Here is a 94,225-nt window from a genome sequence, read left to right on the forward strand (position 1 = left end):
TTCTCCCACGCGTCGGCGAAGGCGACCTCGACGGTGACGGCGGAGCCGGGCATCTCGAAGGTCCAGGTGCCGTCCTTCTCGCCGGCCTCGACCTCGACCTCCTTGCCGTCGGCGTCCTTGACGGCGACGCCGGCGACCTTCATGCCCTCGTCGGGCGTCGCGGTGATGGTGACCGTGTCGCCCTTCTTCGCGGAGGTCGGGGCGACCTTCACCGTGCCGCCCTCGGCGTCGGCGACGCTGACCTTGTACTTGGATACGGTCGAGGAGCCACCGCCGGGGTTAACCGGAGTGGAGGGCTTGTCGGAAGAGACGGCGCCGTCCTTCAAATAGACCTGAACACCCTTGAGCAAGTTCTTGTTGATATAGTCGACGATCTTGTCAGTGGCGGGATCAGCGCCAAGCGCGCTCGCAGCGCTGTTTGCAATACCGTCTAGCGTCGCCCGATCGACCCATACGAGCGGGACGTCTGTGGCCAAAGTGCTCACATTCTGAAGAGCAAGCTCCGGCACCGTGGTCACATCCTTGCCCATGGCGAAATCAATTACCGCATACGGCTTTTTGCTGTCCGACGCTTGAGGGTTAAGCTCGCAGCCACTGATGCTCACCTCGGAGCCGTTAACCAGCACGGAAGTCCAGTAGCCTCCGTCAACGGTTACGTTATCCAGCTTGCCACCAACAGTCTTGTAGAACTGAATACCATGCTTTGCGCCAACCGCGCCGACGGTGAGTTTAGAGATGCTTACGTTATCGGCCAGAATCTGAAGGAACGCACCAGTGTCAACATCGCCCTGAAGCTTTATCGCGTACCCGTTGCCATGGATGGTGACCGATCTATCGATTGTCAGCTGACCGTTGAAATTCAAGTTGGCCTTGAGCTCAACCGGCTTGTTTTCCGCAGCGGCAGCGTTAATCGCATCGTCGAAATCCAGATAGCCCGTCTCGCCGACGGTCATGTAGGCCGTACCGTAGCTGCCATCGGCAAACTTGTCGAGCCCGGAATTAGCCGGAAGATCGATGGAGGCCCCATCGCCGGCTTTATTCTGGATGACCTTCCAGCCCTTGGGCGTTTTGAACGTCACCCCCTCAGAAACGGTCACCGAGACCGATTCATCATCTGAAGCTTTCGCGGTGTTCTCAACGCACAATCCGATCTCCGTCGGGCCGGCAAAAGATACGATAGAGCCCTCGGCAAAGGTAAGGGAAGCGCCAGTAGCAGCACCGTTCACGTTACGGCTATCGACGTTCACGCCATACCAGGAGTTCTCGCCCGTAATCACGTCGAGCGCGCCCGCAATCGTGACAGAGGAGCCGCCCACGATGAGAGGGGCTCCAGATTTAGAGGACGTATGGTCGAGCTTGAGGTTCTCCAACGTAACTTTCTTAGAAGCCCAGACGTTGAGCGCATGGTGGTTGCTGACGCCAGTCTCGATGGTGCCGTTCTTGATGGTCACGCCATCCGCGTCGTCAACACTCACGAGCTGCATGGACTGAGTATCGCCCTCGGTGAACTCGAAATCTTTGGCCACAGTGATTGCCTTGTTGTTCAGGTCGAGCGTGACGTAATCATTGGTGATAGCAAGGCGCTTGGTCAAGGCAATATTGTCCTCAAGGGTGACAATTGCCGGGTTATCCGCGGTCCCATGTGCTGCGTCGAGCGCCTCCTGGAGGTCGAGGTAATGATTGGTCCCGACGCTCGCGACAACCTTGCCGTAATCGCCGTTGAGGTCCTGGCCGAGACCGGAGCCCTCAACGTTGACATTAACCCCGGCATCCTCTGCCAGGTCCTCATCCTTCTCGATGACCTTGAAGCCGCTGGGGGCGTCGATCTGAACGCCGCTGGGGACCGTCACCGAAACGCTCCCGCCCGCTGCGGTCTGCTCGACGAACACGCCAACGTCCTTCGCACCAGAGAAACTCACGCTTGAGTTCTGAGCGAAAGTAAGCGAGGCTCCTGCGTCGGCCCCGCTGATGATGCGGCTATCGACGTTGATGCCATACCAGGAGTTCTCGCCCGTAATCACGTCGAGTGTGCCGGTAATGGTGACAGAGGAGCCACCCACGATGAGAGGGGCTCCAGATTTAGAGGACGTATGGTCGAGCTTGAGGTTCTCCAACGTAACTTTCTTAGAAGCCCAGACGTTGAGCGCATGGTAGTTGCTGGCTCCAGTCTTGATAGCGCCGTTCTTGACAGTCACGCCCTCTGCGCTATCGATGCTTACGAGCTGCATGGACTGAGTATTGCCGTCAGTATACGTGAAGTTATCTGCCGCAGTAATTGTGCAGCCGCCCAAGTCGAGCGTAACGTTATTCTTAGTTATAGCAAGGCGAGCATCCAGCTCAATGTCGTGGATTAGTTTGATCGTGTCGCCTTCAGAGCAATCCTGCAACGCACTATTAAGCTCTTCGAGACTACCGACCTCGTGAATCTCGCCAACGGTCTCCGTCTCTCCGGTTTCCTCAGCATTATTCTGCTCCGGCATCGCCTGTCCAGCAGGAGCCTGCTCGACATCCGTCGTCTCGTTTGCCAATGCTACCGCAGGCGCGGCTCCGAACGCCAGCGCCAAACCGAGCCCTGCCGTCGCGGCAAGACGGGCCCCGCCCTCAAACTTAAACTTATTCATAATGTGACCGACCCTTTCGTTCAATTCGCCTCTGTTTCAACTTAAGCGAATAACTCCAGATGGGTTCAGTTTAGGAGCTATCCCCCCCCCCTGTGTCAAGGACTACTCCGTAAGCGTTGAGTAATGAATATACCAATCTGCCTGCGGGAAAGCATGTTGCCAATGGCAATCTCAAAGGTGCAGCAACCCCGCGCGAAGCGGAACAAGACTTATGGTCAGACTTGAAACTCGGCACCAATAGAAGCCCAAAATCAGACCCTCTGAAAGAACGACAGCCGTCGGCGCTTTAATTCATCCAAGTTTTATAGAAAAAAGTTTCCCAGTGGCATTTCAAGTCGCCACTGGGAAACCTCCGTCTGATTTTGGCAGGATGGTGCCGGGTCCAATCTTGTCGCTACGCCGGAACCTCGCCGGTCGCCAGGATCTGCTCGAGGGCGTCCTCGTCCAGCACGGGCACGCCGAGCGATTCGGCCTTCGTGAGCTTGGAGCCCGCCTTGGGACCCGCCACCACATAGCTCGTCTTCTTGGACACCGAACCGGTCACCTTGGCGCCGAGCGCCTTCAGGGCGGCTCCCGCCTCATCGCGCGTGCGGTTCACGAGCGTGCCGGTAAGCACGAAGGTGAGGCCCGCGAGCGGCTGGGCCTCGGCAAGGTCGGCAGACACGCCGGTCGTCTCGGCCGCACGCTCCGCCGCACCCGACAGGTCCTCCTCAAGCGAAAGGCCGGCTGCGCGCAGGCGATCGAGCACCGCCAGGTTCTCCGGCACGGACAGGAACTGCTTCACGCTCTCGGCGATCTTGGGACCGATGCCGTCGATAGCGGCGATATCCTCCTCGTTTGCCGTCACAAGCGCGTCGACGGTCAGGAAGCGCTGGGCGATGAGCTCGCCCACCGACTTGCCCACGTGACGGATGCCGAGCGCGAACAGCACGCGACCGAGCGGCTGGGCCTTGGACTTCGTCAGCTCGTCGACAACCTTCGTTGCGATCGTCATGCCCACGGGAATGGGATCGCCCGCGCGCACGCCGCGGCGCTTGTCGTCCTTCAGGTAGGTGCGGCCCGTGTCGAGCGCCGCCACCTGGTCGACGGTCAGGCTGTAGAAGTCTGCCACATCGTGCAGCAGCCCCGCCTCGATCATCTTGTCGACGAGTTCCTCACCCACACCGTCGACGTCCATGCAGCCACGGCTCACCCAGTGGAGCAGGCGCTCCTTCAGCTGCGCCGGGCAGTCGATGGATACGCAGCGGTAAGCCACCTCGCCGTCCTCATGGACCACGGGGGCACCGCAGGCGGGGCAGGTCTCGGGCATATGCCACTCGACGGCGCCTTCAGGGCGCTTGTCGAGCACCGGACCCACGACCTCGGGGATGACGTCTCCCGCCTTGTGAACGATGATGGTATCGCCCTCGCGCACGTCCTTGCGGTGCACCTCGTCCTCGTTGTGCAGCGTCGCGCGCGCAATGGTTGAGCCCGCCACCGTCACCGGGTCGAACTCGGCCACCGGAGTGAGCACGCCAGTGCGACCCACCTGGATGCGAATCTCGCGCAGCACGGTCGTCTTCTCCTCCGGCGGGAACTTGAACGCGATGGCCCAGCGCGGCGCGCGGGCGGTAAAGCCCAGCTCGTCCTGCTGATCGAAGCTGTCGACCTTCACGACCACGCCGTCGATGTCGTAGTCGAGGTCACCGCGATGCGCCAACGCATCGGCGCAAAACGCGTGCACCTCCGCCGGCGTGGCGCAGCGCGCGACGTTGGGATTCACCGAGAAGCCCGCATCGCGCAGCCAGCTCAGGAACTCGTGCTGCGAGCGCACGTGCAAAGGAGCCGTATCGGCCACGGCGTACAGGAACGTCGCGAGGTCGCGGCGCGCGGTGACCTTGGGGTCCTTCTGGCGCAGGCTGCCCGCCGCGGCGTTGCGCGGGTTGGCAAAGGGATCGCGCCCCTCGGCATCGGCCTCCTCGTTCAGGCGCACGAAGCTGCCTTTGGGCATGTAGACCTCGCCGCGCACCTCGATGGGCATCTCGCGATCGGCCCCCATGTGCGCGAGCGCGGACTCGGAGAGGTGCATGGGCACGTCGCGGATGGTGCGGACGTTCAGGCTCACGTCCTCGCCGGTCGTGCCGTCACCGCGCGTCGCCGCGCGCACGAAGGCGCCGTTCTGGTAGGTGAGCGCCACGCCCAGGCCATCGATTTTGAGCTCACAGGTGTAAACGACGTGCCCCGCGCCGAGCGCCTCCTCGGTGCGATTCAGCCACTCGTCGAGCTCGTCGAGGTTCATAGCGTCGTCCATCGAGTACATGCGCGCCATGTGCGTGACCGGCGCGAACTGCTCGGACACGAAGCCGCCCACACGCTGCGTGTAGGAATCGGGCGTCACAAGGTCCGGATAGGCGGCCTCGATCTGCTGGAGCTCGATCAGGAGCTTGTCGAAGGCGGCATCGGTGATCTCGGGCGCATCGAGCGCGTAGTAGCGGTAGGCGTGGTAGTCGAGCAGGTGACGCAGCTCGGCGGCACGCTCGGCAGCCTGCGCGCGAGCCTCGGCCGTCGGCTTCTCCTCCTGCGCCGGCATATCCAGCGTACCGTCCCCAAAGAGGCTCTGCTGCTCCACGATGGCGTCCCTTCACTCGGATTCGTTCGGTGTATAGGGTACCATCATGCAAGTTTGGGGACAGGTCCCAAACTTGCATGAAAAAGGCGCGCTCCGGATGGAGCGCGCCTTTATTCGTTGCGTGGGCGTTTGTTACTCTTCCGCGTTGCCGTCTGCGGCTGCCGCCTCGGCGGCATCTTCAGCTTCGCAGCGATCACGGTAGTTCCAGCAACCTGCCGCGATACCAACGATGATGGCCGCGGGGATGGCGATGACCGCCAGGAGAATCGGCGGGACGCCGACCATGATGATGGGATCCATACTTCAGCCTCCCTACACGAACAGTCCGCCGGCGATGCCCGCCACGCAGCTGAAGGCCAGGCACACGAGCGAGGCGGTCACGAGCGAGATGGGCAGACCGCGCAGGGCCTCGGGCACCATGCGCATGCTGATGCGCTGGCTCAGCGTGGCAAAGACCACGACAGCCACGAAGGCTCCGAAGCCAGCGCCCACGGCGGTGCCGAGCGCAGCGGCAAACGAGGTGGTCTCGGCCACGGCGGCGTTACCCATCGGGACCGCCAGGACGGCAGCGTTCACCGAAAGCAGCGTGCAGGTCACGAACACGTGCTCGCGGCCGCAGGCGGGCTTGCCGACGCTCCACAGAGCACCGACGGTAAAGATAGCGACCGTGCTCACGAGCACGAAGGCGATCGGCGCCAGATAGCCCGCGCCCCACGGGGCGAGGAAGCCGGCGTAGATCGGCCAGCCGATGAGACCGGAAACAGTCACAGCGGCCCACAGCAGAGCGCCGAAGCGCAGCGCGTCCTGCGGGCGGAACGCCATCAGGAACACAGCGACCATGCCCACAAGCTGGGCGAAAACGATGTTGTTATCGAATGCGGCGGTAAACAGCGCGCTCAGGAACTCCATTAGCGCTCACCCCCCTCGGACGCCTCGCGCGAGATGGCGACGGCGTGCTCGATGGACTGGACGAAGACCGCCACGAGCGCGAGCACGAGCAGCGAGCCCGCGGGCTTGCCGAAGATGGCGATCGGGCTCGCAGCAAGCTCGTTCATGGTGAGACCGAAGATCTCACCGGTCGAGAACATACCGTTCACGAGGCCGATGAACGAAAGCGCAGCGACCGTGCACACGGCGGCGAACAGCGCGGTGCCGACCGAGGACTTCGGAGCCGGACCGGCAGCAAAGCCATCGGAAGCCACAAACGCCATGGCCATGGCGTTCACCGAGGCGAGGGCAACGTAGATGCCCAGGTCCTCGTTGACCACCGGGTCGATAACGCGCACCGCGAAGCCGAGCAGCACGGCGATGGCGGCGCTCACCATGAGCGTCACCGGGATATAGGTGAAGCGGCCGGTGATAGCGCGCAGCGGGCGAGCCAGCACAGCCATGGCGATGATGCTCACCGCGGAGACGACGCCGATGGCAAAGCCGTTCACCAGCGACGTGGCCACGAACAGACCGGGCAGCGACCCGGCGATGACCAGGAACGTGGGCGTGTGGACGAGTGCGCGCATGCGCTCATCCTGCTCACGCTGAATCAGCTCGTTGAGTGCCATGTTAGTTACCTCCCAACTGAGCGTAGGCCTCGAAGGCGATGTTCAGGCAGCCGATGACGGCATTGGAGGTGAAGGTGGCACCCGAGACGCCGTCGACGTGCGTCGCGTCACCGGAACCCTCCTCGGTGGTGAGGGTGCCGGAAGCGGCAAGGCCAGCGAACGTGCCGAAGTAATCCTCGGTCAGGGCGTTGGTGCCGATACCGTCGGTCTCATCCTCCGCGACGATCTGCAGGCCGGCGACCGTGCCATCGGAGTTGATGCCGACCATGAGCTCGACATCGCCGTGATAGCCGGTAGCGGAACAGTCGAAGACCCAGGAGCCGTCGCTCGTCTGGTACACGGAGTTGAGGCCCTCGATGGCGGGAGCGCTCACCTGCGTGAACGAGGAGGCCTCGGGGAACAGCAGCGCGCGCTGCGCGCCGCCCTTGGCCTCGTCGAGGCGAAGATCGGCCTCGGCGAAGGCATCGCGCCCAGCGTAGTTCACGCCGGCAACAACGCCGCTGCACACGATGGCGAAAAGCGCGACGATGACCAGCGAATACCATGCGCCCTGCTTATGGCGCGCAAACCAGGAGTTAGACGAGGGCATTCTTGACACCTCCTGCCGGAAGCGGGCGGGTGTAGCGGTCGATCAGCGGCACGAACATGTTCATGAACAGGATCGAGAAGGCGACACCCTCGGGGGACGAGGCGAAGAAACGCACGAGACCGGTCACAAGACCGCATCCCACGCCGAAGATGATCTTTCCCACAGGCGTCATGGGCGTGGTGGTGTAGTCCGTCGCCATGAAGAACGCGCCCATGGCAAGGCCGCCGGAAAGCAGCTGGTAGACGACATCCTGGCCGGCGAAGGCCGAGATGACCGCCACGACGCCGATGAACGGCAGCGTGGCCCACGCGTCGACCACGCGCACGGCGAGCAGGAAGATGTAGCCGATGAGCAGCGTGATGATGCAGGTCTCGCCCAGCGCGCCGGCGTGGTTGCCCAGCAGCAGGTCGAGGTAGCTATAGGGCATATCGCCCGAAGCGGCCATGGCGAGCGGCGTGGCGCCGGTGATGGCGTCGAGCGGCTTGCCGGCAACGTCCGGATAGGCGGAAAGAGCGCTCGGCAGCGCGACCATCACGAACACGCGGGCGGCGACCGCCGGGTTGAACAGGTTGCAACCGATGCCGCCGAACAGCATCTTCACCACGACGATGGCGAAGGCGGTGCCCAGCACCGCGACCCAGAACGGGCAGTTCGCAGGCAGGGTGAACGCGAAGAGCATGGCGGTAACCACGCAGGACATATCGCCTGCCGTCGACTCGCGGTGCATGGCGATGCAGCACAGGTGCTCGCAGACGAGCGCCGTGGCGATGCACACGAGCACGAGCAGCGGCGCACCCAGGCCGTAGAGCACCGTGGCGGCAATCAGCGTCGGCACGAGCGCCAGGCACACGAGGCCCATGATCTTAAAAGTGGAATCCTTGCCGTGAAAATGCGGCGAAGCTTCGTTGATGAGATTCATAGCGACCGTTACGCCCCCTTCACAGGTTGGGTGAGGCGCTGGACCTCGCTCCGATAGAACGCCTTGCCCTCGCGAATCGACGCGACGATGCGGCGGTGGGCCGGGCAGGTGAAGGCGCAGGAGCCGCACTCCATGCAGTTCATGACGGCGAGCTCATCGAGCGCCACGACGTCATGGTCGCGCGAGGCGGAATCGAGCGCATAGGGCATGAGGCCGAGCGGGCAGACGCGCACGCAGCGACCGCAGCGGATGCAGGGCGTCTCCTCGGGAAGGATCGCCTCGTCGTCCAGGCACAGAATGGCGTTGTTGGCCTTGATGATGGGGCAATCGATGCTCGTGAGCGTACGACCCATCATCGGGCCGCCCATGATGATCTTCTTGGGCTCCTTGGTGAGGCCACCCGCGGCATCGATGATGTCGCGCACGCTCATGCCGATGGGCACGCGGTAGTTGCCGGCGTTGGCGATGCAGTCGCCGCCGAGCGTCAGGGTCTTGGTGACGAGCGGCATGCCGTTGCGGAAGTAGTGCTCGATGCGCGAGGCGGTCGTCACGTTGATCACAAGGCAGCCCACGTCGACCGGCAGGCCGCCGGCGGGAACGTCGCGGCCGGTGGTGGCGTTGATCAGGACCTTCTCGCCACCCGCGGGGTACTTCGTCGGGATGGACATGACCTGGATCTGGTCGCCGAAGCCCTTGTCGGCCACGATCTGCGACAGCTTCTCGATGGCCTCGGGCTTGTTGTCCTCGATGCCGATCACGGCGGCGGGAATCTCCAGCGCGGTCGCGATGCGGTGGACGCCGTCGACCACACGGTCGGCGTGCTCCATCATCTGGCGATAGTCGCTCGTGATGTAGGGCTCGCACTCCATGCCGTTGATGACGAGGAACTCGAACGACTTGCCCTCGGGCGCGCGCATCTTGAACCACGTCGGGAACGCGGCGCCGCCAAGGCCGACAGCTCCCGAAGCGCGCACGCAGTCGAGGAACTCCTCCTTGGTGCTGTACGTGGGCAGCGTGATGCCCGGATCGGTCTCCATCTTGCCGTCGGACTCGATCTCCACGACGGGCGCGGTGGCGCCGGTGGGCAGCAGCTCGGTATCGGTCGACACGACCGTACCGGAGATGCTCGCGTGGATCGGCGCGTACAGACCGGATCCGTCGCCGATCAGCGTGCCGACGTACACATGGTCGCCGGGATTCACGACGGGCTTGCAGGGACCGCCGATGTGCATGTTCAGCGGTATGCGAACACGCTTGGGTGGTGTAATGGACGTGCAGGCATATTCCCGCAGGTCCTTACACTGGGGCGGATGGACTCCACCCCGCGTCTTGTGCAGAGAGAACATTGGGCTCCCCCCTCTTTGTGCCTCTCCCCTTTTTTATTCTGCAGCTAGAATAAAAACACTCCAGCTACACGGTAACGCCATAAGTTTAGACGCTTTTGCGTACCGCGTATACATAAATAGGCAGAAATGCCCCCGCGGGGGTAGGTTTGAGCACCACAGAGCTATATGGGGTGAGCCGGATGAGCGGCTAGTCCTCGACGGTTACCTGCCGATAGGTGATACCGCAGCGATCGAGGATGCTCTTGGAGATGAGGTTGTCCTCGGTTCCGTCGTACTTGTCGGAAAGGTACACGACCTCGCCGATACCCGCCTGGACGAGGGTCTTGGCGCACTCGTGGCACGGGAACAGCGTGACGTAGACCGTGGCGCCGCCCATATCCTTCAGCGAGCCGCGGTAGTTCAGAATGGCGTTCGCCTCGGCGTGGATCACATAGCTGTGCTTGTCGTGCAGCGGGTCCTCCGTGGTGTCCCACGGGAACTCGTCGTCGTTCAGCAGCGAGGGCGTGCCGTTGTATCCCACGGAGAGGATGCGGTGGTTCGTGTCGGCGATGCATGCCCCGACCTGCGTGTTCGGGTCCTTGCTGCGCATGCTCGCGGCGATGGCCACGCGCATGAAGAACTCGTCCCAGCTGATGACATCGGTGCGCTTACCGGGCATGATCCGCTCCCCTCGTCGTGCATTTGCCGCTATTCTACCTTGTCCGCAGGTAGAGGGCCATAGGCTGGACAAGGTGTCCGAACGCATCACTTTCATTAAGTTGCATATGTTGCAGTATGCGTATTATTACTTGTAGATATAATAACCATGTCAGCGAAGTCCGTGCGCGGGCGGCGCCCCAACTCAAGGAGGCGATCGCCTATGGACATGATCCTGAATCTTCTTAAGGCCCTCGCGGCAATCGCGAGTACCGTCAAGACAGCTCTTGAGCTGTACGACCGCTGGAGGAAGAGAACGCGCAAACCGGATGACGCGGAGTAGATGAAAAGAGCCCAGCTGCAACTGGGCTCTTCGAACTATTACCCGCGCCGCCCGCACCCCTGTTAACCGCAGGCGGGCTTCGCTGGCCACTACAGTATACCCCATGTTCCAGCGGCGATGCGCTGCGACTACCGGCTCAACTTGAGCGCAACCGACGACGCCCCAACGACCTAGCGGAAATATGAAGCCCGTTTTCAGCGAATCCTTCCCCGACCCTTCTCGAATTGCGCCAAACCGGCGCATATTCCTCCAGATAATGCCTGTTCAGCTTTGCGCTCGATGCATACTTTCGAGTGCTTCATCATCCGTCAATTTGGGATTCGCAGAAAACGGGCTTCATAAGTAGGCAAAACTTCATTTTGATGAATAGAAGCTGGAGTCAGGCGAGCTTCTCGACACTTTTCCACCCCATCTGCACCAGCCCCTGTTCGCCCCAACCGGATGTCGCCCGGGCCTCGCGCGCAGCAAAAAGCGGGAGCGGCATCGCTGCCGCTCCCGCTTCGTATTCAAAGGGCGCTTGCGCCTATCGCTCAGTCCTTAGCGCGAACCCTGACCGTTGAGCAGCTCGTCGAGCAGCTCGCGCAGCTGGTCCTCGCTCATGCCGTCCAGGCCGTTCTGGTCGTTCGAGTTGTCCTGCTGCTCCTGCAGCGCCTCGTCGGAACCGAGCGTGACCTCGATATCCATCTTGTCGTTGCCGCGCATGACCGTCAGCGTGACCTTCTCGCCCACATCGTAGCTGCGCAGCGCGATGATCAGGCCGTCGGCAGAGGTGACCTCGTCGCCATTGGCCGCGATGACGATGTCGCCCGCCTGGATACCCGCCTCGGCAGCCGGGCCGCCCTCGGTGACCTCGTTGATATAGGCGCCGTAATCGACCGCAAGGTTGTTCTGGCGCGCGTTGAGCGCATTCACCGTGGTAAGGGTGGCGCCCAGGTACGGGTGGACCGGGGTCTTGCCGGCGATGATCTGGTCGGCGATGTTCTTGGCGTAGTTCACCGGGATGGCAAAGCCGACGCCCGAGCTGGAGCCGGAATAGCTCTCGATGATCGAGTTGATGCCCACGAGCTCACCGTTGTCGTTCACGAGCGCGCCACCGGAGTTACCGGGGTTGATGGCGGCGTCGGTCTGAATCATGTTGGCGTAGATGGTCGTGCCGTTGGAGGACTCCATGGCGGTCGAGCGGTACAGGGCGCTCACGATTCCGGTCGACACGGACTGCTCGTTACCGAAGGGGCTGCCGATGGCCATGACCCACTCGCCCACGCTCAGCTCATCGGAGTTACCGATCTCGATCGGCGTCAGCGCGGAGGGGTCTGCGCCGATCAGGCGGATGACCGCCAGGTCGCTCGACTCATCGGAACCCACGATCTCGGCCTCGTAGTTCGTGCCGTCGTTCATGGTGACGGCGATGCCCGTCGCACCCTCGACGACATGGTAGTTGGTAAGGATGTGCCCCTCGGTATCGAGCACGACGCCCGAGCCGATGCTGCCCGAGGAACCGGATCCGCCCATCATCATGCCGGAGGTATCCTGGATCTCGGTCGTGATGGAAACCACCGACGGAAGCGCCTTGGCGGAAACGACCTCGGGAAGCGTGGTGTCCTCGGCGTCGATCTGGATGGATTGCGTCGAACCCGGCGTGTTCGCTGTGACGCTGGCACCTCGCTCGATGTTGAGCGCGCCGGTCATCACCAGCGCGATCACGAGCACCGCACCGACCGCCAGACCGGCAAGCGAGCTCACGAACACGGGGAACTTCTTGGTCTTCGTCTTCACGACCGTCCGGCTCATCATGTCAGATGCGGGCGCCGCGCCCGCGGAAGACGCCGCATGGGCGCCCGTTCCGGAAACGGACCCGGGCATCTGCGTCGTCTGACCCACTGTCGTCTCCTGGGGCTGCGCAGGTGTCGGCTCGACCTGCACGCGCGGTTGCGTACCCGGAGAATCATTCAGGCCCTCAGGGCGCTGCGGCATATTATCGCTCATATCGACTCGTCCTTTCGAAACGTTACGAACTTCTTGGCCTTGTCCGGCTGAAAACGTTGTACCCCAATAAAGCGCCAACGGCCAGCTGCTATACAACAGGTTAAGCGAATCGTAAGGCGGCCGTCACGAATGCCGTTGAACCCCCGGCGGCACTCGATCGGGCGCACATGAAAACGGGGCCCGTAAGGACCCCGTCGAATGCATGTCGGCGTCGGCGCGCTATCCCTTGAACAGGTAGCCCACGCCGCGCACCGTGGTGATATGCGCCGCGATTTGCGGACCCACCTTGGAGCGAATGCGACGGATGTGCACGTCGACCGTACGGGTGCCGCCGCAGTACTCGAAGCCCCACACGCGATGCAGCAGCACCTCGCGGCTGTACGCGCGGTTGGGGTGCATCGCCAAGAACGAGAGCAGCGAGTACTCCATGAGCGTGAGGTCGACCGGCTTGTCGTCCAGATACACCTGGTAGGTGGCAAGGTTGATGGTCATGTTGTCGATGCGCAGGACGTCGTCGACCGAGAAGGCCTCCTCCTCGCCGAGCAGCCTGCGCACGCGGACCTCGAGCTCCGTCTCGCTCGCGCCGGAGCAGATGAAGTCGGAGCGGGAGCGCACGGGCATGTGCAGACTCGCCAGCACGTCGTCGTCCACCAGCACGAGCATGGGGATGTTGCCGCGGTCGTCGAGCCACTTGGCGATCTGCTCGATGCGGTCGTTGCGGATGCCGTCGGCGTCGAGGATCAACAGGTCGAAATCTCGGGCCGCAGTCGGCGAGTCAGGCGTGGCGGCGCTGACCTCGATGCCGAGCGATGCGGACAGCGACTGGGCGAACTCGTAATACCGAGTCGTCCTCGCCATGAACAGGGCGTTTTTCTCCGACATGCCACCCTCCTCTCGTTGGGGTAATCATACCAGCCGGATACGTGCCACGTCGGGAACGCGGCACATCACCATATTAAAGCGACGCAGCTACAGCGCCCTATCAGGTGCGCTGCAAGGCATCGCCTCCTAGGAGTTCGCGAGATACTGCTCGATCTCCCAGGCGGATACGGTCGAGGCGTACTTGCGCCACTCGCTGCGCTTCTTGCGCAAAAAGAAGCTGTGGATGTGCTCGCCGAGCGCGTCCTTCATGAATTCGGAGTCCTCGAACACGTCGAGCGCCTCGTCGAGGCTGCGCGGCAGCGGCGGGTAACCCAGGCGCGTGAGCTCGCGACCGGACAGGTCCGTATCGGTGAACTCCGTCTCGGGCGGCAGCTCCAGCCCGCGCTTGATGCCGTCGAGGCCGGCGGCGAGCGTCACGGCGTTCACGAGGTAGGGGTTGGCCATCGGGTCGGGGCTGCGCAGCTCGATGCGCGTCGAGAGCTGCTTGCCCGGCTTGTAGATGGGAATGCGGATCATGGCGGCGCGGTTGCGCAGGCCCCAGGTGGCGTGCGTCGGCGCGGTGTTGCCGCGCGCGGGCGCCAAGCGCTTGTACGAGTTCACCGTGGGGTTCGTGATTGCCGTCAGCTCCGCAGCATGCGCCAGGATGCCCGCCATGTAGCTCTTCGCGATCGGCGAGAGATGGTAGACCGGGTCGTCCTCGCCCCAGAACACGTTGTTTCCCTTGTAGTCGAACAACGACTGATGGAGAAACATCGCCGAGGAGGCCTCACCGGTGATGGGCTTGGGCATGAACGACGCGTGCATGCCCAGCTGGAAGGCCTCGAGCCGGATGATGTGCTTGGCCGTCATGATGGCGTCCGACATGGTGAGCGCCTCGGCATGGCGCAGCGAGATGCCGTGCTGCGAGCGTCCGGACGAATGGAACGTGTACTCCACCGGCACGCTCATCTTCTCAAGCGTGAGCACGGTGTTGCGGCGCACGTCGCGTGCCGAATCGGAGGGCAGCAGGTCGAAGTAACCGACGTTGTCGAGCGGCTCGGGCGTGTTCTCGTCGGGGAAGTAGTAGAACTCCAGCTCGGCGCCCACGTTCATAAGGTAGCCGTCCTCCTCGGCGCGGCGGAACATGCGGCGCAGGCAGTTGCGCGGATCGCCCTCGAAGGGCTTGCGGTCGGGCGTGCACACGTCGCAGAAGATGCGCGCAACGCCGTCGCTCGAGGGACGCCACGGCAGGACCTGGAACGTCGAGGGATCCGGGAAGGCGAGCATATCGGCCTCCTCCGGCGCGGTGAAGCCGTCGATGGCCGAGCCATCGAAGCCGATGCCCTCGTCGAAAGCGGCCTCGAGGTCCTCCGGGCTGATCGCCAGGCTCTTCAGGCGCCCGAGCACGTCGACGAACCACAGACGCACGAAGCGGATGTCGCGCTCCTCGACGGTGCGAAGGACGAAATCGATGTTCTTCTGCTTATCCATAGGGACACCTTTCCGAACCGCATGGAACAGTCAGCTTGAATTCAAGCGCCCATTTTCACATATATATGTTTCGACGGGATTTCCCATCGCGCGCACATAAGGCGGCGGTGCCGGCAGTCGATTTTGCAGAATCGGTCACACCTTGGACCTCATGGGATCGGTCGAGGCACGATGGCGAATCGACCCCGAGAGCTCCCGGCGCAGCGGGGCGGCGGCGCCATCGACCGCAACGTCGGCGGACAGCCGGTCGACCACCCGATCGAGCACCGCTTGGGCGATGGCCTCCGTATCCTGCGCCGCCGTCGTGACACCACCGTAGACTGCGCGGTTCCAAAGGTAGTCGTCGAATGTCGCCAAGCGCAGGCGGTCGCGCAGGCCCGAAGCATCCTCCTCGAGCGCCGCCACCAGATGCAGGAACACCAGGCCGTTGACGGCGATGATGCCCACAGGATCGGTACCGGCCGGCACGAACGCCGCCAAGTCGGCGGCCGCACGGGCAGCGTCATCGGAGAGCGTCGCGACCGCGCCTGTCATGCCGCGAGCAGCAAGACCACGCGTGAACGACTCGGCACGCGCACGACGGACGGAGCTCGTATCGGCGTCCTCGGTGAGAAGGCCGCACCAGGTGCAGCCGCTACGACGCACCTCATCCAGCAGCCCGCCCATGAGCTCCTCGTTGTTGGAGGTCACGAGGTCGAGCCCGGCCGAAGCGGTATCGCGGTCGAGCAGGACGACCGGCACGCGCGCCGCGGCGCGCTCGACCTCCTCGTCTGCTCCCCCGCACGTGTTGACGATGAGCGCCTCGGCCCCCATGTCGATCAGGCGGTCGATGGCCTCGCATTCGCGCTCCGGATCGTTGCCCGAAAACGACGCCATGATCGAGTAGCCGCGTGCGGCGGCCCCCCGCGCGAGGGCGTCGAGCACCGTGGACGAGTACGGGTTCTCGCTGTCCGCCAAGATCACGCCGATGAGGTGGGAGTTGTCCAGGCGCAGGCTGCGCGCGGCGCTGCGCGGCCGGTAGCCGGTGCGCTCGATGACCTCGGCGATGCGGGCGCGTGTGGCCTCGGTCATCTGCCCGGGCTTGTTATTCAGATAGCGCGAGACGGTCGCGGGGCTGACGCCCGCCTGATCGGCGATATCGCGAATGCGCATACGTGCCATAGATCTACCTTTCACCGGCAAAAAGTGAACGTTCGCCCGAATTCGCAAAAAGTCGGATTCGCTTCGTTGCAAACCACTATACTACAGCCTTGTTCGAAATCGATTTCGTAAATCGATTTCGTACCGGTAACGGCACGTGCGCGGTGGAGGTTTTTGCTCCTTTCCTCCTCCGCCGCCAGCGGCTCCAAGGAGGAATGAGAATGACGGGCAACGAGCTTGTGCTCACGTTCGGGGAGATCATGATGCGCCTCTCCCCCAAGGACCATCTGCGCATCGAGCAGGCTGCCGACATGGCACGGTTGATATCGCGCTTGCAGCCGAAGTGCAGCTGCATCGCCCAGTCCAGGCGGACGTACTCGCTCGCAACGAACTGCATGAATGCCGTCTTGTAAGCAAGCACCTCGTGCTCACTCAGCGCCTCGCCTGCCATGGCCTTGGAGAAGATGGCGTCGATCTCCTCCGCAGTAGCCGGAACGTACATGACATAGTCGAGGGCATGGTCAGACGCAACGCAACCGAGCTCGTTCGCGACATCATAACGCTTCGAAATCGCTGCCTTGAGGTCCTCATAGTTGTTGATCTCAATACCGGAAACCTCGGAAAGTCGCTTCATGTAGCCGACGAACTCCTGACCGCGCTCGATGCGAAGAGCCGCATCCGGGCGCATGGCAGGAACCACCTTGACATCAAAGGAATCATCGGCGGCGATCTTCTTATGCCACTCGAAGGAGTCAGCAGGGTCGTCAGTGGTGCAAATCATGCGAACATTAGACCGCTTGATTAACTCGCGGCAGGTGAAACCATCCTGAGCAAGCTTCTCATTCGCAAGATCCCAAACCTCCTGCGCGGTATCAGCATTAAGCACCCCTTCGTAACCGAAGAAACGCTTGAGCTCCAGATGGCTCCACTCGAAGACGGGGTTGCCCATGCAACGGCCGAGGGTTTCAGCCCACTTCTGGAACTTCTCGCGCGCCGGAGCGTCGCCGGTGATGTAACGCTCATCCACACCATTGGCGCGCATGAAGCGCCACTTGTAGTGGTCGCCGCCGAGCCAGACTTCGGTAATATTGGCGAAACGTTTATTCTCAAAGATCTCTTTTGGAGAAATAGGGCAGTGGTAATCAACGATTGGCATGTCCTTTGCGTAGCTGTGGAAAAGCCTCTCTCCCGTCTCCGTGCTCAGCAGAAAGTCCTTTTTATCCATGAAGTTTTTCATTGTTTGCCTCTCCTTGGTTATTCCGTCGGTACCTGCAGCGCGCTGTTTCCCTAATTGGGTGAACGATTACCTATATTACTGTCTTTTAGGTAATTAGGTTAACGTTCACCTATTAGTCCCGTCAGCGGCTTCTACCCGCCCGCGAACGGCATACATTAGTCCGGAATGGCCGTCTGCATGAAAGTTTGGGGGCAGGTCCCAAACTTTCATGCAGACGGGGCACCGCGATCATTTCGCAAACACCCCGCCTGTCGGCATATTTCTTTGTGCAGTGGCGTTACGCCTCGAGCGTTCCCGCTTCCCTGCAGTAATGGTCCAGGTTGCTGCGGAACACGAGCTCAACCGGGAAAACCTCCACGTCAGCGGCAGGGGCCGTTCCCCACAGCAGGTGCTGCGCCAGCGCCTCGACCGCGCGGTACGCAAGTCCTGTCGGGTCCTTGTACACCACGTTGGTGAAGATGCCGCGACGCAGCGCCAGCACACTTTCGGGGAACAGATCGCTGCCTATCGCCGCAACGCGTCCCGTGCACCCCGCCTCCACCAGGGCATCGCCCAAAACTTCGCTACCAGCAGCGAACACGCTGCACGCCACATGGGGAACGTCGGAGCGCAGCCGCTCGACGAGCTTCGCGCGCAGAGCATCGACCTGGGCATGGGCGCCGGTGAAGTCCTCGACCTCAGCGGAGGGAAGGTGCTCGAGGATGTACTCGTGGAATGCCCGGGCAACCAGATAGTGCGAGTCGACGTATGGATCGCCCGACAGCAGAAGCACGTGCGCACTGTCCGTGCGGCTGCGCACGAGGTTGCATGTCTGCTCGGCCATAAGGTGCCCCGCCGCCTCATAGTCGGCAACAACAGAGCCAAATCGGCCCGTGTCGGCACCGCTGCCGTTCAGCAGCTCGATGACGATGCCTGCCTCGGTTAGCGCCCGTAGCGCATGGGTCTCCGCAGCGTTTGTCGGAGCCAGGGCAACCAGCCCGTCAACCCGCTCGCCATCGTTCACGCGGACGAGGACATCTTCCAAACAGGGCAGCTGAGACCCCATCGGGTACTCGATGCACTCGAAACGCATACCCGTATCGCGCGCCTCCTCCATGAAGCGGCGGCAGCCCTCCCATGCATACGAGTAGTAGTAACGGCCCGAACCGCTCGACGACGGCAGGCAGATGAGCACGTTGGCATCCTTGCGGCGAAGGCTCGACGCGCTCTCGTTGCGGCGATACCCGTTCTGCTCGGCGAACGCCAAGATCTTGGCGCGCGTCTTCTCGCTCACACCAGACTTGCCGGTAATTGCCTTGTGGACGGTATTGATCGACACCCCAAGCGCCGTGGCAATGTCCTTCATCGTCACGCGGCCGTGCTCGAGCTGAGTCGCCGCCTCGCCCCTCTCCCCTGTCACCGTCTTCGCCATATCGTGCCAACCTTTGCGGATTGTTCGTCTTCCATGGAGACCATGATACTCGTCCGTCTTGGCAAGTTGAACGTTTCCTTAGGCCAACGGCAGCGCGGCGCAACCAAAAGGGGGCAGGTTATTGTTGGTTGCGGGGCGACGCGCTGCAAAAAGTCGGAGCTTTGGGCGGATTTTTAACCCCGGATCTGTATCGGCACCTTTTTGACCTGCACAAATGGCTAGGTAAAAAAGGCGCTTGTCTCGACTCGGTCCGAAAAAACTACCCAAAGTCCCGACTTTTTGCGGTGTGGCTGAAATAACCAAAAGGAGGCGGGTCGCTTTTGCTTATTTGACTCCGCGACTCAGGTCTTCGACCACTTTATCGACGCCCTTGCAGGCAGGACAGCTCTTCTTCTGAGCGCTGGAGCAATGGCCGCCGCAGGCCCCGCCCTGCGCGCAGTCGGCACAGCTCCCCTTGCGCTTGATGCGGATGCATACCGCCACAAACGCCACAGCGATCACAGCCAGGATAACGATATCGATAAGGGACATGGGTCCTCCCTAAAGTTTGCCTAGCGCAACTTTACCGCAATCGCGCAGCACCCGCCAGCCTTTCGCGTAAGTCTCCAAATTGTGTACGTGAGTTTGGTCCGCTTAGAGGCTTCCAAATGGACCAAACCCACGGACACAATTATCGTAGCGAAAAGCGCCGCTCGCGAGCGGATGGCTCGCGGGCGGCGCATCAGAGGGGCAGACTTGCAGCCGGAACGATTACGCGACGGCGCCTGCGGTGGCAGAGGACGGCTCGCGGTCGTCGTCCCATGCCCACTTGGGCATCGGGCGCACCAGCTGGAAGACGATAGCTGCGGCAAGCACGATGGCAACGACGGTCCACACGCTGAAGACGCCGGTCGCCAGCAGGTAGAACTGGTTGATCATGAGGCCCACGACCCACGCGAAGGCGCACTCGTAGCCGATGGCGATCGCGCTCCACTTGCCGGAGTTCATCTGAGCGCGGATGGTGCCCATAGCGGCAAAGCAGGGGGCGCACAGCAGGTTGAACGCACCGAACGCGGCGATGGCGCCCATGGTCGGGAACATGCCGGCAAAGGCCGTCCAAAGGTTCGGGTCGGTCTCGGTGCCGTCGGCGATGTGCAAAAGCGAGCTCGCCGTGGCCACGACGTTCTCCTTGGCAACAAGGCCGGTGATGGACATGGCGGTCGCCTGCCAGCTGTCGAAACCGAGCGGGGCGAAGATGAAGGCGATGGCGCCGCCGACCATGGCGAGCACGGAGTAGTCGGTGAACTCCTCCAAGCCGCCGGTGATCTCGGGCAGGAAGCCGAACGCGCCCTCGTACACGCCGAAGTTCGTGAGGAACCACACCACGATGGTGGACGCGAAGATGATTGTGAAGGCCTTCTTGACATAAGCGGACACGCGCTCCCAGATGTGCAGCCACCACGAGCGGATGGACGGGAAGTGGTAGCTCGGCAGCTCCATGACGAACGGGGTCGGGCGGCCAGCGAAGAGCTTGGTCTTCTTGAGCATGATGCCCGAGGCGATAACCGCGATGACGCCCAGGAAGTAGAACAGCGGCGCGATCCATGCGGCCTCGGCATCGCCCACCATGGCGCCCATGAGCAGAGCGATGATGGGCAGCTTGGCGCCGCAGGGGATGAACGTCGTGGTCATGACCGTCATGCGGCGGTCCTTCTCGTTCTCGATGGTCTTGGTGGCGAGCACGCCGGGCACGCCGCAGCCCGTGGAGACGAGCATGGGGATGAAGCTCTTGCCAGACAGGCCGAAGCGGCGGAACACGCGGTCCATCACGAAGGCGACGCGCGCCATGTAGCCGCAGTCCTCAAGGAAGGAGAGGAGCACGAACAGCACGAACATCTGCGGAATGAAGCCGAGCACGGCGCCCACGCCGGCAACGATGCCGTCGAGCACGAGGCTCTGGACGAGGTCGCTCGCGCCGGCCGCCACGAGCCAGCCCTCGATGGCGCCCGGGATGGACGGGAACGCCATGCCGAACAGCTCGAAGCCCTCGCCGAAGAGGTTGTCGTTCACCCAGTCGGTGCCGGCGGTGCCGAAGGCGTTCGCACCGGTGGCGATGGCGTAGACGGCCCACATGATGAGGATGAAGATCGGCAGGCCGAGGATGCGGTTCGTCACGATGCGGTCGATCTTCTCGGAGGTGCTCATGCGCTCCGGGGCCTTCTTGAGGCAGCCATCGATCATGTGCGCGATCACGGCGTAGCGCTCGCCGGTGATGATGGACTCGGCATCGTCGTCGCAATCGGCCTCGCATGCGGCGATGAGCTCCTCGACCTTCGCGGCGTTGTCCTTCGTGAGGTTGATGAGGCGCGCGGCGTCCTCGTCGCGCTCGAAGAGCTTGACTGCGTAGTAGCGGCGTTTATCGGCCGAAACGGACGCGGGAAGCAGATCCTCGATCTTGCTGAGCACATCCTCGATGGCCGAATCGAAGGTATGGCGCGGCACCTTGCCCTTCGTGGCAGCCGCGCGCTTGGCCTCGGCGATGAGCTCGTCTACGCCCGTGTTGCGCAGCGCCGAGATCATCACGACGGGGCAGCCGAGGCTCTTGGAGAGCGCCGCGGTATCGATCTTGTCGCCGCTCTTCTCCACGAGGTCAGCCATGTTAAGCGCCGCCACGACGGGAAGACCGGTCTCCACGACCTGGAGCGCCAGGTACAGGTTGCGCTCGAGGTTCGTCGCGTCGATGACCTGGATCACGACGTCGGGCTCGCCGCTCATGAGGTAATCGCGCGAGACGCGCTCCTCGGGGCTGTAGGGAGAAAGCGAATAGATGCCGGGGAGGTCGGTGATGCGCACGCTCTTGTCGCGCGTCAGCGTGGCCTCCTTCTTCTCGACGGTAACGCCGGGCCAGTTGCCAACATAGCCGTTCTGGCCGGTAATCAGGTTGAAAAGCGTGGTCTTGCCGCAGTTGGGGTTTCCCGCCAGCGCGACATGAAGCTGTGAAGCCGCCATGCGTTCCTTCTTCCAATAGGCTTTGAAACTTCTTAAAAGTTGCCGAGTCAGTCATCCGTGTCCCCTTGGAGGACGGGGCGCAGGGAGGATACGGAGGGATACGCGCCGAGTCGAGGCAACGCCCGCAAAGACGACGATTTCCCGAAACGCCTCGCCCTCCAAGAGGGCACAATAGTTAGAAATAACTAACTCTACCTGCAAAATGATTCGCGAGGGCAGCTCTTAGCGCACCTCGACGATGGCCGCCTCCTCCTTGCGGATGGAGAGCTCGTAGCCGCGAACGGTGATCTGGATCGGGTCGCCCAGCGGTGCGACCTTCACGACCTTGAAATCCGTGCCCTTGATGAGGCCGAGGTCCATCAGATGCCGGCGGAGTGCGCCCGCACCGTGCAGCTTGACGATGGTGGAGCTATCCCCCACCGCAACGTCTCCCAGTGTCTTCATGTCCTTCCCCCTTTCTGTGTATGCCGACGGATCGTGGGCGGCGCGAGGCGCGCCCGGCGAGCCGTGCTAAGCCGTCATGACGCGCTGCGCCACCTTGGCATCCAAGCCGAAGCGAGCGCCCTTGACCATCACGATGATGTTCGAGGAACTCGATGAGACCACGTGCACCTCGGATCCGTCGACAAAGCCGATATTCGCCAAATGGCGCTTGAGGTTCTCGTCGCCGCGCACGCGCGTGACCGTCACCGTCTCGCCCGCCTTGCGCAGGGAAAGCGGCATCGCTGGAACCCGAGGTCCTGCATTCATCTCGTTCGCGTCCTCCCGTCAGTGATAGTCGACCATAGGCGGAGCGTCTGCAGCAAAAGTTAGCCTCGTCTATGTTTCATACGGTAAACTATCACACAGCGCGCACTTTGTGAAGGGCATCCGGCAAAAAGTTAACCCTTTGCAATTTGCAAATCTACGGTCCTCGTTTACCGGCTTGTCGTAGTCGATCACGATGTAGAAGGTGTTGCCGCCGCTGGTCTGGACCGTGATAAACTGCTTGTTGGTGTGCTTGTCATAGAGCAGGTCGCGGGTCACAAGATTGTCTTCCTGGTCAAAGCCCTCGCCCGGTTCCACCGTGGGCTCCGGCTCGGGGGTGGACTCCGGCTCGGGCGTGGTGGTTTCCTCGGTCATGGTGGGGTCGCCGTAGTCTGCGCCCTCGCCGCCGTCGGCATAGGCAGAGGCATAGGCCGGGATCACAAAGCCGCAAAGCAAAAAGACGGCGCAAAGCGCCGCCGCCATTCTGTGAAATTGTTTCATTCCTCCGTGTCCTCCTTGTCGTTGGGATCGGCGGCCTTCGGGACACTTTGTCCCATACCGCCACCGGCCTGGATGGTCTGGAGCAGCGCGGGCAGGTCGTCCAGAGAATTACTCAGGCCCCGCACGATGTCCACGATTTCGGTGTTCTCCGCCTCCATCTTTTTCTGCTCCAGCTCCTTCAGCCGGGCCTGCTGTTCGGTGATCTTGGCCTTGACCTTCTCGATCTCCGTCTGGATTTTTGCGCTTTTGCTGGTTGCCAATGTATTTTTTCGTCTGCCATTGCTAACCTCCTTCTTGAAAATTTGGAGTGTTGCACAAAATTTGTGTTGAAGTTTTTTGAAAATGTCACCCCCAGAGACGTCGCGCCGCGTCATCCGCGCATCTTCCTGAGCAGGTCCTGCAGCCCCCTCTGGTTCCCCGCGAGGTCGCTCTTCCTGTGCTCCCGCACCCCGCAGAGGACGCACGCGTAGCGCTTCCCGTAGCGCTCGACGTACATCTCCTCGGTCCACACGTCGATGAACAGGTTGACCCTGACGCCCTCTCCCGGGTCGTAGACCACGCCGTCGCCATCCACCATCCGGTAGAGGCCCATCTCGTACGAGATCATCCCGCTGCGCGATATCCTCGTGAGCCTGATCCGGAACACCGAGGAGTAGTCGAAGCCCTCAGGCATGCGCCTGAACTCGCTCCCCGGCTCCGCAGGCGGGAACGAGAACTTCCGGTTCAGGTAGTCGACGTAGAACTCGTCGAACCACGAGTCGAGGTGGTCGTAGTCCTCTATCCCGAAGCGGATGATGTCGTTCACGAGCCTGAGCTGGCCGGTGAGGTTGTGGCGCTCGACGCGGCCCTTGGCCTGCGGGGACCCCGCGAACACCATGCGCACCCCCAGGTCGGACAGCATCATCGAGAGCTGCGTGGCCGCCCCGCCCTTCGAGCTGCGGAACACGGAGTGCCTGTCGGAGTACACGGCCTCGGGCGCCCCGCTCCTGCGGACCATGCGCTCCGCCATCCGGGCGTACCCGCGCATGCACTCGATGGGCATGAAGCACCCGGAGAGGGCCTCGGTGGTGGCGTCGTCGACGGCGATGTGGAGCACGCGGGCGTCGCCGTTGCCGAACCAGTCGTACGGCGTCCCGTCGACCTGCACGAGCATCCCCCTGCGCGGCATGGGCTCGCGGATCGGGTGCGCGGCGCGCCCGCCGCGGGCGCGCTCGGGCCTCTGTGCCGGAGACCGCCACCCCTCGCGCCTGAACAGCTCGCGGAACCAGGATCTCGAGCGGGCGACGAGCCCGTACCGCTCGACGTCGTCCCGCCTGTCCGGGTTCTCGATCACGTCCTCGATGAATATGTCCCTGAACTGGGCGATCGTTATCGACCTGTAGGGCTCCTTGAACTTCCTCAGGTAGCGGATCTCGTCATCGGTCGCCGCGGTCGCCGGCCTGCGGCCGGCGTTGCCGTGCGCCGCTGCGCCCTCAGGCCCGAGCTGCTCGACGCGCTTCGACAGCCTCATCAGCTGGCGGCGGCTGTACCCGGTCTTGCGCTCGATGTCCGCGTAGCTGATCGAGGGGTCGGATCTCTTGGCGACAAGCAGCTCGATCGCCCTCTCCTTGGTCCTCTTATCCATGTGTCCTCCTTCGGCTGAGGGCTACGCTAGGGGACCGGGGGGTCGCGGGGTGACAGAATCAAAAAACGAGGGGTGACAATTTCATTTGCTTATAACATGTTGCACAAAATTTGCCTTAAAAATAATGTGCCTGCTTTTTTCGATTTTCACCTCCTTCAAACCTACCTCTACGCAAAAACGCCGCCCGGTGGTCTCCACGGACGGCGTTTTGCGTAATGTGATAGATTTTATTTTTTAATATTCCCTTGATTTTCAAGGGTTATAGCCACTTTCCTAATATCATCTCCCCGACCGTGGGTGAGGGCCTGGCCAACATCCTTCTCGCCATCTACCACGCCTGCCCGCCCGTGGCAGTCGCCTTCGTGGGCTGCTTCACCCCGTTCCTCGTGTTCTTCGGTATGAACAACGCCCTGTACCCGCTGCAGTTCATCCTCATGTCCGAGGTCGGCTCCGACCCGCTCATCTGCGCCGGCATGGTCGCCGCGAACATGGCCGTCGCAGGCGCCTGCTTTGCCGCCTCGCGCGTCGAGAAGAACCTCGACGACAAGTCCGTGGCCGTGAGCGCCGGCGTGACCGCCCTGTGCTCCGTGACCGAGCCCGGCGTGTACGGCGTCCTGTTCACCAAGCGTTTCCCGCTCATCGGCGCCATGGTCGGCGGCGGCATCGGCGGTATCATCGCCGGCCTCACCGGCATGACGCAGTACGTCATCACCGCTTGTAGCTTCATCGCCTTCCCTGCCTACATCAGCCCGGACGGTTCCTTTACCAACCTGTGGCTGGCGCTTGGCGTCATGGCGATCTCGGTCGTCGTCGGCTTCATCGCGACGCTCGCGGTGAGCAAGCGCTTCGCCGCAGCCAAATAGCGCCCCATCCGAAATCTTTGCGCCCACCCGAGTGGCGAGCGCACGAAAGGAGCCGTCATGGCCTACACCACCACCGCCTTCCCCGACGGTTTTCTGTGGGGAGCCTCCACGAGCGCCTACCAGGTTGAAGGCGCCGCGTACGAGGACGGCAAGAAGGCGTCCCAGCAAGACATCATCAACCAGAACAACTACCGCGAGCGCGGCTTTGCGACCGCCGAGGTCACGAGCGATCACTACCACCACTTCCGCGAGGATGTGGCTCTCATGGCCGAGATGGGCCTCAAGACGTACCGCTTCTCGATCGCCTGGAGCCGCGTGATCCCCGATGGCACGGGGGCCGTGAACCCCGCGGGTCTCAAGTTCTACCACGACCTGATCGACGAGCTTATCGCCCACGGCATCGAGCCCATCGTGACGCTCTACCACTACGACCTGCCCTGGGCGCTCGTGGAGCGCTACGGCGGCTGGATCTCGCGCCAGGTAGTCGATGACTTCGAGGCGTACGCACGTCTGATCATCACCGAGTTTCGCGACCAGGTGAAGTACTGGACAACCATCAACGAGCAGAGCATCATCGTCCAGTACTGGACGCAGAAGTGCTACATCCCCGAGGAGCATCGCGACAACAACCAGCTGCGCTACCAGATCAACCACCATATGAACCTTGCGCACGCCATCGCGTGCAACCTCGTGCACGAGCTCGTGCCCGGCGGCATGGTGGGGTCGGTGATTGGCTACTCCCCCATCTACCCGCTGACCTCCCGCGCCGAGGACGTCATGGCGGCGCAGAACGCGCACGATCTGCGCAACGGGTACTACCTGGACATCTATTTCAAGGGGAAGTACACCGATTCGGCCATGGCCTACCTGGAGCGCCACGGGCTTGCGCCCAAGATCGAGCCGGGCGACATGGAGCTCATCGCGAGCGGGACCTCGGACATGCTGGGCATCAACTACTACGCGAGCGAGTGCGCAAAGGCCTGCCCCGATGACGGCACGCGCGAGATGCGCTGGAACGGCGTGAACCTTACCGGCAAGAAGGGCGACATCAGCGGCTTCGAGACGCACCCGGGCTTCTACGAGATGTGCAAGAACCCGCTGCTCGACACGAACGACTGGGACTGGGCCATCGACCCGATCGGCCTCGAATACCTGCTGCGCGATATCTGGATGCGCTACGGCAAGCCACTCATGGTGTGCGAGAACGGTCTCGGCGCCTTCGACATGCTCGAGGCAGACGGCAGCGTGCACGACCCGTACCGCATCGATTACCTCGGGCGCCACATCGCCGCCATGAAGCGCGCGATGGACTACGGCGTGCAGATGCTCGCCTACTGTCCGTGGTCGGCGCTCGATCTGCTCTCCACGAGCAACGGCGTGAAGAAGCGCTACGGCTTCATCTACGTCGACCGCACCGATGACGACCCGCGTGAGTGCCGCCGCTACCGCAAGGATTCCTTCGCCTGGTACCGCGACGTCATCGCGAGAAACGGCGCCGGCCTCACCCTGTAGTGACAAGATGGTGCCAGGTCCAAACTTGTCACAACGAAGCCCTCGGGTCCCTGAGGATCCGAGGGCTTTGCAAGCTTGGGGACAGGTCCCGATTTTTCAGAAAGCATGACACTGGGCCCCGTCCTAACTGTCATGCGACAAGTTTGTACTTGGCACCATCTTGTCGACACCCACAACGGAGACGGCCGGCTGAGGTGCCGCAGATTGCCGTGAAAGCCGAGGGCGCACGCCTAGCGTGCGGCGCCCGAAGGCTTGAGCGGCAAGGTGCGGTGCCTCAGTCCGGCCGATCAGGTCGAGGGGAGCCTACATCAGGCGCAGGCCGACTTCCTTGAGCTGGGCCATGGAGACCTCGCTCGGGGCAGCGGACATGAGGTCGCTTCCGCTCGAGGTCTTGGGGAACGCCATGACGTCGCGGATGGAATCGGCGCCGGCGAGCAGCATGCACACGCGGTCGAGACCGAGCGCAAAGCCGCCCATCGGGGGTGCGCCGAACTCGAGGGCGTCCATGAGGAAGCCGAACTGGCTGCGGGCGCGCTCCTCGGTGAAGCCCATGAACTCGAGCATCTTGAGCTGCAGGTCGGAGTTGTGGATACGCATACCGCCGCCACCGGCCTCGAAGCCGTCCATGACGAAGTCGTAGGTGCAGCTGCCCATGGCCAGCGGGTCGGTCTCGAGCAGATCGAGCTGGTCGACGTGCGGCAGGGTGAAGGGCTGATGCTCGGCCTCGTAGCGCTTGGCCTCGTCATCCCAGTGGAACAGCGGGAAGTCGACGACCCACAGGAAGTCGTGACCGGTGCGCTCGATGCCCAGGGCGTCGGCCATGTGGCAGCGCATGCCGCCCAGGATCTCGTCGGAGGCAAGACGCGGGCCGGCGGCGAACATCACGAGGTCGCCGGGCTCGACGTCGCAGCGACGGCGCAGCTCCTCCATCTCCTCGTCGGCGAAGAACTTGACGATAGGGCTGTTGATGGAGCCGTCCTCGCGGAAGGCGATCCACGCCAGGCCCTTGGCACCGAAGGTCTCGGCCACCTTGGCGAGCTTGTCGATCTGCGCGCGCGGCCAGGCGCCGGCACCCTTGGCGTTGATGGCCTTGACCACGTGGCCCTCGGTGTTGGCGGCGCCGGCGAACACCTTGAACTTGGAGTTCTTGAACACGTCGGTCAGGTCGACGAGCGTCATGCCGTAGCGCGTGTCGGGCTTGTCGGTGCCGTAGGTGTCCATGGCATCCCAGTAGGACAGGCGACGCAGCGGCGTGGGCATGTCGACGCCCATGTGCGCGAAGGCGTCGTGCAGCACGTCCTCGAGCGCGCTCATGACGTCATCCTGCTCGACGAAGCTCATCTCGATGTCCACCTGCGTGAACTCGGGCTGACGGTCGGCGCGCAGGTCCTCGTCGCGGAAGCACTTGGCAACCTGGTAGTAGCGCTCGACGCCGCCCACCATGAGCAGCTGCTTCAGCAGCTGCGGAGACTGCGGCAGGGCGTAGAAGCTGCCCGGCTGCAGGCGGGAGGGAACGATGAAGTCGCGCGCGCCCTCGGGCGTGGACTTGAACAGCGACGGGGTCTCGACCTCCATGAAGGCGCGGTCGTGTAGCGCGGTGCGGATGGCGAAGGTGAAGTCGGAACGCAGCTTGAGGTTGGCCATCATCTCGGGACGACGAAGGTCCAGATAGCGATAGCGCAGGCGCGTGTCCTCAGACGTCTCGATGCCGTCCTCGATCTGGAACGGCGGGGTCTTGGAGCGGTTGAGCACCTCGACGCGGTCGGTCAGGACCTCGATCTCACCGGTCGGGAGCTTGGGGTTCACCGTGTCCTCGTCGCGGGCGATGACGGTGCCGTGCACGAGGATGGGCCACTCGGGACGCATGGTCTCGGCGGTGTGGAACGCCTCGCCCGCAGCGTGCTCGGGGTCGAAGGTGCACTGCGTGATGCCCTCGCGGTCGCGGAGGTCGCAGAAGATAAGACCGCCGTGATCGCGGCGACGGCTAACCCAACCGGTGAGCGTGACCTCTTCGCCGATGTTGGCGGCGCGCAGCTCACCGCAGGTGCGGGTGTGCATGGAATGGATGTCAGCGGGATTGACGGCGTGATCCTGTGCCACAGGAATCCTCCTTTTTCGATCTGTGCCGCCCCGTGCCGGTACGGACGGCTTTCCTACAGATTGCCGCACCCGCGTAGACAGCGCGGCGCAGCAGTTGCACTAGCATAGCCGAAAGCGCCCGCTCCACAGGAACAAAGTGGAGGCTCCAAGCAGACTTAACAAAGTGGAAGCAAAGGTGGGACGCACCGCCCCGTGCGTCGCCCGAGCGACCCTACGCCGCACCGTCCGATAGGGCGTCCTGCTCTGCCGCCTTCTCCGGGCGAAAAAACGCCACCTCCAGGCCCCAGACCCCTTCGCCGAGATCCTCGTCGGGCGCGATGCTGACGCGCGGGGGCGCAGCGAAACCTCCCTTTTTAGAAAGGCGCTGGCACACCGCCTGCTCGATCAGCCGGCAGATGCCCGCGGTGTCGCGGCTGTAGAAATCTTGCCATGTCTGCTCGGATACGACCACGGTGTAGTCGTTGGGGAATTCGAGCCCGCCACCACCCCATGGTGCCGCCTGCACCAGCGCCTCAATCGTGATGTTGCGGATGATCTCGCGCGGCGCGGGGTCGGCGAGCTTGCGATCGAAGCCTGCGCGCGTCAGCCAGCGCAGGATGTCGCCCAGCACACCGGTTGCCCCCAGGGGCTTCGCATCTACGTCTACCTTCGGACGGCATTCCCCCAGCTCGTCCACGATTCGTTCCATCATCGTTCCCATATCGACCTCATCTCTCTTCGCGTCCAGCGTCATGTCATAGCACCTGCGCCCTTCAAATCCTTACGCGATGCGCGCGATCACCAGCGCCGTCGCGTCATCAGGGCTTCCATGGAGCTGCGCCGCCCGCACGATCGTGCGCGCCGCGTTTTCGGCACGCTGGTTGCGCGGCCCGAACACGGGGCAGGTCGCCGCGTAGGTCGCAGCCTCCGCCACGGTCTCCTGCGGCGGATAGAGCGCCGCCCCATCGGTCATGAGGACGAGGGCAGACCCGGGAAAGAGCGTCAGCTGGACCTCTTCGATCAGGGGGTAATCGCGACATACCCGCGGGCGGGAAGCCAGCCCGGACGCCGACGCCCCATCCGGCTGAGCGAAGACATCCTGCACCCCATGGCCCGGCACGACGGACACCACCCGGGTATTCCCAACACGAGCGGCACGCACGTTGCCGTCGTCGTCGCACGCCGCACAGGCGATCATCATTCCACTCGCCTCAAGGTCGAGGACCTCGGCCACCGAGCTTGAGCGCTGGCTGGCGCGAAGCACCGCCTCGGGAAGCTCGAACCCGTACGCAATGTTTCGCACGACCTCCCAGCTGATGTATTCGGCGTAGACGCTTCCCGCTGGATGGCCGTCGATGCCATCGCTGATGCAGCCTGCGACGACCCCATGCGCAACGCGGCAGCGGTCCTCGTTTCGCTCGCGCTGGGCTCCTCGTGCGGAATGCCAGCCGATACCCCATAGCGCGCCTCCCTCCCCGCGGCGCTGCTCCAGACACGTCTTGTCGAGCCCTCGCGACATCGTCGACCACCGTCCCATCTTCCGGCGCGACTCGACGGTATAGCCCGCTCGACCGCGCACCTGCCACCTGATGCCCCTGTTATAGGCGGCAGCAGATGCACCCCTTGCGCAAGGACCCGTGGCCTCATTGGGGACGTAGCCAATGAGGCCACCCGCGAAGAGCGCTAGGATCGGAAGAGGGATAATCCAAGCTCAGATAAGGTATCTATCAGCTTCTCGGCCGTTTTGCGCGCCATGAGCCGAGCGGCGCGGATGCGCTCGCGCTCGAGGCTGAGGCGCGCAGGCATGCGCCCGGCGGCCTTCGAGCCGCCCTGCAGATTCGCCGCGTGCGCATCCTCGATCAGACGGCCATCGCGCTCGGTGAGCGTGAAGGGGATCTCCGCCTCGCGCGCCGCGCGGAGCCTCCTTGTGCACTCCAGCAGCTCGAGTTGGGCGAGCTCTTCGGCAGAAAACCGCTCCACGCGAGCGCCGCGTTCCTCACCTGACCGCGCCAAAACCAGCCCGAGATCCCGGGTCAGAAACACCAGCCACTCCTGCGCCTGCTCGGCAGCCTCCTCGTAGCGCCCGGAATCCATCTCGCCAGGGACCGGAAGGCCCTCGTCGATATATCTGCCCGTAGCCCGCTCGCGGATAAGGTAGATCGCCAGGGCAAGCATCGGAACATGGTCGGCACGCTCTTCGCACAGACGACCGCCCACCTCCGCGAGGTCCTTCATGTCCATCCAGGTACGCCCGCCCGTCAGGTCGCGCACGGCGTCTCGGATGTGCGTGGCGTCTTTGCCGCCATCGAAGAACTCATCGATGCGAACAAGTCCGAGCTTCCCCGCAAGCCTGTCGACCGTGTTCGCGAGTTCCCGGGCATCGCCGACGCCGCAATACCTGCCGTCTGCCTGCACGAACCGAAAGATCGCACGCGTGGGAGCGTCGTTGAACCACGCCCAGTCGCAAAACGCCTCTGCTGCGGGCAAGGGCCCGCAGGTGAGCTCGCGGAACAGCAGCGCGATGCAGCCGAGGTCGTACTCGCGCGGCGCGGCGGTACGCACCAGGTATGCCCCATAGCGCGGGGTTATCGGACGTCGCGCCGCCTCGCGCAGCGTCGCCGGCCCCACGCCCTCGAAATCTATCAGCGTGGCGCGAACGAGCCGGGGGTCGAAACGCCCGTCGCCAGCCTCCCCGTACAAGCGGACGCACACGTTGTCCGGCTTGATATCGCCATGCACCAAAGGCGGCATCATGCGCCCGCGCCCCTCCTGCAGCGCTCGGACCTGCTCGCACAGATCGAGCAGCACCTTCGCGCAGAGCGCCTCCCAGCTCCCATCTGACAGCGAAGCCAAGCGCTTCGTGACAGCGTCAACGCCGTCGGTACCTGCCCAGCGGGCATCGAGCACCGCGCGCAGGCTCACGCCCGCATCCTCCTCGCAGACCATGAGGGCCGTATCGTCGATGGGACCGTCGGGCAGGCAGTAGCTCCCGTGCTTGGGCCACCGCACGCCGGCGGGCATGTACGCCTTGGGGCCGATGCCCAGCAGCTCGGCGATCGCCAGGCCCCGAACCTCGCGCGCAAACATGGCGGGCGTTCGAAAGGCCTTTACCAGGGCAGGGCGCGCCACGCCGGACGCATCGATATAGCTCCCGCGAAACACCGCGCTTCGCCAGCTCACATTGCCTGTCGGCGCGTTCGGGGGCTCGCTGCACACGAAGCGCTCCGCGCAGCCCGCATCCACAGCGGTATCGACGCTCATCGTCTCGGTCTGCGGAATCATCCCTACAGCCATGCGACCCTCACCTTCGCCTCGCCCAATATGATGACGTCGCCGTATTCCAGGCGAACTGCCTGCACCGGCTCCAGCTCCGTCTGGTAGCCCGCGGATTGCAGACGGCGAGCTGTCCGCTCGAACAGCTTCTGGCCGCCCCGCAAGCCGTCCTGCCGTTCGCGACCCTCCATGCAGAAGAGCCGCGCAGTCGGGCGAGACGCCTCTGCCGCACGGCCGGCCGCACGCGCGACGACGGTCCCGTTATGCGAACCCGCATCGAGGCACCACCATGCGCCTTCTGCCTGCACGATCGCCGCATGGACGCCCGAGACGCTTCCGTACGCCGGCAGCAGCATCCAGCTTTTGCCAGCTGCACGCCATTCCTCTGCGGTCCGCACGCCAACCGCATCGTCTGCCCCCAGCGCCGCCAACCGCCCGCTCGCAGCGGCGCAGGCGCGCTCGACAACCCCGAGGCAGGCGTGCATCTGCTCGGCGAACGCGAACCGCTCGACGAGTTGCACCGATCCATCCGCGCGCTCCTTGCGTACGGTGACGACCGACCCGTCGATCGCCGCCTCAGCGCTCTGCCTGCCCATCACGCACCGCAGGTCCATGCCGTGTCGGGGCAGGACAGCAGGCGCAACGGCGGTCAGCCGCGGCGAGCGCGCATCGCGCCCCGGCGTCACGAGCGAGAGCACAAGCGGAGAGCGGTCGGTCAGGGGCGCAAACACCCCGTCGGCCCGCTCATCGCCCATGGCGTCGACCGTCATATGATCCTGGCGCAGATCCAGCGCCTTCATGGGACTCCAGGCGAACGCGCAAACCAGCTCGCTCAGGGCATCCGCGAACTCGTCGTCGGCAGTTCCCCAGTCCGCGAAGCGGAACCGCGCCAGGTGCTCGCCGATATCCTCGAACAACGCGTCCACGACGCTCGCGTCAAACGAGCGGTCCATCAGATGGGCGCGGCACGCATCCAGCAGCGCGCGCGTCTGAGCGCCATCCTGCCAGACGGGCAGCCAGCGAAGCGAGTGCTCGGCACTCAGCAGGCAGGGTCCCGCTTGAGTGCTCCCATCCAGCGCAGCGGCGCGAAACGCCTCGAGCGCACGGTCGGCAAGCGATGCATCGAACAGCACATCGCGCTCGATAGCACGAAGGGCGCGCTGGCGTTCCGCAGCGTCGCGCAGGATGCCCCGCACGGCATCTGCACCCAAGGTGAACGGATGGTCGCAGTCCTCGCAGGCAAGGCAGCCGTCATCGTCGAGCCCGCACACCAGCTCCAATACACCCCAGCGCTCGCGCTTGATGGCAAGCCACTCGCCGTCCGCGATCGCCGACCAGTTCCGCACGAAACGACCCTGCAGACCACGGTCGCGCAGCGGTTGACCAGCGGGCTCCTCGGACAGGAGCTGGCGCAGGTACCGGTCGCGTCCGAAGCGAACAGCGGCGGGTGCGTCCTCATCCTCTCCCCCGAACAGGGACGGAAGATGCACGAAATTCGGATTCATGCCCAGGATCGTCATCTGCACAGCGCGCTTGCCGGCAAGCGCTGGGGTCGCCGATGCACCGAAGGCGTCCCGGTATCCTCCCGCGCAGGTGGCCAGCAGATCGCACAGCTTCTGCAGCTCGTCATGGGATGTCGCCTGACCGCCCGAAGCAGCCAGGGCGTCACCGCTTGCCAGCGAGTGCTCGATGCTCGCGCGAAAGGCGGGCGCAAGCGGCAAGACGAGCGGCGCCACGAGCACGAACAGCGCCTGGGCCTCAACGGCATGACGCCACGCGGCCAGGAGCTCATCGGCGCGATACCTGCGCTCGCGGGCACGGAGGCAACGCACCTGACCGAACAGGGCGAGCAGCTCGCGCGAGAACAGGTGCTCGACCTGCATCGAGGGCTCTCCCAGATCCATAAGCACCGCGGCTTGACGACGCACGACGCGGCGGGCAGCCTCCTCGGCATCCCACACGCCGAGCGGCGCACGATCGCCCGCATCCAAGGGCACCTCGCCCGCATGCCAGACATCCGCATCGGTCAGGGACAGCGCGGCGATGCGCTCCCGCAGCTCCAACGCCGCCGTGTGCACCTCTTCGGAAGACGACGCCGCGACAAGCGCGGAATCTGCCACCTCGTGCAGGGCGCCCGCAACCGACGCAACCTGCGCGGCAAGCGCACCCGACACCTCGCGATCCGAGGCAACCGAACCGCAGAGCGTACGCGCGAGCCCATCCAGCAGCTCAGGGGTTCGCTTCAGCATCGCCATCTCCCTCCCCTCGCCCGGCATGACATCGATAAAACGTCATCAGAGCAGCGTACGTATGATGGCGCAATTCTAGCAAAGCCCTCATGCGCCCCCTTGCGCAAGGCGTTCGGCAGCTTCGGCAAAAAACAAGGGCCCCGAAGGGCCCTTGGGCGGTACCTGTTGCGGCGCGCACGCGAAGGGCGCGTTACCCCGTGTTCTGAAGACCCGCGGAGACACCGGTTACGGTGGCGAGGATCAGGCTCAGGTACTTGGCCTTCGCCTCCTCGGACAGATCGCCGCCCTCGTCGCGCACGATGCGCAGGGCGCGCACCTGGGCCAGCGAGAGGACGTCAACGTACGGGTCGCGGATGCGCACGGCGCGACCGAGCACCCGACGATGCTCGAGCGGCCACTCATCGCCCACGATGGCGAGAATCCACGAGCGCGTGAGCTGCATCTCGCCGTACACGGCGCGCGCGAGGTCGCTGCGGTCGCCCAGCGCGAGGTACATCTTGGCGATGCGCGCATCGGTCTTGGCGATGGACATCTCCAGGTTGTCGACGAACGTCGAGAACAGCGGCCACTCGCGGTAGGCCTCGCGCAGCGCCTCGAGGTCGCCGAGCGCCTCGCAGGCCGAACCGAAGCCGTACCAGGCGGCGAGGTTGATGCGCGCCTGGCTCCACGAGAACACCCAGGGGATGGTGCGCAGATCGTCCAGCGACGTGGCGCCGAGGCCGCGCTTGGCCGGGCGGCTGCCGATGGGCAGCAGGCCGACCTCGGTGAGCGGTGTCACGGTCGAGAACCACGGAGCGAAGTCCTCGGTGTGCAGCAGGTCGAGGTAGCGCTCGTGCGCCACGTGGTCGAGCTTGGCAGCCATATCGGCAAAGCGCTCGGTCATCTCGGTGTTCGTACGCTCGACCGACGGCGCGGAGTTGAGCAGCGTCGCCGCGGCGACGTTCTCCACATGGCGCTGCGCGAGCGTGGGGTTGCCGTAGCGCGCGAAGATGACCTCGCCCTGCTCGGTCACCTTGAAGAAGCACTTGACCGAGCCCTTGGGCTGGGCGAGCACCGCGCGGTTGGCGGGGCCGCCACCGCGGCCCACGGCGCCGCCGCGGCCGTGCATGAGCACGAGATCGATGTCGTGCGCCTCCGCCCACTCGGCGATGCGCTGCTGCGCGCGGTGCAGGGCGAGCGTGGCGGTCGTGGGGCCGGCGTCCTTCGCGGAGTCCGAGTACCCGAGCATGACCTCCATCTTGCGCCCGGTCTGCTCCAGCCGCTTCTGCACGGCGGGCAGCGCGAGCATGTCGTCCAGGACATCGACGCAGTTCTCGAGGTCCTCGAGCTGCTCGAACAGCGGGATGACATCGAGGCCCGGAACGTCTTCGGCATGGGCGAACGCCAGCTGCGCCAGCTCGTAGACGTCAGCGACGTTTTGGGCCGACTTCGTGAACGAGATGATGTAGCGATGTGCCATTTTCTTGGAATAGCGCTTCTGGATCGTGCCGATGGCGCGGAAGGTATCGAGCACCTCGCGCGTCATGGGCGCGAGCTCGCCGTGGATGCCGTTCTCGCGAATGTCGGCCAGCGCGCGGCTGTGCACGACGGAATGCTGACGGAACTCCATCTCGACCATGTGGAAGCCGAAGGACTCCGCCTGCCAGATGAGCGTCTGCACCGGACCGTACGCCGCGCGCGAGGCGCCGGCGGCATCGAGCGAGCGCTGCACCACGCGCAGGTCGGCCAAAAACTCCGCCGAGGTGCGGTACATGGTGTCGGCATCGCGGGCCACGGTCGCGCGCAGGCGGTCGGCCATGACGAGCATGACCGCGCGGTGCGGCTCGGAGGCCGAGATCAGCTCGGCGCGGCTCGTGAACTCCTCGCTCATCTCGACCTGGTGGTTCCACAGGTTGAGCAGCTCGCCGGAAGCCTTGGTGTACTTGGCCTCGAGCGTGAGGTTACGGCCGACGCGATAGCACTTGTCGGCGAGCTTCGAGACCATGTGCTTGTAGTACTTGGCGGCAACCTGCAGGCTCACCTTGGCGGTCACGTTGGGGTTGCCGTCGCGATCCGAACCGATCCAGCTGCCGGGATGGAAGAACGCCGGGCAGACCGGGGTCACCAAACCGGCGCCGTCGCCCAGCACCCACGCGTCGAAGCGGCGGTAGATCTGCGGCACCGTGTCGAACAGCGTGTGATCGAAGATGTCGATCACCGTGTCGGCCTCCTCGACGGGAGTCGGCTTCTTGATGGCAACCGGAGAGGTGCGCACGAGCGCGTCGATCTCCTGCAGCATGTGGCGCTCGTTCTCCATGAGATCGGAGCCGCCCAGCCGCGGGCGCTCGGCAAGAAGCTTGCCGATGCGGCGGATCTTGCCCTCGACCGCACGGCGGCGCGCCTCGGTGGGATGCGCGGTGAAGACGGGGTGCACCTCGAGCTTGCCCAGCAGCTCGCTCGCGCGCTCGACGCCCACCTCGTCGATAAGCTGGCGGAAGGCCACCGTCAGCTCATTGGACGGGTCAACCGCCGCCTCGATGGACACGAGCCGCTCGCGGTCGTGGAGCGTCTCGACGCGGTAGTTCTCCTCGCAGAGGTTGGCAAGGTGGAAAAACGAGGTGAAGGCGCGGACGAGCACCTCCATCTCCTCGATGGGCAGCTCGTCGATGAGCCTCACGGCGTCGCGGAACGCCCCGGCGCTGCCCTCATCGTTCATGGGGACACCCTGATCGTCAACGTCCTCGCTGGCGGCGATGGTGCCCGGGTTGCCCTCATTGGCATGGATGGCATCGCTCAGCAGGGCATCGAACAGCTCGCAGATGCGCGGGTCGTACTCCTTGAGCACGCGGCGCTCGAGCCGCTGGAACAGCGCGATGTTGTCGCGCAGGCTCTCGGGGATCTCGATCTCGGAGAGCGGGCCCTCGGCGATATCGGCTACGACCGCATTGACCTGCGCGGTCAGCTCCGCACGACGCTGCTGCTCGGCCTCGGCGCCCGATTGCCTTACGGTATCCGTCACGTATCGCACCGTCCTTTCTTCCAGCACGCCCGTCAGCAGACCGCTCACGGGACAAGCTGTACCGTTGGTAAAAAAGAACACCTTTGAAACACTGGCAGTATAGAACGAGTCAGCCGCCAGCCGATGCAGTATCCCCCATTTGCCTTCTTTGAAACCAATGCTTCACGAAGTCGGCAGATGGCCGCACGGCAGCGCGGCGCACGCCTTTTCGGCACCGCAAAAACGGCCGGGGCGAATGCGCTGATCCGCCCCGGCCGTCAAACGCCTGTCGATATGGCCCGCGCCCTATGCGAACATCTCGCGCACGGTCGCCACGATCTCGTCACGCGGGGCGAGCACCTCGTCGTGCGAGACCATGTTGCGCACCTTGACCTTGCCGGCCGCAAGCTCGTCGCCGCCGATGACCAGGATGAGCGACGCGCCCACCTTGTCGGCCTGCTTGAACTGGCTCTTGAGCGAACGGCCCTGGTAGTCGGCCTCCGTGCGGATGCCTGCGGCGCGCAGCTCGTGCGTGATGCCGAAGACCTCACCGCGCAGGTCAGCGCCCGCGTTAGCCACGTAAACGCACGGCTCGGTGTCGGCGGCGAAGTCCACGCCGAAGGCCTCGAGGGCGAGCATCGCGCGCTCGAATCCCACGGCAAAGCCCACGCCGGGCGTCGGCTTGCCGCCCTCGAGCTCCACGAGCCCGTCGTAGCGGCCACCGCCGCCGATGGAGCCCACGCCCGCGCCGGGCGCCTCGACCTCGAACACCGTGCGGGTGTAGTAGTCGAGGCCGCGCACGAGCGTCGGGTCCTCGACGTACTCGATGCCCGCCGCGTCGAGGTAGCGCTTGACCTGCTCGTAATGCGCACGGCAGTCGTCGCACAGGTTGTCGCGCATGAGCGGGGCGTCCTTCATGATCTCGCGGCAGTGATCGTTCTTGCAGTCGAAGGCGCGCAGCGGGTTGATCTCGGCGCGCTCGCGGCACTCGTCGCACATCTCGTCGGCGTGATCGAGGATGAACGAGCGCACCGCATCGCGGTAGGCGGGACGGCACGCGGGGTCGCCCATCGAGTTGATCAGCAGGCGGAGCTTCGAGAGGTCGAAGCCCAGGCGCTTGTAGAACTCCATGAGCATGATGATGCACTCGGCGTCGGCCGCGGGGTCGGGGGCGCCCAGCCACTCGATGCCCACCTGGTGGAACTGGCGCAGACGGCCCTTCTGGGGACGCTCGCCACGAAACATCGCCTCGGCGTAATACGCCTTGAAGGGCGTCGAACCCTGCGGCACCAGGTTGTTCTCCACCACGGCGCGCACGACGCCCGCCGTGCCCTCGGGGCGCAGCGCCAGGCGCTGCTTGGCCTTGAGCTTGGCATCGGTGCCCTCCTCGAGGACGCGCGCGAAGTTGGCGCCGGAAAAGACGCGGAACATCTCCTTGCGCACCACGTCGGTCGACTGGCCGATGCCGTGCACGAAGACGTCGAGCTGCTCGATGGCGGGCGTCTCGATGGGGTCGAACCCATAGGGCTCGAACACGCTGGCCGCCACCTCCTGCATGCGCTGCCAGGCGCGCATGTCGCGCCCGATCAGATCCTTCGTTCCCTCGGCCCTCTGTGCTTGCATCGGATTCCCCTTATGGTCTGCGGGGCTTTCGCCCACGGATGTTTCGGCCCTCCATTATATGGCCAGGACGTTTCCCATCGATATCAATTCACAGCGAATCCGGGCAGAAGAGCGCGTATCGCCGACGCCCTCCTCGCCACCTCGGCGCTACACTGTGATGCGAATAACCACGCACCGCCGCGACGAAAGGCAACCCATGCATCAGTTCCGCAACGACTACAGCGAGGGCGCAGCACCCGAGGTGTTGGACGCGCTCGTCCGCACAAACAGCGAGCAGACCTCCGGCTACGGCACCGACGGCCATTGCGCCCACGCGGCAGAGCTTATCCGGACCGCCATCGAGCAGCCGGACGCCCACGTGTCGTTCGTGCCGGGCGGCACCGTCGCGAACATCCTTGCGATCTCGGCGCTGACCGATGAGTTCGAGGGCCCCATCTGCGCCGCCGACGCCCATCCGACCGCCCACGAGACTGGCGCGATCGAGGGCTGCGGGCGCCGCTTGCTCGCCACCGCCGACCCCTTCGGCGTGCTCGATCCCGATTCCGCCGAGCGCATCTGGCGCGTCTGCACGGCAAACGGCTGCCACACCACGCGCCCCGCCATGCTGTACTTCTCGGACACCACGGAGTTCGGCCATGTGTACACGCGCGCCGAGTTCGACGCGCTGTGCGACTGGGCAGCCTCGCACGACCTGGCCGTCTACGTCGACGGCGCGCGCATCGCGAGCGCCATGACCGCCGAGGGCGCCGACCTCGATATCGCGCATATCGCCGAGCGCGCCGACGCCTTCACCCTCGGTGGCACCAAGAACGGCATGCTCTTCGGCGAGGCCCTCGTGGTCAGCCCCCGGTCCGCCCGCGGCAGGCGCGCCATCGACCGGCTCCCTTACCTCACCAAGCGCGCCGGCGCGATGACCGCCAAGGGGCGCCTGATGGGCGTCATGTACGAAGCTGCCTTTAGCACCGACGGCACCGACGTCACGGGTGAGATCCCCTATTGGCGCTACGCCCGCCACGCAAATGCCTGCGCCACGCTCCTTGCCGCGGGCATGCGCGACGCGGGATTCGAGCCGTACCTCGAAACGATGGGCAACCAGCAGTTCTTCTGGACCGCGCCCGACATAGCGCAGCAGCTCGCCGACGCCTGCGGCGCCGAGATCTCGCTCGTCGACGACCCGACCGGAGCCGGCCGCGTCGTTTCGCGCTTCGTCACGAGCTGGGCGACCTCTGAGGCCGACGTCGACGAGGCGATCGCCTTCGCGAAGACGCTGGTGTAGCCGCTCAAGCCTTCCGACACGCACGCCTGTGGATAAAACTGCCAGTTCTGTACCCGAAAGCGCTACCAACAACAGAATTCCAGCATCGAAACGCTCGAAATAGTCAGCAAAGCATTCATAACGAACTGAACGAGCGCCCCTTCGCATCCAAAATGATGCGAAGGGGCGCTCTTGCGCGCTTCGAAGGAATACAGCGTCTGGAGGCGGGGGTACAAAACTGGCAGAAATATCCAGCAGCCGTCTCAACGCCGCTGCAGAAGCGGCCGCAGGAACGAGAAGTGCGTCTCGGAGAGCACGATCGACACGAAGATGAGCGCAAAGCCCGCCACAAGCCTGCCCGACAGCAGCTCGTTCGCGAAGATAACGGAGAAGAGCACGCCCGACGGGGACTCGAGCGAGAGCAGCAGCGAGCCGATCGAGGGCGGCACGTGCACGAGAGCGATGTTCTGCAGCAGCATGCCTACGCAGGTGCAGAACACCGACAGGAACGCCAGCACGCCCAGAAGACTCGGCGTCCACACGCTCGCCGCAGGAGGCACCTCGGTAACAAAGCTGATCGCCGCGCACATCGTGCCGACCGTCAAGAACATCCAAAACGTGATGACGTTGATGTCTAGATCGCGCCCGAAGCGCGAGACGACCGCCATCTGAAGGGCGAAGAACAGCGCTCCGGCGAGCGTGAGGGCGTCGCCTATATTCATGGTGAAATCGTCGAGCGCCACAAGGCCGATACCGCCCAAGCACAGCAGCGCCGCACCCACGTTAAAGCGCGTCAGCGGCTCCCCGCTCATGAAATGGCTGATGAACGGCACCAGAATGCAGTACGTGCCGGTGAGGAAGGCGTTCTTGCCCGCCGTCGTCTCGCCGAGGCCGAGCGTCTGCAGGCCGTACGCCGTTCCCATCAGCACGCCCATGAGGGCACCCACGGCAAGGTTGCGCTTGTTGAAGTGAACGCGGATGCGCTTGGCAAACAGCACCAGCATGATGAGGGCCGCGAACAGGAAGCGGCAGGCAAGCAGGTAGAACGTGGGCAGCAGGTCGAGTGCGTCCTTCATGACGAAGAACGAGAAGCCCCACATGCATGCCATGGTGACCAGGATGAGCTTCCAAAACAGCGGCGAGCGCGCACCGGCACCACGCAGCCTGCGCGTGCTGGCACCGCGGTCCTCAAGCGCCACGGGAGCATCGGCACCCAGCAGGGCGTCGAGGTCATCGGCAGGAACGGAGGCGTTCCGAAGCTGCGCTTCGGATATGTTGCGTGAGGTATTCGTAGTATCCATACGCGTTAATGTAGCACGTTGCGCCACGCCGCTCAACGCAGCGGGCCCTGCGCTACCGCAGGGCCCGCTGGCAGATTCAACTTGTTCGCCTACCCGCTCGGGCAGGCCTTAGAGCTACGTTAGCGCACCTGCGCCACGTGCACGACGTTCGTGGAGGTCACGCCGTCGGCGAAGGTGATGGACGTATCCGGATCGCCCACGGTCAGCACGGCGACATCGCCCACGCGCACGATACCGCGGCTCTTCGCGCACTCGAGCGCCGTCTTGACGATGTAGCGCTTGTCGCCGATCTGGCCCTCGGTCACCGGCTCGACGCCCCAGTAGATCGTCATCTTGCGCGTGGCCGCGTCGTGCGGCGTCACGGCGAGAATCGGCAGCATGGGGCGGAAGTTGGAAACCAGGCGCGCGGAGCGGCCGGACTCGGTCGGGATGATGATGGCGCGAGCCTTGACGTTAAAGGCCGTGCTCACGGCAGCCAGGCCGATGGCGCTGTTGATGGCGCGGATGCCCGTCTCTTCGGTGTGGATGTCCAGGCGGTTGTGCTCAGGCATGGTGGCCTCGGCGATCAGCGCGATGTTGGCCATCATCTGCACGGACTCGAGCGGGTACTTGCCGGCAGCGGTCTCACCGGAGAGCATGGTCGCATCCGTGCCGTCGGCGATGGCGTTGGCCACGTCGGTGACCTCGGCGCGGGTCGGACGCGGGTTGCGGATCATGGAGTCGAGCATCTGCGTGGCCGTGATGACCGGCTTGTACGCCTTGTTGCACTTCTGGATGATCTCCTTCTGGATGGTGGGGCACACCTCGGGCGCGACCTCGACGCCCAGGTCGCCGCGGGCGACCATGATGCCGTCGGACTCCTTCAGGATGTCATCGAAGTGGTAGACGGCCACGGCGCACTCGATCTTGGGGAAGATGTCGATGTTGCCGCCGCCGTTCTCCTGGCACAGCTTGCGGATCTCGCGGACACCCGCGGCGTCGCGGATGAAGGAGGCCGCGATGAAGTCGATGCCCTCCTCGATGCCGAACAGGATGTCCTTGCGGTCCTGCTCGGTGATGGTGGGAAGCGACAGCTTGGCGTTGGGGACGTTCACGCCCTTCTTCTCGCCGAGCTCGCCGCCGTTATCGACATGGCAGACGATATCCTGGCCGTCGATGCTCTTGACCGTCAGGCCGATGAGGCCGTCGTCGATCAGGATGGTTCCGCCCGGATGCACCTCGCGCGGAAGCTCCAGGTGATCGAGGTAGAAGTGCTCGGCGGTGCCCTGTAGCTCCTCGGACGTCTCGGCCGCGGTGACCGTGACCATGCCGCCCGTCTCGAGCGTCACCTTCTGGTGGTCCTTGAGGAAGCCGGTTCGGATCTCGGGGCCCTTGGTGTCCAGCAGGATGCCCACCGGCTTGCCCAACTCGGCAGCGATGCGCTTCACGCGCGCCATGCGCTCGTGCTGCTCCTCGTGGCTGCCATGCGAAAAATTAAAGCGGGCCACGTTCATGCCCGCCTTGATCATTTCACGAAGGATATTGTCGTCATCACATGCCGGTCCCATGGTGCAAACGATTTTCGTGCGCTTGTTCATGTGTCTCTCCACCTTTCCGCGAGCGCGCTATGCGCATTCCGACAATTTCCCCCTGCGATGCCATAAGGGTACCGGATGGCACGGCACATTCAAGCACCCACTCCCCCAACGGTCGATATACCTGGTGAGCGTTGGCATCAAATCCCCTGCGTATCCCATATGTTTATATTCGCACGCATCCTGTGCGCTTTTTAGTAGCAAAGGGGATAATACCGGCCCTACACATGCGGGTCCGAAAACGAAAAGAGGGCCCCGGCCCCCTCGGGCCGTCTGCGCGCAACCGGCGCAATCGGTCCCGAGGGAACACGAAGCCCTCTTCAATACATCAACGGCGATGCGCTACGCGCGACCGACCGAACCGAGGTTCTCCATGCGGATCTTGACGATCTTGGTGATCTCGGCCATACCGGCCTGGCCCGGCTTCTTGGGATCGAAGCAGGTGGGGTTCTCGGCCATGTAGGCCATGAAGCCCTTGGTGAAAGCCTGACGCAGCTCGGTAGCGTAGTTGACCTTGCAGATGCCGTTCTTCACAGCCTCGGCGACCTGCTCGTCGGGCACACCGGAGGTACCGTGCAGGACCAGGGGCACGTCGACGGCGGCGCGGATGGCCTTGACGACGTCCTGCTCGATGTGGGGCTCGGCGGTGTAGACGCCGTGCGAGGTGCCGACGCCGATGGCGAGCGAGGTGCAGCCGGTGCGCTCGACGAACTCGCGGGCCTCGTCCGGGTCGGTGTAGGGGCTCTCGCCCTCGACCTCGACGTCGTCCTCCTTGCCGCCGACCTTGCCCAGCTCGGCCTCGACGGGCACGCCCATGGCGGCGCCGGCGTCGGCGACGAGCTTGGTCAGGGCGATGTTGTCCTCGAAGGTCTCGTGGGAGCCGTCGATCATGACGGAGGTGTAACCGGTGCGCAGGGCCTTCATGCAGCGATCGTAGCCGTCGCCGTGATCGAGGTGCAGGGCCACGGGCACGTTCGTGCGCTCAGCGGCGGCCTTGACCATGCCGTAGAAGTAATCGAGGCCGGTCATCTTGATGGTGCCGGATGTGGTCTGCATGATGACGGGGGACTTGGTCTCCTCCGCGGCGGCCAGGACGGCCATGACGAACTCGAGGTTCTCGACGTTGAACGCGCCGACGGCGTAGTGGTTCTCCTGCGCGTCGAGCAGCATCTCCTTGGTGGTCACGAGCATGGGCGATTCGCTCCCTCCTGCCGCCGCGCACCGCGCGGACGGTCTCGACTTGCCGCCCCACCTCTTTGGGACGGCGCCTGCCATCATTGTAGGGGAATGCAAAAGCGGCAGCTCATGCGCAGCATCGGCGCCGTCGCGCGCAGCGAAAAGCAAAGGCAAGCCTCGCGGTAGCGCGCAGACACCGACGCGAACCGCATGCGGCGCGAGGGCATCGGCGAGCGGTATGCCCGACCTGCAATTTGCGTAAAAGAAAAGAATCGAAGTATCTTTGCTTGCGAAAAAGCAAAATAAAGCAAAATGGAATCTCCACGGTTTGTTCATGATTGAACGTGGGCAAAGCTGCGGGGTACCTTACCCCACCTCCACGAAAGAAGGCGATCCATGTCGACATCAGCATCCCATTCGTTTGCCGAGGAGCGTCGCGCCGCCATCATGGCGATGCTCGACCGGTCCGCATCCGTCCAGGTCGCCGAGCTCACTCGCGCCTTCGGCGTGTCCGCCGTCACCATCCGCTCCGACCTCGACGCACTCGAGGCCGACGGCAAGCTGCGCCGCACGCACGGCGGCGCCGTCTCGCTGCACAAGACGCTCACCGTCTCCATCCAAGACCGCCGCGTCAACGTGAACGTCGCGGCAAAGCAGGCCATCGCGCGCGCCGCAATCGAGCTCGTCGACGACGGCGATGCGCTGCTCGTCGATTCGGGCACCACCGCTCTGGAGTTCGTGCGCATGCTCGGCTCGAAATCGGACATCACCGTCGTCACCGCCGACGTCACGGTGGCGAACTTCATCGACGAGAGCCTGCCTACGGTCGACGCCATCCTGCTGGGCGGGGCGCTGCGCAAGGGGCACCGCTACCTGTACGGCTCGCTCGCCCTGCGCTCGCTGGAGGTCCTGCATGCCGACAAGGCCTTCCTGTGCCCCACCGCGCTCGTTCCCGGACGCGGCTTCATGACCAACTACGAACAGATGGCCGAGGTCAAGGCAGGTATGATGCGGGCTGCGGGCACACGCATCGTGCTCATGGACGCGAGCAAGGTGAACGGCAGCGGGCTCTTCCGGTTCGCAGGGCTCGACGACGCCGACACCATCGTCATGGACCGCGACCCAGACGGTCTCGTGGCCTCCGAGCTGGAGGCGCTGGAGGAAGCCGCCAGGCGCCCGCATCTCGTGCTCGCCCAGAGCTGAGCGACAAGATTGAACCTGGCCCCAACTTGTCGTTGAGGGTCATCGCAGGGGCCGCACTGGGGAATAATCTGTATGTTTGGCATAGTCGCTCGATATCCGGGCGCGGCGGCGGCCGCTCTTCTGGAGGCTTCTCGGGTGGCCGCGGAAGGTCCGGCGGCATGGGCTCGCCGTTCGGCGGCGGCATGGGTGGCCCGCGCATGGGTCGGCCCGCTCCTCCCCCGCAGCGGCGCTCCTCGTTCGGCGGCAACTTCATGGGCGGCTTCCTCATGGGCAGCCTCATGAATCGCAACCGCACCGTCGTCGTCAACAACGGCGGCCCCGGGCGCGGGCCGGGCGGTCCCGCACCGAGCTCCGGTGGCGGCTGCTTCGGCGGCTGCGCGGGCATGCTCGTCGCCATCGTGATCGTCGCGCTTCTGGGAGCCCTCGCCACCACCTTCATACCCTCGTGCTCGACGGGCTACAGCGAGCAGGGCGCATCGACCGTTATCCGCGAGGAGCTGCCGGCGGGCTCGGTCGATGAGACCGCCTACTACACGGACGCCGACGGCGACTGGATCCACAGCCCCTTGACGCTCGAGCGCGGCATGCGGGAGTTCTTCGAGAAGACCGGCGTGCAGCCCTACGTCTACATCCTGAAGAACGGAACCACCTCCTCCACCTCGGCGCTCACCGATGCGGCGGAGGAGCTCTACGACGAGCTCTTCACCGACGAGGGGCACTTCCTGCTCGTGTTCTGCGACGACGGCAACGGCTCCTACAACTGCGGCTACGCTGCGGGATCGCTCGCCACGCAGGTCATGGACTCCGAGGCTGTCGGCATCCTCAGCGAGCAGCTCGAGCGTGCCTACGGCGACCTCTCGCTTTCTGAGGAGGAGATCTTCTCGCAGGCGTTCTCCGAGACAGCCGACCTCATCATGAGCGCCGCCGACAACCAGCAGGTCTCCGAGACCACCCGAAACGTCGTCATCGGCGTCGTGGCCGTGGTCGCCGTGGGCGGTGTCGTGTACCTCGTTGCCAAGAACCGCAAGGCTAAGCAGGAAGCCGAGCGCAAGCGCACCGAGGAGATCCTCAACACTCCCCTCGAGAAGTTCGGCGACACCGACATCGAGGACCTAGCCGACAAATACGAAGACGACGCCGACAAGTAGGCGCGCCTATAGCCCTCGTCGAGCAAGGGCGCCTGAAGACCCATCAGACGCAATCCGCGTCTACGAGGAAAGGAACAAGACTATGGGTATCCTTGACCGTTTCACCACCATCGTGAAGGCCAACATCAACGAGCTTCTCGATCACGCTGAGGATCCGGCGAAGATGATCGACCAGTACCTGGTCGACCTGACCGAGTCGCTCGCGGAGGTCAAGAAGGAGACCGCCGGCGTCATCGCCGAGGAGAAGCGCTGCCGCCGTCTGGTCGACGACAACGAGGCCGAGGTCAACCGCATGGAGGAGCTCGCCAAGAAAGCCCTTACCGCCGGCAACGAGGGCGATGCCCGCACGTTCCTCGGCAAGAAGCAGCAGCTCGCGACCGCGGGCACCGTACTCGTCAAGGCCTATGAAGCCGCCCACGCCAACGCCGAGAAGATGCGCCAGATGCACGACAAGCTCGTGAGCGATATCGAGAACCTCAAGAGCCGTCGCGAGACCATCAAGGCCAAGGTCGCCGTCGCCAAGACGCAGGAGAAGGTCGCCGGCTTCACCTCCGGCTCCGACCGCGCCGAGAGCGCCATCGCCGCCTTCGACCGCATGGAGGCCAAGGCCGATCGCATGCTCGACACCGCCGACGCCATGGCCGAGCTCAACGAGGATCCGACCGACGACATCGCCGACCTGGAGCAGAAATACTCCTCCGTTGCCGACAGCGCCGCCGTCGACGGCGAGCTCGCCCGCCTGAAGGCGGAGATGGGCCTCTAACGAAAGCCCCGCACATCGCGATATGAAATCGCCCCCGGTCGGACGTTCGACCGGGGGCGATTGCGTTACACGGCTATCGTCGGCTGAGGTCCGCTACAGCTCGGAGATCTCCACCGCGCTGTGGATCTCGTCCCACTTGTCCATGACCAAGTGGCCGGTCTGCGGATCCATGGCGTTGAGCGTGCCGCAGGTGTTGCCGCAGCGCAGGACCTCCTCGTCATCGGCACCGGCGGCGATGGCATGCGCGAAGCCGGCGATGGTGGAGTCGCCCGAGCCCGTCGCGTTCACGCACTCGATGCGCGGGGCCTTCGCGCGCAGCACGCGGCCGCCATGGAAGGCGACCGAGCCGGCGGCGCCCATGCTCACGACAACCCAGTCGATGTCGGCGAAGCGCTCATCGGCCGCGAGCGCAGCCTGGAGCTCAGAGAGCTCGTCGGGGGTGAAGCTCGTGCCCAGAAGGTCGTTGATCTCGGTGAGGTTGGGCTTCACGAGCGTCGGCTTGACCTCAGCGTCGAGGGCGGCGTCGAGGGCGGCACCCGAGGTGTCGAGCAGCACGGGGACGTTCTTCTCGGCCGCGATGGCCACGAGGCGCGCGTAGGTGTCGGCGGGCACGCCCTTGGGCAGCGAGCCCGACAGCGTCACGCAGGACGCGTCCGACACGAGGTCGGTGTAGTTGCCCACGAAGGCCTCGAGCTCCTCGGCGCTCACCACAGGACCGCTCTCCAGAAGCTCGGTCTGGTTGCCGTCGTGCAGCAGCGCGATGCAGGTGCGCGACTCGCCGGCGATGGGCGTGAAGCGGTGGGTGATCCCGTCGGCATCCATGAGCTCACCCAAATAGGCGCCGGAATGGCCACCGAGCAGGCCCGTCGCCACGATGTCATCGCCCAGCTGGACGAGCACGCGGCTCACGTTCAGGCCCTTACCGCCCGCCGTCTTGGCGGGAACCACGCGATTGACGTCGTCGACGATCAGGTGATCGACCGTGTAGCGCGTGTCGATCGAGGGGTTCATGGTAACGGTGAGAATCATGTCCATCCCTTTCTTCTGGACAGGTGAACGCTCAGGAGGCCGCATACTTTACGTTCGTGCCGACCACCTGCGCCTATTGTAGCTCCAGGCTGCCGCGCGCCCATGCGCTACTCGGCGGACAGCGCCGCCGCATCCGCAAGCAAACGCAAGGACACCGGCGGAGGCAAGGCGTCTGCACCGCAAAAGAAATCGCATATCACCGACCCCGCGCAAACTATCCCCCGCACCCCTCTATAATGGCGATATCGAATGCACAACATCCTGGAGGTAGCGCCCATGATCACCGTAACTCCCTTCGGAACCGCGCCCGATGGCTCCGAGGTCTCCTGCTTCACCCTTGACGACGGCCACATCGCCGTGCGCGTCATGAACTTCGGCGCCACGGTGCTCGGTATCGACGCCCCCGACGCCGCCGGCACCATGGCCGACGTCGTGCTCGGCTACGATACGCTCGACGGCTACGCCGCCCTCAATCCCTCGTGCTACGGCGCCACCATCGCGCCGTCGGCCAACCGCATCGGCGGGGCGAAGCTCACCATCGACGGCACCGAGTGGAAGCTCCTTGCCAACGAAGGAGAGAACAACCTCCATACCGACCTCGAGCACGCGCTGCACAAGCGCGTGTGGTCCGCCGAGGTCGACGAGGCGGCAAACACGGTTCGCATGTCGGCGACCCTCGCCCACGGCGAGCTCGGCCTTCCCGGCGAGCGCACCTTCACGGCGGAGTTCTCGCTCACGCCCGCCGGCGCCTTCCGCATCGCCTACACCTGCACGTCCGACCGCCGCACGTTCGTGAACATGACGAACCACACCTACTTCAACCTCGCCGGCCACGATGCCGGCTCCGTGCGCGACCAGGTGGTCTCCATCAACGCGTCGCAGATCGTCGAGCTGGGCCATGATTCCGTCTCGACCGGCAAGCTGCTCGATGTCGAGGGCACGCCGTTCGACTTCCGTAGCGCAAAGGCGCTCGGTGCCGATATCGACGCCGACGACGAGCAGATCCGCATCGCCCACGGCTACGACCACTGCTTCTGCATCGATAACTTCTGGCCCTGCGGCCATCTGCGCCACGCCCTGCACGCGGTGGACCCCGTGAGCGGCCGCGCGCTCGACATCGCCATCACCGCTCCGGGCGCGCACCTGTACACCGGCAACTTCGTGGGCGACACGCACGCGAAGGCCGATGCCACCTACGAGGTCAACGGCGGCTTCGCCTTCGAGCCGGAGTACTACCCCAACACGCCCAACATCCCGAGCTTCCCGCAGTGCTACTGCGGCCCGGGCTTCCCGTTCGAGAGCGTCATCGAGTACCGCTTCTCGACCATCTAGCATCCAAGCAACCGAATCTCGACATACACAGCGCGCCCGGACAATATCCGTCCGAGCGCGCTTTCGTTTGGCGCATTGTACAAGTTCGGGAGATAGCACGAAGCCCGGCGGCAACCGGGCTTCGTGAATCGAAATAACCTGCGCCGCCCGCACACACCTTAACCAAAGGACGGGCTTTGCCGGCATGCTTAGTGTACCACCGGAAACAGCCTCTTATACAAGCTACAGCGTACAAAAGGCGGCGGCCCGCCGAAGCGAGCCGCCGCCCAAACAAGCTGTCGCGCGCGCAGCGTCTACGCGTTGACCGAAACGCCGCCGACGTAGGTGTCGTTCAGCGTGAGGTCGTTGTTGAAAAACGTCATGTCCGCCGCGCGGCCGGGCAGGATGAAGCCCACCTTGTCGTCGACGTGCGCGGAGCGGGCCGCCACCTCGGTGGCCATACGGATGGCCTGCTCGGCCGTGACGATCTGCCAATCGACGACGTTCTTCACGCCCTGGGCGAGCGTGAGCACGGAGCCCGCGATCGAACCGGTCGTGCCGTCCTCGAGTAGCAGGTAGCACAGGCCGCCCTTCATGACGACGGGCAGGCCGCCGGACATGTACTCGCCCTCGGGCATGCCGCCGCAGCCGAGGCAGTCGGTGATCAGCACGGTGTGCTGCCAGCCCTTAGCGGTCACGAGCGCCTTGATGGCAGCGGGCACCACATGGCGGCCGTCGCAGATGATCTCGGCATAGGTGCCGTTGGTGGTCATGGCGGCACCGGTCACACCCGGGTCGCGGTGATGCAGGCCGCGCTGGCCGTTATAGGTGTGAACGAAGCAGGTGGCACCGGCGTTCACCGCGGCGAGCGTCTCGTCGTAGGTCGCGTCGGAGTGGCCGATGGAGGTCACGACGCCCTTGGCCGCAAGCGCGGAGATATAGGCGCACGCGCCCTCCTTCTCCGCCGCGAGCGCGCTCTTGACGATGCGGCCGCCGGCCTTCTCCTGCCACATGTCGAAGACCTCGACGGTGGGCTCGATCAGATAGGCGGGGTTCTGGGCGCCGACGTGCTTCATGGTGAAGAACGGGCCCTCGAGGTAGATACCGGGGATGCGGGCACCGACGAAGTCATCGCCGCGCGTCTCGTCGGCCTCGGCGATGGCCGCGCACTGCTGGCCGATGCGCTCGGGGTCGTCGGTGAAGGTCGTGGGGATCCACGCCGTGGTGCCGCGGCGCGCGAGCTCGACGCTCGAGGCGTTGATGCCCGCCGGGTCGCAATCGGTGGTGGCGTGGTTGTAGAAGCCGTGGATGTGGGTGTCCACGAGGCCGGGCGCCACCGTGCAGCCGGTGTAATCGCGAATCTCGCATGCCGGCTCCTCGGCGGTCCAGCTGCCGAACACGCCGTCCTCGACCATGAGGTAGCCGCCCTGCATCATCGCGCCAGGCAGGACGAAACGGTCGGCCTTGATTGCAAACGTGCCCATGAATGCTCCTTTCGAGCGTGAGGCGTGGGTGGTCGGGTATCGAGATCGCCTCGCATCTCGCCCGCTCCATACAGGTTGCGCCCGCCCGCCACATACGGCGAAGCGGGCGCTTGCATAGGTTCCGGTGCCGTCGCACCGAATCAGGGCGTCCTTCGGACCGACGGTCCTACAGACGCCCCGCAATAACGTTTAGGCCCAGGGATGGATGGTGACGCCCTTGACCACGCGGTTGACCGTGCCGCTGGGGCTCGGCGTATCGGGCGTGTTGCCCACGCGCACGGAGTTGAGCAGACTCACGGTCTGACCGACCATGATGAAGGGAAGCGCCAGATAGCCCTCGGGCAGCGCCTCGTAGCCCTCGAAGGTAAAGGAGGTGTGGCCGAAGGCGGTCTCGCCCGCCTGCTGGACGGCGATGGTTTTCATGGCGATGCCGTCACCGTTGATCTCCTCGAGGATGTCGAGGTCGTACTGGCGGGTGTAGGCGTCGTTGTTCACGAAGACGAAGACGAGGGTCTTGTCGTCAACGAAGGACTTCGGTCCGTGGCGATAGCCCATCGAGGTATCCCACGAGGTGGCCACGAGGCCGTGCGCAAGCTCGAGGATCTTGAGCTGGGCCTCCTGGGCGAGGCCGCCGAAGGAGCCGGAACCCAGATAGGTCACGCGGTTGAAGTCGCACGCCAGGAAGTCGGCGATCTCGGCCTCGCGGGCGACGACCTCCTCGCCCATCTTGGCCGCGGCCTCGACCCAAGTGGCCTTCTGGTCCTCGGGCGAGCAGTCGAACAGCAGCATGGAGATGAGCGACATGCAGGAGTAGCTGCCGGTCATCGCGAAGCCCTGGTCGTTGGCGCGCGGGATGAGGATGGTGTAGGCGTTCGGGTCGTCAGCGGACTCGACAGCGAGCTTGCCCTCGGGGGCGCAGGTGATGTTCAGGAACTTGATGTTCTTCACGACCTTGCGGGCGACGTCCACGGCAGCCAGGCTCTCGGGGCTGTTGCCGGAGCGGGCGAAGGACACGAGCACGGTCGGGTCCTCGGGGCGCAGAAAGTCGAGCGGCGCGGACACGATATCGGTCGTGGCGATGGGCTTGAAGTCAAACGCATCGGTGTCGCCGGCATGACGCAGATAGGGCGCCACGGTATCGCCGACGTAGTCGGAGGTGCCTGCGCCGGCGAAGACGACGCTCACGCGGCCGAGCTCCTTGAGGTCGGCGAGGAAGGCCTCGACGGCCTCCTTGTTCTCCTTGTAGATATTGAACGCATCGCGCCACAGGTCGGGCTGCTGCTTGATCTCTGCGGTGGTGATGTGGGCTCCGAGGGACTTGAGTTCCTCTAGATCCTTCTCGAACATGTTTGCTCCTTTGCTGTCCGTTGGGCCCGAGTCCCGTATCCCGGGCAATGCGGTATGCGGGACGGACCCGAGCGTCCCCGTACGTATCGGCATGGCCGGCTGGCATCCGCCGTCCGGCATGCGATCGGGCCTGTTCCGCATATCGGCGCTGCTCTATCCTTCCGCTCGATAGTGGTAGATCTTGTACTTGAACTGGTCGGCGCGAGCCACCGACAGCGTGTACTCGATGATCTCGTTGCCCATGTCGTAGGTCGTTCTCACCAGATCGAGCACCGGGGCGCCTTCTCCGATGCCCAGCAGATGGGCGTCGGCGGGACGTGCGATGCTCGCGAAGAACTCCTCCTCCGCCACGCGGATCTTCTCGTGGAAGTCGACCTCGATCACGTGGTAGAGCGATGCGTTCTCGAGCTGAGGACGTTTGAGCGACATGAACTTACGCACAGGCAGATACGTGCGCTCGACCATCATCGGCATGCCGTCGGCAATCCTCAGGCGCTTGATCTTGAAGAGCTTGTCGCCGATGCGGGCCCGGAGGTTCTCCGCCAGGTTCTTATCGGCCTCGATCTCGGCAAACTCCAAGATGGTCGTCATGGGCTCGCGGCCCATCTCGCGCATCTGCTCGGTGAAGCTGTACGTCTGGGAAAGGTTCGTGGTCTGCACCGAGCGGTCGGCGACGAACGTTCCGCGGCCATGCTGGCGGACCACGAGACCCAAGCGCTCGAGCTCCTGTAGCGCCAGACGCACCGTCGTGCGCGACAGACCGTAGTGCTTGGAGAGGTCGCGCTCGGAGGGCATCAGGTCGCCCGGGCGATATTCATGCTCGATCTTCTCGGTCAGAATATCGACGAGCTGGTCGTACAGCGGCTGTTTGCGAGCCCCCATGGCCATATGAGCCACCCTCCTTCTCGTAGACGTGCGGGTGCAACAACCGGGAAAGATTCTGCGTGAGTCGCAGGGCAAAATCTACCCCGGCTATTTCACCTCAGCGATGAAGAAAAAGGCCGCGTCCCGAAACGAGTACGGGGCGCGGCCTAGCAATCAGGCGAGGTTGGTTGGGGCGCACGACCGCGCGGTGCGCGCCCCTAGAAAACCTTGCTTACCCCCAGAGGTTGATCATGGGGAGGGCGCCCACGATGCCGATGATGAGCAGCAGGACGATGCCCTTGATCGGCGTGAAGTTGTGCTTCGCGAACAGGAAGTAAAGCAGAAGCACGAGCGCCAGCGGGACGAGCTTGGGCAGCACGGAGTCGAGCGTGGAGGCCACGGAGTAGGAAACCGGAGTCTCGGTGACCTCAGCGTAGGTCACGGAGCTCATGCCGTTGCCAAGATCGGTGATGCCGGTCTCGACGGCGTTGCCGTCAGCGTCAGCGGCGGAAAGCGCGTTGCCGTCCATGTCGGAAATGGCAAGCGTACCGGCCTCAGCGGTGTCGGTGTCGACGGCGAGGTCAGCGAAGTTCTCCGCATCCTCGTTGGAGACGACGACGGTGTGGGCGACCAGGCCACGGGTGGTGCCGTTGGGGATCGTGAGGTTGATCTGGGTGGCACCCATGGTGACGGTCAGGCAGCCGACGACGAAGACGCCGAGGATGGAAGCGGCGCGGGTGAAGGCCTGCATGTTGGCGGTCAGCGCGTCGATGGCGCCGGTGCCGACACGGTAGGACCAGTTCATCAGGCCGAAGCGGCACGCAGCCTGAGCGATGTTGAAGATCACCAGGAAGATGATCGGTGCCGCGATGTTGCCGGCGATGGCCATGTTCGAGGTGATGCCGGCCGTGATGGGCACGAGCGTCAGCCAGAACAGAGCGTCGCCGATGCCGCCCAGCGGCGAGGCCGCGGAAATGCGGACGGCGCGGATGGTCTGGGTATCAACCTTGTTCTGCTCGAGGGAGAGAACGATACCCATAACGAACGTAACCAGGAAGGGGTGCGTGTTGATGAAGTCCAGGTTGTGGTACATCGACGCAGCAAGGTCCTTCTTGTTGGTGTGGACCTTCTCCAGGCCCGGGATCATGGCAAAGAGCCAGCCGCCGGACTGCATGGTCTCGTAGTTGAACGAGGACTGGAGCCAGTAGGAGCGCAGGGCCATGCGATTCAGAGTCTTCTGGTCGACCTGCGGAGCAGGGGTCAGATCCTCATAGCGCTCGGGGACAACGAACTCATTAGATGCCATCGGTGAAGTCACCTCCGTCAGCAACAGCGCCCTTCAGCTCGGTCTGCTGCTGGAAGTCCCAGAAGGCGATGCCGAAGCCGATAAGGGTGAGGATGAGCAGCGCGGGGCCGGCGATGGCCTCGATGTTGCTCGCGATCAGGGCAAGGCCGAAGCCCATGAAGAAGAAGCCCCACATATCGCGGTTCATCATGATCTTGAGCAGGATGGCGAAGCCGACGAACTTCATCATGTTGCCAGCCTGGGACAGACCGGTGTTCAGCCAATCAGGAATGGCGTCGACGATCTGCTGACCAACGGCCAGACCACCGATGAAGAACAGGGTCACGATGACGGCGAAGATCAGGCCGAGAATGCACTCGGAGACGATCGTCCACTTCGTGACGGCCTTGGTGTCGGCCTTCTCGGCAGCAGCGCGGAAGAACTCAAGCAGCGGAGCACGGAGCGTGAAGAACAGGGTCACGCCGTACTGGCCGAGGAGCGCGAACGGGATCGCGGTGGCAACGGCCATGTCCGGATCCATGTCGAGCGTGCAAGCGAAGATAGCAGCCATGATGCCGCCGATGACCGCGTTGGGCGGCTGGGCACCTCCGATCGGCATGTTACCGATGGTCATGAGCTGGTAGGTACCGCCAACGACGAGACCAGTGTTGATGTCGCCGAGGATGGCGCCGATGATGGCACCGGTGACGATAGGCTGGTACAGCGACTCAAGGAAGTCGAACTGGTCGATAGCCGCAACAAAGGTGACCAAGAAGACCAACGCGATCTGAACAGCATTAACGTCCATCTATGCTCCTCCTTTCAAAATGTTCTCATTACGAACGGTTTCGTACACGCGCACGGCCACATGCAACCGTACGCAGAGGATGAGCTCTTAGGCAAAGAGCTTGTTGACATCCTCAACCGGCGTGCTCGGAACACGCCTGATCTCCAGTTCCACCCCCAAATCCTGAAGCTCCTTGAAAGCGGCGACGTCGGCGTCGTCAACGGCGACCGTCGTTGCAACCTGCCGCTTCCCCTCCGACATGTGCATGTTGCCGATGTTGACCTTCTTTATAGGCACTCCACCCTTGACGAGCGTCAGCACGTCCTGCGGAGTCTCGGCCACGATGAAGATCTTCTGCTTGGGCGACGCCTTCGAGATGATGTCGATGGTGTGCTGCAGAGAGAAGAAACGGGTGGCGACGCCGGCCGGGGCCGCCATCTTCATGAGGTTCTGACGCATGGAGTTGTTCGAAACCTCGTCGTTGGCAACGAGGATCAGGTTGGCGCCCAGCGTGGAGTTCCACTGCGTGGCGACCTGACCATGGATCAGACGGTTATCGATACGGGTAAGGAGAATGTTGGGCTCTGCCATGTTCGTACGCATCCTTTCTCTGCTGGCGTATCTGCCTTTACGTACACGTACAACGTTTCTCACACGGGCGCGGACGCCCAAGAAAAACCTGAGTGGGTTCGGCTACTTCTCGATCTCCTGGATCGCGTAGCGCGAGACGTCCAGAACGGCACCGGAACGGACCTTCACCTCGACGACATCGCCGTTGATGCTCTTCACCGTGCCGAAGATGCCGCCTCCGAACATCACCTTCTGACCGGGGGCGAGTTCGGTGTGGACCTCCTTGAAGTACTCGCGCTTCTTCTTGAGGCCGATCTGGGTCCAGATGATGTACACCACACCCATGATGGCCAGAAGGATCAGAAGCGCCACCGAGGAGGCGAGGACGTCCTGGAGAAAGCCGTCCATTAAATGCCGTCCTCGTCGTCAAGCTCGTCGTCGGCAACCGTGGGCTCGAGCCTGCGATGGACGATGCCGGTCTGGCCGACGGTCACGGCCTGGTCGGCGAGCTCGGCAAGGGTGGAGCCGGCGCCGCGGGTGAGCAGCAGCTCGATGAGCATGGGCAGGTTGGCGCCCGTGACGACCTCGACGTCGGAGATGTCCTGGGAGATCATCATGGCCTGGTTGAAGGGCGTGCCGCCCAACAGGTCCACGAACACCAGGACGCCGTCGGTCTCGGCGCGCATAGCGGTGATGGCAGCACGAAGGTCATCGCCGTAGCTGGCAGCCTGGGAACCCTCGAACGGGACGATCTGGAACGCCGGCTGATCGCCCGCGACCATGTCGATCGCGCTCGCGATGCCGTTCGAGAACTGACCGTGACCCGTCAGGATGAATCCGATCATGCTAACCACCTTTCTCGGGAGCGACTCCCCATCGCCCCATCTGCCAAAACTGGTAGTAACCACATAACGTGTGGCTATATTCTAGCAGGGCCGCAAGTGTTCTCTGTGTGTTTTTGCGCGAGCGGTCTGTTTTGCCGTTCGCGGGGTAATTTGTACCGCTTATCTTTTTATGACCGCTTTGACCAGCTTTTTTGAGTTAATGCGCGTGAACACCCTCAGATTGCATCGCCGCATAAGATGCGACTTTGTGCACTTCACGTGAACTAAATGTCCATTCACATCTTTTACAACTTTGTGATGAACGATGCACTGGTATGAAATCGTTTGCGAATTTGCATGACAGTTAGGACGGGGCCCAGTGTCATGCTTTTGCATGACACTGGGCCCCGTCCTAACTGTCATGCTCATTTGCCGGTGCACTTTCGGTCAAACTGATTCGTTGCCGGTGCACTTCTGACCAGTTTAGATTTTGCCGGTGCACCTGGGGTACATGATTTGGCCCCAAACATGTACCCCAGGTGCACCGGCAATCTTAAAACTGGTCAGAAGTGCACCGGCAAACCCGGAAGCTCGCGCGTTCGCCCAGCTCCGCGCCGCCAACGCGGTTCGAATCCGCCGCCTCCCACGGTAACGAAAAGGGCCCCTTCGCAGGGACCCTTCTGAATTCGATGGAGCCAACGAGCGGGTTCCCCGTGCCTTCGGCACGGGCCGGCTGCGGGCGCCTTCAGCGCCCTTGCCCGCTTCGCTGCGGACGCTCACGCGTTCGCCCAGCTCCGCGCCGCCAATGCGGTTCGAATCCGCCGTCTCTCCCCTAAACGAAAAGGGCCCCTTCGCAGGGACCCTCTCAAATTCGATGGAGCCAACGAGCGGATTCGAACCGCTGACCCACGCATTACGAGTGCGTTGCTCTACCAGCTGAGCCACGTTGGCTTGTCAATCGGTCGGGCGCGTACGTCCGACGATTGGTTATAGTACGGCCAAATGGCCGCGAGCGCAAGGGGCCAATGGGCAATCGATAAATCTACTCATCCCAGAACTGGTCGGCCAAGATCTTGAAGCAGATCTTCTTGATCTCGCTGGCGCCGTCATCCCCGTACTGCAGGGTGGGCATATGGGGCTCCCCCACCATGAAGATGGCGAACTTCCCGTCGGCAAGGTCGCCATCGATGCATGCGGGCGTATCCAGCAGCTCGAAGTCGCCCGCCTCGTCGTAGGGCTCGACGATCGTGCGCTCACCGAGCGCGACCTTGAAGGCCTCGCGGCCGCGCACATCGATCTGAAGATCGTGATAGCGACGGTGGCACTCGTGGCGAGCACCCTCCACCGGGCGCGTCGTCGGCTCCATCACGTTGGCGAACACCTTCTCGCCGCAGATAGCATGGCTGCCCACGGCAAGCTCCGCCGGGTCGTTCTCGGCAAGCCAGTCGATCAGGATGTCGAGTCCGCGCGACATCCCGCGATAAAGATGGAGGTCATCCAAGGAACCGTAGATCATCAAGAGCCCTTTCGAACGGTTGCAAATCCTGTCAGCGAAACGGCGGGAGGATCACTTGCCGCCGAGGTTTCGCAGGACGCCCATGATAACACTGCATGCGGCCTCTCCGGTGTCGTCGGCCATGGCAAGCACCTCGCCGTGGGCGTTGCCCGACAGGCCCGCCTTATTGGTCACGATCGTGAGACCCAGCATCTCCATGCCGAGCGCATGGGCGGTGATAGCCTCGCACACCGTCGACATGCCGACATAATCAGCGCCGAGGATCTTCAGGGCGCGCACTTCCGCTGCCGTCTCGTACGTCGGCCCCAGCAGGCCAGCGTACACGCCCTCGACAAGCTTGACGCCCGCATCGGCAGCGGCAGCACGGGCGAACTCGGCCAGGTAGCTCGAGTAGGCATCCGCCATCGCGATGAACGGGCTATCGATCTCCGCCGCGGCCACGCACTCGGCACTTGCCAGCGGGTTGACCCCTGTCAGGTTCAGCTGGTCGGTGATGAGACCGACCGTGCCGGGCTCGATATCGCCCACCGCGCCCGAGGCGCAGGTGAGCACGATGTCGCGGCAGCCGAGCCGATGCGCATGGCGCACGAGCGAAGTCACCTCGAGGGCGGAATAGCCCTGATACAGATGGACGCGACCGGGATACACAACCACCGGAACGCCCTCAAGGGAGCCGACGATCACCTCGAAACGATGGCCCTCGACCGGGATGGCCTCCGCGGGGAACCCCTCGATATCCTCGTACGGAATCCTGCGCACGGGGCGGACCTTATCGGCCAGCGCTCCCAGACCGCTTCCCAAAACGATTGCCACGGGATGCTCGAAACTCGGCTCGCAGAACCGGACCAGCTTCTCATCAACCACGGTGAATCCCTCCCGTTTCAGCAGCTCGGCCGTAACTCCATCGCGGCGCGTCAGCGCGCCGGAAAACGTCCCGTCGTACACGCTGCCGATCCCGCACGACGGGCTTCTCGATTTCAGGATAGCAAGGTACGCCCCGATGGCGCGCGCCGTATCGAGCGTGCGGAGGGCACCCGTCCGGTATGCGGCAGTCACGTCGGCCCCCTCGATGGTGATAACGCGGTCTCCCCATCGCTCGGCAGGGGGCCGCGGGCAGGCAAGGCCCCCATCCATCTCGGGGCAGACGGGGGCGACCGTCCATCCGCATGACGACAACCGGTCGGCCAGGCGCGCGCATGCGAGCTCCAAAACGGGCTTGGAGCCCCCGTCGTAGCGACAGGAGGCTCCAAGCAGGCATGAGCTTATGACGATGGCGTGTGTCGACGCGCCCATTAGACGTACAGGCCGAACAGCTGGATGTCGGCGTTGGCGTACAGGCCGTCCTGGAAGTCAGACCAAGCGGTCGTGGCCTCGCTGCTCTTTTCCGCATACTCCTGGTACGCGGCGTAGTACGCGCTCAGGGCCTCTTCGTAGCTCGCGGACTCGGCGGTAAAATCGGTGCCGGACAGCGCCGAGTAGTAGGTGCCATCCTCGGTGGCCCAGGTGCCGGCCTCGGCATCCCACTCGTCACCGAGGAGGCCGATGATGTAGTCGGCGTACTCCTTGGAGCGCGTGGAGCTGTCGCCGTTCTCGGGTTCGGTGGGAGCCGTGGGAACGGTGGCCTCGGTCTCGGGGATGATCTGCGCGTAGAGCTTCTGGAGCGTCGCCTGCTGGCGGACGACCTCACGCGCCTGATCCTCGGTCAGGTTGTAGTTCTCGGCCATCTCGGCGTAATCGGAGGTGCCGATCGAGTTCTGGGCGAACTCGATCATCTCGTCCTCGGTCACGGTGATGCCACGGGCCTCCGCCTCGGCAAGCAGGATGTGGTTGCGCGCATAGGCGAGCGCGGAGTCGGCGGCAGGCGTGGGATAGGTGCCGTCATCCTGCACGACCGCCTCGAGGCTGTACTGCGCCTCGATGATCTCGCGCGCGGTGATGTCCGTCTTCTTGCCGTTATAGGTATAGGTGGCAACGACGGTATCGAGCTGGTCCTCGGTCAGCGAGGAGGACGCGGCGCCCTGGCCGCCCGCAGCGGGGCCACCCGAGCCGATCATGTAGCCGGCGATGGCGGCGATCACGACCGCAACGACCGCGATGGCGATGATGATGCCCGTCTTGGGACCCTTGGACTTGCCGTCGCCGTCGTTGCCGCCGTCGTGGAAGGCGGGCTTCTCGGGCTCGGCCTCCTTCGGCTTGGCGTGGGCGGGCGCCGGACGGTCGTCGGTGTCGTCGTCGAGCAGCTCCGGATCGGGCGTCAGCTCGTCCTCGGCAGGCTCGGGCGCGCCATCCTTCTCGGCGGCGAAGTCCTCGGCGCTCTTGCCCGCAACCAGGTCGTACGCGGTCTTCGGCAGATCGTCGGGGTTATCGGAACGCTCGATGACCTCGATGTCATCGAAGACGTCGTGCTCGTCTTTCTTCTGAATCAGACCCATGTGATTCTCTCCTTATCGTCGTGCAATGCGGCAGCGCGCGGCTACTCCTCGTCGTCTTCCATGTCGTCGCTCTTCACGGCAACGCGGGCGCGCTTCTGCGGATTGTCGAGCTTGAATCGCTTGACCAGCAGGTTGTAGATCTCTGCCGAACGCGCCTTGAGGTAGGAGCCCTTGCCGTTCTCGGCATCGAACTGCAGGCGGCCCGCCAGCTCGCCCGCGACACCGCCCTCGATCTTGCCCTCGGCAAACGAGAGCAGGCAGCCGAGCATGTCGCGGTACTCGAGGTCGCCGTGGTAGCACTGGATGGCCTCATCCAGAATCGGCCACACCTTCTTGGAGCGGCCGCGCTCCGTGGCGCCCCATGCGCACAGCAAGCGGAAGGCCGACAGGCGCAGCGTTGCGGAAAGGTCGTCGAACAGGGCGGCCTCGGCGCCGTCGTATGCCGCGCCGACCTCGCGCGCATGATCGGGAACGAGCAGCGTCAGCGCGTCGAGAATCTCCCAACGCGTCTGCGCCTCGGGACGGTACAGCGCATCGATCAGATCGGGGATGTACTGCTCGAGCAGCGCCGGCTCGCGCTGAGCCAGCAGATGAACCACGCGCGCGGCCAGCTGGCGCTTGAGCCTGCTGTGACCGGAAAGGTCGTCGACGAGCGCCGCCAGGGCGTTGCGGTCGTGCTCGACGCCTGCAAGGCGCTCCGCCTCCTCGGCTGTCAGCTCCTGCGGTTGTTCCTCAGCCATAAATAACCTCGCATCCTTAGCGTTTCGTATCGGTATCGCGGCGGTTGTCCGCCACAGAGATCAGGTCAGGCGCCTTGCCGCCCTCGCGCCGACGGCGACGGCGCTCCTCGCCGGTGCCCTTCTCGGCCGTCTCCATATGGGAGCGGTTGACCTTGAAGGTGCGGTCCACGGCGCGCCACGGGCCGACGGATTCGCCGAACGCCATCTTGAGACCGGCGATGCACCCGGCGAGCAGGCCGACGATCGCGCCGTACAGAAGCGGCAGGCCGGCGAAGATGAACGCCAGCAGCACCGCGACGATGATCGCGGCGGCGTTGAGCTTCCAGTAATCGGCGGTCGTCACGGCGCGCTCACCCAGGTTGTTACCCAGCGTGAAGCCGATGTACACGCCGAACAGCAACAGCAGCAGCGCGCAGATGAAGAAGGGTACCGTCATAGGCTACTCCCCGTGATGGTGCCCGCAACCGCAACCGTCGCCGTGCTCGTGGCCATGACCGCCGCAGCACTCGTGCTCGCCGTGCTCGTGGTCGTGTCCGCAGGTGCACTCGTGGTCGTGGCCGTGGTCATGGCCGCAGCCGCACTCGTCGCCCTCCTCATGGGCATGGGTGTACAGCGACCAATCGAGGCCGGCAGCCACCGCCTCGGCCTCCTCCTGGTACAGCAGGGTGATCGCCTGCGTGCCGAGGCTGCCGCCGCCGATGGCCTCCAGCATGTCGTAGAGCGTGAAGGCGGTGTCGGCGCCGGGAAGCGCGATCTCCTTGTCCTCTGCGACCTGCAGCGCAAGGCCGATATCCTTCAGGAAGTGCTTGACCATGAAGCCGGGCTTCCAATCGCCGTCGAGCGACTTGGGCGCCAGCTGGTCCATGGCGCCGGAGGTGCCGGTGCCACCGAGGATCATCTTGCGCGTGAGGTCGAGGTCGAGACCGGACTGCTGGGCAAACGAAAGGGCGTCCGCCATGCCGACCATCGAGGCCGCCAGCGAAACCTGGTTGGCGAGCTTGGCCGCCTGGCCCTTGCCCGCACCGCCGAAGCAGTAGATGTTCGACGAGAAGGTCTCGAGCACGGAGCGAACCGGGGCGATATCCGCCTCGGTAGCGCCGACGATCAGGGTGAGCGTGCCGTTGATGGCGCCCGTCTCGCCGCCCGTCACGGGGCAGTCGAAGGCGTGCTTGCCCATGGTCTCCGCAGCCTCGGAGATATCGCGGGCGAGGTTCGGCGCGCTCGTGGTCAAATCGATCAGGTGAGCGCCCTGCTTGGCAACGGTCAGAAGGCCGTCGCCCGCGAGGTACAGCTCCTCAACCTCGTCCGGGAAGCCGACCATCGTGAAGACGACATCGGCATCGCGCACGGCCTCGGCGGGGCTGTCGGCCCAGTGCGCACCGCGCGCCACGAGGGCATCGGCCTTGGCCTTCGTGCGGTTGTATACGGTCACGTCGTAGCCGGCATCAAGGATATGCCCGGCGATGGGGGCACCCATGATGCCCGTGCCGATAAACGCGATCTTCTGCTTGGTATCTGCCATGTGGCATAGCTCCAATCTGGGAGTGAGTGCTGACGGTTCAAAGCGGCTCCGCGAGCGAAGCGCGCTATCGGATACGCTAGGCGCTCGCCCCGCGCACCTTCTTGGCGATGCGGTCGGAAAGCGAGACCTTCTCGGCGCGGTTGCGGCCCCAGAAGATGAGCGCGACCATGCCGGGCCCCACGTGGGCACCGACCGTCGGGCCGACCGAGCCGCGGATGATGGTCGCGTTGGCGCAGCCCTCCTCGCGGCGGACGGCTGCCTCGACCCAATCCGCATCCTTCTCCGCATCGGCCGACACGATGGTGATCGGCATGGCGGGGTCGAGGATGTAGTTCTCCTCGAACGACTTGATGAGCGACTTCAGGGCCTTCTTGCGGCCGCGGTTCACACCGATCAGCGTGAGCGAGCCGGCGAGGTCGAAGCTGAGCTCGGGCTTGATATCGAGCTTGGACGACAGCTGCGCGGCAGCAGGCGGAATGCGCCCGCCCGCGGCCAGCGCGTCGAGGTTCTCGAGCGTGAAGTACCCGTGCACGCAGGTCTTGGCCTCATCGGCCCACGCTGCGAGCTCGCGTGCCGTCAGGCCCGCCGCACGCTGGCGGACGGCCTCGAGGGCCAGCAGCTCGCCGCACGCGCAGGGCAGGGCGTTGTCGACCACGTACAGCTCGAAGTCGGGATACTGCGCCCGGACCTCTTCGGCTGCGGAGAGCGCGGAGTTGTAGCTGCTGGAGAGCGCCGAGGTGAAGCACAGGTACACCGTGGGCGTTCCCTCCTTGGCGCACTCGGTGAAGAACTCGAGGTAGCGGCCGAGCGAGACCGCCGAGGTCGATGCCTGGGCGCCATCGCGCAGCTTGTTGTAGAAATCGGCCGGCGTCATCGACGACCAGATGTCGTCCGTGTACTCCACGCCGTCGAGAATATAGGGGAACCCCAAGATGTCGACGTCGAGCGACGCCGCGATTTCGGGTGTCAGGTCAGCGCACGTATCGACGACGATCCTGACGCGCTGCGCATGGTTTGACCCTGTGGACATACCTGTCATCGAAATCCTTTCGCATCTCAGCAAGATGGCGGCCATCCCGCATGGGGATGGCCGCCATCCTAGACTCATGCATCTAGGGATGCATTTTACTCGTCGGGGTCCTCAATCTTAGGCTTGATGATGCCGTATCCACCATTCTTACGGTGATAGACCACATTGATGAGGCCCGTCGTGGCGTTTTCGAACACATAGAAGTCATGTCCGAGCAGATCCGTCTGGACGAGCGCCTGCTCCTCGGTCATCGGCGTGATGTCGATAACCTTCTCGCGGACGAGTTGGTCGTCCTCTTCGGCCGGGATCAGCAGGTCGGCCAGATCCTCGACCGGCTCGACGGGCGCCACATCGGCAGCCGACGGACCCTGCTGACGATTGTCGATGACCTTGGTCTTGAACTTGCGGAGCTGACGGGTCACCTTGTCGGACGCCTCATCGATGGCGGCGTACATATCGGCGCCGTGCTCCGCCACGCGGATGACCGATCCGCGGGCGCGGACCGTGACCTCGACGATCGCGGGATTGGGGTTGGAGGGGTTCTTCTCGTAACGAAGGACGACATCGACGGTCATGGGTTCGATATCGAAGACCTTGCAGGCCTCGCCGATCTTTTCCTCGACGCGCGCACGCAGAGCATCGGTAACTGTGGTTTTCCGCCCAGAAACCTTGATATCCATACGTGGCTCCTTATCTATCCGGGAATAGGACGCACTGTAGTTGTACCCACTAACCCGAAGGGGGTAAACGACAAAACGAACTCACCCGCTAGCGAAATGAAGTCGGCCGGATACCGAAGAGTGCTTTCCCGACGCGCCCGCATCGGGTATGGAGCCGGCCGCAAAGCCTCTGCGTGCGGAAATGGGGTCGCCGAGCGACGGCGTTTGCCACCTACCCGTTCAGCTCGTTGATGTCCACGTCGCTGTCGATCAGTGAACCCTCGGCGGCGGCGCGATCGCCGGCAAGCGCCGAATCGGGCAGCGTGATAGTCACGCCCGGCAGCGCCGCGTCGGACAGCACCAGGGGAAGCGATCCGTACCAGGCGGCGTGCGCGGCGCTCAGAGCACCGCTCGACGAGACCTCCTCGAGCGCAGCCGAAACGGCCTCGACCACAGCGGAGTTGGACGATGCCGCGGCGACGCCGTACACCGTGACGGCATCGAGCGTGCCCGAAAAGGTGACGCCCTCGTACGCGCGCGCCAGATAGGCGCCGGCGGTCGCATCGCAGGCCACGCAGTCGACCTCACCGGCGGCAAGCGCCTCGAAGCACTCGTTGACGTTGGAGTAGGTCCTCTGCTCGCCGACGATTCCCGCCTTGTTCAGGGCATCCTGCGCGGCCGAGGAACCCTGGACGCCCACGACCATGTCGGCAAGGGAGGACGCGGTGACCGTGGAGACGGCCTTGCCCGCGAACAGCGCAGGCGCGTCCTCGAGGCAATCGCCGAACACCGTCACGGCATCGGAGGAATCCGTCGACGAGGCGCCCACGTAGACATCTGCCGTGCCGTTCGCCAGCACGTCAGAGGGGCTCGCAGCATCGACAAAGGCGACGGACAGGCCCAGATTGCTCGCGAGGGCGCGCGCCACGTCGGTATCGTAGCCGGTAACGGTGCCATCGGAGGCCACCATACCCTGGGGCGCATCGGAGAAGTCGAGTGCAACCGTGAGGACGCCCTCCTGCACGAGCGCGGAGCCGTCGATCTTGGCAGAAACCTGCTCGCGCTCGACCTCGGAGCGGGCGGGGGTGAACAGGGAGCAGCCGCTCAAGCCGAGCGTCGCCGCCACCATCACCATGGCGATAAACCCGATACCCCACGTGCCACGTCCGCGCATGCCCATCGTCTCCATCCCGACCTCCGCGGCAGGTGCCGCGAAACCGACGCGGCGCACCGCGTCAGCACAATCTATCAAAGCGTTCCCCCAGCTGACCTGGTCTTTGACCCCACACCTGCGCACCGGGGCGTTTGCTCGAACCGCCGCAGCGGCCTCACGACTGACCCGCTCGCCCGCGGGGCGCCATTGCCCCAAAAAAGTAGAACGGACGGTGCGGCTTACCTCTAGGACGCGCCATGATCGCGCCGCGCGCACGCGGTCGCTTACGTGGATCCTTTCGGCCGCGTCTGCCTTGGACTAGGCGGGCCGGGAACCCTTTCGGGTGGCCCGCCGCAACCACAGCCTGGTGGGAACGAGGGGAATTATACCAGCTCGCTGGCATAAAACGGAATTTGACCCCCTTTTTTATCTGCAAGACTTCCTGCAACACCGCCGCGGGCGTCAGCGCAGCACGCGGGCGAGCGCAAGCACATCGACCTCCGCGACGCCGGCACAGTGCAGGGCTTTTGCCGCGGAGACGACCGTCGAGCCGGTCGTGATGACGTCATCTACAAGCAGCATGCGCAGCCCATCCACATCGACGACGACCTCGTAGGCATCGCGGGCCCGCTCCATGCGGCCCGCACGTCCCAGCCGGCGCTGGTCGGCGGCGCCGCGCTTGGCGAGCGCGTCGACCACGGGCATGCCCGCAGCCGTCGCCATCGACGAGACGATGGCCTCCATATGGTCGAAGCCCCGCCGGCGGTAGGCCGCCGCCGTCACCGGAACGAATGTCAGGGCATCGGCGGCGCTCAGCAGCCCGCCGTAGCGATCCGGCGCCGCAAGCTCCGCGTGCTCCGCCGTATCGAGAAGCATCTCAGCGAATACCCGCGCCAGCCGCTGCTCGCCGGCATCTTTGTAAGCTCGGACGATTCGCGGCAGCGGACCGGAAAACACCGCCATGGCGAGCACGCGGCGTATGGGCGAGCCATCGAAGATCCCCTCCCCTGCAGCCGGCGTGCACTCGGTGCAAACCAGCGAGCCATACGGCGCGCCGCAACGCGTGCACGCGAACGCAGGGTCGATCAACTCGAGCTCATCGAGGCACTGCGCGCAGATCAGCTCGCCAGGGCGCTCGCACCCCGCGCAGCGCGTGGGCGAAAGCGCCTCGAGCACGGCCTCGTGGACGAGGCGGAGCGTGCGCCCTGTGGCGGCGGCGGACTTCTCGCCATCCGACGGTCGTCCTACCGGATTCTTTCCAAACATAGCAAGACCCTCCCTCGCGTGCGCGAGAGAGGGTCGATGCATCAGTATAGCGCTCTTGCGCCGGGCTGGCCTACTGCGCCGGGGTATCCGACGGACGTCCGCCCTCGGAGCCCTGGGAGCCTTCGCCGCCCGTACGCGGCTTGCGGGAGCGGCGACGCCGACGGCGCTTCTTCTCGCCGCCATCGGCACCCTCGGAAGACGCCTGGGCGTCGGGCGCCGGCGCCTTGCGCTCGACGTTGCCGCCGCCGTCGCCGGGACGACGGCGCGTGACCTTGACCTTGCCCGAGGCGACCTGCTCGGCGACCGACGGAACATCGGGTTTCGTCGACGGAGCGCTCTTGCCCTCGCCCCGCGGCTGATCGGAGGCAGCCTTGTGGCGCCGGCGGCGCGAGCGGGAAGCGGCCTGCTCGTCTGCCTGCTGGGACTTGCCCTCCGGCGAGCGCTGCTGCTCACGCGCGGCAGCGGCGCGGAAGGCATCGTCGCGCTCCTCGGCGGAAAGATGCCTGCGGCGACGGCGCGACGACGAAGACGCCTGGGCCTCCGCCTGCTGAGCGGGGGCCTGGGACGCGCTGTCGCTGCGACGGCGACGGCGGCGCGAGGACGCCTGGTCCTGCTGGGACGCGCTTGCGGCCGAAGCATCCGCCTCCGCCTTGCTGCGGCGCCCGCGCTTGCGGCTGGACGTACCCTCGGCGCGGGCAGCCTCCTCCTCGCGCTGCTTCTTGCGACGCGGCGTGGGGCCCGAGGCCACGATGCGGTCGGCGCTGTCGAGACCGTCGCCCATGTCAACGCCCATCTCGCGATCGAGCTCCATGAGTGCGAGCTTGATCTCGGGCGACTCGATCTTGTCGAGCACCTCGCGGGTCACGGTATCGGGACGGCAGGCGCAACCCTGCTCGCGGCTGCGCTTCACGCACTCGTCGGAACAGGTCATGTCGGCCAGGTTCACGCGGAACGCCTTGCCGTTCTCGAGGCGCAGCACGAGCTGCTCCTTCGGGGTGTCGTATTCCTGGATGCGCGCCTTGCCGAGCGGGGTGTCGATGACCGTCTTCTTCTTGGGGGCGCGGCCCTTGAAGTCCTTGTACGCCTCGAACTCGTAGCGCAGACAGCACATGAGTCGGCCGCAGACACCCGAGATCTTCGTCGAGTTGAGCGGCAGGTCCTGCTCTTTGGCCATACGGATCGACACCGGCTCGAACTGACCGCCGAAGCGCGTGCAGCACAGCTCCTGGCCGCAGTGGGCATAGCCGCCCACCAGGCGCGTCTCGTCGCGCACGCCGATCTGGCGCATGTCGACGCGCATGCGGAACCTGCTCGAGAGGTCCTTCACCAGCTGGCGGAAGTCGACGCGATCCTCCGCGGCGAAATAGAACACAACCTTCTCGCCACCGAAGAGGAACTCGACGCCCACGGGCTTCATGTCCAAGCCGTTTTTCTCCACGAGCTCACGGAAATCGGCCATGGCGGCGTCGCCGCGGCGAGCAAGCTCGTCGGCGCGATCGTAGTCCGCATCCGTCGCGATGCCCAAAACGGGCTTGAGCGGCGCCGCGAGCTCAGAGGTGGGGACCTCGAACGGATCGGCGGTCACCAGGCCGAACTCCGTTCCGCGCTCGGTCGAGCAGATGGCGTGATCGCCCTGCATGATATCGAGCCCCTGCGGATCGAACCACAGGTCGCGCGAGGCATAGGTAAACTTGACTGGTACGACTACAGGCATACAAGAGCCTTCCTGATATCGAAGAGCATGACCTCGATGGTCAGCTGGGGGGTAATGTTGCGGGCAATGCGCTTCTCCGCGGCCGATACGGCATCGAGCGCACCGAGCGCACCGGCCGTGGTCGTCACGGAAGCAAGGCGCGCGACGATGTCCGCTGCGTCCTCGTCCACGATGCCGTCCGATGCGCCCTCGAGGCTCATCAGCACATCGCGCAGCAGAACGCGCACGCTTGCCAGCGCCTCCATGATACCCGAACGCTCACGCGCCGATAGTTCGCGCTTGTTCCTGTCCTCGAGCTGCTTCAAGGCTCCACGCGAGAGATAGTCGGCGTTTTGCTCGAGCACCGCCTGCTGCGTCGACTTGACGTCGGCAAGCGGAGCGCGGATCGCGCCCATGAGGTCCTTGGCCGCCAGCAGGATATCCGCCTCGTCGGCGCGCGGCAGGGCGTCGACGGCGCGCAGCATCTGCCGACGTGCCTCCTGGCGCTCGGCGCTCTTGAGGAACTCGATCGCGCGCGAAGGGCTTCCCGCCACCGCGACCGCCATACGGCAGCGCGCGGGCGCAAGCCCCGTCGCATGGGCGACGGCGGTCGTGGACTCCTCGGTGGAAAGCATCCGGAACGGCACGCATTGGCAGCGCGAGACGATCGTGGGAAGCATGACGTCGGTGGAGGTTCCCAGCAGGATGAACACCGTATGGGCGGGCGGCTCCTCCAGGGTCTTGAGCAGGGCGTTAGCTGTGTTCGCCCGCAGCTGCTCCGCACGGTCGATGATGTAGACCTTGCGCGGTGCGCGGATGGGCGAAAGCGCGACGTCCTCGAGCAGATCGCGCACCTGGGCGATCAGGTACCCCGTTGCGCTCTCCGGCTCGTACACATGGACATCGGGGTGCGTATGCCGGGCCACTCGCACGCAGGCGTCGCAGGCGCCGCAGCCGTCGTTCTCGCACAGCAGGGACTGGGCCAGCGCCCAGGCGGCATCGAGCTTGCCCGACCCGGGAGCGCCCACGAACAGGTAGGCATGGCTGACGCGGCCGGTCGTGACGGCATGGGACAGGAAATCCCGCACGCGCGGCTGTGTATCGAGCTGGGCCAGCAGCCCAGCGCCCGAAGCGGCGGTCATCTAGGCACCCACCGAGAGCAGCGCAGCACGGGCATCGGCCGCATCGACCGGCAGCCCCGCCCGGGCGAGCTCGGCGAGCATGCAGGCAAAGACCGCATCCACCGGCTGTGAGGCATCGATCAGGCGCACACGCTGAGGCTCCTCGCGCGCGATGGTGCGAAAGCCCTCGGCAACCTGCTCTTGGAAGGCCAGGCCCTTGGCCTCCATGCGGTCGGGCGAGCCGTCGCGGTCGGACCTGCGGGCCGCCGCCGTCTCGGGGTCGATATCGAACACGAACGTGATGTCGGGGACGCGCTCGCTCACGGCAAGCGCGTTCGCGCGGTCGACATCCTCGCGCGCCGATCCGCCCGCAATGCCTTGGTAGGCCGTCGTGGAATCGAAGAAGCGATCGCACACCACCACCGAGCCCGCATCGAGCGCGGGCGCGATGACCTCGTGGACCACCTGGGCGCGTGCCGCCTCGTAGAGCAGCAGCTCGCAGGCGTCGGACATGGCCTCGTTCGCCGGATCGAGCAGGATGTCGCGAATCTGCTCCGAGATGGCGACGCCGCCCGGCTCGCGCAGCAGCACGACCTCGCGGCCGGCATGCTCCAACGCCGCCGCAAGCAGGCGCGCCTGCGTCGACTTGCCGCAACCATCGATTCCCTCGAGCGTGATGAACACCGCGAACAACTCCTTCGGCCTGATGCTTTGATCTCGAACCATCATACACTGCCTGAGACCGCACCCGCGCATCCTCCACCGAAGGAGAGGGCGCGACGCCCGGGAGGGAGGCGGCGGACATCCGGTTGCAAAGGTCCTTTCAGCCAAAAACTCTGTTCCGCACGGTGCGCATCCGCATTGCCGGTGCACTTCCTACCACCCAGCGGCATTGCCGGTGCACTTCTAGCCATCCAGCAACGTTGCCGGTGCACTTCCTGCCATCTGTCCGTATTGCCGGTGCACTTCCTGCCATTTCTCGGCATTGCCAGTGCACTTCTAACCAGTTTCATTTTTGCCAGTGCACGTGGGGTACATAATCAGACTCGTTTATTGTTCCCCAGGTGCACCGGCAATTGCAAAACTGGTCGAAGGTGCACCGACAATAACTGAGACCCGTAAGCCCTGTTCGAGCTCCGCATTATTGACCGTCCAGCACGCTGCCCTAAGCTGAGCCCTGTTCGTCCCGTCCGCATCCCTATTCATCGACGCGTCTCGGAACTCCTGCACACTCGAGAAGCTGCTCGAGATACTCCTCATCGGTCGCCTGCTTGAAGGAAAACCTCACGACCTTCAAGCCCGTCAGGTTAAGATGCGATTCGCGCAGCCGCTCGGCCGTCAAGGTTTCGATTGCCGCCCTGATCGTCTCCTCAGCGTTATCAGTAGTTGTTTTCGACGAACCCTTGTACTTGATCGCTCCGTCGAGTTCGCCCACGACGGCGCTTCCGTCCGGCAGCCGCCAATAGAAGTCCACGCGCTTCGCCGCCCCCTCGCTCACAGGATCGGGTATCTCAACCTGCAGCTCGGGAACAGCAAAGCCTAGTTCGATCATGACAGCTCGGGCGATAGACTCTCCGCCGTTTTCGCTTCGCCCATCCATGAACTCGAGGATCCTGTAAGCATTGCGAATGCCGCGTCGTCTATAGCCGTTCTTTTCCACGTATCCCCTGAGCACAGACTCCTCGATGAGCTCCCAGTGCAATGCGGAATCGACAATCGCCAAACCGAGCCGGAACGTCGTCTGGCACATGCAGTCAAGCAGGGTTCGCGCTAGCGATGTGACGCGGATGCCATCCACTATGCGCGTCTCGTCTCCCTCCACCACGTGGCACGATACGACGTTTGTCATCTTCCGTTTGCTTTCGTGAGCGGAAACCGCCAAGTGGACCCGGTCGACCAAGGTGTTCGAAACCTGCAAGCCATAGACCAGCGCCGCCGAGAAGCCCGAAAAGGTCCATTCCGGATGGACTCGGGCCATCGTGCGAATAAGAAACATCGCCCGTAATCGCTTTGACAGACGCTTGTACTTCTCGGAGCTGCAATATAGGCCCGAACAGGCCTCGGTCGCCCTACCCCTCTTTGCCTCGTTCGCGAGCGCCCTTCGCTCCCGTCTTGTCGAGCCGTATGCGTACCTGTTCTCCTTCTCGGCGTCGGCGAGAAGGGTTTTAGCAATCGTCTTCGCCCTATCCGCCATGTGCGGTCACCCCCTATCGCTCGGGCAACCGTAGCAAAAAGCAGTCGAACATATCTCAAACGAACGCACCGAGGCCATCTAACATGGCCGGTCAAACGCCTGTGGCACCCAATCGGGACCGAAACTCAATCGGTGAACGGCTGCGAAGACCGTCAATGCGCGCCCATGCAACGAATGACGGGCTGCGGGAACCCTGTCCTCACAGCCCGTCCAAACTCAGGTGAATATAGCCCCTACTCGGAGGTCTTCTTCTTGACGGCAGTCTTCTTGGCAGCCGTCTTCTTGGTTGCCGTCTTCTTGGTTGCAGTCTTCTTGGACGTCGTCTTCTTCGCGGTCGACTTCTTGGCTGCTGCGGAGCCCTTACGGCCGCGACCTGATGCCGCCTTCTTCTCCTTGCTGGGGCAATCCATGTTCACGCAGATGCGCCACGGGCCGCGCGCGGTGTGGACCACCACGATCGGCGCTCCGCAGTGCTCGCAGGTCTCACCCGTCGCCTCGAGCTTGCCGCGGCCGGGCAAGGGATAGGACACGCCGCAGTCGTCGTAGTTGGTGCAGCGGATGAAGCGCTTGCCGCTTCGCTCCGACTTGTGCGCGATGAGGTCGCCGTGGCGGCCAGCCTCGGCGCAGACCTTGCACTCCCCCACCTTGAGGTCGGGCTCGTAGTTCGTCGGGCACTTGGGGTTCACGCAGATCTCGTAGGCCTTCTGGCGGAAGGGCTGGCACTTGATGCGCGGGGCGCCGCACTCGGGGCACACGGCGGCCTCGCCCTCGAGCGGGCTCACGCGCACGCCGGACGGCACCGGGTAGGTCACGTCGCAATCGGGCCAGCCCATGCAGCCGATGAAGCTGCCGCGGGTCTTGGCGCTCGTCTTCATGACAAGGTCCTTGCCGCACTTGGGGCAGGTGCCGACCTTGGCATCGGCCGTCACGGCGTCCGAGATGGCCTCGCCCAGATCGTCCTTGTGCTCGATCAGGGCGTCGAGCATGCCGGCGAGCAGCGCACGCGAATGGTAGACCACCTGCTCCTGCGTGTCGGCACCCTCGGCCACGTGCGTCATGTCCTCTTCGAGCTCACTGGTCATATCCGGCGTGGTGATGCGCGGCGCGAACTCGTGCAGGGCGTCGATGATCGCCATGCCCAGCTGGCTCGGCTCGATGGGGCCGCTCGGCGTGCCCTTGAAGTACTTCACCGCGTACAGGCGCTCGATGATGCTCGCGCGCGTGGACTTGGTGCCGAGCCCCCGCTTTTCCATCTCCTGGACGAGCTTGCCCTGGGAATAGCGCGCAGGCGGCTCGGTCTGCTTGGCCTCGAGCTGCATGTCGCGCACGTCGACGGTGTCGCCGGTCTCCAGCGCGGGCAGCTGCTCGTCCTTCTTGAGACCGAAGGGGTACACGGCGCGGAAGCCCGGCACCTTCAGCACGTCGCCGGATGCCTGGAACGGCTCGCCCGCGACGTCGATCTCGATCTTCGTACCCTCGATGACGGCGGGGTCGGACAGCGTCGCCAAGAAGCGGCGCGCGATGAGGTTGTAGAGCTTCCACTGGGCGGGCTCGAGCTTGGTCGGGTCGGCCGGCGCGGTGGGATAGATGGGCGGATGGTCGGTCGTCTCGGTCTTGCCGCGCGTGGCGGTGAGCTTCTCGCGCGACAGCAGCTCGCGGCAGGTAGGCGCGTACTGGGGAACAGCCGAGATGGCCTTCACGGTGGCGCGCAGGTCGAGCGAACGCGGGTACACCGTGTTGTCGACGCGCGGGTACGAGATGAGACCGTCCATGTAGAGCGACTCGGCGATGCGCATGGTACGCGCCGGGCTGATGCCCTCCGCCGCGGCCGCCGCCTGCAGCGAGGTGGTGTTGAACGGCGCGGGCGGGCGCTGGATGCGGCTCTTCTTCACGACATCGGTGACTGTGCCGGTCGTCGCGTTCTCCACGTGCGAAAACGCCGCGGCTGCTGCAGCCTGGTCGGTAAAGCGCCCCTGGGCATGGGAGATCTTGAAGGCCTCCTCGTCGCCGGCGCCGGCCGGGCGGGCCTCGCCGGAGATGATCCAGTAGTCCTCGGGAACGAAGGCCAGGCGCTCACGCTCGCGCTCGACCACGAGGGCCAAGGTCGGGGTCTGCACACGGCCGGCGGAGCGCACGTTGCCGAAGCCTCCGAACTTGGCCATGGTGAGGTAGCGCGTCAGGGCCGCACCCCAGATGAGGTCGATATACTGGCGGGACTCGCCGGCATCGGCCAGGTTCTGGTCGAGCTCCACGAGGTTGTTGAAGGCGTGGTCGATCTCAGCCTTGGTGAAGGCGGAGTAGCGCGCGCGGGACACGGGAACATCGGGCGCGACGTCGCGCACCATGGCCAGCGCGTCCGAGCCGATCAGCTCGCCCTCACGGTCGAAGTCGGTGCCGATCACGACGGAATCGGCCTTCTTGGCGAGGTTCTTGAGTGCGCGGATGATCTCCTTCTCAGCAGGCAGCTTCTCGATAGGCGCCCACACGAGGTACGGCAGGCTCGGAACCTTCCAGCCCTTGATGTCGATGCCGTCCTTCAGAAATGGCTTGCGCTTGGACTCGTACGGCGGGCGCGCCAGGCCGTCGGGCACGTCGGCGGGAAGCATCTCGCCCTCCTGGCTGATGGCGTACCAGCCGAGCTTCTTGTCGAACTTGAGCTCGGTGGGAAAGTCGGGCGCCAGGATGTGGCCGCGCAGACCGATGGTGACCCACTCCTCGCCGTCCACGGTAAAGCGGTAGACCGGCGTGTTGTAGACCTTGTCGGCCTTGGGTTTCCCGACGCTGCACAACAGGCGCGCGATCTGCTGGGCTGCATCGTTTTTCTCGGTGATGACGAGCTTCAAAGCGGCTCCTTACTTATATATGTGCGTCCGCGCGGCGTGCACGGACGGCAAAGTCGTGTACCGCAACGTACCACAAGTGAGCCGCGAGCGCGAATTATTCGCAATGTGGAAAAGAAGCCCTCTCCTATTTTCCCATCTGAGCGGCGAGCCAGGTGACCCACTCGTCCATACCGGTGCCGCGGGTCGCGCTGATGGAGAAGCGCGGCGCTGCGGGGTTCAGATCGTCGAGCGTGCGGTTGTAGCCGTCCATATCGAAGTCGAAGGCCGAGGCCACGTCGATCTTGTTGAGCAGCAGCGCGCCGGCGTGCTGGAAGATGCCCGGATACTTGATGGGCTTGTCGTCGCCCTCCGGGACGGACAAGATCATGACGGCGAGGTTCTCGCCCAGATCGAAATCGACGGGGCACACGAGGTTGCCCACGTTCTCGATGAAGATGACGTCGATGTTCTCGAGCCCCACGCCGGCGTCGAGCGCGTCGATGGCCTGGCCGATCATATTGCCCTCGAGATGGCACAGGCCGCCCGTGTTGATCTGGATGGCCGGCATGCCTGCCTCCTTCATCTTGACGGCATCGACGTCGCTCGCGATGTCGCCCTCGATGACGGCGCAGCGCAAGCCATAGCGCTCACGCAGCAGCTCGTTGGTGGCGAGGATGGTCGAGCTCTTGCCCGAACCCGGGCTCGAGAGCACGTTGATCACGTAGGTGCCCGTGCGCTCGAAGCGCTCACGCAGCTCGTTTGCCAGGCGCTCGTTGCGCGAAAGGATCGAGCTGCCGATCTCGACGGTCTTCTCTGCCATGGTTCCTCCTTGGCTCAGCTATCTTCGTCATCCCCACCAGGAGCGACAAGTTCGTACCTGGCACCATCTTGTCGCTCAGGTGTCGTCCTCGATCTCCATCGAAACGATGTCCATCTCACGGCCGGCAAGCAGCATCGTCTGGCCGCTGCCGCAAGCGGGACATCGCAGGTGGAAGCGGTCGTGCTCGAACTCGTTGCCGCACTGCACGCACACGCTTCTCGGCCGCACGTACTCGACCTGCATGGTCGCCTCGGCGGTCAGTGGATCGTCTTCACGCAGGATATCCCACGCAAAGTCCATCGACTCTTCGTTCACCTCGGCCATGTCGCCGATGCGCAGCGAAACGGAAACGACGCGCGAAGCACCCGCCTCGCGCGCCGTCTTGACTGCAACATCTAGGATTCCGGAAACCAGTCCCAGCTCGTGCATTCGCTACTCATCGTCCTCGTCATCCGAGAAGAAGACGCGGCCCTGGGTGAGGCCCTTCTTGCCCTCGCGCGCCACGATCACGAAGCGAGTCACAGCGAGCGAGATCTCGTAGAGCGAGAGCATGGCCGCGTACATGAACAGCAGGGTCACGGGGCTCGCGTCGGGCGTGATGGACGCGGAGACCACGAGCATCGCCACGTAGATGTAGCGCCAGGCAGCGCGGAACTTCACGTACGGCACAATGTGGAACACCGCGAGGTAGAACACGATGAGCGGCAGCTCGAAGGCAACACCGAAACCGATCATGAGGAGGATCTCGATGTTGATGTAGTCCTCGAGGTTCGGCAGGACCGTCGCGATGCTCATGGTCTCGCCGATGAGCCACTCGAAGCCCGCGGGAACGATGATGAAATAGCAGAACACCGCGCCCACGAAGAACAGCAGCGTGGCGGCGAGCACCGTGGGGACGACCCACTTGCGCTCGTTGGGCTTGAGCGCCGGCAGGAAGAACGCCAGGATCTGCCAGACGATCATGGGCGTGCACATGACGGCCGCCACCTTGAGCGCCAAGCCGAACTTGATAGCGAAGCCGCCGAGCGACGAGGTGATGACCGGCTCGACGCCCTCGGGCAGCGAGGGCAAGATGGGGTCCTTCAGGATATCGACGAGCACCGGCGTGGCGAAGTACATGACCACGGTGGCGATGATCACCGAGACGACGATGATGGTCAGGCGGCGACGCAGCTCACCCAGGTGGTCGAGCAGCGGCATGCGTGCGGGTCCGATGGGCATTACTGCTCACCCCCTTCCGCAGCGGGCGCGGCGGCATCGGATTCGGCAGCGTCCTCGGAGGCGGCGGCGCGGCGATGCTTGCGCGGACGGCGCGCGTAGAGGTCCTCGGTGGTGCGCACCTCGGGCTCCTCCTCGGCAGGGGCCTCAGGAGCTGCGGGCGCGGACACGACCTCAGCAGCGGCCGCAGGGGCCTCCTGAGCAGAAGCGGCCTCAGCCTGCGCGGGGGCAGAAGCGGCCTCGACGTCCCCGGCCTCAGCGGTCGGAGCGTCCTCGGCGGCCTGCTCAGCGGCCTCGCGCTCCGCCTTCTCGGCGGCAAGGCGCGCGCGGCGCTCGGCGAAGGTCTCCTTGCGGCGCTGCGTGGGCGCAGACGCGGACTCGACATCCGCGTCGTCGTCATCGACTGCAGCGGCCGCATCCGACGCCGCCGCGGCCTTCTTGGGCTTCGGGGCCGAAGCGGCGGCCGCCATGGGATCGACGACCTCGGTCTGCACGACATCCGTCAGCTTCTGCTGCGTCTCGCGGAACTGGCGAAGCGCACGGCCGATGGTGCGGCCCATCTGCGGAAGCTTATCGGGTCCAAAGAGCAGGAAGGCGAACACCAGGATGATCACCAGCTCTGTTCCGCCGATACTTGGCACGAGCGAACCTCCCGTGATTCAATCGATGCGCCCGAGCGGACGCAGGACGAACAGTGATTAGGCAACTGTAGCAGTATACCGCGCCTGAGCAGCAAACAGGGCGCATGCGCGAAATGCGCACGCGCCCGCATGCAAACCCAAGCTACAGGCCGTGCCGAATCGCTCCGGCGCGGCAGCTCGCAGCGGCGGCCTTACGCCCCCGTGATGCCGATCTCGCGATCGACACCGAGCAGCTGCGCCACGCGCATGACATTGGGCTGGGCGTTGATGACCTCGAAGCCCTTCTCGTGCTCGGCGGCATGGTGGGCGGCGCCCACGAGCACGCCGATACCCGTCGAGTCGATGTAGGACACGTTGGCGAAGTCCAGGGTGAGCTTGGCGGTGGGCTGCTCGAGGGCAAGGTCGATGTGGTCGCGCAGGGCGGCCACGTTCGAGATGTCCACCTCGCCCGCCACGGACACCAGGTAGCGCTCGGGCGTGGGGGTGGTGGTGATGCCGAGATCCATATGAATCGCTCCTCTATCGGTTGCGTTGCGCGGCGCCGCACGCCGCGCGGTCTTGTCTTCCTAGGCGCCGTTCAGGGCGTCTAGGCGCTGCTGGGCGTAGGTGAGCACGCCGTAGGCGTCATCGGGATCGGTCTCGATGGCGTGCTCGTAGGCAGCCCGCGCGTCGTCGATGCGTTCCTCGGACTCGTAGAACATGCCGAGGTTCGCCCATGCGGGGCCGAACGTGTCGTCCTGGGCGACGAACTCCTCGAGCGTCGAGATCGCGCGGTCGACATCCCCGGTATAGAAGATGCAGATGGCCCGATCGACCTCGACGGACTTCGAACCCGGGTTGTCCTCGAGGTAGTCATCGTAGCGCGCGATCGCCTGGTTGAACAGGTCGACCACATGCTTGCCGTCCTCGTCGGTCGCAGCGACCTGCTGCGCGGCGGCGCCCCAGTCGAAGTAGCCGTTGGCCAGCTGAAGCAGCGTCGAGGGGTTCGTCGGGTCCGCATCGTACTGAGCCTGCAGCTGCTCGATCGTCGAGGTGTAGTTGGCATCGACGTGGCTCATGTCGTGCTCATCGGACGCACCCGAGGCCGTCGCGTCCGATGAGGTGGACGTCTGCGCGGCATCGGCATCGCTCGCGGGGCGCGGGGCGAAGGCACCCGAGAGCACCACGAAGGCGATAGCCGCGACCACGATGGCGATCGCGGCGACGATCACCACCTGCATCCGCTTGGTCTGTTGGGCAGAAAAGGCCATATCGACCTCCTTATTCGCAGCTTGGCGTGACTAGGCGTCCGTACCGTCGCCCTCGACCACCGTGGCCGTGCCGTCCTCGTCGATACTCAGCTCGGGATGTCCCTCGGGCAGCATCGACGTGGAGCTATCCGTATCGGAAGCGGTGTCGGTCATCTCCGCGCTCTGAGCTGCCTCGAGCGCGCTGTATGCGGTCGAGGTGCCGATCAGGTAGCCGATCACGACACCGAGCACGAGCGCGATAAGCGCGATGGCGACCACCATCCAAAACGGAGGCGCCTCGCGGCCGGCAGCGGGTGCGGCAGGCTGCTCAGCCGCCGGCCCGCGCTGAGGCGAGTCGGTCCGGGCGGTCGACGGGGCGCTTCCCGCCGCCTCCATAAGCTCCTGCTCGTCATCAAAGAACTCGTCAGCCATGGCTCCGCTATCTCCCTATCCGGTCACTGGGTGTTTGTCTATTGTAGCGGCCGCCCCGCACGCGCGGGACACGGTCCTAATTTCACATCACTTGACGGCGGTGTAGACGGCGGCGATGCCTCCGGTGCAATTGCGGTACGACACCGTCGTAAACCCGGCTTCGCGCAGCTCGCGGGCTATGACGTCCTGAACGGGGAAACCCTTGATGGAATCGCGCAGGTACTCGAAACCCGAGCGGTCGCCGCACAGCAGGCCGCCGATAAGCGGAATCATATGCGTGAGGTACCAGCCGTACAGCGCGCGCCACAGCGCGTTGGGCGGCGTGCCGAACTCGAGCACCACGTAGCGGCCGCCGGACGCGAGCACGCGGGCCGCCTCGCGCATCGCGCGCGTGCGCTCCGAGAAGTTCCTGAGGCCGTATGCGCAGGTCACGACGGTAAACGACCCGTCGTCGTAGGGCAGCGCATGGGCATCGACCTCACGCAAGCCCACCGGCACGCCGCGAGCGGCGCCGCCCTCGATGCGCTCCTCGGCGACCTCGAGCATCTCGGGCGTGAAATCGGTGAGCTCGACGGATGCGGGCGGGCAGCGGCGGCACAGCTCGAAGGTCACATCGCCCGTGCCGCCCGCGACGTCGAGCACCCGGTCGTCGCGGGTGCAGGCAGCCGCCCGCGCGGTACGCGCCAGCCAGCTCCGGTAGATACCGAAGCTGGACAGCGCGTTGAACAGGTCGTAGCGGCGCGCGATGCCCGAGAAGATCGAGCGGACGCGCGTGCCGTGCTGGTCGAGCATCTAGGCGCGCGCCTCGCGGGCGAGCTCAGCCGACACGAGCTTGACGGCGAGCACGAGCACGTCGAGCGCAGCGGAGAGCTCCTCCACGCTGGGATAGGTCGGCGCGATGCGGATATTGGTGTCGTGCGGGTCGTTGCCGCCGGGCCAGGTGGCGCCGGACGGGGTGAGCTTGACGCCCATCTCCGCGCACAGGGCGCCCACGCGCTTGGCCGAGCCCTCGGGACCGTCGAACGACACGAAGTAGCCGCCGTGCGGATGCGACCAGGTGCCGCAGCCGGTGCCGGAAAGGCCCTCGGTCAGCTTCTCCTCCACGCAGGCGAAGCGCGGGCGCAGGAACTCGGCGTGCTTGCGCATGTGCTCGCGCACGGCATCGAGCGTCGGCAGGAAGCGCGTGTGCATGAGCTGGTTGAGCTTGTTGGCCGAGATCAGACCGACCTTGAGCGTGTTGGCGACCTCGACGACGTTTGCCGGCGAGGAGCCGAAGAAGGCGATGCCCGCGCCGGGGAAGGTGATCTTGGAGGTCGAGGCCACGGCGAGGATGCGGTCCTCGGCACCCGCCTCGCGCGCGATGTCGAAGATGTTCGCGAGCGTATCGGGCGTGTCGGTGAAGTCGTGGACCGCGTAGGCGTTATCCCACACGATGCGGAAGTCCGGAGCGGCCTTCATGGTGGCCAGACGGCGGACCGTCTCGTCGGAGTAGGTGATGCCCGTGGGGTTGGAATACTTGGGAACGCAGAACATGCCCTTGATGGAGTCGTCGGCGGCGCAGAGGCGCTCGACCTCGTCCATATCGGGGCCGGTCTCGGTCATGCGCACCGGCACGTTCTCGATACCCAGGTCCTGCGTGATGCCGAAGTGACGATCGTAGCCGGGCGCGGGGCACAGGAACTTCACGTGCTCGAGCTTGCTCCACGGCGTGTAGCCGGGCACGCCCTTCTCCCAATAGTGGATGAGCACGGACTGCATGATGTTCAGGCTCGAGGAGCCGAGCACGATGGTCTGATCGGCAGGCAGGCCGAGGAACTCGCCGGCCAGGCGGCGCGCCGAGGGGATGCCCTCGAAGCAGCCGTAGTTGGAGCAGTCGACGCCCTCGTCGAACAGGTCGGCATCGCTGCTCAGAATGTCGAGCATGGGACGGGAGATGTCCACCTGGGCGGGCGACGGCTTGCCGCGTGCCATATCGAGCGCCAGGCCCTTGGCCTTGACCTCATCGACCTGGGCGCGCAGCTCGGCGATCGCGGCGTCGAGCTCGGGCGTCTCCATCTTCTCGTAGATTGTTTGCATGACGGGCCCTCTTCCTTTTCGTGTGACCGAGCGTGGTTTCCGCAGGTGCTCAACCTCGCAGGTCGCGTTCACACAGCTCGCACTAGTATACGCGCGCGGCAGAAAGTTGCACGAGTTTATCCATCCGCGTGACCGCCTGTAAACATATCTTCATGCATCCGCCGCAAGGGCGCCGCACATGGGCTCGCCGCGCCGCCGTGGTACATTAGTCGGCACACGCACGATTGAGGGAGGACCCATGAGGCTCGGATCGTTTCAGGCAGAGGAGTTCGGCGACCTTCAGCGCCTGGTGGACGGCATGTTCATCGGCCGCGAGACCATCGACCGACTCGACCTCGTGGTTCAAGCCGAGATCCTGGACCTCTCACCCGACCTCATGGAGATCGTGACCCTGCTGCCCCCGGGCACCTACGACCGCCAGCGCCTGTGCGACCAGCTGAACTCCGCGCTCGCCGCCCACGGCTGGGGCAGCGCCTACGGCACGGTGGAGTGACGGAAGGGCGCCCGAGCTGAAAGGGCGCCCGAGCTGAAAGGGCGCCCGAGCTCGAAACCATGGGTTTGTACCGTATAGAGGGCTTCATACGGTACAAACCCATGGTTTCGGTCGTGACCTGCAAGGCGATGCAGGCTTTCGGAGCGCCTGCGTCGAATGGGAGGCATCATGAAACGTCAGGAACAGGAACTCGCCGAGGCGTTACAGGCAGCCGATGACGCGCTGGAGCACCTGTACGCCGCTCAGGGCCAGCTTCGCTCAGCGGGAAACTGGGGGCTGTTCGATATCGTTGCAGGCGGTTTTCTGGCATCGGCCGTCAAGCGCAGCAAGATGAAGGATGCCCAAAGAGAGCTCGATGCCGCCCGAAGCGCCCTCGCCGTGTTCGTACGCGAGCTTCACGACGTTGAGGGCGCCGATGGCGTCCACATCGAGACCGATGGGTTCGTCTCGGCGATCGACCTGTTTTTGGACAACCCCTTTGTCGATCTCTACGTGCAGACCCAAATCGATAGCGCCCGGGAGCGGGTGGCAGCGGCCATCGAGCAGGTGGAGGAAATCCGCGACCAGCTTTCCCGCCGTCGCGCATCCTCGTAAGAGCAGGCAGACGCAGCCGCTCCTTCCCCACCCGGCAATCGTGTCCGTGGGTTTGGTCCGCTGAGACGTTGCTCAGTGGGCCAAACCCACGGACACAATCTCTCAGGGCATCGGCGGCATGGGCGGAAACGCAATATGGGCCCCTCGGGCAACGCTGCCCGAGGGGCCCATCGAAGGGAGAGAGCTGCAGAGCTGTCGGCTGTCGAGCTACTCGCCGCAACCGGACTCGACGAGGGCCACGAGGGCGTCGACGGCCTCGACCTCACCCTCGCCATCAGCGCGGAACTCGACGGTGTCGCCCGCGCCGGCGCCCGCCATCATGATGCCGAGCATAGAGCGAGCACTCTTGAACTCGCCATCCTTCGTGGCGTTGCGCAGCTCGACGTCGATGTCGAACTTGGCGGCCTCGGTCGCGAGCATCGCGGCGGGGCGGGCGTGCAGACCGGTCGGGTTGACCACCGTTACAGACTTGACGTACATGATGTCCGTCCTTTCTCAAGGTCGCCCGGATGCGAAGATCGCCCACCGAGCGCATAAAGATTCAAACGATGCGAGGACATAGCCGCCCTATCGCACGGCCTCCTCGTAGAGGGGATGGCCTTCGGCGGGAACGACCCGCGTGCGGGACAGGTAGTCGTGCAGCGCGCGGCGCGCCGGCAGCGCCAGGGCCATCACCGCAGAGATCAGCGTGATGACGATGCCCGCGATCTCCCAGTAGTAGTTGACGTCGACGCGCGTGATGAGCACGGCCATCTCACGGATGTAGCGCGCCACCACGAAGCCGGAGCCCTCGAGCAGAAAGCCCACGAGCGCCTGGCGCACGATCAGCTGGGGCAGCGAAACCGGGCTCGCGGCGACGTCGTCGCGGGCGATCCGCAGACGGGAGATGCGCTTGCCGGGCGTCTGCCCGGGCCAGATCTTCCAAGGGATGAAGATGAAGTAGAACCACGCCGCCACGACGCACAGGCAGCCCACGCCGATACCCACAGCCCAGGGGAAGCCCAGGGCCTCGAAGGTGTAGAGGTCGGAGAACATGTCGGTACGACGGGTGAGCAGCGCATAGGCGACCACCGCGGGAAAGCCCGACACGATGCCGCCCAGGGCCCAATCGATCACGTAGGCGTACAGGCGCGACGCGACGGGCGCATTCGGCATCGGCACGACGCGCTTCTCGCCGCCCTTCGCCTTGGAAGACCGCTTGCCCATGCCCTACCTCACGTCCAGCACGAGCAGGTCCTTGGGCGTGGCGTTCATGGGCACGCCCACGCCGTTGCGCACGACGACGTCGTCCTCGATGCGCACGCCGCCGACCTCGGGCACGTAGACGCCCGGCTCGCACGACATGATCATGTTCTCGGCGAGCACGATGTCGCCGGAGGCGCGCAGCAGCGGCAGATCGCCGCCCAGGCCGATGCCGTGGCCGAGGCCATGGGTGAAGTACTCGCCGTAGCCGGCGTCGGTGATGACCTTGCGGGCGGCAGCATCGACATCGCGGGCAACGACCCCTGCACGGATGGCCTCGATGCCGGCGAGTTGGGCTGCAAGCACCACCTGGTAGATCTCGCGCATCTGCTCGGTCGGCTCGCCGATGAAGCAGGTGCGGGTCATATCGGACTGATAGCCGTCGAGCTGCACGCCGAAGTCGATGAGGATCGGCTCGTGGGCACCCACGGTGCGGCCCGTGGGACGCCCGTGCGGCATGGCGGCACGCGGGCCGGTGGCCACGATCGTGTCGAACGACATGGCCTCGGCGCCGGCGGCAAAGGCGTAGTACTGCACGAGGGCGCCGATCTCGTGCTCGGTCATGCCCACATGCAGGCGGTCGACGACCTTCGCGTAGATGTCGTCGGCCAGATCGACCGCACGCTGGACCGCGGCGATCTCGGCTTCGTCCTTGACGATGCGCATGCGGGCGCACTCGTCGCCCAGAAGCACGAGCTCGAAGCCGAGCTCCTCCAGGCGGCGGTACTCGGGCACGAGCACGCAGGCCGACTCGATGCCGAGCGTGCGGCAACCCTCGTCGGCAAGCGCGGCACGCAGCTCGTCCATATAGCTTGCGCCCTGCTCGTGCACGCGGAACTCAAGGTCGTGCTCGCGCTCGGCGGCCTCGTTGACGTACCTGCCGTCCATGATGAGGTAGCCGCGCTCGCGCGTGATGAGCACGTTGCATCCGCTTCCCGTCAGGGTACCCAGGTACTTCTTCATGGTCTTGGACTTGATGAGCATCGCGTCCAGACCGCGCTCGTCCAGAAACGCGCGGACGTTATCGACATGGGCGTTCATAGCGACACCTTTCTTACGGGAAGGGATGGGAGCGGCAGCCGCAAGAAGCGGCTGCCGCGGGGAATGGGGAGACGAACCTTAGAAGTCGAGGTCGAGCTCGTCCAGAATGGCCTCGTCCTCAGCGGAGAAGGACTCCTCCTTCTCCTCCTTGGCCGCGGCGATACGAGCCTCCTCGGCCAGGGCGCGCTTCTCGGCGACCTTGCAGAACGGGTAGTACACGATGAGCGCGAGCACGAGCTGCACCAGGTTGGCCACGACGGAGGTCCAGCTCATGTTGGTCAGGAAGCCCTCGAGGAACACGCCCACGTACGGCGGGGTGAAGGTCGAGCAGGGCACCCAGCCCCAAGCCTCGAACCAGAAGGGCACGGAGGAGATGATGCCGCCGAAGATGACGAACGGGACGAAGAAGATCGGGTTCAGCACGATGGGGGCACCGAACAGGATGGGCTCGTTGACGCCGAACAGCGACGGGATGAAGGCGATCTTGCCGATCTCACGCTGAGCCTTGGACTTGGAGAGCATGAACCAGATGACGACGCCCATGGTCACGCCCAGGCCGGTGAAGCCGCCGAACGCGGACATCGGGCCAGGGGTGAAGATGTGGGTCGCAACACCGCCGGCCTGGACCGCAGCGATGTTCTCGGCCAGGAACTGGGTGGCGATGGGCTGGACGATCGGCGACAGGACGGAGGGGTGGATACCGAAGAAGAAGATGAAACAGCGCAGCATGTGGTAGAAGGTAACCGCAACCGGGCTGTCCATGGAACCCACGAGCGGAGCCAGCAGGTTCGTGAAGATGGCACCGGGCATGACGCCGAAGACGCCCTGGCACACGATGCGGATGATCAGGAACACGGCGATGTTGATGATCGTGACCGGGATGATCTCGAAGGAGCTGGAGATGAAGTCGGGCACGGTATCGGGCATCTTGATCGTGAAGTGGCGCGCCTTGCACCAGCGGTAGACCTCGACGGCCAGAAGCGCGGCGAACATGGCGACGAACAGGCCCTTGGAGCCGAGGTAGGTCAGCGAGATGCCGCCGGCCTCATCCATCTCCATTCCGAGCAGCAGGTAGGCCACGAGCGCCATGGTCACGGAGCCGGGGATGTCCAGGTCGTAGGACTTGCCCAGGTGGAACGCCGTGATGGCGGCCACGAACAGGGCCATCATGCCCATGGACACGGTGTTGGCCAAATCGAAGTAGCTCGTGTTGGCCAGAATCCACTGGGACAGCGGGTTATCCTCGCCGATCATGTTGGGGATGGCCGAGGGGATAAGGCAGAAGGAGCCGATGAGCAGCAGCGGCGTCATGGCGACCATGGCCTTCTTGACGGCGCTCAGGTGGCGCTGCTTGTCCATCTTCTCGGCGATGGGGCCGAGGTAGGTGTTGAGCAGGTTCTCGAACTTATCGAACATGCTCTTCTTGGGTGCGGGGCTGGCAGTAGCATCCGCCATGGGGTACCTCCCTTATATAGAAGCTAGGTCGTACGCGCGAACGAGGTGCGGGCGCTTAGGCGCCGGCCTTCTCGGCAGCGCGGGCGCGATCGGCCTTGGCCTTGGCGATGAGCAGCTGCTTGAGGACGGTGGCGCCGTCCATCTTGCCGTAGGTCTCCTGGTCGACGATGATGTAGGGGATGTGGCGCGGCTCGATGAGCGGCTTGATGCTCTCGAGCTTGTGGGCGACCTGCGGGCCCATGATGAGGGCGTCCATGTGGTCGACCTCCTGGTCGAGCAGGTCGGCGGCGATGGCCTTCAGCGTGAAGTCGTCGTCGTTGAGCTTCTCGGAGTTGTGGATGGTCTGCTTGATGCGCTCCATGAGCATGGTGGTCGAGAAACCACCGGCGCAGCACAGGACGATATCCATCTTTGCCATGTCGGTTCCTTTCCTATCAGGCGTTTTGCACCGCGTCCTCCTCGCGGTGCCCTTATGCGATAGCGGGCGGCCGATGCCCCGGCGCACCCGCCGATGCGCCTACTCGGCGTCGCGGGCCTCGAAGATCTTCACGAGCTCCTCGATGAGGTCGCGCGCGAGCTGAGAGGTCATGTAGTGGTCCTGGGCGTGGACCATCAGCAGGTCCGCCGTCGCGGCGTCGGCACCACCGGCGAGAGCCTGGGAGATGACCTGCGTCTGGGCGTTGTGCGCGGCGAGATCGGCCTCCTTGGCCTCCTTCAGCGCCTGGCGCGCGCCCTCGTAGTCGTGCTCGCGCACCTTGGCGAGCGCGGAGAACGCGAGGGCCTTGCTGGTGCCGGCGGCACCGATGATCTCCATGATCTGCTGCTCGTTGATTTCCACCTGTCGTTCCTTTCGATTCCGGCGCCCGCACCCGGCGGGCGCATGTATCCACGTTTCGGGCGCAGACCCTAGTCGAAGCTCTTGAGCTCCTCGTAGGTCGCGCGGTCGATCGAGGTGGCCAGGGCGCACACCAGATCGACGGCGGCGTCGAGGTCGCTGCCGCGCATGACCGACCACGAGCCGTGGCAGTAGCGCACCGGCACGCCGATGACGGTCGCCAGCTTGCCGTCGCCCACCAGATGGGCCGTGCCGGCATCGGTGCCGCCGCCCTTGAAGATGTCGCGCTGGAAGGGGATGTTGTTCTTCTCGGCCGTATCCAGCACGAAGTGGAGCATCTTCTCGTTGGGGACGTGCATGCGGTCGTAGTGCACGATCATGGGACCGTGACCGCACTTGCGCTGGTTCTCCCAGTTGCGGGTGAACTCGGGAGCGTTGGCGATGTCGATGGGGATCACGATGTCGGCATCGACATGGGCGGCAGCGGTCTGGGCGCCGCGGCAGCCGACTTCCTCGGACGAGGAGCCGGCAAACCAGATCTCGGCGGCGTGCCCGGTCTCGGCGAGGCGACGGGCGGCCTCGACCACCACGTACACGCCGGCACGGTCGTCGAACGCCTTGCCGATCAGGATGTCCTCGACGGGCTGCTGCTCGAACTCGGCGGCAAACGTGCCCCAGTCGCCGATCTGGATGCCCAGCTCGGCCACCTCCTCGGCGGTCTCGCAGCCGAAGTCGATGTACATGTCGGTCGGGGTGCCGTCGGCGTCGCACTTGGCGAACAGGATGCCGCTCACCTTCTTGCCGGAGCGGGTCTTGATACGCACGATCTGGCTCTCGACGCTGTTCTTGCGCGGGCCGCCCACGCCGATCACGTGGACCATGCCGATATCGGAGATGTAGCGGACCATGAAGCCCGCCTCGTCCATGTGCCCGGTGAACAGGATCTTGACCGGGTTCTCCTCGGTGCCCTCGCTCTTGAACATGATGCTGCCGAGCTTGTCGTACTCGATGTGGCTGTAGGTGTCCTCGAGCTCGGCGCGCATGATGGCGCGCACCTCGCCCTCGCGGCACGCGACCGCATCAGCGTTGGAAAGCTGGCGAATCAGGTCGACGTTCATCGTACCTCCCACACTTGCTGCCCGGCCGGCCCGCCTGGCGGGCAGATGGCCGGATCGTTGCATCTACGGTTGCGAGTGTAGTGGGCGCGGTGTTCTTTGGCTGTATCCGCCCTTGCACCGCAGCGGTGCAAGGGCCGTGATGACCTGCGGTCTTTCTGAAGGTTCCCGCTTGTTAGGATGAACGTGCACCGAAAACGAGGGCGCGACGGCTTTCCCGCACACGCCCGCCGACCGTCAGGAAGGACAGGTCATGACCGAACCCTTCGACTTTGACTGCATGGCCGACCGCAGCCTCGACCACGCCCGCAAGTGGGATCCGAAGATCATGGAGCAGAAGTACCCCGGCACGCCGGAGGGCTTCATCCCCATGTGGATCGCCGATATGGACTTCCCCGCCGCACCCGCCATCCGCGAGGCGCTCGCCCGCGTGGCGGAAAACGGCGCCTACGGCTACGGCTACGCGCACGACGGCTTCTACGACGCCGTGATGTCGTGGCAGCGCCGTCGCCACAACAACGAGGTCAAGCGCGACTGGATCACGCTCGCCTACGGCACGGTGCCCACGATGCACTACCTCTACCAGGCGTTCTGCCAGCCCAACGACTGCGTCATCCTGTTCACGCCGGTCTACGACCCCTTCGGCTACGCGGCTCACAACAACGGCTTCCGTACCATCTCCTGCCCGCTCGTCGTGCGCGATGGCGTCTACCAGATCGATTACGATCTGTTCGAGGAGCAGATGGAGCGCTACCGCCCGCGCGTGCACCTGTTCTGCTCGCCGCATAACCCGTCGGGCCGCATCTGGTCGCTCGAGGAGATCGAGCGCGTCGCCGACATCTGCCGCCGCTACGGCTGCCTGTTCGTGGTCGACGAGGTCCACTGCGAGCACATCATCTCCGGCGAGTTCCACTCCGCCCTGCAGCTGCCCGAGCGCTACTACGACAACCTGATCGTGCTCACCTCGCCCAACAAGGGCTTCAACCTGGGCGGCCTCAAGACGAGCTACTCGATCATCCCGGACGCCAACGTCCGCTCCCGCTTCCGCCATCGCCTCGAGATGAACTCCATCACCTCGCCCAACACCTTCGGCTGCGCCGCCATCATCGCCGCCTACACCGAGTGCGACGAATGGCTCGATGCCATCACCGCCTACCTGGCCGAAAGCTACCGCTACCTGGCCGATTTCATCGATCGCGAGATGGACGGCTGGAAGCTCATGCCCATGCAGGCGTCCTACCTGCCGTGGGTGGACATCTCCGGCACCGGCGCCACGGCGACCGAGCTCACCTGCCACATGGCGCGCGAGGCGGGCGTCGTCGTGGGCGACGGCACCTACTACGTGGGCGACGGCGCCAACTACGTGCGCCTGAACCTCGGCACGCCGCGCGCCCTCGTGGTCGAGGCCATGGAGCGCATGCGCGACCATCCCTACCGGGCATAGGGCGGCACCTCAACCCAGCTCCTCCCCTTCCAATACGACCCCGCGTCACACATGCGACGCGGGGTCGATTTCGTTGAAGGGTTTGATTCGCGCTCGGAGTGGGCGGCCTATCCGGCGCGAAGCCTTTACGCGTACTCCAGCAGCATGCCCACGAACTCGTCGAAGGTGCGGGCGCGGGCGATCTGGCGTATGGCGCCCGGCTGCGTGAGCACGCGGGCGATGAAGTCGAAGATCTCGCGGAACAGGGCGCGCTCCTCGCGGCGGATAGCCAGCGCGAACACCGCGTAGACGGTTGTATCGCCCCAGCGCAGGCCGCGCGGATGCAGCGACACGGCGACGGCCGTGCGCTTGGCGTCCATGTCGAGCGGGTGCGGCAGCGCGATGTCCTGATAGGCGCTCGAGCTCACCTCTTCGCGCTCGAGCAGGCAGGCCGTGAAGTTGTCGTAGGCGCATCCGCTCTCGATCAGCAGGTTGCCCAGGTGCGACAGGGCGTCGTCGCGGTCGGCATACGGCTGGTCGGTGAGGAAGAACTCCCGGCTGAAGAAGGACTGGAGGCTCTTCTCGATCTCGGCGCGGGCGCGGGCGCGCCTGATGCTCCGCGCGCGGCGGGCCACGTCCTCCACGTCGCGATCGTTGAAGAACGGCGAGATGGTGACCACGGGGGCATCGTTGAAATCGGTCAGCGTGATATCGCTGATCACGAGGTCGATGTCCTCGAGGGTACCGATCGCACCCAGGCGCGGCACCACGCCGTCGATGACGACGTCGCTGCCCAGGCGCTCGGAGAACCGCTTGATCTGCCCCGCGTCGACCGAGGTGCGCCGGGGGCTCACCAGCACCGCATGGAGCTTGTCGCTCTGCGAGCGCTGCTCCTCGACCAGGCAGCCGACATGCAGCGCGATATAGGCGATCTCGTCCTCATCCACCGCAAGGCCCGTCTCGCTCCACACCGTGTTGGCGATGGACACCGCCACGTCGTAGATGAAGGGGTAGCCGTTCTTGATCGAGGCGAGCTGGGGGTTGCGCAGCGGCACGCCGAGGCGCATGCGCGCGACCATGTTCGTGAGGTGCAGCGTGAAGCGCAGCTCGAACTCCTTGTTGGAGAAGTCGAGGCAGAAGTCGTCGGCAACGCGCTCGCGGATGATGTCGAACAGGCGCTGCGCCGTATCGTGATCCTCGCCGCCGAGCTCGAGATGGTCGGAGCGGATCAGGTTCGCCGAGAGCAGCAGGTGGAGCGATTCGCAGTCGGATTGCGACATCTCGATATCGTAGGCATCCTCGATGATGTGGCGGATATCCTCGGCGAGCGTATGGACCTCTTCGCGGACGCCCTCGTCGCTGCCGGAATCCGACACCGAAAGCGCCGGGTAGGGCGTCGAGAAACCGTTGGAGGCACGCTCGACCGAGATGGCGATGTGCAGGATGAGGTTCGACAGCGCGTAGTCGTTCACGAAGCAGCCGTGGCTCTTGAGCGCCGCCTCGATCTTCTCCTGCAGCTCCTTGAGGTCGAGGTCGGGGAAATAGCCGTTCACGAGGTCGAGCTGGCTGAAGAAATCCTTCGTCTCGTCGAAGATCAGCCGGTTGACGAGCTTCTTCTCGCTGCGCTCATCGCCCTCGATGAACAGCTCGCCGCCCGATGAGCGCAGGCGCAGGCCGAAGCCCGTCAGCTCGCGCTTGACGGCGACGAGCTCGTTGTCGAGGGTGGCGAGCGATACGCAGAGCTCCTCGGCGAGCTCAGCGCAGCTCACATGGCGGCGCCTCATGAGCAGCTCGAACAGGATGTGCTTCTTGCGCTCGTCCATGTTCTGGGGAACGCCGGCATCGCGGCGCGCCGTGAGCTCGGCCGCCTGCGCGGCATCGCCCAGACGATAGCCCTTAGGACCCGAGAGCACCACGCCCGCGGCTCGCTTGTTCAGCGTCGAGATATCGTTTTTGATGGTGCGGGCCGAGCACCCGAGTTCCGCCGCCAAAGCTGATGCTGTGGTCCAATCATCGTTGCGTTCAAGAATGCGCACGATGCTGTAGCTGCGATTACTGTCCGCCATCATACGCTCCTCACCGTTTTGCCCTACGTTACGCAGTCGCCTTGCCGCCGGCAACCTCCAGTTTTTCACCCTAGGGGTGAAACGGACCTGCACGCTGCCGTGCTCGCGCGGGAAGTCTATCGTATGGTGCCCCGTGCGCCCAGCGAAATCGACATCGTCAACGAGAACGACAGCCCCTTGTGACCGGCTTGAAACCGACTGGAAAACTCGAACCCATGGATTTGTACCGTATAAAGGCGTCCATACGGTACAAATCCACAGGTTCGAGCTGTGCGGGCGCCGCGAGCTCTGCGAGGCGGCGCCCGATTGCGCTACGAGCGGCGCTCGCGGCAGGCGAAGTGCATGTAGATGAGGCCGAGCACCGCCGCCGACACCGAGCCGGCAAGGATGGCGGTCTTGGAGGCCAGAAGCTCCGCCGGGATCTCCGTGAACGCGAGGCCGGCGATGAGGATCGACATGGTGAAGCCGATACCGCCCAGGATGCCCACGCCGATGATGTGCGGCCAGCGCACGCCGCGGGGCAGCTCGGCGAGGTGCGTCTTGACGAGCAGCGCGGTCATGCCCGCGATGCCGATCGGCTTGCCCAGCAGCATGCCGAAGTACACGCCGAGCGCGACGGGATCGAACAGAAACGTCGCGGGATCGACACCAACCAACCTGACCTGCGCGTTCACGAATGCGAAAATCGGCAGGATGATGAAGTTCACCGGCGTGGAGATGGCGTGCTCAAGACGCTGCAGCGGCGGCGTCACGCGATGCATCACGCGCTCGACGCCGTTGACCGCGTGCGTGAAGTCGTGCTGGCCGAGGATGTGCGCCTCGTCGTCAAAACGGTCGTCGAGCTCGGGGAGCTTCGCGCGCACCCATTCCACCAGGCCGCCCGCATCGATGTCAGAGCGCGCCGGGATGGTGAAGGCCAGGATCACGCCGGCGAGCGTCGCGTGGACGCCGGACTGGTACAGGCAGAACCACAGCACGAGACCGAGGGCCAGATACGGTGCCAGGCGGAAGTGCCTGCGGATGTTGAGGACGACCAACAGCGCGGTCACCACCGCGGCGGCACCGAGCCACATCATGCTCGGGGCATGGCCGTAGAACAGGGCGATGGCCACGATGGCCAGCAGGTCGTCGGCGATGGCGAGCGTCGAGAAGAACACCTTGATGGCCGGGGGCACGCGGTTGCCCAGAAGCGAGAGCACGCCGAGCGCGAAGGCGATATCGGTCGCCATGGGGATGGCCCAGCCGTAGACCGCTCCCCCGCGGTTCACGAACGTGTAGATGCAGGCGGGCGCGATCACGCCGCCCACCGCCGCGAGCATCGGCAGCATGGCCTGGCGCGGGCGCCTGAGCTCTCCGACGGTCATCTCGTATTTGAGCTCGGTGCCGACGAGCAAAAAGAAGATCGCCATGAGGAAGTCGTTGACGAACAGCTCGAAGCTGAACGAGAACTCCCACCCGGCGATGCCGATCGACACCGGCAGGGCGAACCACTCGTGCAGCGCATAGTACGCATCGGTGTTCGCGCAGATCACCGCGGCGACGGCGGCGAGGATCATCACGCAGGCGGAGATGGTGCCGTTGGAGGTGATGCGGTCGAGCACGCTGCGGCGCTCGATGCGCAGGCGCTGCTCATCGCTCATGAGCGGCACCGGTATGCTCGGAGCATCCAGGGCAAGCGCCTTGCGCTCGACCGCCTTGGCCGTCCGCTGGTTGTGCATGCGCTTACGCTTTGTCATGTCAGCTCCGATCCTTTCTGCACCAAGCGTCCTTCTCACAAAACCGCGGGCGCCGCATCCGACGTCCCGCGGTTCGTAATAAATTATTATTGACTCTCAAGCCCTCATGCGGCAGTTCTTTGGGAACGCGCGGCAAAAGCGAGCAAGCGGTCTGTAGGCTCCGGGGAAGCCCCGAATACAGCATCCCCTACCCGTGATAAAAACCCACCGATTCAATAGGCGATAACATGGAACATCCACGGGTCGTGCGCAGGTTCTGCACAGGGCGTTTCACAACAGTGCCCGGCGCTCGCGGGCCCATCGCCACGCCCCCCTCCGCTTTGTTGACGGCGCGACCACAGCACATTGACGGGCCGGCTTCGGCGGGGTATCCTTCACGTCAGAGTACGCAGCGCGTACGAAGGGGCGCACCACCTCGGGTGCGGTGTCCCTTCGTGCGCGCTTTTTTTAATATGAGCTGAACATTGTCAAGAGGCAAAACCGGCCCGACCGCCCGCGGAGCTACCGCGACCGGTCGGGCCTACCTATCTTCACCCGGGCTGGCTGCCGCCTGAGGG

At 64.5% G+C, this 94,225-nt stretch carries 84 protein-coding genes and 1 tRNA gene; 10 read left to right on the plus strand and 75 right to left on the minus strand.

Annotated features, from left to right (window positions below; all coding sequences use genetic code 11):
• The 22 genes from H6A16_RS07335 to H6A16_RS07440 all read right to left on the minus strand — a co-directional run.
• Window positions 1-2,621, minus strand: a 2,621-nt coding sequence (locus tag H6A16_RS07335) for an InlB B-repeat-containing protein (RefSeq protein WP_204617689.1), incomplete at its 3' end; no start/stop codon positions are given.
• A gap of 394 nt (window positions 2,622-3,015) precedes the next feature.
• Window positions 3,016-5,190: an NAD-dependent DNA ligase LigA gene (gene ligA, locus H6A16_RS07340; protein WP_204617847.1), complete on the minus strand. Its 2,175-nt coding sequence runs from the start codon at window positions 5,188-5,190 to the stop codon at window positions 3,016-3,018.
• A gap of 171 nt (window positions 5,191-5,361) precedes the next feature.
• A complete protein-coding gene (locus tag H6A16_RS07345; protein WP_204617691.1) occupies window positions 5,362-5,529 on the minus strand; it encodes a hypothetical protein in 168 nt (55 codons plus the stop codon).
• 12 nt (window positions 5,530-5,541) lie between these two features.
• Window positions 5,542-6,138 carry an Rnf-Nqr domain containing protein gene (locus H6A16_RS07350; protein WP_204617693.1) on the minus strand — a complete coding sequence of 199 codons (597 nt, stop codon included), beginning with the start codon at window positions 6,136-6,138 and terminating at the stop codon, window positions 5,542-5,544.
• The gene (locus tag H6A16_RS07355) at window positions 6,138-6,788 is read right to left on the minus strand and encodes an Rnf-Nqr domain containing protein (RefSeq protein WP_204617695.1); all 651 of its coding nucleotides are present in this window, start codon (window positions 6,786-6,788) and stop codon (window positions 6,138-6,140) included. The genes H6A16_RS07350 and H6A16_RS07355 overlap by 1 nt, the downstream gene beginning before the upstream one ends.
• 1 nt (window position 6,789) lies before the next feature.
• A complete protein-coding gene (locus tag H6A16_RS07360; protein WP_204617697.1) occupies window positions 6,790-7,377 on the minus strand; it encodes an FMN-binding protein in 588 nt (195 codons plus the stop codon).
• The gene (locus H6A16_RS07365; RefSeq protein ID WP_204617699.1) at window positions 7,364-8,296 is read right to left on the minus strand and encodes an RnfABCDGE type electron transport complex subunit D; all 933 of its coding nucleotides are present in this window, start codon (window positions 8,294-8,296) and stop codon (window positions 7,364-7,366) included. The genes H6A16_RS07360 and H6A16_RS07365 overlap by 14 nt, the downstream gene beginning before the upstream one ends.
• 8 nt (window positions 8,297-8,304) lie before the next feature.
• A complete protein-coding gene (gene rsxC, locus H6A16_RS07370) occupies window positions 8,305-9,642 on the minus strand; it encodes an electron transport complex subunit RsxC (protein WP_204617701.1) in 1,338 nt (445 codons plus the stop codon).
• A 187-nt stretch (window positions 9,643-9,829) separates the two neighbouring features.
• Complete coding sequence (locus H6A16_RS07375) at window positions 9,830-10,300, minus strand: deoxycytidylate deaminase (protein WP_204617703.1); 471 nt, start codon at window positions 10,298-10,300, stop codon at window positions 9,830-9,832.
• A gap of 858 nt (window positions 10,301-11,158) precedes the next feature.
• The gene (locus H6A16_RS07380; RefSeq protein WP_204617706.1) at window positions 11,159-12,607 is read right to left on the minus strand and encodes a S1C family serine protease; all 1,449 of its coding nucleotides are present in this window, start codon (window positions 12,605-12,607) and stop codon (window positions 11,159-11,161) included.
• A gap of 219 nt (window positions 12,608-12,826) precedes the next feature.
• Window positions 12,827-13,489: a response regulator transcription factor gene (locus tag H6A16_RS07385; protein ID WP_204617708.1), complete on the minus strand. Its 663-nt coding sequence runs from the start codon at window positions 13,487-13,489 to the stop codon at window positions 12,827-12,829.
• A gap of 126 nt (window positions 13,490-13,615) precedes the next feature.
• Entirely contained in the window at window positions 13,616-14,959 is a 1,344-nt protein-coding gene (locus H6A16_RS07390; protein ID WP_204617710.1) for a glutamine synthetase family protein, read from the minus strand.
• Window positions 14,960-15,094: 135 nt separating this feature from the next.
• The gene (locus tag H6A16_RS07395) at window positions 15,095-16,120 is read right to left on the minus strand and encodes a LacI family DNA-binding transcriptional regulator (RefSeq protein ID WP_204617712.1); all 1,026 of its coding nucleotides are present in this window, start codon (window positions 16,118-16,120) and stop codon (window positions 15,095-15,097) included.
• Between the two features lie 76 nt (window positions 16,121-16,196).
• Entirely contained in the window at window positions 16,197-17,336 is a 1,140-nt protein-coding gene (uxaC, locus tag H6A16_RS07400) for a glucuronate isomerase (protein ID WP_239458273.1), read from the minus strand.
• 277 nt (window positions 17,337-17,613) lie between these two features.
• A complete protein-coding gene (locus H6A16_RS07405; RefSeq protein ID WP_204617714.1) occupies window positions 17,614-18,747 on the minus strand; it encodes a substrate-binding domain-containing protein in 1,134 nt (377 codons plus the stop codon).
• Between the two features lie 324 nt (window positions 18,748-19,071).
• The gene (locus H6A16_RS07410) at window positions 19,072-19,278 is read right to left on the minus strand and encodes a hypothetical protein (protein ID WP_204617716.1); all 207 of its coding nucleotides are present in this window, start codon (window positions 19,276-19,278) and stop codon (window positions 19,072-19,074) included.
• Between the two features lie 219 nt (window positions 19,279-19,497).
• Window positions 19,498-21,735, minus strand: a complete 2,238-nt coding sequence (gene feoB, locus H6A16_RS07415) for a ferrous iron transport protein B (RefSeq protein WP_204617719.1) — start codon at window positions 21,733-21,735, stop codon at window positions 19,498-19,500.
• Between the two features lie 222 nt (window positions 21,736-21,957).
• Window positions 21,958-22,179, minus strand: a complete 222-nt coding sequence (locus H6A16_RS07420; protein ID WP_204617721.1) for a FeoA family protein — start codon at window positions 22,177-22,179, stop codon at window positions 21,958-21,960.
• 66 nt (window positions 22,180-22,245) lie between these two features.
• Window positions 22,246-22,485 carry a FeoA family protein gene (locus H6A16_RS07425; protein ID WP_204617723.1) on the minus strand — a complete coding sequence of 80 codons (240 nt, stop codon included), beginning with the start codon at window positions 22,483-22,485 and terminating at the stop codon, window positions 22,246-22,248.
• Between the two features lie 69 nt (window positions 22,486-22,554).
• Window positions 22,555-22,983 (minus strand): CD1107 family mobile element protein, encoded by a 429-nt coding sequence (locus tag H6A16_RS07430; protein WP_204617725.1) that lies wholly within the window; start codon window positions 22,981-22,983, stop codon window positions 22,555-22,557.
• Window positions 22,980-23,357 (minus strand): DUF4315 family protein, encoded by a 378-nt coding sequence (locus tag H6A16_RS07435; protein ID WP_239458274.1) that lies wholly within the window; start codon window positions 23,355-23,357, stop codon window positions 22,980-22,982. Before H6A16_RS07435 ends, H6A16_RS07430 begins: the two co-directional genes overlap by 4 nt.
• Complete coding sequence (locus H6A16_RS07440; protein WP_204617728.1) at window positions 23,354-24,607, minus strand: DDE-type integrase/transposase/recombinase; 1,254 nt, start codon at window positions 24,605-24,607, stop codon at window positions 23,354-23,356. Before H6A16_RS07440 ends, H6A16_RS07435 begins: the two co-directional genes overlap by 4 nt.
• A 245-nt stretch (window positions 24,608-24,852) precedes the next feature.
• Here H6A16_RS07440 and H6A16_RS07445 point away from each other — a divergent pair, with 245 nt between their 5' ends.
• The gene (locus tag H6A16_RS07445; protein WP_239458275.1) at window positions 24,853-25,470 is read left to right on the plus strand and encodes a PTS transporter subunit EIIC; all 618 of its coding nucleotides are present in this window, start codon (window positions 24,853-24,855) and stop codon (window positions 25,468-25,470) included.
• A 57-nt stretch (window positions 25,471-25,527) separates the two neighbouring features.
• Window positions 25,528-26,982, plus strand: a complete 1,455-nt coding sequence (locus H6A16_RS07450) for a glycoside hydrolase family 1 protein (protein ID WP_204617730.1) — start codon at window positions 25,528-25,530, stop codon at window positions 26,980-26,982.
• A 303-nt stretch (window positions 26,983-27,285) separates the two neighbouring features.
• Here the strand turns inward: H6A16_RS07450 and aspS are convergent, their stop codons facing one another.
• From aspS to hisS, 7 genes are all read right to left on the minus strand, one after another.
• On the minus strand, window positions 27,286-29,040 hold the full coding sequence (gene aspS, locus H6A16_RS07455; RefSeq protein ID WP_204617854.1) for an aspartate--tRNA ligase: 1,755 nt from the start codon (window positions 29,038-29,040) through the stop codon (window positions 27,286-27,288).
• Window positions 29,041-29,293: 253 nt separating this feature from the next.
• Window positions 29,294-29,815 carry an FhaA domain-containing protein gene (locus H6A16_RS07460; protein WP_204617732.1) on the minus strand — a complete coding sequence of 174 codons (522 nt, stop codon included), beginning with the start codon at window positions 29,813-29,815 and terminating at the stop codon, window positions 29,294-29,296.
• 27 nt (window positions 29,816-29,842) lie between these two features.
• Window positions 29,843-30,580 carry a SpoIIE family protein phosphatase gene (locus H6A16_RS07465; protein WP_204617735.1) on the minus strand — a complete coding sequence of 246 codons (738 nt, stop codon included), beginning with the start codon at window positions 30,578-30,580 and terminating at the stop codon, window positions 29,843-29,845.
• A 164-nt stretch (window positions 30,581-30,744) separates the two neighbouring features.
• Window positions 30,745-32,355, minus strand: a complete 1,611-nt coding sequence (locus H6A16_RS07470; protein WP_204617737.1) for a hypothetical protein — start codon at window positions 32,353-32,355, stop codon at window positions 30,745-30,747.
• Window positions 32,346-34,583, minus strand: coding sequence for an FHA domain-containing protein (locus tag H6A16_RS07475; RefSeq protein WP_204617739.1), 2,238 nt, complete (start codon window positions 34,581-34,583; stop codon window positions 32,346-32,348). Before H6A16_RS07475 ends, H6A16_RS07470 begins: the two co-directional genes overlap by 10 nt.
• 190 nt (window positions 34,584-34,773) lie before the next feature.
• Window positions 34,774-37,524: a phosphoenolpyruvate carboxylase gene (locus tag H6A16_RS07480; protein WP_239458279.1), complete on the minus strand. Its 2,751-nt coding sequence runs from the start codon at window positions 37,522-37,524 to the stop codon at window positions 34,774-34,776.
• A gap of 342 nt (window positions 37,525-37,866) precedes the next feature.
• Window positions 37,867-39,183, minus strand: coding sequence for a histidine--tRNA ligase (gene hisS / locus H6A16_RS07485; protein WP_204617743.1), 1,317 nt, complete (start codon window positions 39,181-39,183; stop codon window positions 37,867-37,869).
• A 196-nt stretch (window positions 39,184-39,379) separates the two neighbouring features.
• On the opposite strand from hisS, the gene H6A16_RS07490 reads away from it, so the two are divergent.
• Window positions 39,380-40,459 carry a threonine aldolase family protein gene (locus H6A16_RS07490; RefSeq protein ID WP_204617746.1) on the plus strand — a complete coding sequence of 360 codons (1,080 nt, stop codon included), beginning with the start codon at window positions 39,380-39,382 and terminating at the stop codon, window positions 40,457-40,459.
• 242 nt (window positions 40,460-40,701) lie between these two features.
• Here the strand turns inward: H6A16_RS07490 and H6A16_RS07495 are convergent, their stop codons facing one another.
• The 3 genes from H6A16_RS07495 to H6A16_RS07505 all read right to left on the minus strand — a co-directional run bounded on the left by H6A16_RS07495 (window position 40,702) and on the right by H6A16_RS07505 (window position 44,504).
• Window positions 40,702-41,739 (minus strand): DMT family transporter, encoded by a 1,038-nt coding sequence (locus H6A16_RS07495; protein ID WP_204617748.1) that lies wholly within the window; start codon window positions 41,737-41,739, stop codon window positions 40,702-40,704.
• A gap of 119 nt (window positions 41,740-41,858) precedes the next feature.
• A complete protein-coding gene (pyk, locus tag H6A16_RS07500) occupies window positions 41,859-43,316 on the minus strand; it encodes a pyruvate kinase (RefSeq protein WP_204617750.1) in 1,458 nt (485 codons plus the stop codon).
• 339 nt (window positions 43,317-43,655) lie between these two features.
• Entirely contained in the window at window positions 43,656-44,504 is an 849-nt protein-coding gene (locus H6A16_RS07505) for a class II fructose-bisphosphate aldolase (protein ID WP_204617752.1), read from the minus strand.
• Between the two features lie 381 nt (window positions 44,505-44,885).
• On the opposite strand from H6A16_RS07505, the gene H6A16_RS07510 reads away from it, so the two are divergent.
• The 3 genes from H6A16_RS07510 to H6A16_RS07520 all read left to right on the plus strand — a co-directional run bounded on the left by H6A16_RS07510 (window position 44,886) and on the right by H6A16_RS07520 (window position 47,603).
• The gene (locus tag H6A16_RS07510; protein ID WP_204617754.1) at window positions 44,886-45,692 is read left to right on the plus strand and encodes a DeoR/GlpR family DNA-binding transcription regulator; all 807 of its coding nucleotides are present in this window, start codon (window positions 44,886-44,888) and stop codon (window positions 45,690-45,692) included.
• 158 nt (window positions 45,693-45,850) lie between these two features.
• Complete coding sequence (locus tag H6A16_RS07515) at window positions 45,851-46,840, plus strand: hypothetical protein (RefSeq protein ID WP_204617756.1); 990 nt, start codon at window positions 45,851-45,853, stop codon at window positions 46,838-46,840.
• 82 nt (window positions 46,841-46,922) lie between these two features.
• The gene (locus H6A16_RS07520; protein WP_204617758.1) at window positions 46,923-47,603 is read left to right on the plus strand and encodes a PspA/IM30 family protein; all 681 of its coding nucleotides are present in this window, start codon (window positions 46,923-46,925) and stop codon (window positions 47,601-47,603) included.
• Window positions 47,604-47,696: 93 nt separating this feature from the next.
• Here H6A16_RS07520 and H6A16_RS07525 read toward each other — a convergent pair whose 3' ends face one another.
• Complete coding sequence (locus H6A16_RS07525) at window positions 47,697-48,632, minus strand: hexose kinase (RefSeq protein ID WP_204617760.1); 936 nt, start codon at window positions 48,630-48,632, stop codon at window positions 47,697-47,699.
• 276 nt (window positions 48,633-48,908) lie between these two features.
• Between H6A16_RS07525 and H6A16_RS07530 the strand changes: the two genes are divergently transcribed.
• On the plus strand, window positions 48,909-49,964 hold the full coding sequence (locus tag H6A16_RS07530) for an aldose epimerase family protein (protein WP_204617763.1): 1,056 nt from the start codon (window positions 48,909-48,911) through the stop codon (window positions 49,962-49,964).
• Window positions 49,965-50,257: 293 nt separating this feature from the next.
• On the opposite strand, the gene nagA is transcribed toward H6A16_RS07530, so the two are convergent.
• The 33 genes from nagA to H6A16_RS07695 form a co-directional block, all read right to left on the minus strand.
• On the minus strand, window positions 50,258-51,427 hold the full coding sequence (gene nagA, locus H6A16_RS07535) for an N-acetylglucosamine-6-phosphate deacetylase (RefSeq protein WP_204617765.1): 1,170 nt from the start codon (window positions 51,425-51,427) through the stop codon (window positions 50,258-50,260).
• Between the two features lie 189 nt (window positions 51,428-51,616).
• A complete protein-coding gene (locus H6A16_RS07540) occupies window positions 51,617-52,774 on the minus strand; it encodes an SIS domain-containing protein (protein ID WP_204617767.1) in 1,158 nt (385 codons plus the stop codon).
• 153 nt (window positions 52,775-52,927) lie between these two features.
• Window positions 52,928-53,662 (minus strand): GntR family transcriptional regulator, encoded by a 735-nt coding sequence (locus tag H6A16_RS07545; protein ID WP_204617769.1) that lies wholly within the window; start codon window positions 53,660-53,662, stop codon window positions 52,928-52,930.
• Window positions 53,663-53,870: 208 nt separating this feature from the next.
• Window positions 53,871-54,944 carry a PTS system mannose/fructose/sorbose family transporter subunit IID gene (locus tag H6A16_RS07550; RefSeq protein ID WP_204617772.1) on the minus strand — a complete coding sequence of 358 codons (1,074 nt, stop codon included), beginning with the start codon at window positions 54,942-54,944 and terminating at the stop codon, window positions 53,871-53,873.
• Entirely contained in the window at window positions 54,934-55,731 is a 798-nt protein-coding gene (locus tag H6A16_RS07555) for a PTS mannose/fructose/sorbose/N-acetylgalactosamine transporter subunit IIC (RefSeq protein WP_204617774.1), read from the minus strand. The genes H6A16_RS07550 and H6A16_RS07555 overlap by 11 nt, the downstream gene beginning before the upstream one ends.
• A gap of 87 nt (window positions 55,732-55,818) precedes the next feature.
• The gene (gene agaV / locus H6A16_RS07560; protein WP_204617776.1) at window positions 55,819-56,301 is read right to left on the minus strand and encodes a PTS N-acetylgalactosamine transporter subunit IIB; all 483 of its coding nucleotides are present in this window, start codon (window positions 56,299-56,301) and stop codon (window positions 55,819-55,821) included.
• A gap of 102 nt (window positions 56,302-56,403) precedes the next feature.
• A complete protein-coding gene (yajC, locus tag H6A16_RS07565; RefSeq protein WP_204617779.1) occupies window positions 56,404-56,688 on the minus strand; it encodes a preprotein translocase subunit YajC in 285 nt (94 codons plus the stop codon).
• A complete protein-coding gene (locus H6A16_RS07570; RefSeq protein ID WP_204617781.1) occupies window positions 56,688-57,125 on the minus strand; it encodes a PTS sugar transporter subunit IIA in 438 nt (145 codons plus the stop codon). The genes yajC and H6A16_RS07570 overlap by 1 nt, the downstream gene beginning before the upstream one ends.
• Window positions 57,126-57,979: 854 nt before the next feature.
• Window positions 57,980-58,055, minus strand: a tRNA-Thr gene (locus H6A16_RS07575).
• A gap of 91 nt (window positions 58,056-58,146) precedes the next feature.
• Entirely contained in the window at window positions 58,147-58,620 is a 474-nt protein-coding gene (locus H6A16_RS07580; RefSeq protein WP_204617783.1) for a YhcH/YjgK/YiaL family protein, read from the minus strand.
• A 51-nt stretch (window positions 58,621-58,671) separates the two neighbouring features.
• On the minus strand, window positions 58,672-59,913 hold the full coding sequence (locus H6A16_RS07585) for a purine-nucleoside phosphorylase (protein ID WP_239458276.1): 1,242 nt from the start codon (window positions 59,911-59,913) through the stop codon (window positions 58,672-58,674).
• Window positions 59,913-61,052: a hypothetical protein gene (locus H6A16_RS07590; RefSeq protein ID WP_204617785.1), complete on the minus strand. Its 1,140-nt coding sequence runs from the start codon at window positions 61,050-61,052 to the stop codon at window positions 59,913-59,915. Before H6A16_RS07590 ends, H6A16_RS07585 begins: the two co-directional genes overlap by 1 nt.
• 41 nt (window positions 61,053-61,093) lie before the next feature.
• A complete protein-coding gene (locus H6A16_RS07595) occupies window positions 61,094-61,792 on the minus strand; it encodes a hypothetical protein (protein ID WP_204617787.1) in 699 nt (232 codons plus the stop codon).
• Between the two features lie 16 nt (window positions 61,793-61,808).
• Window positions 61,809-62,228 (minus strand): hypothetical protein, encoded by a 420-nt coding sequence (locus H6A16_RS07600; RefSeq protein WP_204617789.1) that lies wholly within the window; start codon window positions 62,226-62,228, stop codon window positions 61,809-61,811.
• A 3-nt stretch (window positions 62,229-62,231) separates the two neighbouring features.
• Entirely contained in the window at window positions 62,232-63,314 is a 1,083-nt protein-coding gene (locus H6A16_RS07605) for an NAD(P)-dependent oxidoreductase (RefSeq protein WP_204617792.1), read from the minus strand.
• A 76-nt stretch (window positions 63,315-63,390) separates the two neighbouring features.
• Window positions 63,391-64,353, minus strand: coding sequence for a DegV family protein (locus tag H6A16_RS07610; RefSeq protein ID WP_204617794.1), 963 nt, complete (start codon window positions 64,351-64,353; stop codon window positions 63,391-63,393).
• Window positions 64,354-64,439: 86 nt separating this feature from the next.
• Window positions 64,440-65,024 (minus strand): ribosome hibernation-promoting factor, HPF/YfiA family, encoded by a 585-nt coding sequence (gene hpf, locus H6A16_RS07615; protein ID WP_204617797.1) that lies wholly within the window; start codon window positions 65,022-65,024, stop codon window positions 64,440-64,442.
• Window positions 65,025-65,235: 211 nt separating this feature from the next.
• Window positions 65,236-66,255, minus strand: coding sequence for a substrate-binding periplasmic protein (locus H6A16_RS07620; RefSeq protein WP_239458277.1), 1,020 nt, complete (start codon window positions 66,253-66,255; stop codon window positions 65,236-65,238).
• 363 nt (window positions 66,256-66,618) lie between these two features.
• Window positions 66,619-67,422 carry a ComF family protein gene (locus H6A16_RS07625; protein WP_204617799.1) on the minus strand — a complete coding sequence of 268 codons (804 nt, stop codon included), beginning with the start codon at window positions 67,420-67,422 and terminating at the stop codon, window positions 66,619-66,621.
• Between the two features lie 70 nt (window positions 67,423-67,492).
• Window positions 67,493-69,136 (minus strand): PSP1 domain-containing protein, encoded by a 1,644-nt coding sequence (locus H6A16_RS07630; protein WP_204617801.1) that lies wholly within the window; start codon window positions 69,134-69,136, stop codon window positions 67,493-67,495.
• Window positions 69,127-70,257 (minus strand): DNA polymerase III subunit delta', encoded by a 1,131-nt coding sequence (holB, locus tag H6A16_RS07635; protein WP_204617804.1) that lies wholly within the window; start codon window positions 70,255-70,257, stop codon window positions 69,127-69,129. Before holB ends, H6A16_RS07630 begins: the two co-directional genes overlap by 10 nt.
• Window positions 70,258-70,962 (minus strand): dTMP kinase, encoded by a 705-nt coding sequence (tmk, locus tag H6A16_RS07640; protein WP_204617860.1) that lies wholly within the window; start codon window positions 70,960-70,962, stop codon window positions 70,258-70,260. It lies immediately after the preceding gene.
• 472 nt (window positions 70,963-71,434) lie between these two features.
• On the minus strand, window positions 71,435-72,430 hold the full coding sequence (locus H6A16_RS07645) for a hypothetical protein (protein ID WP_204617806.1): 996 nt from the start codon (window positions 72,428-72,430) through the stop codon (window positions 71,435-71,437).
• Between the two features lie 233 nt (window positions 72,431-72,663).
• A complete protein-coding gene (locus H6A16_RS07650; protein WP_204617808.1) occupies window positions 72,664-75,273 on the minus strand; it encodes a DNA topoisomerase I in 2,610 nt (869 codons plus the stop codon).
• Between the two features lie 124 nt (window positions 75,274-75,397).
• Window positions 75,398-76,072: a hydrogenase nickel incorporation protein HypB gene (gene hypB, locus H6A16_RS07655; protein ID WP_204617811.1), complete on the minus strand. Its 675-nt coding sequence runs from the start codon at window positions 76,070-76,072 to the stop codon at window positions 75,398-75,400.
• 75 nt (window positions 76,073-76,147) lie between these two features.
• Window positions 76,148-76,501: a hydrogenase maturation nickel metallochaperone HypA gene (locus H6A16_RS07660; protein WP_204617813.1), complete on the minus strand. Its 354-nt coding sequence runs from the start codon at window positions 76,499-76,501 to the stop codon at window positions 76,148-76,150.
• A 3-nt stretch (window positions 76,502-76,504) separates the two neighbouring features.
• Window positions 76,505-77,293: a twin-arginine translocase subunit TatC gene (tatC, locus tag H6A16_RS07665; protein ID WP_204617815.1), complete on the minus strand. Its 789-nt coding sequence runs from the start codon at window positions 77,291-77,293 to the stop codon at window positions 76,505-76,507.
• Window positions 77,293-77,931: a twin-arginine translocase TatA/TatE family subunit gene (locus tag H6A16_RS07670; RefSeq protein WP_204617817.1), complete on the minus strand. Its 639-nt coding sequence runs from the start codon at window positions 77,929-77,931 to the stop codon at window positions 77,293-77,295. Before H6A16_RS07670 ends, tatC begins: the two co-directional genes overlap by 1 nt.
• Window positions 77,932-78,122: 191 nt before the next feature.
• Window positions 78,123-78,437 carry an STAS domain-containing protein gene (locus H6A16_RS07675; RefSeq protein ID WP_204617819.1) on the minus strand — a complete coding sequence of 105 codons (315 nt, stop codon included), beginning with the start codon at window positions 78,435-78,437 and terminating at the stop codon, window positions 78,123-78,125.
• Between the two features lie 60 nt (window positions 78,438-78,497).
• Window positions 78,498-79,181: a tetratricopeptide repeat protein gene (locus H6A16_RS07680; protein ID WP_204617821.1), complete on the minus strand. Its 684-nt coding sequence runs from the start codon at window positions 79,179-79,181 to the stop codon at window positions 78,498-78,500.
• 30 nt (window positions 79,182-79,211) lie between these two features.
• Complete coding sequence (locus tag H6A16_RS07685; RefSeq protein ID WP_204617823.1) at window positions 79,212-79,592, minus strand: hypothetical protein; 381 nt, start codon at window positions 79,590-79,592, stop codon at window positions 79,212-79,214.
• A gap of 87 nt (window positions 79,593-79,679) precedes the next feature.
• Window positions 79,680-80,384 (minus strand): ubiquinone/menaquinone biosynthesis methyltransferase, encoded by a 705-nt coding sequence (locus H6A16_RS07690; RefSeq protein ID WP_204617825.1) that lies wholly within the window; start codon window positions 80,382-80,384, stop codon window positions 79,680-79,682.
• Window positions 80,385-81,668, minus strand: coding sequence for an aminotransferase class I/II-fold pyridoxal phosphate-dependent enzyme (locus H6A16_RS07695; protein WP_204617827.1), 1,284 nt, complete (start codon window positions 81,666-81,668; stop codon window positions 80,385-80,387).
• A gap of 238 nt (window positions 81,669-81,906) precedes the next feature.
• On the opposite strand from H6A16_RS07695, the gene H6A16_RS07700 reads away from it, so the two are divergent.
• Window positions 81,907-82,161, plus strand: a complete 255-nt coding sequence (locus H6A16_RS07700) for a hypothetical protein (protein ID WP_204617829.1) — start codon at window positions 81,907-81,909, stop codon at window positions 82,159-82,161.
• A gap of 168 nt (window positions 82,162-82,329) precedes the next feature.
• Window positions 82,330-82,755, plus strand: a complete 426-nt coding sequence (locus H6A16_RS07705) for a hypothetical protein (protein WP_204617831.1) — start codon at window positions 82,330-82,332, stop codon at window positions 82,753-82,755.
• A 207-nt stretch (window positions 82,756-82,962) separates the two neighbouring features.
• Here the strand turns inward: H6A16_RS07705 and H6A16_RS07710 are convergent, their stop codons facing one another.
• From H6A16_RS07710 to H6A16_RS07740, 7 genes are all read right to left on the minus strand, one after another.
• Window positions 82,963-83,235: an HPr family phosphocarrier protein gene (locus H6A16_RS07710; protein ID WP_204617833.1), complete on the minus strand. Its 273-nt coding sequence runs from the start codon at window positions 83,233-83,235 to the stop codon at window positions 82,963-82,965.
• A gap of 87 nt (window positions 83,236-83,322) precedes the next feature.
• Window positions 83,323-83,961, minus strand: a complete 639-nt coding sequence (locus tag H6A16_RS07715; protein ID WP_204617835.1) for an RDD family protein — start codon at window positions 83,959-83,961, stop codon at window positions 83,323-83,325.
• Between the two features lie 3 nt (window positions 83,962-83,964).
• Entirely contained in the window at window positions 83,965-85,038 is a 1,074-nt protein-coding gene (locus H6A16_RS07720) for a M24 family metallopeptidase (protein WP_204617837.1), read from the minus strand.
• Between the two features lie 78 nt (window positions 85,039-85,116).
• Complete coding sequence (locus H6A16_RS07725) at window positions 85,117-86,493, minus strand: PTS sugar transporter subunit IIC (RefSeq protein ID WP_239458278.1); 1,377 nt, start codon at window positions 86,491-86,493, stop codon at window positions 85,117-85,119.
• Window positions 86,494-86,548: 55 nt separating this feature from the next.
• On the minus strand, window positions 86,549-86,911 hold the full coding sequence (locus tag H6A16_RS07730) for a PTS sugar transporter subunit IIB (RefSeq protein WP_204617839.1): 363 nt from the start codon (window positions 86,909-86,911) through the stop codon (window positions 86,549-86,551).
• A gap of 99 nt (window positions 86,912-87,010) precedes the next feature.
• Window positions 87,011-87,331 carry a PTS lactose/cellobiose transporter subunit IIA gene (locus H6A16_RS07735; RefSeq protein ID WP_342589735.1) on the minus strand — a complete coding sequence of 107 codons (321 nt, stop codon included), beginning with the start codon at window positions 87,329-87,331 and terminating at the stop codon, window positions 87,011-87,013.
• 68 nt (window positions 87,332-87,399) lie between these two features.
• Window positions 87,400-88,446, minus strand: a complete 1,047-nt coding sequence (locus H6A16_RS07740; protein ID WP_204617841.1) for a M20/M25/M40 family metallo-hydrolase — start codon at window positions 88,444-88,446, stop codon at window positions 87,400-87,402.
• A gap of 250 nt (window positions 88,447-88,696) precedes the next feature.
• On the opposite strand from H6A16_RS07740, the gene H6A16_RS07745 reads away from it, so the two are divergent.
• On the plus strand, window positions 88,697-89,887 hold the full coding sequence (locus tag H6A16_RS07745; RefSeq protein WP_204617843.1) for a MalY/PatB family protein: 1,191 nt from the start codon (window positions 88,697-88,699) through the stop codon (window positions 89,885-89,887).
• Between the two features lie 125 nt (window positions 89,888-90,012).
• Here the strand turns inward: H6A16_RS07745 and H6A16_RS07750 are convergent, their stop codons facing one another.
• Both H6A16_RS07750 and nhaA read right to left on the minus strand, forming a co-directional pair.
• Window positions 90,013-91,935: a BglG family transcription antiterminator gene (locus H6A16_RS07750; RefSeq protein ID WP_204617845.1), complete on the minus strand. Its 1,923-nt coding sequence runs from the start codon at window positions 91,933-91,935 to the stop codon at window positions 90,013-90,015.
• 308 nt (window positions 91,936-92,243) lie between these two features.
• Window positions 92,244-93,668, minus strand: a complete 1,425-nt coding sequence (gene nhaA, locus H6A16_RS07755) for a Na+/H+ antiporter NhaA (RefSeq protein ID WP_428830079.1) — start codon at window positions 93,666-93,668, stop codon at window positions 92,244-92,246.
• Between the last annotated feature and the right edge of the window lie 557 nt (window positions 93,669-94,225).

The sequence above is a fragment of the Collinsella tanakaei genome (assembly GCF_016900375.1).
GTDB lineage: Bacteria > Actinomycetota > Coriobacteriia > Coriobacteriales > Coriobacteriaceae > Collinsella.

Bases quoted from the DNA above. Each gene is read 5' to 3' on its own strand.
- H6A16_RS07515 (WP_204617756.1), top strand. From the start codon at position 45,851: ATGGGCTCGCCGTTCGGCGGCGGCATGGGTGGCCCGCGCATGGGTCGG.
- H6A16_RS07600 (WP_204617789.1), bottom strand. From the start codon at position 62,228: ATGACGGTACCCTTCTTCATCTGCGCGCTGCTGCTGTTGCTGTTCGGC.
- H6A16_RS07585 (WP_239458276.1), bottom strand. From the start codon at position 59,913: ATGGGCGCGTCGACACACGCCATCGTCATAAGCTCATGCCTGCTTGGA.
- H6A16_RS07460 (WP_204617732.1), bottom strand. From the start codon at position 29,815: ATGACGCTGGACGCGAAGAGAGATGAGGTCGATATGGGAACGATGATG.
- pyk (WP_204617750.1), bottom strand. From the start codon at position 43,316: ATGAACAAGCGCACGAAAATCGTTTGCACCATGGGACCGGCATGTGAT.
- H6A16_RS07365 (WP_204617699.1), bottom strand. From the start codon at position 8,296: ATGAATCTCATCAACGAAGCTTCGCCGCATTTTCACGGCAAGGATTCC.
- H6A16_RS07410 (WP_204617716.1), bottom strand. From the start codon at position 19,278: ATGTCCCTTATCGATATCGTTATCCTGGCTGTGATCGCTGTGGCGTTT.
- H6A16_RS07435 (WP_239458274.1), bottom strand. From the start codon at position 23,357: ATGACGCGGCGCGACGTCTCTGGGGGTGACATTTTCAAAAAACTTCAA.
- nagA (WP_204617765.1), bottom strand. From the start codon at position 51,427: ATGGGCACGTTTGCAATCAAGGCCGACCGTTTCGTCCTGCCTGGCGCG.
- H6A16_RS07695 (WP_204617827.1), bottom strand. From the start codon at position 81,668: ATGCAAACAATCTACGAGAAGATGGAGACGCCCGAGCTCGACGCCGCG.
- H6A16_RS07530 (WP_204617763.1), top strand. From the start codon at position 48,909: ATGATCACCGTAACTCCCTTCGGAACCGCGCCCGATGGCTCCGAGGTC.
- H6A16_RS07745 (WP_204617843.1), top strand. From the start codon at position 88,697: ATGACCGAACCCTTCGACTTTGACTGCATGGCCGACCGCAGCCTCGAC.
- H6A16_RS07740 (WP_204617841.1), bottom strand. From the start codon at position 88,446: ATGAACGTCGACCTGATTCGCCAGCTTTCCAACGCTGATGCGGTCGCG.
- H6A16_RS07405 (WP_204617714.1), bottom strand. From the start codon at position 18,747: ATGGCGAAGACGGTGACAGGGGAGAGGGGCGAGGCGGCGACTCAGCTC.
- H6A16_RS07505 (WP_204617752.1), bottom strand. From the start codon at position 44,504: ATGCTCGTGACCACCAAGGAGATGCTGCTCGACGCGCAGGAGAACCAC.
- H6A16_RS07700 (WP_204617829.1), top strand. From the start codon at position 81,907: ATGAGGCTCGGATCGTTTCAGGCAGAGGAGTTCGGCGACCTTCAGCGC.
- H6A16_RS07430 (WP_204617725.1), bottom strand. From the start codon at position 22,983: ATGAAACAATTTCACAGAATGGCGGCGGCGCTTTGCGCCGTCTTTTTG.
- H6A16_RS07355 (WP_204617695.1), bottom strand. From the start codon at position 6,788: ATGGCACTCAACGAGCTGATTCAGCGTGAGCAGGATGAGCGCATGCGC.
- H6A16_RS07625 (WP_204617799.1), bottom strand. From the start codon at position 67,422: ATGTTTGGAAAGAATCCGGTAGGACGACCGTCGGATGGCGAGAAGTCC.
- H6A16_RS07375 (WP_204617703.1), bottom strand. From the start codon at position 10,300: ATGCCCGGTAAGCGCACCGATGTCATCAGCTGGGACGAGTTCTTCATG.
- H6A16_RS07385 (WP_204617708.1), bottom strand. From the start codon at position 13,489: ATGTCGGAGAAAAACGCCCTGTTCATGGCGAGGACGACTCGGTATTAC.
- H6A16_RS07360 (WP_204617697.1), bottom strand. From the start codon at position 7,377: ATGCCCTCGTCTAACTCCTGGTTTGCGCGCCATAAGCAGGGCGCATGG.
- H6A16_RS07495 (WP_204617748.1), bottom strand. From the start codon at position 41,739: ATGGATACTACGAATACCTCACGCAACATATCCGAAGCGCAGCTTCGG.
- H6A16_RS07705 (WP_204617831.1), top strand. From the start codon at position 82,330: ATGAAACGTCAGGAACAGGAACTCGCCGAGGCGTTACAGGCAGCCGAT.
- H6A16_RS07570 (WP_204617781.1), bottom strand. From the start codon at position 57,125: ATGATCGGATTCATCCTGACGGGTCACGGTCAGTTCTCGAACGGCATC.
- agaV (WP_204617776.1), bottom strand. From the start codon at position 56,301: ATGGCAGAGCCCAACATTCTCCTTACCCGTATCGATAACCGTCTGATC.
- H6A16_RS07605 (WP_204617792.1), bottom strand. From the start codon at position 63,314: ATGGCAGATACCAAGCAGAAGATCGCGTTTATCGGCACGGGCATCATG.
- H6A16_RS07750 (WP_204617845.1), bottom strand. From the start codon at position 91,935: ATGATGGCGGACAGTAATCGCAGCTACAGCATCGTGCGCATTCTTGAA.
- H6A16_RS07470 (WP_204617737.1), bottom strand. From the start codon at position 32,355: ATGGCTGTAGGGATGATTCCGCAGACCGAGACGATGAGCGTCGATACC.
- H6A16_RS07520 (WP_204617758.1), top strand. From the start codon at position 46,923: ATGGGTATCCTTGACCGTTTCACCACCATCGTGAAGGCCAACATCAAC.
- H6A16_RS07680 (WP_204617821.1), bottom strand. From the start codon at position 79,181: ATGGCCTTTTCTGCCCAACAGACCAAGCGGATGCAGGTGGTGATCGTC.
- H6A16_RS07490 (WP_204617746.1), top strand. From the start codon at position 39,380: ATGCATCAGTTCCGCAACGACTACAGCGAGGGCGCAGCACCCGAGGTG.
- H6A16_RS07690 (WP_204617825.1), bottom strand. From the start codon at position 80,384: ATGCTCGACCAGCACGGCACGCGCGTCCGCTCGATCTTCTCGGGCATC.
- hypB (WP_204617811.1), bottom strand. From the start codon at position 76,072: ATGGCAGAGAAGACCGTCGAGATCGGCAGCTCGATCCTTTCGCGCAAC.
- H6A16_RS07710 (WP_204617833.1), bottom strand. From the start codon at position 83,235: ATGTACGTCAAGTCTGTAACGGTGGTCAACCCGACCGGTCTGCACGCC.
- aspS (WP_204617854.1), bottom strand. From the start codon at position 29,040: ATGCACACCCGCACCTGCGGTGAGCTGCGCGCCGCCAACATCGGCGAA.
- uxaC (WP_239458273.1), bottom strand. From the start codon at position 17,336: ATGAAAAACTTCATGGATAAAAAGGACTTTCTGCTGAGCACGGAGACG.
- H6A16_RS07380 (WP_204617706.1), bottom strand. From the start codon at position 12,607: ATGAGCGATAATATGCCGCAGCGCCCTGAGGGCCTGAATGATTCTCCG.
- tatC (WP_204617815.1), bottom strand. From the start codon at position 77,293: ATGCCCATCGGACCCGCACGCATGCCGCTGCTCGACCACCTGGGTGAG.
- H6A16_RS07545 (WP_204617769.1), bottom strand. From the start codon at position 53,662: ATGGCCATGGGGGCTCGCAAACAGCCGCTGTACGACCAGCTCGTCGAT.
- ligA (WP_204617847.1), bottom strand. From the start codon at position 5,190: ATGCCGGCGCAGGAGGAGAAGCCGACGGCCGAGGCTCGCGCGCAGGCT.
- H6A16_RS07420 (WP_204617721.1), bottom strand. From the start codon at position 22,179: ATGAAGACACTGGGAGACGTTGCGGTGGGGGATAGCTCCACCATCGTC.
- H6A16_RS07540 (WP_204617767.1), bottom strand. From the start codon at position 52,774: ATGTTCGAGAAGGATCTAGAGGAACTCAAGTCCCTCGGAGCCCACATC.
- holB (WP_204617804.1), bottom strand. From the start codon at position 70,257: ATGACCGCCGCTTCGGGCGCTGGGCTGCTGGCCCAGCTCGATACACAG.
- feoB (WP_204617719.1), bottom strand. From the start codon at position 21,735: ATGGCGGCTTCACAGCTTCATGTCGCGCTGGCGGGAAACCCCAACTGC.
- H6A16_RS07425 (WP_204617723.1), bottom strand. From the start codon at position 22,485: ATGAATGCAGGACCTCGGGTTCCAGCGATGCCGCTTTCCCTGCGCAAG.
- H6A16_RS07660 (WP_204617813.1), bottom strand. From the start codon at position 76,501: ATGCACGAGCTGGGACTGGTTTCCGGAATCCTAGATGTTGCAGTCAAG.
- H6A16_RS07510 (WP_204617754.1), top strand. From the start codon at position 44,886: ATGTCGACATCAGCATCCCATTCGTTTGCCGAGGAGCGTCGCGCCGCC.
- yajC (WP_204617779.1), bottom strand. From the start codon at position 56,688: ATGGACGGCTTTCTCCAGGACGTCCTCGCCTCCTCGGTGGCGCTTCTG.
- tmk (WP_204617860.1), bottom strand. From the start codon at position 70,962: ATGGTTCGAGATCAAAGCATCAGGCCGAAGGAGTTGTTCGCGGTGTTC.
- hisS (WP_204617743.1), bottom strand. From the start codon at position 39,183: ATGCAAGCACAGAGGGCCGAGGGAACGAAGGATCTGATCGGGCGCGAC.
- H6A16_RS07345 (WP_204617691.1), bottom strand. From the start codon at position 5,529: ATGGATCCCATCATCATGGTCGGCGTCCCGCCGATTCTCCTGGCGGTC.
- H6A16_RS07525 (WP_204617760.1), bottom strand. From the start codon at position 48,632: ATGATTCTCACCGTTACCATGAACCCCTCGATCGACACGCGCTACACG.
- H6A16_RS07675 (WP_204617819.1), bottom strand. From the start codon at position 78,437: ATGGATCTCGGCATCACCACCACCCCCACGCCCGAGCGCTACCTGGTG.
- H6A16_RS07685 (WP_204617823.1), bottom strand. From the start codon at position 79,592: ATGGCTGACGAGTTCTTTGATGACGAGCAGGAGCTTATGGAGGCGGCG.
- H6A16_RS07725 (WP_239458278.1), bottom strand. From the start codon at position 86,493: ATGGCGGATGCTACTGCCAGCCCCGCACCCAAGAAGAGCATGTTCGAT.
- rsxC (WP_204617701.1), bottom strand. From the start codon at position 9,642: ATGTTCTCTCTGCACAAGACGCGGGGTGGAGTCCATCCGCCCCAGTGT.
- H6A16_RS07715 (WP_204617835.1), bottom strand. From the start codon at position 83,961: ATGGGCAAGCGGTCTTCCAAGGCGAAGGGCGGCGAGAAGCGCGTCGTG.
- H6A16_RS07465 (WP_204617735.1), bottom strand. From the start codon at position 30,580: ATGTCGCGAGGGCTCGACAAGACGTGTCTGGAGCAGCGCCGCGGGGAG.
- H6A16_RS07580 (WP_204617783.1), bottom strand. From the start codon at position 58,620: ATGATCTACGGTTCCTTGGATGACCTCCATCTTTATCGCGGGATGTCG.
- H6A16_RS07730 (WP_204617839.1), bottom strand. From the start codon at position 86,911: ATGGCAAAGATGGATATCGTCCTGTGCTGCGCCGGTGGTTTCTCGACC.
- H6A16_RS07395 (WP_204617712.1), bottom strand. From the start codon at position 16,120: ATGGCACGTATGCGCATTCGCGATATCGCCGATCAGGCGGGCGTCAGC.
- H6A16_RS07350 (WP_204617693.1), bottom strand. From the start codon at position 6,138: ATGGAGTTCCTGAGCGCGCTGTTTACCGCCGCATTCGATAACAACATC.
- H6A16_RS07645 (WP_204617806.1), bottom strand. From the start codon at position 72,430: ATGGCGGATAGGGCGAAGACGATTGCTAAAACCCTTCTCGCCGACGCC.
- H6A16_RS07555 (WP_204617774.1), bottom strand. From the start codon at position 55,731: ATGGACGTTAATGCTGTTCAGATCGCGTTGGTCTTCTTGGTCACCTTT.
- H6A16_RS07475 (WP_204617739.1), bottom strand. From the start codon at position 34,583: ATGCTGAAGCGAACCCCTGAGCTGCTGGATGGGCTCGCGCGTACGCTC.
- nhaA (WP_428830079.1), bottom strand. From the start codon at position 93,668: ATGACAAAGCGTAAGCGCATGCACAACCAGCGGACGGCCAAGGCGGTC.
- H6A16_RS07630 (WP_204617801.1), bottom strand. From the start codon at position 69,136: ATGCCTGTAGTCGTACCAGTCAAGTTTACCTATGCCTCGCGCGACCTG.
- H6A16_RS07440 (WP_204617728.1), bottom strand. From the start codon at position 24,607: ATGGATAAGAGGACCAAGGAGAGGGCGATCGAGCTGCTTGTCGCCAAG.
- H6A16_RS07390 (WP_204617710.1), bottom strand. From the start codon at position 14,959: ATGGATAAGCAGAAGAACATCGATTTCGTCCTTCGCACCGTCGAGGAG.
- hpf (WP_204617797.1), bottom strand. From the start codon at position 65,024: ATGGATATCAAGGTTTCTGGGCGGAAAACCACAGTTACCGATGCTCTG.
- H6A16_RS07550 (WP_204617772.1), bottom strand. From the start codon at position 54,944: ATGGCATCTAATGAGTTCGTTGTCCCCGAGCGCTATGAGGATCTGACC.
- H6A16_RS07595 (WP_204617787.1), bottom strand. From the start codon at position 61,792: ATGGCTGAGGAACAACCGCAGGAGCTGACAGCCGAGGAGGCGGAGCGC.
- H6A16_RS07610 (WP_204617794.1), bottom strand. From the start codon at position 64,353: ATGACAGGTATGTCCACAGGGTCAAACCATGCGCAGCGCGTCAGGATC.
- H6A16_RS07590 (WP_204617785.1), bottom strand. From the start codon at position 61,052: ATGGGTCTGATTCAGAAGAAAGACGAGCACGACGTCTTCGATGACATC.
- H6A16_RS07450 (WP_204617730.1), top strand. From the start codon at position 25,528: ATGGCCTACACCACCACCGCCTTCCCCGACGGTTTTCTGTGGGGAGCC.
- H6A16_RS07720 (WP_204617837.1), bottom strand. From the start codon at position 85,038: ATGAACGCCCATGTCGATAACGTCCGCGCGTTTCTGGACGAGCGCGGT.